Consider the following 106,036-nt stretch of genomic DNA (forward strand, 5'->3'; position numbering starts at 1 on the left):
ATTACTCTCGCCTTTCTTCCCAGTTCTATTCCAGCCAGGAACGCCGCCTTATGTCTCTACGAACAAAATAAAAATTATTTTTCCCTTTTATTACTTATCTTTATCAACATCAGTCGAATGAAACTCAAGACTGGGCTACAATTCCTCAATTACTCCAATTTGCTCGGAATTCCGTACTTTAAGCTAACATGCAAAAGCTCAACAATTTTATTTTTATCCGCAAACATACTAAGCTTCTACATCAGAATTTAACCCCCGCAGGCAAAATTATCAACCCAACAGCCATTCCCCACGCTATACCTCAATGGAAAGGTTGTAGAACCTTTAACAGCAAAACGTGCAACTGCATTAATAGAAGCAGCCGCTACACAAAATAGAACTTAATAATGAAAACCTATAGTTTGTATTTCGCTTAGTTAGTGGCACTTATTGCCACTGCAATTTCTCTCTATTTTAGTATTGCCCCGGGGTTCCTGTCTGTGATTTTTGCTAGTATCAATGTATTTTATCCCTTAGTCCCTATCCTCAGCATCGCTGCTTATTTTTTTTGATCGAGGAGTAATTAAATACACTTTACTACTCGCCCTCTTAGGTTTTTTATTTTCTCTTTATCAATACTTGCAATAAATGATCCTGGGATTTACGCCAATTGGCTTATCTGACACTTCAAGCCTTGACTACAGTAAAATCCATTGGCAATTGCTAGTAGAATTCATTACCTAGCCTTTACTAAAGCATGATAGCCTCGTTAATAATTTCATTTTAATAATTGTATTTTTTTTAATGCTGGCTTACCGAAGGTCCGATTAAGTTGGCGGTAATCAATTTCATTAAATCGATTGCCAAAAAAAATTTGTTATTTAAAGAAATTTTTTTATTTCGCCTAAACGATTAATCACAATAACAGTATTTTCATCACATGCGAATGCCTTTTCCGAATTAAGTACAATCATATCCAAATTTTTCTGTTGTAATTTTATTTTTGCATTTTCTAAGTGATTTTCGGTTTCCAATGCAAAACCCACTATGAAAGGTTTATTAGATAATCCGCCCACTACTGATACAATGTCAGGATTTCTAACTAAATTAAGAGTTAAATTAATTGTAGATTTTTTTATCTTTGTAGTTGATTCTATTTCCGAACGATAATCGCTTACGGCTGCCGCACTGATAAATACATCATAATTTGAAATTCCCTGCATCACTGCTTCAAACATTTCTTGCGCAGTAACGACGTCAATACGATTAATTTTTTTGGAAAGGGATAAGTTAGTTGGCCCACTGATTAAAGTAACTTCGCCACCCATCTCAGCAGCCACCTCTGCCAAAGCATAACCCATTTTCCAGAACTTCGATTGGTGAGGTAACGCACAGGATCGATGGCTTCGTGCGTGGGACCTGCTGTTATGAGCACACGCTTGCCCATCAGAATTTTTTCAATAGGAGGCTCTTCCAAACAACCGATTAATTCTTCAGGCTCCAACAATCGCCCCGGACCATAATCTCCGCATGCTTGAGAACCAATTCCTGGTCCAAATATTTCAATTCCATATTTTTGCAACCGTTTAATGTTCGCTTGAGTTATTTTATTGAGCCACATTTGTTGATTCATGGAAGGAGCCACAGCGATAGGCGCCTTCGTCGCTAAACAGAGGGTTGTTAGTAAATCATTCGCATGACCATAGGCCAAACGTGCAATGAAATCTGCGCTGGCGGGCGCTACAAGGATTTGGTCACACCAACGAGCAAGAGTAATATGCTCCATTTCGGAAGCGCTTTCTGAAGAAAATAACTCACTAGCCACTGGGTACCCTGACACTGCCTGAAAAGCTAATGGCCCGATGAAGCTTTCGCTACCGAAGTCATTACGACTCGAACTAACGCCCCGCGCTCCCTCAATTGACGGACCAATTCAATGCTTTTATAAGCAGCAACAGCACCTGTGATACCAAGAAGGATTTTTTGATTGCTTAACATAGATGGGAAACAGCATAACCTTACCTACTGAGCTTTATCAAGAAGCATCCCAGCTCCAAGTTCTACTCGTAGGCTAACCTAATTTCGACCGTCCGCACGTAAATTTTGGTTTTTCGTGGTCCAAATTTTCTTCCAAACGTCGTTTCCCAAACAGTGAATTAAGAAGTGGTTAAGATGAGGTAAGTTCAGGAGATGCAGATGAAAGTTGTACCTCTTCTTCTTTGTGCTTGGATTCTGATTATGATTCTAATTCGGCTCCCATTTCAGATGCTGATTCTAGTTCTAATTCAACCTAATAAAGAAACAAAACCTCTTCTGTTTCAAAATGCAGATCTTCGTCTCGGTGAAGCCAAATTAGACACACTTTAGCAGTAGGCACTTCCTCTGAAATTTCAATTTCCAATAGATTTGCAATTTCCTCTTTTCCTATTCTCCCATTAGGAACCGCCATTAAAGCTTTCCCTATTTCCTTAAACAAATCGTCCAGAAAAATAATTAAATTTTCCTGATTTCTAAGATGTCTTTCTGCTATTTCTTTAATTTTTAATTTAGTTTGTGGCTAGTCCGTTAGAGAATCCGACCATCTTGTATAAATAACATCTTCATTAGCGATTATCATTCCAGCTTCTTCTTTTAATTTGTTTAGAACTGCTTTGCTAGATAAAGGAATATCAATATTATCTTCGTTATTATCTTTAAGGCGAGCAGTTAAAATCGAAAATTGAGCACATTAGGATAAGCCGCTTTCTTATATCTTTAATTTTATCTATAACGGCTTTATTTAAAATAGTGACACCGGTTTGTTTGAATGGTAGATATAGGATATAAAACTGTATAATCAACATCGAGATAAACCCAAGTCTTAATCTGAATTTCAGGCTGTACGTTCTCAGCCATTTCAATAGATCCTCTCCCGATAAATCAAACAATTGAAGCTCAGTTTCTTGATAACAGGGTAAAGCTTCCCAACCCAATTCTTTTAAAAAATTGGATAGATGAGGAGGTACTCTTAGATAAGGAAAATATTTTATTGTATTTTTTAAGTTCGTCGAGCAATTTTCCTGAAAAATAAAGTTTATCATCTCTTCTTGTATAGAGAATTATTCCCTCTAACTTAGGAAAGGCTTTTAGTTGCTCAAGATTTAATATGATTCCAATTTCGCTAAAAGCTATTTTTTCTATAATAGATTTGCCCCCTTCAGGATCTAAAAAGGTTTCTGCCATAATCACCGCCTGTTTTTTTTCTATCTCGAGGTCGGCGATATTTTTTTGATATAAAGTTATTAAAGTTATGTTGAGAATTGGAACTGGTAGTTGGTGCTGGGCCCAAAGAATGAACAAATTCTCTAGGGGGAGGCTATCAACAAAAAATCTTTTTTATTACTTTCTCTTATAGTGCGTAAACTTCGCTCTCAACCGAGAGAGGGAACTATAAAACACTTACATTAAATAAATATTAAAACTTCACAAAAAATGCTTATTTTTGCTGTCATAAAAAATGCTTTCATAAAAAGTCCCTATTCCAGTCATCTCACGGCTGTCCGAGGGACGAGGTAGTGGTGGATGGATAAAAAACGAACTTTACTCGCTATTTTTCCGATCAGCGTTCTTCGTGTTCTTTTAAGAATTTTTTATGAAGACGGATAGATTGCGGCGTAACTTCTACTAATTCGTTGTCCGCAATAAATTGCAAAGCCTGTTCTAAGCTGAATTTAATATTTAATAGGCGGCGTTAAAATAATATTTTCATCACTTGTCCGCAGCAGCTCGAATATTAATAAGCTGTTTTTCACGGCAGACATTTATAACCAAATCATTATCCTGTGAGTGTTGCCTGACAATCATACCTTTGTAAACCAATTGTGATCCAATAAACAAATCTCCTCGTGCTTGCAAATTCTATAGGGGATATGCCATAGTAACATCTTGGCTATTAGAATTAGTACACCACGATTGCGTGTTTGCAAAGATTCATCAATCAATGGCCCATAATGGTCGAACACGTAATACATAACGCCCGAACCAGATAAGATGTTAAAGTCGAAAATTGAGAATGAAATCCAATTAAACCCCGCGTTGAAATCGTGTAATCCAAGTGCACTCTTCCTTTCCCATCCAGGATCATATTTTTCAAATTCCCCTTACGTTTTGATAAATTTTGGATGATGTCTTCTTGATGTTCTTCTTCGATATCCAATACTAAATTTCTAAACGGCTTACACCCTACTCGATCAATAAATTTTTTAATCACTTCAGGAAGTGAAACCACAAACTCATAACCTTCGCGGTGCATATTTTCAATCAATATCGATAAGTGAAGCTCACCTCTTCCGGAGACAATAAATTTATCTACATCAACAGAGCCTGGCGTAACTCGCAAAGCCAGATTAGCAATTAACTCCCTCTCTAACCGTTCTTTAATTTGGCGACTCATTAAAAATTTTCCTTCGCGACCTGCGAAAGGTGAATTATTAACTTGAAAAGTCATGCTAACCGTTGATTCGTCGACAGTAATGGCTTGAAAAGCTTCCGGGTATTGTGGATCGCAAAGCGTGTCCGAAATTCACAAATTTTCAATGCCTGTAACCGACCACGATATCGCCGGCGATGGCCGTGTCAATATCGACTCTCTGTAGCCCTAAGAATCCCAACAGCTGCAAAATTTGACCCGAACGCTTATTACCTTCGCGATCAATAGCAATCGCTGGTGTATTTCGACGTACGGTACCGCGTTGAATCCGTCCAATCCCAATGCCCCCACATAACTCGAATAATCCAACGAGGAAATTTGCATTTGAAAAGAACCATTCAAATCAACTTTAGACGGTTCTACCTTCGACAGAATTGTTTCAAAAAGTGGGCTCTCATATCCGAAGAAGTTAACGAAGGATCCAATGTAGCATAGCCTTTTAAAGCTGATGCATAAACGAGTGGAAAATCCAATTGAGCATCTGTTGCATCCAGGCTTACAAATAATAAATCGAAAACTTATTCTACTACCCAATCGGGGCGTGATCCCCCCGGCGATTTATTTTTTATTAATCACTACAATCAGTTTTAATCCCCACAAGAAAGCCTTGCGAGTTACAAACCACGTTTGGGGCATAGCGCCTTCAACCGCATCTGCCAGAAATAAAACAGAGTCCACCATCGATAAAATACCCCCTACTTCGCTACCGAAATCGGCGTGACCCGGCGTATCAACTATATTTATACGATAATTTTCCACTGAATGGCGGTGTTTTTCGCAAGAATAGTAATACCACGTTCTCGCTCCAGCTCATTAGAATCCATCATCCGCTCAATGGACGCCGTTCGACCGCTGAGGGTCCCCGATTGCTGGAGCAACTAGTCGACTAAGGTAGTTTTTCCATGGTCCACGTGGGCGATAATGGCAATATTGCGGATGTTTTCTATCATAAATACCTCATCCTTACAAAGAGGCAATCGAAATTAGAGAAAAGCATCCTCTTCGCAAGGATAATAAATAATGGATCTTTTTAGTACAAAATGAAGTTCACTGCTAATGAAATGTGCCGTCAGCAAAAAAATTTTTGTTAATTAATACCTCTGCTATTTGAATGGCATTAAGCGCAGCACCTTTGCGGATATTATCGACCACTATCCAGAAATTTACTCCATTAGGATAGGAAATATCTTTTCGAATACGTCCGACAAAAACCGCATCAGCACTAGCAGCATGGCTAATTACAGTCGGATAGGAATTATTTTCATCTACTACAATAACCCCTGGTGCTTGGGCCAAGCATTCTCTCACCTCTTCAAGGCTGATAGGATGGCGCGTTTCGATATGCACAGCTTCGGAATGACCAAAGAAGACAGGAACACGAACGGCTGTCGGGTTGACCCACAAATTAACATCGCCCATTATTTTTTGGGTCTCCCAGACTATTTTCATTTCTTCCTTTGTATACCCATTTTCATAAAAAATATCAATGTGCGGAAGAGCGTTGAATGCAATTTGCGCAGGGAAAACACTGAATTTTTTGATAGGTTTACCATTTAACAAATGGGCCGTTTGTTCTGCTAACTCTCGAATAGCTTGTCGACCCGCTCCTGAAACAGATTGATAGGTGGCAACATTGACTCGGGTAATTCCTACTGCATCATAGATAGGCTTTAAAGCTACCACCAATTGAACAGTAGAGCAATTCGGGTTAGCAATGATATTGCGATTACGATAGTTTTCTAAAGCGGAAGGATTCACTTCTGGCACTACCAAGGGGATATCATCCTCATATCGAAAATGGGAGGTGTTATCGATCACAATACATCCTGTTTCTGCAGCCCGCGGCGCATATTCAGCTGAACGTTCGGCTCCGGCTGAAAAAAAGGCAAATTGAACCGTGGAAAAATCGAATTTTACTAGATTACGAACTTTTTTTTGCTTCCCACCAAAAAGTACGCTCTTTCCTTCTGAATTCTCACTCGCAATTGGGTATATTTCTCCCACAGGAAATTGTCGTTCGTAGAGGAGTTGGAGGATTGTTTCCCCAACCACTCCCGTTGCTCCTACGACAGCAATATCATAAAACACAGTCATTTTTTATTTCCTCGATACTTCATAAATTTTGGGCCTTATGTCGCAAATAGTGGTCCATTAAAACTAACGCCAACATAGCTTCAGCAATGGGCGTAGCACGAAGTCCCACGCAAGGATCATGACGACCCCTAGTAATCACTTCCACTTCTTTTCCTTTCATATCAAAAGTTTTTCCAGGGATCCGGATGCTTGATGCCGGTTTGAAAGCAAGGCTTACCATGATATCCTGACCTGATGAAATGCCTGCTAATATTCCCCCGGCGTGATTAGATAAAAAACCTCTTTTTCGCATTTCATCGCGATGAGTTGACCCTTTCTGTTCAATTACCGCAAACCCGTCTCCGATTTCTACTCCCTTTACTGCGTTAATCCCCATCATAGCGGAGGCGATCTCGGCATCTAACTTATCAAATACAGGCTCTCCTAATCCTATAGGAACTCCTTTAGCAACCACGTTAATCCGAGCTCCAATTGAGTCCCCTTGGCGTCGCAATTCCATGATGAATCGTTCAAGTTCAGGAATTTTATCTTCATCAGGAAAGAAAAAAGGATTATTTTCTACCAGAGAGAAATCAATTTTTTCTGCCTGAATAGGCCCTACGGCAGCAGTATATGCTTGAATGTGGATTTGTAATTTTTCTCGCAAATACTTTTTAGCGATAGCGCCAGCAGCAACTCGCATTACTGTTTCTCGAGCTGAAGCCCGTCCCCCACCGCGATAATCCCTAAATCCGTATTTCTTAAAATAGGTATAATCTCCATGCCCCGGGCGAAACAACGACTTTATTTGTGAATAATCCCGAGGACGCTGATCCGTATTTTCAATTAGTAATGCAATCGGCGTACCTATGGTTTTTCCTTCTAAAACACCTGATAGTATTTTGACTTGGTCAATTTCTCGTCGCTGTGATGTGAAGCGTGACTGACCAGTTTTACGTCGATTAATGTCCGGTTGGATATCTCCTTCGCATAAGGCAAGCCCAGGAGGGCACCCATCCACAATGGCCACTAACGCCAAACCATGGCTTTCACCAGCAGTAGTGACGGTAAATAATTTTCCAAAGGTATTCCCAGACATCGGATTTTAATAGCATTAATACTATAAACTGTCTATATTAAAAGAGAAGCCGCATTTATTTCCTACATTCCTGCTCTTAGAATGGCCAGGGGCTGTGGGGTGTAAGAGCTTAACTATTCCAGCTAAAATAAAGAATTATGGCTATGGCAAAAAATCAATAGACTCAGAAGAAATTGATTTATTTTGCAAAAGCGTCAAGGAAGTCCAGCCACTCAAACATGATAAACACTGGCTCAGACCAAAGAAAAAAACTTCCATCTTACTCTCACAAAAAAAAATTGCTCCCGCCTCGAGTTGGCAAACGTATCTTGATTCAAATGATTCGCTTGATGCGGAAGATCCGATACACTTCGCCAAAATCGGTTTACAGCATAAATTGATCCATCGTTTAAAGCGAGGGCATGTGCCGATTGAAGCTAATATTGATTTACATCGACAAACAATCGACGAAAGCGTGAGAACAATCACATATTTTATTAATAACTGCTTAGCAAAAAACAAAAGATGGATATGCATCATTCATGGTAAAGGTCACTTATCCAATGACAAACCCATCTTAAAAAATTTTCTAAATAATTGGTTGCGTGATAATCCAAATATTCTCGCTTTTCATTCAGCTCCACCTCATCAAGGTGGTACAGGCGCATTGATTGTTTTACTTAAGCAATGGAGAAATCATGAAAAATAATGTCATGATAATTGGTATTTCAGGCCCTTCCGCTTCAGGTAAAAGTTTACTCGCTAATACTATCGTTAATGAATTAGGCTCTGATCAAGTAGTAGTAATCTTCGAGGATTCTTAAATTATAAAGATCTTAGCAATATGCCCTTTGAAGAATGTGCAAAAATTAATTATGACTACCCAGATTCATTGGGTCATGAACTTCTCTATGAACATCTTTTACAATTACAAAAAGGCCACGCCTTTCAAATACCCTGTTACGATTACAACAAGCATTTACGACTAAAGGAAACTAAAACAATCAGTCGACACCACATTATTCTGCTAGAAGAAATTTTATTATTCATTGAACCTAAGTTAGGAGAAATGATGGACAGTCAGATTTTTATGGATACACTTTTAGACATCTGCCTATTGCGACGACTACAGCAAGATATCGTCGAGCGAGATCGTCTCTAGAAAGTATTATTACTCAATACCAAGAAACTATTCGTCCTATGTATCTTCAGTTTAGAACCCTCTTCTAAGCGTTATACGGATATCATTGTTCCTCGATGAGGTGGAAATCGAATTGCGATTGAAATGATTTAAGCCAAAATGCGAGAACTGCTCGCCAACCAGCAAATAGCATATTTTTTTAAAAAACAATAAATTAAACAGCTTATTGCCTCTGGCTAAATTACGCTATCTAAATACGCTATAATTGGTGTATGAATTTAATATATGGGCACAAGATATGAGCACAAGTGAAGCAAATAAGGTTGTTATGCCATAAAACTTTAAAATATTTTTTAGATAAGAATAAGGTAAAATATGTAATGATTAACCACTTGCCTGCTTATACCGTACAGGAAATTGCGAAAATTTCCCATGTATCAGCCAAAAAGCTAGCAAAACCTGTTATGGTTAAAATTAACAATAAATTGGCTATGGTCGTTACCGGGGTAATACCAAAATCGATTTCAAAAAATTAAAAAAAGCCATGGACGCTAAGAAAGTTGAGCTTGCGAGTGAATATGAATTTCAAGAACAATTTCCTGGCTGCAAATTGGGAGCTATGCCACCTTTCGGCAATTTATTTGATATGAATGTATATGTTTCAGACGAACTAAAAGATGAGAAGGAAATCGTTTTTAATCCAGGAACACACTCTCAATTAGTTAAGCTAGCTTGAGAAGATTATGAAAAATTAGTGAATCCCAAAATCATTTCTTTACGATTAAGTTACTATTTTATTAACTAAACTTTGAAATTGAGGACTGGAAGGAATTTCGTGGCCAAGCAACCAATCGTAAAGCAAAGGATCTGGTTCATCAAGGAGACGGTTAAATATTTTTTTTCCTCGGCCGTCAAAATTTGAAATTGATTTTTATAGAATCGCTCCAAAAGGATATCCAATTCCAGCATTCCACGACGGCATTTCCATTTAATTTTTCTCGCTTCCCAAAAAAGTTCATCCATTTTATTTTTCTCTAAATTGAACGCGTTGAGTTATTTTGCACAATAATTCGTAGCTAATAGTACTAGCCTGTTCAGCTATTTGTTCGACAGGCAAGCCATTCCCCCACAAAACTACCTCATCACCAATTTTAATCTCTGACTCGTAGCGCAAATCAATGGCGATCATGTCCATAGATACCCGACCAATTAACGGACATATTTTTCCATGCAATAATGTTGGCGTGCCACAGGGAGCATGGCGTGGGTATCCGTCACCATAACCAATACCAACAATACCAATAGATGTATTTTCGGAGGAACGCCATGTACATCCATAACCCACAACTTCTCCTGGACGACAATTTTTAATTGCTATTATCCTTGCAGATAAAGTCATTACTGGTTTTAAATTTCGTTTTACACCAGTCTCCCAAGAAAAAGGCGACACGCCATACAACATAATGCCAGGGCGGATCCAATCCAAAAAAGCAGTGGAATAGCTTAATACGCCTGCTGAATTTACAACACTTTTAGGGACGTCTCTATCTTTAACAATTTCCCTAAATTGATTAATTTGCCATTCAGTAAACGACCGATCTTTATTATCAGCATCAGCTAAATGGGTCATTAAGCCAATTGGTTTTTGTACCGACGGACAAGCAGACAAACGGTCATAAGCAGAAGCCACCTTTTCCAGGGGAAAACCCAATCGATGCATTCCCGTATCGATTTTCAACCAAACTTGTAAAGGGGAAGAAACTTTATTTTTTTCTAAAAGATCTAATTGATAGGAATGGTAAATTACTGCTACTAAATTATAGTGAATAAATTTTTTTAACTCTTTTTCATCAATAAAGCCGCGCATAACCACAATTGGCGTTACAATCCTGTTTTCCCGTAAAATTAACGCCTCATCAATACACGCCACGCCAAATGCATTCACCAGGGAAAGCGTTTTAGCAACCCGCACCAATCCGTGGCCATAACCATTGCTTTTAATCATAGCTAAAACAAAAGATTGGGGAGCAATTTCTTTTATCCGAGAAAGATTATGTTTGAGCGCTTGTAAATCAATAGTAGCAACTGCTTGATTCACGCCCGCGCTCCAAAAGGTGATCGCTGTAGCACACTTTCATGAGAAAAATTATCAAAGCGAGTATATTGCCCCCGAAACGTCAGTATCACCTTCCCAATGGGACCATTCCGGTACTTTGCAATAATAATCTCTGCTTTACCCTTATCGGGAGAGTCTTCATGATAAACCTCATCACGATAAATAAAAGCAATGAGATCAGCGTCTTGTTCAATTGCACCTGATTCACGTAAATCCGACATCACTGGACGTTTATCGGTGCGAGCTTCTAAACTACGGTTAAGCTGAGATAAAGCGATAATAGGAATATTTAATTCTTTTGCTAGCGCTTTTAAAGAGCGGGAAATTTCAGATATTTCTATGCTGCGGTTTTCACGATTGTTGGGGACATGCATCAATTGAAGATAATCCACAGCAATTAAACCAAGCCCCCCATGCTCGCGGGCTAAACGTCTTGCCTGTGAGCGAATCTCCCCAGGACTTAAAGCAGGGGTATCATCGATAAATAATTTGGTTTCTGAAAGCATTTCAATGGCATGAGTAATTCGAGGCCAATCATCGTCTTTGAGTTGGCCCGTGCGCACTTTATGCTGATCGATACTTCCTAGAGACGAAATCATCCGCATAACCAGTGCTTCAGCGGGCATCTCCATACTGAAAATCAGAACCGGAACATTTCCCTTTATAGCCGCATGTTCAGCAATATTCATCGCTAATATGGTTTTTCCCATAGAGGGGCGGCCTGCGATTACAACTAAATCGGCGGGTTGTAAGCCCGAAGTTAATCGATCTAAATCGGTAAAGCCTGACGAAAGGCCTGTGAGTGCTTTATCGGAATGATAGAGCATATCAATGCGATCCGTGGCCTTGGCCAACAAGGTGGTGATTGCCACAGGTCCAGCTCCCCAAGAGCGACTTTCAGTAATATTAAAAACCCTTTGTTCTGCCTTATCAAGTAATTCTTTAATGTCACGCCCATCAGGGTTAAAACCATCCTGCGCAATATCCGTTCCAGCTTCAATTAATTGCCGTAAAATGGCCCGTTCCCGGACGATATCTGCATAAGCGACAATATTCGCAGCGCTAGGTGTATTTTTAGCTAATTCATAGAGATAAGCTTCTCCAGGCGCATTTAATCGATCTTTCGCTTTTAGTGCTTCTGATACAGTCAATACATCCAAAGGTTTATGTTGATCGATCAAGTGTGTCATCACTTCGAAAATTGCCTGATGATCGGATCGGTAAAAATCTTTGGCACTTATTCGGTCAGTAATGCGATCCCACGCGCGATTATCCAACATTAAGGCACCGAGTACAGATTGTTCTGCCTCTTGAGAATGAGGCGGAATTTTAGGAGGTAAATCTTTAGGTTTCTGATGTGGTGGCATGGACGGTAGTGTAGCATTCCCACTCTCTTTCCTGCAAAAGTTACTGGTCCACTAGGAAATACAATTGGATTGGGATTAAAAGCATGAATTAAATAATCAAGCTTTTAGGCATTACAGAAGAAGACAATTAACTCACACGGGTAAAACGAGGCTAGGTTTTGACAAATGAAAATAATTAAGTCGCTATAAGTCTCATTCCATCACAAAAAAGCACCGCTTTTACATCCAGTGGTGGACAGTAAAACGTGTTAAAAGTGTGTGAGAATAAATTTTTTCTTACCGACAATTTTTGCGATGTCGCTTGTTAAGGATGGGATTTAAAATCGCGGACCCATAATGAGTAAAGCGGTATTCTAACTCTAGATCATCGACTTTGTAGTTCGAAATCCGATCCTCACACTCCCCGGTACAAGTAAATTGGGTTGTGATATTAGCTGATACATTGTAACCATTGGCCGCTCTGCCGCCGTGGTATCACGGATTACCCGAGACTTCCATATATTGCAAGGCCCGATCCTATTAAGAAAATCCTACACCGCCAATTAAATATTAAATAAGGTGATAACACGCCCGATAACCCTAATTGTGATAGGGCAAAAAAATGGGAACACTGCTTAAAGTAAAAGAGATGATACTCCTTTTAATTATTCAGAAAGTACTTCAATTTTTACCGTAATAGCAACGTCGGTATGAAGATGAACTGGAATTTCATATTCACCAATTTGTCGAATAGGACCTTCAGGTAAGCTTACTTCGCGTTTTTCGACAACGACACCCTCACTGGAAATTGCTTCAGCAATTTCACGGGATCCCACCGACCCAAAAAGCTTACCCTCATCACTCGCCTTTACTAAAATATGAAAGCTTTTTCCTTCCAATTTTTTCGCCCGTACTTTTGCTTTCCCTAATTGTTCTTCTGCTAACTTCTCTAATTTTGCACGCCGTTTTTCAAATTCCGCAATATGTTCTGCTGTGGCAAGAACAGCCTTTCCATACGGCAATAAAAAATTACGAGCATAACCAAGCTTTACAAGTACTTGATCTCCAATGTTGCCCAAATTAGCCACTTTTTCCTGTAAAATAACTCTCATATTCATAATTTAAATCCTCTTTAATTCTGTAGTAAAGTATAATGCTTTCGAAAATCATAAAAACTATCAATAAGTCCCACGATGGCTAAAGCGATCACTGTAAAGAATGTTAATAACAATAAAGCGATGTAAACTATTACTATTATTAAGGCCATTTCTCTTCGATTCATTACCAATCGATGAAGGATACTTAAGCCCCCCACCATAAATGGAAATAATAACATAGGGTAGATATCCACCAGCCAATTTAGCTGCCAAATTAAACCAATACTGGCAATGAGTAACAAGCTTGCACCCGCTTGACTGATACGGATTTTAGTAAATTCAAGCTGTAATCGTCCAGGAGAAAAGAGAACTGTTTGCCACCAACGGGCTAAAATCAGCAAAATAATCATCCCAAATAAAACAAAAAAAGTAAAGCCTCCTGTAGCAATAGCAGAAAGATGTTGGGCAAATTCTGCAGAGCAATCGGCGCTTAAATGGAAAGTTAAAGCCCAACCATTAGCCTGCAAATAATTGTGAATTAATCCTATCCATATTTGCCGAATATTCGGAAAAATAAGGTGCACCACAAAAACTGCCAAGACACCAATTACAGCAGCCGCTTCTAAAACCCATTGCCAAGAAGCGGTGTGGCGTAGGATTAAAGCGAATATAAACACTAAACCACATTGGATAAGTAGTAAATCAAACTGATAAAAAAAGCCAAAATGACGGGTTACTACCAATGCAATTGCGGGCAAAAGAACAAAAGCTAAAACGGCCAACCCCGCCTTATAGCCTTTTTGGAGAGTAACTAATCCCAAAATTAAAGTGGCAACGAATCCTATAGGCAGAAGAAAAGCTAATAATGAACAAGCCAGTGCAGCCATAGCTGCTCGAATGTTATCGGCCAATAAATATTTCCCCACGCTCTTCATTAAATTGCCCAAATTATTGCTCTCACCTGCCTGCTAATCCACAAGAGAGGAAGCTGAATTTCTCTTATCGATGCGTATCGCAATATGGCAACAAAGCCAAATAACGAGCCAGCTTAATAGCACGAGATAATTGGCGCTGATATTTAGCGCTTGTTCCGGTAATCCGACTCGGAACCATCCGACCGGATTCCATAATGTAATCTTTTAATGTGTAGATATCTTTATAATCGATTTCTTGAATATTTTTTGCTTTAAAAGCACAGAATTTTTTGCGACGAAATGACATATATTTCCTCTTAAGCTTCTTCGAATGTTTCAGCAGTCTCTTCAACGACAACTTTTGGTTTCTCTTTTTGAGACTTCCCTTTTTCAGCGCTTTGCATAATGGGTGAAGGCTCAGTAATAGCCTGATTACGCTTTAAAACTAAATTGCGAATTACCGCATCATTGTAACGAAAAGCATTTTTCAGCTCATCTAGAACAGCTTTATCGCACTCAATATTCATTAAAATATAATGAGCTTTATGTACTTTGTTAATAGAATAAGCTAATTGTTGACGTCCCCAGTCTTCTAAGCGATGGACCTTACCCCCGCCTTCTTTAATCATTGCCTGATAGCGCTCTACCATGGCCGGCACCTGCGTGCTTTGGTCGGGATGGACTAGAATCATGATTTCATAATGTCGCATTAGCGATTTTCTCTCGGTTTAACTAACTAATATTTAACAGCTACTTAACAGCCCCCTCTCCCCGAGGTTTGAATCGGTGGAGCAAGGAGTAAAAATGCGGTATTTTAACTAATCCCACAGAAGATATCAAATTCAATCCAAGGCGCCCGGAATTCCACCTAAAACTCTTGGCTTTGTGGGTTTTGAGCTAGAGTGGGAACCAACCTCTTAGAAATTCATGCTATGATTGAAACCATCATGAGGACAAAAAACTATGGTACTCACTGAAGACGCCGGTATTGGTAATTATCACATTCGAGCTTACGATGCTGAATCGGTTACGATTAACAAAACCCTCTATACATCAAGCTTGATTGTTTCCCCCTATAAGCTTATTCCTGACTGGGAACCAAAATCTTTAGAGGACTTAAAACCAGAACATTTTGAAGCTCTGTTATCTTTAAATCCCGAAGTGGTTATTTTTGGAACCGGAAAAAATTTATTTTTCCGCCTAAAGAAAAGCTCATGCCGCTTCTCCAAAAACGAATTGGGATTGAATCCATGGATACAGGCGGCGCTTGTCGAACCTATGCAGCGCTAATATCCGAAGGGCGAAAGATAGTGGCAGCATTAATTATAAATAATAATTCATGAAAAAATTAGTTATTGTAGGAGCTCAAATTAATTTGCTGGTTGGGGATATCGAAGGCAATACCCAACTCATCATCAATACAGCCAATCGGGCTTATCGCGAGAGCAAAGCAGATGTTGTATTATTTCCAGAATTAACCATCACAAGCTATCCACCCGAAGATTTGCTTTTTCGACCTGCACTTTATCAACGTGTGCATCAAGCACTTCAACGGATTGCTGAAGAAGTTAAACACACTACCATCGTCGTAGGATATCCGGATTTTCAAGAGAGTCATTATTATAACAAGGCGGCAGTAATCGCTGAGGGTAAAATAATGGCGACCTACGCAAAACACGCCCTGCCTAATTATCGAGTTTTCGACGAAAAAGGTTATTTTTCCTACGGAGATCAACCTTGTATCATCGAAGTTAAGGGAGTAAAAATTGGGCTATTAATTTGTGAAGATTTATGGTTGGAAAGCCCTTTAGAATATGCTATCAAGGCCGGAGCACAATTAATCGCCTGCATTAACGCTTCCCCTTTCGCTCAATATAAATCCCATCACCGACGCGATTTGTTAACGAAACGTACCCAGCAATATCGTATCCCTATTATTTATTTAAATTTAATTGGAGGACAAGATGAACTCGTTTTTGATGGCGGTTCAATGGTATTTAATCAAAATGGAGAGCGCGTTCAGCAAGGCACTTATTTCAAAGAAGAGTTGATGACTATTGAATTTAACCTCGAACACCCATTAGAGGTTTGCACCAAGCATCCTTTTCCGCCCGAATCACTGGATGAAGAGAAAATTTATAACGTTCTCGTATTAGGCGTTCGCGATTATATTAACAAAAACAATTTTCCTAGCGCCATCATTGGTCTTTCCGGAGGAGTGGATTCTGCTTTAACGCTAGCCATTGCTGTTGACGCCATCGGCCCATCACGCGTGAGTGGGGTTCTGATGCCATCCTATTTTACTTCTTCCATGAGCATTGAGGATGCAAAGATCGAAGCTCAAGCATTAAAAATTTCGACTTCCGTTATTGATATTAATTCCATATTCGAAGCTTTCCTTCGAAACCTTGCACCGGAGTTTGTAGGACTTCCCCGAGATGTTACTGAAGAAAATTTACAAGCACGTATTCGAGGCACATTATTGATGGCTCTTTCTAATAAAAAAGGAGCTATTGTATTAACCACCGGAAACAAAAGTGAAATGGCTGTCGGCTACGCTACTTTGTATGGTGATATGGCTGGAGGCTTCGGAGTCTTAAAAGATATTTATAAAACAATGGTATATCGCTTGTGTAAATACCGCAATACCATTTCGCCCGTCATTCCCGAGCGCGTTTTAACTCGGGCACCTTCTGCAGAATTAGCGCTTAATCAAAAAGATCAAGATACCTTACCACCTTACCCAGTGCTGGATGAAATTTTGGAACGTTATATTGAAAAAGATGAAGATCCGAACACAATCGCGGCTGCTGGTTTTGATATTAATATGGTTAAGAAAGTAGTCCGAATGATAAATTGTAATGAATATAAGCGCTACCAAGCACCGATTGGTATTCGCATTACGAGACGCGCTTTTGGAAAAGATCGGCGGTACCCAATCACCTCTGGTTTTCAAAAGATATTTAGAGCGTATTTTTGATTCGAGGTGTTGAGAAAAATCTCGCGAGAATTTCTCAGAAACCTCTAAAGCAACAGATAAACAAAACAATCGTTCATTGTTAAATTGTTTGCATTTAACTGCATCTTTTTCTGTCATGAGGATTATTTTGTCATCTCTAAATTGAAAATCCTTTTTCTGGTAAAAATAATGATCGGGAAATACGTGTTTTATTACTTTTGCTCCTAATAATTCAAGCTGATGAAAGAAACTTTGTGGATTCCCCAATCCAGCAACTGCATGGATAGTTTTCCCTTGTAATTCGTCAAAATTTATTTTTTTTCCGGATTTTTTAATTGATAAATTTTCACAGGACACAATTGCTTTGCAACAAAAAAATCTACAGTATTTAGCCGTGATTTGGGTTCGCGCAAAGGTCCTGCCGGCAAGCACAATCCATTTCCAAATTGACGATTCGAATCTATAACAGCGATTTCAATATCTCGTGATAGTGAATAATGCTGCAAACCATCATCGCTGATAACAATATTGCAACGGAAATTTTTCAATAAGTGTTCTATAGCAGCCGGTCGATTGACACCTACCACCATTGGGCAACCGGTTCTTGCTAGTAAAATAGCTTCATCACCAACCACACGAGGATTGCTATTGGGTGTGACAACTTGAGGCCGATTTTTGGTTTTTCCACCATAACCACGACTAACAAGTCCTGGTTGAAATCCCTGCTTTTTTAAGTAATTTACTAGCCAAATCGCTAAAGGAGTTTTCCCGCTCCCGCCCACAGTGACGTTGCCTATCACAATGATCGGTGTCGAAAATTGTCGATTTTTTTAAGCCCAAGGGCATAGGCTGACCTTCGGAGAGCGACAGCCAGTCGGTACAACAAAGAAAAAGGAATTAAAAGGCGACTTATCCAAGAGCGTGGTTGGTACCAAACTGCGGCGCTGTTATCATTATGGACCCTCAGCGGCAACCCCAACGGGTTTTTCTGAGAATTGCATCCGATACAATTCTGCATAAATTCCCTTTAAAGCCAACAGTTGCTGATGAGTTCCTTTTTCTACAATGCGTCCCCCCTCCATCATAATAATCCAATCCACCTTCTCAATGGTAGACAATCGATGTGCAATTATTAACGTAGTCCGTTGGTACATTAGGTTTTCCAACGCTGCTTGGATATGTCTTTCTGCGTGGGTATCTAACGCAGACGTTGCTTCATCGAGAATAAGAATCGGAGAATTTTTAAACAAAGCACGAGCTATAGCAATCCGTTGACACTGACCTCCAGAAAGAAGAACACCATTTTCTCCTACAACGGTGTTTAAGCCCTCAGGTAATTGATCGATAAATTCCATCGTATGGGCCGCTCGAGCTGCTTCTATAATTTTTCTCTTATCGATACCTCCTACTTGACCATAAGCAATATTATTTAAAATAGTGTCGTTAAATAAGATGGTGTTCTGAGACACTAAAGCAAATTGATTGCGCAATTCTTGCAAATGAAATTCTTTAATATTAATGCCATCAATTTTAATAATGCCTGACGAAATTTCATAAAATCGCGGTAATAAATTAATTAGCGTAGACTTCCCAGCGCCCGATCGACCAACTAATGCAACTGTTTGTCCTGCCTCAACAGTCAAATTAATATCTGAAAGGATAGGTTTTTGACTCTTATCATAGCTAAAAGAGACATGAGAATATCCTATGGTACCCTTTGCTCTTAATAAATGGCGGCTTCCCTTGTCCTTTTCGATGTCTTCATCTAACAGTTTGAAGATACTTTCCGCACCGGCAATACCTTTTTGGATGTAACTATTAACCATAGTGAGTCGGCGTACGGGTCGAAGCATCATGATCATTGCAGAAACCACAGAAACAAAGCTACCGGCAGTTACATGCAAAGAAGGCTGAGTAGCAAAAAATAAAATGAGAGCAATCGGGATGGCAATGAGTAATTGCACTAATGAAGTACTGACACTATTAGTAACTACGACTTTCAATTCGCGCTGTTGATTTGCCTTAGTGGCACTGCGGAATTTTTCATTTTCATAAGTTTGTCCGCCAAAAAGACGAACTACTTTATAAGCTTCTATGGCCTCACTTGCAATATGCGTAACTTCGCCCACAGATCGTTGTACACTGGTACTCAATCGGCGTAACCGTGCGCTGCAAATTTTCATTACCCAGGCAATAATCGGAGTAATTATCAAAAAAAATAACGTTAATTCCCAATTGACTAAAAACATCACCGTCAACAAGCCAATTACTAAGGAGGATTCTTGGAGTGTGATTACTAGAGCATCAGAACTGGCTTGAGCAACCTGCTCTACATTGTAGATCACTGTAGATAATAAATAACCCGAACTGTGCTGATCATAAAATTTGGCAGGTAAGCGTAATAAATGACTGAAAATCATACGTCTAAAATCCATTACAATGTTACGAGCCACTCGATTAATAAAATAAGTCGACAAAAATCTTGCCATCCCTCGAAATAAGAAAATTAACACGATGATTAAAGGAAGCCAGCGAATAAAACTGACGTCACGGACAATAAATCCATGATTAATAATCGGTTTTATTAACCAAGCAAATCCAGCATCCATTAGCGAGACTACTATCGTACCGATAATCCCAAAAATAAAGATTGTCCAATATCGTTTAGTGGCTTTCAAAAGACGTCCATAGGTTTTAACGCCTTCTGGTTTAACTTTTTTCATCAATAGCTTGAAGGCCCCCCTTGCTAAAATAACGCCGCTCATAAGCGGCCCAGATGAGCATTTTATCCTCTGAGGAAAGCCGGATGCAAATAGCACCATTTTTGGCAGTATTTAAACCCTTGGCTCCTTTCCTTTTATATCATTCTACTACCGGATAACTCGGGAAATGATAACGATTATAATAGCCCGTTGGAAAAAGAATATATTTAGGGTGGACGCCATAAACAAAAGGTTCTGAAGAAGTGCTACTTCCATAGTGTGGAGCAATCAGCAATGTAGCTCGCAAATTGGGCTCCTTTATAAAGGAGCCACTTTTTTGGGGATTTCTCAATATCACCGGGTAATAAAATTGCCTACTGGTGCACCTGAATTCGCAACACACACGAGCTGTTGTTACCTTGGTACGTAGCCTCTTTTTCTGGTGATAAGAAACTAAAACGAACACCATCCCATATCCATTTTCTCCCACATAAAAAGGTCTCTCCGCCAAGGCCTTGAGGAAACGATTCGCTACATTGCTTAAAATAAGCGGCATAGACATTTGATTTAGCATTGATTCTGCTCCGCCAATATGATCATTATCGCCATGGCTGATTATCATGCCGTCAATGTGGTGAATGTGGTGAATGTGGTGGGTACGCGAATGAAAGCAAAATCTCGACACCCACATCAAACCCACCTGGATATTTGGGTCCGGCATCATAGATTAGAACATGATGAGCCGTCCTAATGACCATGGACAATCCTTGTCCAACGTCTAAAAGAGTCAGCCAAAGATCACCTCTTAATGCCTAAGAATACCGAGGAAAAATCAAAGGCAAACCACACAATAATCTTACTCATCGCTCCAGCCAATGTTTCGGAAGCAACAGTATCATCGCACTAAAAAGGGTAATTAATGCCACAGGCAATGAGGCAGGCTGATTCCAAATCTTATGAGGCAAAGAGGAATAACCATTTCAAATATCTCTTAAAGACGACTTACAAAAAAAGCAACACAATGAAAGCACGACTCGTCCAACATATTAACAGCTAACCATATCCAATTGCGGAAATTACACAAAGGGGAACGAGAATCACTTCAATCCAAAGAATAGCAATTAAATTTGCTACAAGAGCGACCAAGGGCAACTGTTGAAAAAATAAAGTCAAAGACATTAACCCTATAAAAACCACCCACTCCATTCAAAGCCATTGAGTAAAACGAGATTTGTGAAGCTCGGCATGGAATCACATATAAGCAATAGCGGCAACTACTGTAAAACTCAGCTAAAAACTAGCTGAAAACGAACTAAAAGGTTCCTAGATAATAATCATTGAAAATGCTGACAATAATCTGTAGCGTATTGATACTAGACTATGACAAAACGATCCCAACATAAATATCACAATCATAATAACTGCTCGTTATAACTGCTCGTTGAGTGGGAAGAGAAAATCTAGCTAATAATCGGTATGAAATAGCTCCCACTACAGCTGCACCAACCCCTGCCTTGGCAGCAGGAGAACGTAATAACAAAAAAGGAAAAGGAAAGCGCTGCCAAATAAATCCTCGTTAAAAAATAAATAACAGCGACAATAAATCCCACATGCAAACCTGAAATAGCTACTAAATGACTGGTACCTGTATTTTAAAAGATTCACCATTGAAAACTCTGTAAAAGACTTCAAGAACCCACTGTCAGCGCCGAAAGGAGGGCCACTAATTCAGGGTTCTTAACCCCTTTTTGAATGGCGGTTTAAGCAGACTGGCGCAAATAACTCATAGGTTCTTCCCACGGTGATCACTTTAATAATTTAAATGGCATCCGATTAATCATCGAACCGGTTGCCCGAACGCTGTTAATAAACAACCATCGTTAATAACAACCATCGTTAATAATTAAATCCTCCAGGATTGGAGAGCCCATCGGGAGGCTCTAATTTCACTACCAAGCACCAACAGTCATCTACTCTTAAAAGTAAGATGCTTTCCGTACCAATTCAAGCGAATGAGAGATGATTGTTTTTTGTGATTTAATGAATTTAATAAAAAAATTGAATTGAATTTCTAACGTATTCTCTTGAGGCAAACCATGAATTCGACCATTTATAACGATGGCAAGTGCCATGCCATTATTTGTTTTACTTAATAAGCCGACCATACAAATCCCACGTAACAAGTAAATAATCCAATTCTAAGCAAATTTTTAGGTAATACCGCAATAAAAAAACTTGCGCAAAAATTTGCACAAAGAAGTAAATAAAAACACTCCCTATCAGTCGGTAATTCTCCTGAATAAAACAAAAATAAAATACCAATGCAAAAAAACAACCAGGGATATGATAAAACCTAAATCTCGATTCATTTGGAAAGTAAATCATGAAGGAATCGATGGAGATATACCGTAATTTATCGAGGAATAAATTTATATTAAATAACTCTGAGAAGCAGATTATGCTTTCAGAAAAGTCAGTAGGGTAAGTAAGTATTCACAAATTCTAGCATACGAGAGAACTGGTAGGGGAAATGAGGTCGGCGGCCTCTTCGTAACACGTCTTTGATCTTGATGACTCGTCTTTAGAAGCGAATAAAGAATATCGCTTTGTCGTGCCTCTTTTACGAGTTTTCCTTCAGGATCGAGTTGATGAGTCGAATGGCGATAAAGTTCTTGTAATTCATTGATAAATAAAGAATCAAAAACTTCCTGGACTTCACGGATTTGGTTAATTTCCTCCGTAGGCGGTTGGCTAAAATATAAAAATAACTCTTCTTCAATATCTTCTCACTTGGATTTTTCAATAAAAGCTTTAATTTTGTTCTTTTGACTTACGCGATAAAAGAATTTATTTTCTGATTAGAAATAATCGTACCAATCACAGCTGCTCGGAGTTTTTTGCCATCGTTTCCCGCTTTAACTATAGGATGTTCGTATTCGCCTAATTCTTTCAGCCCTTTTTGGATGGGAAAATCCATGTACTAGCTTGTTGCATATTTTGATAGGCTACGCCCGCTTTGCTGTCGCTGGAGGTGGCCGAAGGATCTCACAATTGTGCAATTACTCCACGGCCGGAGCTGAAAGTTATAATACTCACTCATCAATGATTAGCGGCGGCGAGAGGAGTGAGCACTTTTACTTCTCTTAAAATTTTCTTCTCTGCCAAGGCTTGGGTGAGCTCCTCAAACTGACGCTGATAGGGAACCGGAGAAGAAATATCTTGAGCAGGAAGTACATAAGTCCACGAGCGGCTTATTTCTTTTGGTTCAGTAAGGTACTTTCCTAAAACATGCTGTATATCTATAAATCCGTACCCCATATATTGTAGGGGGGGGAGCCCTCAGCAGCATTTAATATTTCAGCTATCCCTGATGGGGGGGGTGAATAGCATATAATTCTGAGAGAGCACCTCGTTTTTCTACAGCATTGCACAAACGCTTTTTCCAATTTAATAAGGCTTCATTAAGAAGGCTTCATTAAGGATTCATTAATTATCGGTCTTTCAAGATTTAAACGAGAACTCTCTATTGCCGTGCTAATAGTACCAACAATTCTCACCAGCTCCTGCTTTTCCTCTTTAAAAAGATTCATTAGGATGATAGCGTGGTTTTTCGCAAAATCTAAAATGAGGGAAATCTAAAATGAGGGATCTAATAGCATCCATTTTTTCTTAGCCGAAAGAAAAATCTTTAAATATATCAGCCAAAATCGATTCATTTTTAGTTTGCTCACTTTTATTCAATGGCATTGTATTTTCTCGATTGGGAATATATCGTGCCCTTTTTTCTGTAAAAAGTGAATAAAGTGAATGTCGCTATAGTTATTAAACGAATTGCTTTAGTGGCTCATGATCGCATGAAAAAAGGATTAGTGGCATAGGTAGAGAAATACGAAAAAACTTTAAAAAACATACACTTTTGACCACAGGTTCTACCGGACGCCTCATGAAACCCTCCTAGGCATGACAATCCACAAGTTGGAAAGTATGGTCTTTTAGGAGGAGATCTCCAAATCGGAGCTGAAATCGTCAATAAGCACGTCGATATTTTAATTTTATTTTGGGACCCCTTGGTTGGAAGCTCAGCCGGATGATCATGATATTCGCGCATTATTACGAATAGCTGTCGTATGGAATATTCCGATAGCGTGCAACCTTTCAACCGCCCATTTATTTATAACCTCGACTTTGCTCGATAGCGACTACCAACGGGAACTTCCCAATTATAAAAGTTATCACAACCGCCCTATCTCGTTCGTAACCCCGTCAACCTGTTTCATGCTAAGGCGGACTCGACCTTGTCTATCAATTTCAATGACTTTAACACGAACGATTTGACCTTCTTGAAGATAATCTCGTACGTTTTCCACACGCTCCTGAGCGATCTGGGAGATATGTACAAGCCCCTGATAATTTTGAAAAATTTGAACTACTGCACCGAAATCTAAGATCTTAACGACCGGGCCTTCATACATTTTGCCCAGCTCCACCTCGGCCGTTAATTTTTCGATCCGTCTTTTCGCAGCTTCACCCTCTTCCGTGGAATGAGCAGCAATTTTAATTGTACCGTCATCAGCAATATCGATAGCACAATTCGTTGCTTCGGTAATTTCTCGAATCATTACCCCACCCTTTCCAATGACATCACGAATTTTTTCGGGGTTGATTTTCATCGTAATGTAGCGCGGAGCCAATTGAGAAACTTGAGAGCGAGGTTGGGCAATAGCTTCATTCATTATAGTAAGAATATGCAGACGACCCTTCTTTGCTTGATCGAGAGCTCGTTCCATAATTTCTTTAGTGATTCCTTCGATTTTGATATCCATTTGTAATGCTGTCACACCTTTTTCCGAACCAGCCACTTTAAAATCCATATCACCCAAATGATCTTCATCACCGAGAATATCGGAGAGGATTGCGTATTTCTTACCTTCCTTAATTAATCCCATAGCAATACCCGCGACAGGTGCTTTTGTGGGCACTCCCGCATCCATGAGTGCCAAACTACTCCCGCATACGCTTGCCATAGAACTAGAACCATTCGATTCAAGGATCTCAGAAACTACGCGAATCACATAGGGGAATTCCGCTAAAGTGGGAACCACCGGCATGATTGCTCGTTTGGCTAAACGTCCATGGCCGATTTCTCGGCGTTTAGGGCCACTCATAAAACCAACTTCACCGACACAAAAAGCTGGGAAATTATAGTGAAAGATAAAATCTTCCCGCCGCCGATCACCATCCAAGTCATCTATCATCTGTGCATCCCGCTCAGTCCCTAAGGTGGTAACCACCAAAGCTTGGGTCTCGCCTCGAGTGAATAAAGCGGAACCATGAGAACACGGAAGAACACCTACTTGAATAGTAATAGGCCGCACGGTTTCGGTATCGCGCCCATCAATTCGGGATTGGCCGGATAAAATTTGATTACGAACAACCCGGCGTTCCAAATCATCGAAGATGGCGGTTATTTCATGCAAATTAGGGAAATTTTCATTCTCATTTTCTGACGTAAATCCTCCTAAGAGGTCGTCTCGAATGGCTTGAATTCGATTTTGTCGAGCCGTCTTTTCTACAATGCGATAGGCTTCTTGAAGAGCAGCTTCGGCCTTTTGAGCTACTAAAGTTTCTAACTCTCTATTGGACTCAGGCGGCTGCCACTCCCATCGAGGAGTACTACCCGATTTTCTAACAAACTCTTCAATCGCCTTAATAGCGGCTTTCATGGCATTGTGCCCGTGAAGCACAGCTCCAAGCATAGTTGATTCTGGCAATTCTTGAGCCTCTGATTCGACCATCAACACCGCATCACGTGTTCCAGCGATAACCAAATCCAGCTGTGACCCCTTTAATTCTTCTAAAGAAGGATTTAAAAGATATTCACCTTCTCGATAACCTACTCGCGCGGCACCTAAAGGACCGTTAAAGGGAATACCTGACACGCCCATAGCTGCCGAAGCACCTAAAATAGCGGGAATATCTGTGGGCACTTCCAAATCTACAGAAAGTACGGTGGCAATAATTTGAACCTCGTTGGTAAAACCTTTAGGAAATAGAGGCCGTAAGGGTCTGTCGATTAACCGAGAAGTTAGGGTCTCTTTTTCGGTGGGGCGCCCTTCACGTTTAAAATAGCCCCCCGGGATTTTCCCCGCAGCATAGGTTTTTTCTTGATAATTGACAGTTAAAGGCAAAAAGTCACACCCTTCCTCAACATCTTTCTGAGCAACTACTGTAACCAGGACAACAGTGTCGCCCATTCGAACCATCACTGCACCCGTCGCTTTACGCGCTATTTCTCCTGTTTCAAATGTAACATCGTGTTTACCATACTGGAAAGTCTTACTAATTTTTGTCATGTTTTTCCTTTAATTATGATCGCAATCCTAATCGTTCAATGAGTTTGCGATATCGCTCTATGTCAGTTTTCTTCAAATAATTGAGGATCTTTCGCCGTTGACTTACCATCCACAACAAACCTCGGCGCGAATGATGATCTTTATTATGGGTTTTAAAATGCTCAGTAAGCTTCGTAATTTTAGCGGTTAGAATAGCTACTTGAACTTCGGGAGAACCTGTATCGTTATTATCTCGTTGATGTTCCTTTAAGATTTCAGCTGTTTCTGTAGATGTTAATGACATATTTACCTCTTTTGTTAGTAAAAGAATATCCACTGTCATTTGCAGACATCGCAGGCTCAAAAAAGCACGGCATTATACCTTGGTAGAGGATCCGACGCAAATAGTGGTTTAGTTCCCGGCCACGCTCTTAGTTAGTGATTTTTCCAAAGAACATCACAACTTTTTGCCAAGAGAGTTACTTAAAGAGAAGAACTTCTGCGAAGACTGTTTTTTTCTAGAAGATTTAATAGCTAACGGACCAAATTAAAGGAGGCAATTGATTGACGGGCAATTACAATTAAAATAGTTGCCATGAGAGTAATCTGGGGGATACTAATAGTAAAATGAAAAACTAAAGTTAACGCCAAAGCCTTATTAAGCAATACATGAAGATAATTAATGAGGTAATAAATAATGGCTGCCTCTCATAAATCCCAATACTAGCCAATGAATAAGGGATAGCAAAAGATAAAGTGATCGTAAATAAAACGAAAATGGCACCGTTCGCTTTTATATCATGTAAAGGTAAGTTTAAAGTAAAAAAGAACTCATATATTGACAGCAAACTTACCCATATAGATTACAGATAGAAGGAAAATTCGTAATTTTTGTTGTGCTTTGAATACCCCCTCCCCCTCAATAGCGATTAATAGGGGTTTAATCCGCCTCGCTCCATGCCTCATACGAGATATATTTTTTTTAAAAGCTATCCTTCACAATGCAATAGTGGTAAAAAAACCATAAACTATAATTAAATACTACAATTAAAAAGTGCTATTAATTAAGTAGATCACGTTGACCTCTAATCCATATTGGACGCTGAATAAAGCAACAGCTTCTAAAATAAGGAGCATAATTAAATCAAAATAGCGTTCCATCAGCGTAGCCGCTAAAGTGTAGCTCATTTCAATCTCATAAAATCGTTTCACAAAATAAATTTTCAATATATCTCCTATATCTCCTAAACGGAATGGCAAGATATTATGAAGTCCACAACCAATGCTCACAATGTAAAATGCTTTACGAAAAGAAACACTCATTAATAAAGAAAGCCGCACACCTTATACTCATCAGTATAAAAAATAAAAAAGAAAAATAGCAATGAATGTTGCGTTGCAGCCGAGGTAGAGCAAATAGATATAGAACAAGATTAAAACATATTCATATTAACAAGCGGTATAGTTTGGCAAGGTCCTGTCATGAATGACATCCATATTTTCATCCAATAAATATTCTAGGATACTTCAATAAAAACAGAAATTTTTAGCGCTTTTTTAAACCAAGCATCGATCGGTTCAAAGGTTAATCATTGAAACGTCTATACATACTCTGAAGTAAGTAATTCCGATAGATAGGCCCGCAAGGGCTCTTTAAATTCATTACGTTCCAAGGCATAAGCAATAGTTGCTTGAAGAAATCCTAAGCGGCTGCCACAATCATAACGACGTCCTTCAAAAGGGTAAGCAATAACTAGTTCTTCTTGTATAAGCTTTACAATAGCATCCGTAAGCTGAATTTCTCCTCCAATTCCATGTTCAATTATATCTAAGTATTTAAAAATACCGGGGGATAAGATATAACGTCCTGTGATCGCCAAATCAGAGGGAGCACTTCTTATAGGGGGCTTCTCGATCATTCCCGTGATTCGCTTTACTCCTTGATCCTCCCTCACTGAAACAATCCCATATTTGTCCACTTCTTCAGCCTCTACATGCTCAACAGCAATGACATTCGCGTCATATTTTTTGTAAATGTTGGTCATTAATTGAAGACAGCTCTTTTCCCCACAATCAATAATATCGTCAGGTAACAATACCGCAAAATGCTGATCTCCCACCACGTGACGGGCCGATAGGACAGCATCTCCTAACCCTAAAGGATGGGATTGGCGCACATAACTTACACTCGCCTCTTTGGGCAAAATATTTTGAACTAATTTTAATGCGTTAAATTTCCTCTCCGATTGTAAGCGCATTTCCAATTCATAATTGCTATCAAAATAGTCTTCAATAGCACGCTTACTACTGCTTGTCACAAATACTAAATGAGTAATTCCTGCTCCGATCGCTTCTTCTACGGCATATTGGATAATAGGTTTATCTACAATCGGTAGCATCTCCTTTGGACCGGCTTTTGTTACTGGCAAAAAACGAGTTCCCAAACCTGCTACAGGAAAAACAGCCGTAGTGATCTTTTTCATGAAACAGTTTCCGTGTTTTTATTTTTATTCATCGCATATTTTTATTTTTATTCATCGCATAATTAATTAAATGCGTCGTAGAGCTATCAAAATACAAAGAATCGATTTTTCCTTCAAAAGATGCCAAAATATCCTCCGCTAAACGCTTCCCCTGCTCTACCCCCCACTGATCAAAAGCATTAATATTCCAAATTTCACTTTGAACATACACTTTATGTTCGTACAAAGCTAACAAAGAACCTAATGTATAGGGCGTTAACTTTTCCATAACAATAGTATTGCTAGGATTATTTCCTCTGATTTCACGCTGAGAAGCAAGTTTTTCGGCCTCTTGAGTATTAAAACCCTGAGCGATTAAATGGGTAATCAGTGTTTTTTTATCATATCCTCGCATCAAAGTTTCACTTTGTCCCAAACAATTGGCAAGCAAAGAAAATTGGCAACCCGCTTCATTATTCCGCTTGAGTACCGCAATAAAATCAATAGGAACTCTTAAAGTTCCTTGCATAAAGAGTTGGTGAAAACTGTGCTGGCTATCTGTCCCAACCCCTCCCCAAACTACAGGACCTGTATCGTAATTAACAGGCGACCCATCTATTTGAACGCTTTTCCCTTGGCTTTCCATATGCAACTGTTTGAGATAATTCAGCAAATAATACAACCGTTGGCTATAAGAAATAATCGCTTGAGTTTGATTACCAAAAAAATTAATGTACCAAATAGAGAGTAATGCTAATAAAACAGGCATATTTTTAAGGAATTCAGCACTCCGAAAATGTTTATCCATTGCATGAGCGCCTGACAAAAACTTGTAAAAATTTTCCCAACCAATTGCCATTGCTACACAGAGTCCCGCCGACGACCAAACGGAAAATCGCCCTCCAACCCAAGGCCACATAATAAAAACATTCTCTGTTGGGACATTTAACTCATACGCTTTACCTGGAGCTGCTGTTGCTGCCATAAAATGAGGACGTATTAATTTTTCCTCTTTCGCAGCTTGCATGAGCCATCGCTTAGCCCGTGAGGTATTTTCTAAAGTTTCTTTTGTTGTTAAAGACTTTGAGGTGATAATAAAGAGCGTCGTTTCCGGATTAAGGCGTTGCAAAACTTCTTCCGCATTAGTTGCATCTAAATTAGAAATAAAATGACAACGCAAAGTAGATTTTGTATAATGCTTAAGCGCATAATAAATCATCTGCTGACCTAAAAAGGAGCCTCCCATTCCAATATTAACAATATCGATAATAGGTTTCCCCGTAAATCCTTTGTAATCTCCTTCCCGAATTCGCTCTGAAATTTTTTAAGTTTTTCCCAAGAAGCTTTGACTTCCGCAGTGAAATTTCTACCTTCCAAGTTTATAGGGAAAAGATCGAGGTTACGTAGGGCTGGGTGAACCACTGATATTTGCATCGAACCTTTTCTTAATTTTCCCTCAAAAAGAGATTCCATCTGATTCCGAAGGCCACGCGCTTCAGCAAGCTTACCAAACAAATGTAGGGTTTCTTCATCAATTCTATTTTTAGAATAATCTAAATAGAGACCTGCCGCTTCTAAACTTAAATTTTCACCACGGTGCGGATCGTTAGCAAACATGTCGCGCATATGAGTTTTTGCTAATTTCGCAAATTTTAATTTTAACATTTTCCACTCAGGCATATCCGTTAATCGCTTCATAAAATTACCCTATCGTGAGATGCTCCCAAAATCAATAACTACCGCAAACAAATAAGGTTCATAAGTCCCAATTTTTTGCATATGTATCAGGCATTTTAATTGTTGGTCATTTAATATAATGGCATTTCCAAGCAACTGCTTCTGGACAACCTACAAGGAAGTTATCTTCTCGTTTACACATACTTACAAAATTAGCCGCCTCAAGAAGTACTCCATGAACGCCGGCATCAAACCATCGAACTTAGGACGGCAGAGGAATAATATTTAAATTCTTACTTTCTAAATAAAGCTGATTTAAATCAGCTACAGTAAATTTTTCACGATCTTCCATTTTGACTGAACGAATAAGCTTAAAAACATTAGAATCGTAAAAATAAATACCCGTTATAGGATGTTTCGAATTACTATTAAGGGGTTTCTCAATTAATTTTTCGGATTAATCTTCAAATAAAATTCAACAACCTCATAGCGTTGAGTTTCCTTAACAAGGCAGGTAAAAATGCTTGCTTTTAGTAAACTCAACTGGGTTTGAGTTAATAAATGAGATGGCGCATGGCCGCAAAAAATATTGTCGTCTAATATCAAACACAAAGGTTGCTTATCAACGAATTCTTCCGCTAAAAGAAAATTCTCGACAATATTTACGGGTTTAGGTTGGGTCTTATATAAATTCGAAGTCCCCACTGAGAGCCATCTTCTAATATTTTTTGATAATAGCCTATTTCATGAGGGTGGGGAATCACCAGAATTTCCCGGATTCCCGCTCTTATCAATATCGTTAGAGGATATCAATATCGTTAGAGGATAATAGATCATCGGTTTGTTATAAACAGGCAGTAAATGTTTACTCACCGCCCTAGTCATAGGGTAGAGCCAAGTTCCATAACCACCTGCCAAAAAATTCCGCGCATAGCCGACCTCTCGTGATTCCTTCATTTAGGCGACAAACGAAGCGCTCGATCGAGACGAATAACGTTGCCGTTTTTCAAATAGGGATTCCGAATAATTTCCCTAACGAGCTGTGCATATTCAGCCGGAAGGCCCAAACGAGGAGGAAATGGAACAGATACAGCTAAAGCTTTCTTGTAACCTCGATAAGCATATTTTCCATCATTGGCGTAGCAATAACGCCGGGTGCAATTGCCATAACTCGTATTCCGTATTTGCTAAATTCACGAGCTGTGGATAAAGTCAAATGATACAACATTTCCTTTAAAAGCACTGTAAGCTATCTGGCCGATTTAACCTTCGTACGCGGGCTATATAATATGGAAGCCGTATTGATAATGACCCAGCCGTTCGTCCTCTTTATTGAGAACCTTCTGTTTCATCATTTGTTCAGCACATAATCGCAATATCTTAAACGTGCCGATGAGATTAACCTCGATTACTCGCTGAAAATTCTCTAAGGGGATAGCTCCCTCGCGAGTAACAATACGAAAAGCAGCTGCAATGCCTACATAGTTAATGCAGATAGTAATGCTCGAAATTCGTTAATCACTGCTTCGATTGCTTGTTTCGTGCTTTGGGCATGACTCACATCACATTCGATTGCCAATCCGTTTAACTCATCGGCCAGTACTTTTGCACGATTAAATTGTTTATCTAGCAAGGCTATTTTCGCTCTTTGCTGATATAAAAAGCGAGCCGTTTCCGCACTAATCCCAGAGCCGCTTCCTGTAATTACTACCACCTGATTTTTTATTTCTATTTCAGTCCCTTGCAATTATACCCAATCACTTACTTTTGAGAGATTTAAATTGGTCTTGTTGGGCAAGTCCAATCGCATAATAATCAACCCCCCACTTCGAAACTTGCTCAAGCTGATAAAGATTGCGACCATCAAAAATTGCAGGATAGCGTAATTTATGTTTGATACGAGCAAAATTAGGATTCTTGAATTCATCCCACTCCGTTACAATAACTAAAACATCGGCATTGTCCAGCGCTGCATAAGCATCTTGACATAATTTCAAACGAGCAGATTCTCCATAGATCTGCCGAATATTTTCCATAGCTAATGGGTCATAAGCTTGAACTCGAACCTCTGCGGACCACAAACTTTCCATTAATTTTCGACTCGATGCGGAACGAACATCATCGGTGCCCGGTTTGAATGCTAATCCCCAAAGTGCCACAACTTTACCTTGCAATTTGTCTTTAAAATAACGACAGATTTTTTCATACAAAATTAATTTTTGGCGTTCGTTAATTTTAAGCACAGAATCAATAAGTGAGGCCCGAATAGCAGCGGATTTCGCAATTTTTTGTAAAGCCAGTAAGTCTTTCGGAAAACAGGAACCACCAAAACCGCACCCAGGATTTAAAAATTTTGGGTTAATTCGAGAATCCAATCCCAAGACTGTTCTTACTTTTTCGATATTTGCATTGAAATATTCTGAAAAATAACTGATCTCATTAATGAAACTAATTTTCGTTGCTAAAAAAGCATTTGACACATATTTTGCAAGTTCAGCAGAGCGTTGATCCATCACTACAAAAAGCCGACCATTTTCGATCAAGGGCCTATAAAGCTCTCTCATTTGGCTAGCTGCTCGCTCGTTACTAACCCCCACAACTATTCGATCGGGTTCCAGAAAATCCTTAACTGCTGTTCCTTCTTTCAAAAATTCAGGATTAGAAACAACATCGAATTCAATAGCGAGTCTTCTTTTTTGAAGGCCCTTAGCAATTTGCTGAAGGATGCGATCGGCCGTACCTACTGACACCGTCGACTTCATTACTATCACAGCATAATCAGATAAATGGCCACTCAAATTTTGCACGACTTGATTGACAAATCGCATATCCACTCCTCCATCTCCCATCGAGGGGGTACCAACAGCAATAATTTGGATAACCCCATGCTTGACAGCTTCTTCGGAATGGCTGGTAAAAAATATTCGTTGCAACTTTAAATTTTTAATTAATAAATCATCTAGATTCTGCTCATATAAAGGAGAAAGACCTTGTTTAAGTTGAGCGATTTTCTTTTCATCCACATCACAACAACAAACTTCATGCCCAAGATCTGCCAGGCAAACAGCACTAACTAAACCAACGTAGCCTGCTCCATAAACGCTTACTTTCATTAAGACGCTCCTAAAAATGAATTGCTGTTTCTTAAGAACTTGCGATACAATCCGACAACATGAGTGAGATCACAAGGAAAATTTCCATCATTGGCCTTGGATATGTGGGCCTTCCTGTCGCTGTAGCTTTCGGCCGTACACAGCATGTTATTGCTTACGACAAGAATTCTGCCCGCATTCACGCTCTTAAACAAGGTTATGATGCATGTGACGAGGTAGATTCACAACAATTACGCAACTGTCAATTGCATTTTACTAATAATCCTGATGATCTCGCCGAGACGGATTTTTATATCGTTGCTGTACCTACTCCTATTAATCGCTCAAATCATCCTGATTTAAGTTTGCTCTTAAATGCATCGGAAACCATCGGTCAGTATTTGAAACGGGGCGATATTGTGGTTTTTGAATCAACTGTTTATCCTGGCGCTACCGAAGACGATTGTGCACCCGTACTTGAAGCTGTTTCAGGATTAAAATTCGGTACGGATTTCACTCTCGGCTATTCCCCTGAGCGAATCAATCCCAGTGATAAAACACATCGTTTTGAAACAATTACTAAAGTAGTTTCAGGTTCTGATCCGCAAACACTGGATATCGTTGCCCACGTCTATGGAAATGTGGTAACAGCAGGCATTTACCGAGCTCCTAATATTCGAACGGCCGAGGCCGCTAAAATAATTGAAAATACCCAACGTGATTTGAATATAGCTTTAATGAACGAGCTAGCAATTATATTTCAACGGATGAACATAGATACCCAAGAAGTGTTGGCTGCCGCTCAAACGAAGTGGAACTTTTTACCCTTCAGACCAGGATTGGTGGGGGGACATTGTATTGGCGTCGACCCTTATTACCTCACCTACCAAGCACAACGTTACGGTTACCAGCCTGAAGTTATCTTGCTGGTCGGCGCATTAACGATAACATGGGGAAATATGTGGCGAAAGAGACTATTAAACAAATGATTCACGCTGGCTACACTATTAAAGACGCTACAGTTGCTATCTTGGGCCTCACTTTCAAAGAAAACTGTCCTGACCTTCGAAATTCAAAGGTAGTTGATATTATCCATGAGCTATCGGATTATGGCGTTAAATGTATAGTTCACGATCCCATCGCTGATCCTGAAGAAGCTAAAAGACTTTACGATATCGAATTGAAGCCATGGGAAGATATTTCAAACGTTGATTCTATTATCGTTGCTGTGGCCCACGATCAATTTCGACGCTTTAGCCTGGAAGCGTATCATGCCAAACTGGCAGATCATTCACTTATTGTTGATGTTAAAGGATTGCTCAACTTCAAAGAATGCAAAGGGAATGGCATTACTTTGTGGAAGCTTTAGGTGCAAATACTCGTCACCGGTTGCGCAGGCTTCATTGGCTTTCATTTAACCAAGCGCTTATTGGAACAATATGAGGCTGTTACCGGACTGGATAATCTAAACTCCTATTACGATGTTAAATTAAAAGAAGCTCGTTTAACTGAATTAAAAAACTTCCCTCACTTTAATTTCGTTAAATTAGATCTTGCGGACCGTCCTGGCATATCCGATTTATTTCAACAGCAAACCTTTGATCGTGTAGTCCATCTCGCTGCTCAAGCAGGCGTTCGTTACTCCATTACAAACCCTTATGCTTATGTCGATGCTAATTTAGTAGGTTTTGCACACATTTTGGAAGGATGCCGTTATCAATCCGTTAAACATCTTGTCTTTGCTTCTTCCAGTTCCGTATATGGTGCAAATCAAAAATACCCTTTTTCAGAAAGTGATAATGTGGATCACCCCATTGCTTTGTATGCGGCATCAAAAAAAGCCAATGAATTAATGGCCCACAGTTATGCTCATTTATTTCATCTTCCTTGTACTGGGCTTCGTTTTTTTACGGTCTATGGTCCTTGGGGGCGGCCGGATATGGCCTTATTCAAATTTACCCGTCGCCTATTAGCTGATGAACCAATCGATGTTTATAACCAAGGAAATATGCTGCGGGATTTTACCTACATCGATGATATTATCGAAGGTATTCTTTTTACTTTAAATCGGGAGCCTAAACCGGATCTCACATGGACAGGTAACCCCGCAAAGAGCAAAGCTCCTTATCGAATTTATAATATTGGTAGCAATAATCCGATTCCTTTATTAGATTTCATCGCAGTTTTAGAAAAAGTTCTTAACAAAAAAGCCATTAAAAATTTTCTACCCATTCAGCCCGGTGATGTTCCCCAGACCTATGCCGATATTTCTCTTTTCGAAAATGATTTTTGCTACCGACCGAAAACCCCTTTATTGGAAGGGATCAAAAATTTTATTGATTGGTATTTAGAGTTTTATGGCATTGCTGTCCACTAAGTTCTTCGTATAAATTCAAAGTATGTTGAATAATTCGTTTCAATTCGTGTTCCTTTTCCACCATTGCCCGCCCTTTAAAACCCATTTCTTTTCGAAGCGATGGATTTTGAATTAAGGTTTCAATGGCTAGAGCCAATTCTTCGCTATCTTTCATGGGCACTAATAAACCGTTTTCACCATCATGCACGAGGTCTCGACAACCAGGAACATCTGTTGTGACAATGGCACGTCCACTCGCAGCCGCCTCTATAAGCACACGGGACAAACCTTCCCGATAAGAAGGTAAACATATGATATGCGCTTCGCGCATAATCTGTGGCATATCAGTTCGTTCACCCCACCATTCAATAAGTCCTTCCTTTTCCCACTGTTCCAATTGGACATCAGAAATAGCAGCAGGATTAGCTGCATCAATAGCGCCCACTAAAACAAATTGAGCGTTTGCTTTGCGTTTTTTAAGTAATCGAGCAGCATCAACAAACTCACCCACTCCTTTATCCCAAAGCAACCGTGAAGCAAACACCACCCGTACCAGCCCAGCAGGCTCATCAATAGGATAAAAGGTCTTCATACATACGCCCGACCCTGGAATCAAAATAGTTTTATTCTCTTTTAAAATATTGGCCTGGATAAAATATTCCTGGTCATCTTTATTTTGAAAAATAACTCGCATATTTCGGTGACCAAAAGCCAACTGATAGCCTTTTTGCATTATTTTATGAAGTAATCTCATAAAACGCGATTGAGCAATAAATATAAATCCAAGCCCTGTGAAAACATTTACCTCTACCGGAATTCGAGCTAATCGAGCAGCAATCCCTCCATATAAAATAGGTTTAACTGTGACATGATGAACAATGTCGGGCTTAATTTCTGGTATAATCGTAATAAAGAAAAAAAAGTACCCACGTCTTTGGCAGGATTTAAACTCCCGCGATCAAGTATAATTGTGTGATGCACCAAACCTACCTCGCTAATTTGCTCGTTATAATCTGGAGTTGCGACATGGACATCGTAGCCTGCTGCTTTTGCGGCTTGAGCTAAACTTAAACGATGAGAAATAAAGAATTTTGCACTGCTAACTACTATTAATAATTTTTTTTTCAATTCCGCTCTCGCCATAGTTGAAACATAAGAACACCCCATATTGGATATTCCCAATTCCTTTTTCCTGATAAATGCTCTTCCCAACGCTGGCGAATTAATTGAGAATTTAATAAATTATCTTCCTGTAATTTGCGAACGGAAAGAAGATCTTCTGCCCATTCTCTCAATTGCCCTCGCAACCAATAATTAATAGGAACACCAAACCCCATTTTAGGACGCTCAAAAAGTGGTGCAGGAACATATTTTTCTAATATTCGACGCAAGAGCCATTTAGTTTCTCCATTTCGCAATTTAAATTTCAGAGGCAATGTCCACACAAATTCCACTAATCGATAATCGAGCAAAGGAACCCTTGCTTCTAAACTAACAGCCATACTGGCTCTATCGACTTTTGTTAAAATATCATCGGGCAGGTAGGTGACCGAATCGACATATTGCATTTGTTCAACAAAATTTAAAGGATTAATAGTCCGCGGCCACAATAAAATTTCTGATCCACCCACTACTAGTTCCGCTGGCCTTTCCCAAAGGCTTACGAGGTTCTTATAAAAATCATCAGACGACTGCATTAAAAGACCAACAAGTTTATGCGCTTTATCACCTACCCGTAACGGTCGCCAACGTCTAGGAATAATTTTAGCAATCTTATCCCATGTTGCGGGATTAAAAGAGCTGATTAATTTACTCGCTGATTTCTTGAAGGGAGAAGGAAGACTAGCTAGGCGGGACCATAGTTTTTCCGCTAAAATATAGCGATTATAGCCCGCAAACAGCTCATCTCCTCCGTCCCCCGACAAACTGACAGTCACATATTCTCTTGCTAATCGAGAAACTAAGTACGTCGAAATTTGGGAGGAATCTGCAAAAGGTTCATCATACCATTCAGGAATTTGGGGAATTAATTTTGCCGCTTCATCAACGTGCAAATATAATTCGTGATGCTCGGTTTTTAAATGCTGAGCAACAGCTTTTGCATAAGTAGCTTCATTATATGAGGACTCATGGAAGCCAATTGAAAATGTTTTTACAGGTTTCGTGCTCTGTGCTTGCATCAAAGATACTACGGTAGAACTATCAATTCCACCGGATAAAAAAGCTCCTAAAGGAACATCCGCATACATCCGACATTTGACAGCATCGAGTAATAAATAATCCATTTTTTCGAGAGCTTCAAATTCATTGAAGGATGCAAGAACACGATTCTGACAGACAGCTTCCAACGACCAAAATTGTTTTTCACTTAAATGTTGGTTAGCATCAATGATAAGGATATGACCTGGTTCTAATTTATAAATCCCTTGATAAATAGATAATGGAGCCGGAATATAATTAAATCGAAAATAAGACGTTAATGCCTGACGATCGATGCTCCCTTGCCAATCCGAATGAACAATTAACGCTTTCAACTGAGAGGCAAAATAAAAAATATTATTCTTTAATCCCCAAAATAAAGGCTTAATTCCTAAACGATCACGAACGAGATAAAGTTTTTGTTGGCGCCTATCCCAATAGGCAAAAGCAAACATCCCGTTCATTTTTTTGACAGCAGCTTCAGGACCCCAGTGCTCGCAAGCTTCCAAAAGAACTTCAGTATCCGTGGAACTTCGACAAAAAACACCTAATTTTTCCAATTCAGAGCGAATTGAAGGCGCGTTATAAATTTCTCCATTATAAATGATGGCAGAATTTCCAGATTGAGAGATCATGGGTTGATGCCCTGCCGAAGAAAGATCAACAATGGCTAAACGCCGATGACCAAAAACTAAACCTGTGGTTTCATCACACCAGGCCCCTGCCGAATCTGGACCCCGCGATAAAACCTGGTTCATCATCGTAGTGACGATTTCAAGATATTGCTGTTTTCGACGAGATTGGCGAAAGTCCCAAAAACCTACAATTCCACACATATCATTTCATCTCTTCTATTGCGACAGCTTCCATAGCCCGGTGACAATCCGCTTGTAACAACGCTTGGTAAAACCGATCATAACGATCCACGCAAGTCTGTAAACTGAAATAATTCACAATCCGTTCTCTAGCTGCTCGTCCGTACTCTTTTCGTTTTTCCTCGTCCGTTATTAATGTTAATAATGCTCCGGCCAACTGTTGTGGCTCCTTAGGTGGGACTACTAATCCCGATTGGTGGTGAATCACAGCCTCTGCATTACCTCCCACGTCTGTCACTACCATAGGTAGACTGCTGACCATACATTCCAGTAAAGCGTTCGAGAACCCCTCTTCATGGGAACTTAAAACCCCCACATCAGCAATGGCCAATAATTGAGAAACATCGTGTCGCTGACCTAGAAATATAACATGGTTTTTTAAATTTAAGCGATCACGCAAATCCTCCAACGCTTTTCTTTCCCCCCCATTTCTTCCTATACATAATAATCTCCATTTTTTAGGCAATTTTTCTTTAATTAAATTTAATGCGTGTAAAAGATCCTCTTGGCCTTTTCTTTTATACAAATTTGCTACATTTATGATAATAAAATCATCTTCGGCTAAACAGAGCGAGCGTTTGATAGCAGTTTTATTATAGAAAATTTGATAATTATCTAGATTTACACCATTGTAAATTAATCCCAATTTATTCGAAGAAACCCCCTCTTTTAAAAGGTCATCTCGCACTCGTAACGATGTTGCCAATATTGCTCTCATCCGTTTATGCAAGAATGGTTCTATTTGTGCAATAATAGGATGCATTTTGTGATATTCATTAGTAATACGCCGACTCATCACCATGCAGGGCGCACGCATCATTAACCCACTAACGGTTCCTAACACATAGGTACCCGGCAAGAAAAAATGGAGAATTGAAGGTCGATATTTAAAAATAACTAAGCATAGCTTAAGTATCGAAACAGAATATATGAAAGGCTTTCCAATTTTACCTAGCTTATTTAAGAATTCGCAGAAAGGTGGCACAATTACAGGAACCTCTGCAGCAATCATTTTCTCATACATAATCCCCCGATGGTTAGTGACGTACAAAGCCACATTGTAACCTCGTTGTTTTAATAAGGGTAAGATTCGAAGCAGATGTTTTTCAGACCCCCCAACATCTAAAGAGGGGATCGCAATAAGAATTAAATTTTTTTTATTCATTGTTATTGTTAATTGACCTATAGTTTTCAAAAGAATAATTCTGGCATAGACTCATCAGGATAAAGGTAAATCGGATGCCCTAAAAATCCAGAAGGCTTTTCCTCAAATTTTCATAGGAAGTGCCTAATTCATGAAACGGAAAAATTATTAAAAACAAGGTGCCAACCGAGAAGCCTCATCAATCACACTATCCCACACATGATAAGCTGATTGATTTGCGATCTCAATTCGTTGACGGGCCGTCCTACCTAAACGTTGTCTCAAGGATTCATTTTCTGCGAGATAGATTAAAGCGGAACCAAGGGCCTCTACATCCTCTGTAGGTACCACTAACCCAGTTTCTTCGTTTTTAACAAATTCCAATAGTCCTGAAGATGCGTTGCTCACCACAACTGGCAATCCCAATCCCATAGCTTCCAATAACGCATTCGGAGTGCCTTCATAACGAGAGGGCATAACGAAAATCGTAGCGGCATGATAATAAGCAAAAACATTGGCTCTCATTCCACACCAGATAACAGAGTTTGCCAGATCCAAACTGAACGCAAGTTTTTGCAAATCTTTGCGCAACTTACCGTCACCTACAATGACAAGTCGCCACATTGGATAACGGCAAATAAATTTAGCAAACGCGCGTAACAAAATATCATGACCCTTTTCATAACCTAAGCGCCCTACAGCCAGAACTACAGGAAAATTATACTTTAATAGGCACGGCGTTTTTTCAATATGAACGGGATTGGGAACATATTTTAATTTTTTACTCTTAACAAATTTTTCTAAAAATCTAATAGCGTCATAACTATTCGCCGTAACAACAGTAGCCTGGCGATATAACAAATAACGGAGCAAACTCCATCGTATATTTAGATATTCTTTTGCTAAGTCGCTTCGCTCTGAAATAATGACAGGAATATTCATACCTCGAGTAGCTAAAAGCGTCAAAATATTGGTCGTACTAAGAAAGCTTAGAATACAGGCAGGACGGTTCTCGCGGATTAACGACCTCAATGCTTTTACCCTTTTAAAGGTATTCCTGATGGCATCCCAAAATCCTTCAGATTCTTTAATAAAATCAATACATTTTCGAGAAACAGTTTCTGGCAATTTAAAAAATCTGTGTTTTCAATAGAAAAAGTAATTACACAGATTTTCTTATTGTGTCGTAACCATTCTCTCACCAAATTTAGAAGAACACGCTGAGTTCCTCCTCCTCCTAAATCCGGAATGATTACACCTATATCAAACTTTAATTTAGTCATTAATTTATTTCTAACCTATATTATAAAGTCCTATACATTTCAGAAGTAATCATAAGTTCGCCATCACTCCTTTCTGAAACCACTTTCCCTTTGTGAAGTACTACTAAATTATCACAAAACAAAATGGAACTATGTCTATGAGCGATGATCATTAAGGTCTTTTTGCCCATTAAAGACGGTAGAGCTTCATTAAATTCACTTTCTGTTACTGAATCTAATGTCAGTGTCATGATATAAGGCTCTGGCAATTCCGACCCGTTGGCGTTGACCTCCTGATAATTGTAAACCTTTTTTATCTATTTTCATCTATCTGGGTGTTGAGTCCATCGGACACCTCACTCACTAAAGTTTGCAATTGTGCTATGTTAATTGCCCGTTCTACGGCTTGATGATCGATATGGTTTTCTTCTATGCCTATAGCCATATTTTCCAATAATGTCCCTTCTACTATAAGGTGAGTATGTTAAGGGACATATCGCAGCAAATGCGATATGTCCATATGGCTTACTTAGTAATATCCACATCGTCGCAGTAAATAGAAGCACTTTTAACGGGCGAAAGTGGAAGGATAATATCCAGCAACGTACTTTTTCCTGTTCCAGAGGCACCTACAATCCCTAAAAAAGTATTTTTTAGGTACTGTCAGCATAATATCTTTTAACGTTTCTTTTTTTGCCTGCAGATATTGGTAAGTAACATTCTCTAATCTTAACTCTCGTTCAAACTTAATATTGTGTTGTGCATGTTGTCTCATTTCCAAAAGATTATGATATTCTGCCAACTTATCTACAGCTTTTCGAAAGACTAAAACATTAGTATGGTATTGCTTCACATTTCCTAATGCCAAGGATATCCGTGCTACGGCTGGTAACATTCTTTGAATAGAAATAGCGATAACCCCGATTATCGGTAAAATAGCAACTAAATTTCTGTGAGAAAACAACAAGTAAATAAGAATAATTAAGAGCATTACAAAACCTATCGAATTTATAAGTGCTGACGGTAAGTTTGAAATGACATTGTAGTTTACTAAATTTTTAGCATTTTTTCTGCCAAAAGAAAAATTTTTCAATAAAATAATTTTCTACGTTATTTATTTTTATCTTTCAACCCTTGAAAAGGATCAGAAACCACATTATATAATCGCATTACAAAATATTCATTTTCCTTGCTGATAGTTTTAATTCTTTTTTCGTTCCTGCTATTGTTAAAAGAAGCAAGGTAGCTAATGTCGTAACAGAAAATAAAACCAATTTGAAATCTATCCACAAAATTAAACAACCCAAAGAAATTGCCGCCATAACATCTGTCATAATTGACAACATATAGATGACGACATTTATAGTGTAGGTAACATCCATTATAATATATGTTTTGATAACGTAGACATATTCAGTTCAATTGCTCTTTGGTAAGGCATTAAAATATAACTTTTAATACAAAATCTAGAAATCCAGATATTTAAATTTTGAGCAAATTTAGCCTAACAAAAAACATTTAAACAGGTCATTACAGCCTTCAAGGCCAGCATTATAAATATTAAACTACCAATAAATATTAGAAATGAATTGTTAGTTTTAAAATAGAAGAAATTAAAAATCAAACTGAAAATTGAATTGGTTTTTATTGATCTCCCAATATTTTTATATATCCTTGATGAAGGATAAAATAGTTTCTGATATAATCAAAACATGGCTTTCTCCTTCTCTTTATCCCAAAGCTTCTATAATCCGATCGATCCTATGCTGATAGGTATGATTACTGATGACATGCTCGTAAGCAGCTTCAGTTACTCTTGTGTATATCGCTTTATCTTTAACTGAATCGATAATCTCTTCTATATTAGAAAAATTCTTCGTAAGGGGGAAATAATGCTCATAAGGCTTTAGTATGTCAGCATAACGTCCAGGGGTAAGAATCTGTAAAGTTTTTGTACCAATAGCATCAAAATGTCGAGAAGATATTGTCTTCGAATATTCGGGGCAAGGTAGGTGTTTTTTAATAATCTGATCATAAATAACTTTAAAATCTGCGTTCTTTTCTAAATCCTCGGGAATAATAAGATATTGCTTAATTTTATTTTTTATAAATTTTGGCAAAAGTCCTCTTGCCATCGCTCTTAAGAAAGATCTTTCCTTAAGAATTAGCTTTTTATTGTTTTTTAAGAAAAAATAGTTGATTTCATCTACTAAAGCGTCGTCCTTTTGCAAATAAAAACTTCCCACTTCAGTTGCTATAGTTGCTTTACATTGATTTAAAAAAGCGGCCCACCCCTCTCTATTAAACCGAGTACTAGTATCCACATTGCATCGCAAATGGAATTTATTTGGAACTGTATCAGCAAAATACTCGAGAAGTCGGTTACGCTCATCATCTCCGAGATGGGGGGGATAACGATGAGAACGTGTACCCACGTCAACCAATCTTTTCTCATAAGTTTTTTTAGCGGAAAAAACTTGGGATTTAGTGCATGAGGTATTGAAAGAACTGTAGAAGTACAGTCAGCATAGAGCCATTCACCCGCAGCTTGTAACAATTGGGTTGCAATAATTTGAGGTTTTATTTGTTTAAGTAGGGTTAACTTGGGTTTCATACCCAGAATAGGTAAGTTAACTTCGTTACCTACAAAGCAAAGCATTTTTCCTCGTCGATATTTAAATGCTTGCACATACCGTTGAATATATTGAAGTGAATCACCAAAAACGGAATGATGGATAATAATATAAGGAACTTTCTCTATCTTATCCTGAATTTGTCTGACAAGAACGCTGTCTTCTGTAGCAACATTAATTAAATCTACTTCCAACTCGGGGCGCGAAATGAAGGCGTCTAACCAGTCATCAAGGTAGGAAAGCTTTGAAGCATAAGTAAACTTAACATGTACTAACGCAATCTTCATAATTATCTAATTTAAATAGTCGTTTATCGTGTTCACAATATTAAAAGCTGCATTACCATCTCCGTACTCATAAATTTCCTGGCGAGGTTGGATATATTGAGGAACTTTCCAAAGACGATTCCAACCCCTTTCAATTGTTTCTACCCATTCCGTTTCATCGCGTAAGGTAACACAAGGCACACGGTGGAAATAGGCTTCCTTTTGTACCCCCCCAGAATCTGTAAAAACAGATTGCGCATTCATGATGGCTACTTGCGTTTCAAAATAACCCAAAGGGTCAACCATAATTAGGCTATCATTCATTTTTTGGCACAAATCAGGATCTATCCGTTTCTTCGTTCTCGGATGAACGGGAAATAATATTTTATGTTTGAAGTGTTTTGCATAATCATAAATATAATGCAAAAGATCCCGCAATTGGCTTACTTCAATTACATTGGCTTCCCGATGGATAGTTAAAAATATATATTTCCCAAAACTAAGATTATAGGCATTAAGGAATTGCTTTGAATTCAGTTTATTTTTAAAATGTTGCACCATATCATACATCACATCTCCTACGTGATGTACATTAATCATAATATTTTCGTTTTTAAGATTTTCGACGGCTCGAAAAAGTTGGGCAAAAATAAATAGCACTGACTTGATCGACAAGAACGCGATTAATTTCTTCAGGCATGGATTTATTAAAGGAGCGTAATCCGGCTTCGACATGCGCAATAGGGATGTTTAATTTAGATGCTGCTAAGGCTCCAGCTAGAGTGGAATTTGTGTCGCCATACACCAAAACTATATTTGGCTCTTCTTGCAACATTATCTTTTCTAAAGCAATTAACATGTGACCCGTCATCTCAGCATGAGATTTATGATTTATATTAAGCTGATGTTGAGGTAAAGGTATATTTAAATCTCTAAAGAAAACTTCTGACATATTATCATCAAAATGTTGACCGGTATGAATCAGAATTTCATTCAAATTTGGAGCTGTACAGAAATGATAATTTACCATTGCAGCCTTGATAAATTGAGGTCTAGCACCAACTACAGTTAATATTTTTCTTTTTTTGTTCTTCACCATTAATACTCCACAATCAAACTAGACCACCCTCTCCTCTATGTTGGATGATTGATAACAAGCAAGTTCTGGCAAATAGAAGCGGTATTGCAGAATACACCGTTTGATAGTTTCTCTATTTTGAATAGCCCATTAATGGTCTCTTGTAACCCTTTCTCCAAGCCGATCTTTGATTTGAAACCTATTTCTCTGCTTTAACTATATCTCCATAACGACGCCCCGAACGCTCCCAATTGGGAGCAGGTTCAAATTGAATGGGTGCAGGATTCCCAGTAAGTATATTAATGGTCTCAGCCAATTCTCTAATTTTTTGTTCTTCTCCTGAAGCTAAATTGTATACACTTCCCCCGTTTTTCCCTTCAAAGCACAGACGGATCAAGCCATCCACAATATCCTCCTCTACGTAGATAAAATTACGTGAAGCTATGCCACCGTTTTCGACAGTAGCGGTTCTTCATAAACAGACTTCCAAATAAAAGTCAGAACTACATTACGCCAGGCGGTAGCTTGAGTTCCACGCCATTTCCCAGCTCCTAAAATTTCTCCAGGCCCCATAAACATTTTGAAACCATGCTTTTACGAAGAGAAGCTTGTGTCGCATCCAATAGTAATTACCACAAAATTCTCCAATAATTTTGGAAATTTGATAGGGACTATCGAAAAATAGAAAAACTGGTTTATCTTCTTTAGTAGCTTCTGCTTCATCAAAAGTTTTTTCAGCCACTGTGCAAACTTGCAGAGGCATAAACAATTTTTTTAATTTCATGAGATTTAAAGTGCTCACAAAGCTTCAATGTTGTCAAAGTATTATTTCTCTGGTCTTCAATAGGATCAGCTATACTTGATTGATTGCCATGATAACTAGCTAGATGAAAAATATAACAAATTTTTTATCCAAACGAGCTAAAATTCTGTTATCAGAACAAGAACCATCAATCAAGTGAATTTTATCCACATTCGGTACATTAACTATATCTGCCGACAGGAAATTATCTAAAATTACAAATTTCGGCGGCCCCCTTTAAGAAAGCGTTTACAAAGATTACTCCCACAAACCCAGCTCCGCCAACCACTAAGACCTTACTATTTTTCATGGTTAAACCTTTCCACTCTCTTTTGCTTATTTTAAATGAGTGTAAGTTTCTTCAATATCATATTCCTTATAGTATTGAATTGTTTTCAGAACTCCTTCATTCAATGATGTTTTAACATTCCAATTAAAGTCTTTTTTGGTACGTGAAGGATCTAAAAAAATAGAAAACACATCATCCGACTCTCTTTCTCTAACTTCTACATCCATTTTAATATCCAAGACAGATAAAACAGCATCAAATAATTCTTTGATTGTGTAATCAGAACCAGATGACAAATGATAGGTTCCTCGTCCCTGTCCATCAATAGCGAGCAGGATGCAATCCACCATATCATCGATATAAACAAAATCACGTCGTGTATCCATAACAAAACAAGACTGATTGGAAGTAAGTCTTTTATAAAATGTCGGTAGTGGACCACTAATATTTCGAGGTCCATAAGCGTTAGCCAATCGAAAAGTCACATAATTGAGCCCAGAAAGATGCACATATTCCTCTCCGGCAGTTTTACTAATAGCATAGCTGGAGCCACCTGGTAGAATAGGGTGACTTAAAGTAATTGGCTGCTCCAAAGGTTTAAGGCCATAACACAATGCAGTCTGAAAATAAATGAATCGGTCCACTCCTTCAACTTGCGCAGCTTGAACTACATTTGCCGTTCCTACAACGTTCGTAAGTGCATCTTCTTTCCAATTATTGGGATCTTTATAGGACGCTGCTGCATGAACTATCACCTCGGGTTTAAATTCTTTTATTAAGGAATGGACCAATGTTGCATTGGAGATAATATCTTCGATTAGTTTTAAATTGGGATGCGGCTTAAGGTTATCTCGTCGTCCAGTCGCATAATTATCAATTGTCACCACTTGATCACCACGTGCTAAAAGACGGTCTATTAAATGTGAGCCAATAAAACCAGCACCACCCGTTACAAATATTTTTTTCATAATTATCCTCCCACTATAGAAAATTTATTTTATTTCTGCTCTTGTGTAAAAATACTCTTGTTATTTAGCATTTTCTTATATTCTGTATGTCTATCGAAAAAGATTTGATACCATATCTCCAAACTTAATAATCCCCAAACTTTACGAGAAAACTGGCGTTGTTGATTCTGTATAGTATCCCATACATTTTTATAATTAAAGAAAGGCCTATTTTTTACTTTTATTGTACTAAAAGTGTCTAATAAAAATCCTTTAAGCTCATTTGAAAACCACTCTTTCAATGGCACGGGGAATCCCATTTTGTCACGCCGATTAAGCAATATTTCTGGCAAGACATTTTTATACGTATTTTTCAGTAGATGTTTCATTCTCCCTCCAGGAAATTTTATATCTGCAGGAATGGTTGCAACAAACTCAACAAGCGGATGATCAAGAAAGGGAACACGTGATTCAAGCTATGAGCCATACTCATTCTATCTTCAATATGGAGCAAAGCGGGAAGCAAAAATTTGAAATCGAAGCGAGTCATTTTATCAAAATAGGCTTTTTTCCCGACTCGAGAACTGTCATTAAATATTTCCATAAACTTTAAATTGACTGCTTCTTTATCTAACTCATCCCATATAATTTCGTTTTGCATATCTGTCGATCGATCAATTAGACAAAAGTAGCGCTGATCAAGATCTTCAAATAAACCTTTACACCAAAATTCAGTAATTAGGGGTTTATATTCTTGCAAGATTTGCAAGTTAGGAATAATAGATTCGGCTGTAACAACGAAGTGACCCGAATGCGAAGTTCCCTCAATAGAGGCTTTGATACATTGTTCGAAATAAGCAATCAAATAGCGCGCATAACCTCCAAAAATTTCGTCAGCTCCCTGTCCTCCCAATAAAGTTTTAACGTGCTGAGCAGCCTTTTTCGCTACCATAAATTGCGGGAAAGAACCCGGACCCGCCACAGGAAAATCCATGTGATAAATGATCTTAGTCAAATTTTCAATGAAATCTGTATATTTAATATCAACAATATGCAATGGCTGGCCAATAGAATCCGCCACTATTTGAGCATAATAACTTTCATCATAACCTTTATAATCTGTAAATCGACCATGAAAAAGTCCAGAAAATTCCCGTTGCTGCGCGTTAGCTTGAAGTATAACAAGGCTAGAATCAATACCACCACTCAAATAAGCACCCACGGGAACGTCGCTTCGTAAATGCAAATTAATACTTTCAGACAAAAGCTCCTGCAAGCGCCTTTCAAAATAGGGGGATATATGATTATAATCAATTTGGTAAAATACATCCCAATATTTTCTACATTTGATTTCTTTTCCAGAAACCAGCAAATACTCTCCAGGCATCAATTGTTTAATATTTTCAAATAAAGTATCTGAGCCAAGAGTATATTGGAAAGTTAAATATTCACTAAAGGCATTCACATTTATGTTTAATTCAGATAAGAAAGGAAGTAAGGCCTTAGTCTCAGAAGCAAAATAAAAAATGTTATCTACAATAGTATAATAAAAAGGCTTAATACCAAATCGGTCTCGAGCACAAATAAGTTCTTGGCGCTTTTCATCCCATATTGCAAAAGCAAACATTCCACGCAGATGCTTTAAAAATCCGTCGCCGTAACATTCATAAGCAGCTAAAATTACTTCCGTATCTGAATAGGTTAAAAATGTCCAATTATGAGAAAGTTTTTCTCTCAATTCGATATAGTTGTAAATTTCACCATTAAAAACAATAACATTCCCACTTCTTCCAATCATGGGCTGATGTGCCGAGGCACTAAGGTCTATAATGCTTAACCTTCTATGGGCTAAACCAATACTATGTTGGCTATCGCACCAACTTCCAACATCATCGGGACCTCGATGCGATAATAAGTTACTCATTACCTCAAGATGGAATTTTATATTCGTATTAGGGAAATGATTTAAATTGCAAATTCCACTTATTCCACACATTTAAACGGTTCCACCACTAACCTCAAGTGCTTCATTAGCTTCTTCTTTTAGAAAATTATTTTCTGTTACATAATAACGTCTACCTTCTCGTGGACATACTAAATTATACCCTAGCCGCTCACCGGCATGACTCATCCATCCAATTTGTTTAGCAGGATTTCCCACCACTAACGCATGCGGTTTAATATCTTTAGTAACCACCGCTCCTGCTCCAATAAACGAATAAGCTCCCAATTGGACCCCGCAAACAATGGTGGCATTGGCACCTATCATTACTCCTTGCTCTACTTGGGTTTCTTTAAATTCATTTTTTCTTTCAATTTCAGCACGTGGATTATTTACATTCGTAAATACGCAAGAAGGGCCACAAAAAACTCCATCTGCTAATGTAATTCCTTTATAGAGGCTAACATTATTTTGTATTTTACAACGATTACCAATGATAACGTCCGGCCCGATCATAACATTCTGTCCAATAATACAATTTTCTCCTATTTGACACCCTCCTAAGATGTGAGAAAAGTGCCATATTTTTGTACCGCGGCCTAATTTCACTCCCTTATCCACAAACGCAGATTGGTGAATAAAGGTGTTGTCGTTACGATTTTCTAGTTCTGCACTAGGGAACTGGGAAGAGAGAGAATAATGCAACTTAAGCGAGTTTGTAGCCTGATTTAAAACCTTCAATACACGCAAACCTTCTCGAGCATCCGTAATTGCCTGGCTACGTGTAACCACGCATTCTATAAAGTGAGAACATTCTTGTTTTAATGGCTCACCTTCTGGTAAAGGAATATAATTAGCTTCGGATTTATCCGGCAACGGCATCCCATTTTGCCAGTTAATTTGATGAGGATAGTGAATTAATTTTTCCTTCCAAAGTTTGGTATCATCAAAAACAGCCATTCCCTTAGAACCAATCACAATTAATTTTTGTTCTTTATAAGGATGTAACCATGAAACAAAAACTTGTGCTTGGACACCACTGGAAAATTCCAAATGTGTCGTAGTAACATCAGCAATAGATTTATGGAGAAAATATCCTCCTATTGTTTTTACCAGAATGGGCTCTTCATTTACTAAGCTTAAAATCATGGAGATGTCATGGGGCGCGAAGCTCCACAAAATATCCTCTTCCCGGCGGATTTTTCCTAAATTTAAACGATTGGAGTAAAGATATTGTAATCTTCCCAATTTCCCCTCATGAACCAGAGATTTTAATGTAATAAAAGCGAAATGATATTGTAGTAAATGGCCCACCATCAAAATCCGATTGTTTTTTAAGGCAATTTGATAATTTTTTTCTGCATCTTCTATTTTTAGCGCCAAAGGTTTTTCAACGAATACATCCTTTCCAGCCTCTAAAGCTTCTCTTGTCAATTTCGCATGATGGACAGCCGGGGCTGCAATTGCAACAGCGTGATATTCTGGACTATCTAAAACTTCTTTCCAAGAAAGGAACGCGGTTCCATATTGGACTGCAAGTTGTCTTGCCAGAGTTTGATTAGATTCACAAATACCGCCTAATACCGCTAATTCCGCAAAATTTCGAACTAAATTTTCCCCCCAGTAGCCTGCTCCCACAACTACAACCTTTAGTGGATTCATTTATTTGCTCCTGCAAATGGAAATTAATTTCCTGTAAATTTGTCACTTGAATTAAGTATCGTGGACACTCTCTCTACTAAAAAAATTAATCAGCACTCAATGCCTGAGCAATGTATCCGACTGCGAAAAAAATATCAAGATACTCTCTAAGAGGCTAGAATATTTAGCTAACAGTCACCATGTTCAAGAGTTCTTCACAAATCGAGTCAACCACTTCTTCAGTCAAATAAGGGTGGAATGGCAAACTTAAAACTTGCTGGCTCGCAATTTCGGCTTCAGGATAATTGTAATCATCTTGCAGATAATTCCGAATGGCTGGTTGCTTATGCAATGGTTGTGGATAATGAACGGCTGTGGGAATACCTGCATTATTCAAGACAGATCGAACTTCTTGTCGTCGTTCCACTCGAACAGTGTATTGTGCAAAAGCACTAACATTCCCAGCCTCAATATAAGGTGTAACAAGATGATCACCCAATTTTTGGGAATACCATTTCGCTACTTGTTGGCGGCGTTTTAACTCTTGGGGGAAGACTTCTAATTTTGCCAATAAAACAGCCGCCTGTAAGGTATCAAAGCGTACATTTAAACCAATTTGAATATGACGATAACGCGTTTGTTGGCCGTGATTACGAATTAAGTACATCTTTTCAGCTAAAATATCATCATTTGTAAAACAAGCACCGCCATCACCATAGCATCCCAAGGGTTTAGAAGGAAAGAAACTCGTGCAGCCTATAGTCGTAAGGCCACAAGATTGATGCCCCCAATGGGTAGCTCCTAAACTTTGGGCGCATCTTCAATAATGGGAAGGCCATAACGATGAGCAATGGCATTAATTGCTGTCATATTAGCGCACTGACCATACAAACTAACAGGCACAATTGCTTTCGTTCGCTCAGTAATCGCAAGCTCGATTTGCGAAGGTTCTATGTTGTACGTACGAGGATCAATATCGACAAAAACAAGCTTAGCCCCTAAAAAACAATAGTTTCTGCGCTGGCAAAAAAGCTAAATGACGAAGTGATTACTTCGTCACCTGGACCGATCCCCAATGCCAATAAAGCAACCAATAAAGCCATTGTTCCATTAGAAAGGGTAATACAATGACGAACGCCTACCCATTCAGCCAGGCGATGTTCTAATTCCTCCACTTCTGGACCCATGATATATTGTCCATGATCTAAGATGGCCTGGATATTCTTATCGACAGTGCTTTTTATGAGACGATATTGTTGATTTAAATCAATAAATTTCATCATTAATAGATTTCATCATCCCGATCCCCCTTTCTATTATTTGCACGCCATTGCGGACAAATACTACCCTAAAACAAACTTTAACTGCAATCTTAAATTATTCAAGGCTGCTCACTATTTCCTAAGCTCCCAAGAAAACCCCTTTTTTCACGAACTATTCTTTGTTGATTTAAAATCACTCCTCATCGAGGGCGAAAATCACGATGGTGATTTTAAAGAATCTCTCATGTATGATTTTATAATTATGAAATTAACGCCTCTCACAGCCTTATCACCTCTGGATGGCCGATATCATAAAAAATTGAATAAATTACGACCAATTCTCAGCGAGCATGGTCTCATTCGATACCGCATTTTAATTGAATTACAATGGCTACTTTTTTTATCTCGTGAACGCTTCCTTACCGAAATTCCAAAATTAACTACACCAGATTATAAAAAATTAGAAGAGATTTCGAAAAATTTTGATCTACAAGCTGCGGAAACGATTAAAGAAATCGAAAAAACTACCAATCACGACGTCAAAGCAGTGGAATATTATTTACAACAAGAGCTAAAAAAAGAAAAACGATTCATGGATTTAATCCACTTCATTCATTTTGGTTGTACTTCCGAAGATATCAATAATCTTTCTTATTCTCTTATGATTAATGAAGCTCGCGAGAAAGTTTTGGTTCCCATCTTTAAAAAAATTGGACTGCGTTTGCAGGCTATGACATCAGACTACGCGAACCTTCCCCTACTGAGTCGCACTCATGGCCAACCCGCTACACCAACAACTTTAGGCAAAGAATTAGCAAATATAGTAGCCCGTGTTCACTACCAATATCAGAATTTTGCAAACCTGAAATTATTAGCCAAGATAAATGGTGCCGTTGGCAATTTTAACGCTCATCAAGCAGCATATCCTAATTTTGACTGGCCTGGTTTTACGAAACGCTTTGTCGAATCGCTCGGGTTAGAAGCCAATGAGTATACCACCCAAATTGAGCCTCATGATCGATTGAGTGAGCTCTTACAATCACTAATTCGTCTTAACAATATTTTAATCGATTGTTGCCGAGATATATGGGGTTATATCAGTCTGGGCTATTTTTATCAGAAAGCCGTAAAAAATGAAGTGGGTTCTTCAACAATGCCCCATAAAGTAAATCCTATTGATTTTGAAAATGCCGAAGGCAATTTAGGCTCGCTAATGCGTTAGCCAACCATATGGCAAATAAACTTCCGATATCACGCTGGCAAAGGGATTTAACAGATTCCACGGTTTTGCGAAATTTAGGATCTGTATTTGGCTACTCGCTTGTCGCCTATGAGTCGTTATTTAAAGGCCTAACAAAAATAAGCGCCAACAAAAATCGAATCAAGAAAGACCTTAATTCTCATTGGGAAGTACTAGCGGAAGCACTACAAACGGTCATGCGTCGATACAGCGTATCAGACGCTTATGAGCAATTAAAAGAACTGACTCGGGATAAATCAATTAATGAAAATCAATTGAAAGACTTTGTTCAAAAGTTACCTATTCCCCAAGAAGCGAAAGAATATTTAAAATCACTCACTCCTAACAATTATACTGGCTTCGCTGCATCGCTTGCAAAAAAAAATTCGAAATTTTAAATGGAATTAATTTATTAAAGTATAATAGCCACTATGCTATATTTTCTCTTCAAATCCGACGAAAATGGCGAGCCTTATATCGAAACTAATATTTCGGGTAAAGCTTTATTAACTATCTCCCAATTAAATAAAGGAACTAGATTTAGTAGAGAAGAACGGCGAATTTTTAACTTAAGAGGGAAATTACCCAATAGGGTGGAGAGTCTTGATGATCAGTTGGTCCGGACTTACTTGCAATACAAATCCTTCGATATTTAAATTAATCAATAATTAATTAAATCAGCTATTAAAAATCAAGTTTACTAATCAAGTTTTGTTCTATCGTTTGATTAAAGATCACTTACAAGAAATGCTACCGACTATTTATACTTCTATTGTAGGAAATACCATGCACGCATTTAATAAAAAATTTATGTATCCATGTGGTCTTTACATTTCCTACGAAGATCGATCGTAAAAACATTCCTGAAATTTTAGATAATCGATCTAATCCCCCTCATTGACCTTATTGTTGTTAGCGATAGCGAAGGCATACTTGGCATCGGAGATGAAGGGGTGTAGGTGCTATGGCAATTCCTGTAGCAAAGCTCATCATATATACCGCTATTGGTGGCATCAACCTACGAACTTTATCAATTCTACTTGATGGTATTAACAACGAAGAATTATTAAATAATCCTCTTTATTTAGGTTGGCGTCATAAACGCTTAACAGGAAACCAATATGCTGAATTTATCGACAAATTTATTCAAGCCCTTCAAGAAAAATTTCCTCACGTATTTTTACATTGGGAGCATTTCGGGCGCACTAACGTTTATTGCAATTTAATTAAATATCGCGACGTCATGTGCAGCTTTAACGACGATATTCAAGGGACAGGTGCCGTAACTTTAGGAGCTATTTTAGCTGCCTCTTAAAGATCACTCATTCTACCCCGGACGAACAACGAATAGTGATTTACGGTGGTAGTACTGCTGGAATGAGAATTACGGATACCATATTCCTCACTGTGTCTCAAAATGGTCTCTCTGAAGCTGAAGCAAGAAAACATTTTTTGGTTAGTAGATCGGACTGGATTATTAACGGAGCTTAGTGAAGACGTAACACCGGTACAACAACCTTATTTGCGAACAAAGGATGAAATTAAAAATTGAAAAATTGAAAAATTGAAAATCCTCACCAAATTTTACTACTAGATCTAATGAAAAATGTAAAATGAACAATTTTAATTGGCACCTCCGCACATGGGCATGCATTTGATTAGACTATTGTGAAAACGATGTTAAAATAGGTGGCTAAACCTATCATCTTTCATTTATCTAATCCAACCGAAAAATGCGAAGCAGAACCCATTGATCTCTTCCAATGGACTAAGGGAAAAGCATTAATTGCAACCAGCAGTCCTTTTGAAGATATTATTTTTGAAAATAAGAAATTTCTTATAAATCAATGTAATAATTATTTAGCTTTCTCAGGAATTGGTCTTGGTATTATTGCTATTAAAGCCAAACGGGTTACTGAAAGTTGGCATGTGGAGGAAACTACTCATCGTTTACTACCAAGCATTCCTCAGGCACAAGAAGCCTCTTATCATGTAGTTATTGCAGTAGCAAAAACTGCTATTAAAGAGGGCATAACAGGAGTTTCCAGTGACCATTCCGCAGAAGTTCTTGTGAAACAAAATATCTGGGAACTTCGTTATCTTCCTTATCGAAAAAATATGATTAATGTCTTCACTCCACTTAAACAGGTAGTTCAACAACCACCGAATTTTATTTGAGACAAAGTCACCCCGGTTCAACCCTAAAAATCTTCTCTAAATTCATAACTTTTCTCAAAAGGCTGTCCTTCTGCTTTAAAGAAACGAATTGTAGCAGTCCACGTTTTCTTAAAGACCTCGCTGCAATTCAAATTAATGGTTTCAGATAGAGTGTATTTTCTCTTCCCTCAATGACGCATTAAATCACCTATTTCAGCTATAAAATCATTAGTTACCTCTAAAATTTTATCTAAATTCTATAATATCAATCGTCCTTTATCTCGTTTATAACAGTGACGGCGCGTAATTAATTTATCAACCCATTAAGATATAGCGTTTCTGCCTTCGTGATCAATTCCTCTAAAAAAAATTAATAACTTCATTATTCAAATTTCTTATTTTTTCTCTGAACTTAATATTTAACATAGATAAGATTAAGTTTGATAGCTCTTGCTCTATCTTAAGCCCGAAGAGAATGTAATAAAGACCAAGAATAATAAAAATTAATAAAGGGATAAAAAATTAAATGAAATGTCGAACCTAATAAAGAACGAGATATTTTAACACCAAAGAAACCCAGTCCAGACATATATATAAGTACCTGTTATTTCAGTACCTAGAATGGTCAAAATAATAGGCCCTGAAAATGTTTTAGTTAAAATTCCTACTAGTATTAATAAACTAGTGATATAATGCTTAAAGAATAAAAAAATATCTAAAATAACAAGCCCAATTTTTTTTAAGCAAGGATACTTTATACTCCTTCTCTTTGAGTTTCTAATAACCTTAACTGAACTCCCATTTTTTCTTCTTCACTTAATGCAACTCTTTCAAAATTTTAAATATCGAATTTCATAATTTCAAATAAATGACTTATTTCAGAAAAATTACACTAAAAAAATTTTATATCTTCGCTACTTAACTTCCTAAACTGTTTTAGCACATAAATCAATGACTATCGTGTCAATAACACTTCTTTTAATTATTTTAAATTTTTTATAGCTTGGTCAAAAAAGCTCCTAGATTCAAAAATTCCTAATTCATTTTATCTTCTTGAAGAGCTATAGAAATTAGTTTTTATTTAATTGCCTTTAAGGGATAAAATAATCTACAATAATTCTTTATAAAATTTATCAACGTCAGAAGGTTATATTCAAAAGAATAATTTTTATTAATTAAGAAATTATTAAGTTCAGGTATTAATTTTTAAAATTTTTTAAAGAAGAAATTCATTTTAATTATATTTTTCTAGCCAATAGAGTCCGAATGACACTATCATTTTCACGATAAAAATGACAGATAACCAGTATATGAGCTAGACTCAATCCTATTTATTTTTTAACAAGATCTGAATATTTTTTATATTTTTCAATATATTCTTCAAAAAAATATAGGAATGACTTTGTAGTGGTTCTCTCTGACGTATTCTAAAGAATATTGCATTATTTCTCCTAAAATTCCTTTATTTCTCAAAGATTTTATAAAAAAGTTCTAGTGAAATGAAAAATATTAAAAAATATTATAATCTATTTTTTATATTTTAATTCATCGATTTTACCTTAAAAATTTATTTAAAAACGTTTTCCTTCATTATATTTAATATCAAGCTTAATGCTATTTTCCTTTAATTTTAGTATAGATAACTTCTTTATCACACATAGCTAATTAAAATAATTTTAATTTGGCACACCTCCTATTTAAGCATCAAAAGAAAATTTAGCTTGACTAGAAAAACTGTATGATGGTCATGGATACTCTGGAATTAGTTTTTTAATCGAGCTATAAGCTAGCTTAATTTATTAATCGTATAACCTATTCCTTTTATAGACCTTTTGTTATAATTAATTTAAATTCTAGTTGAAAGCGCCTCCTTAGGTCTTAGATCCTGTTTCCCTGCCAAAACGATGTTCTGAGGATGTTAGCTCTTAAGGAGTCAGAAATGAGTATTAAAAACAAAGAAGTCATTATCTTTGCTTAAGATAATTATCAATAGAATTTTAGTACTTACTATTCCAGATGAAAGAAGAAAAGGCAAAAGCCACTATCGTGGCACCCAAAGTTAAATAAACTTATAAAAGTAAACTTGCCTACCCTGTCATTTCTGATGCTGATGCGAACTTAATTGATGTTGATAATGTCGACATGTTAATCATTCTGACAGTTATGGGCCAGATAAAATGTGAATTAATTTTGGAATGATTAATTTAGTAAGTGCCATATTCGAACTGGAAAAAACGGTCGCTACGATTTGTCATGCTGATTAGATCTTAATATCTATCCATATTGTAAAAGGCAAGAAATTGACTTGTTATCACACAATTAAAAGATGAGTCATCAATGCAGAAGGTAATTATGTAAACCAACTTATAGTTAAAGATAATAATTTAATTACTTCTAGGCATCCGAATAATTTATCTTATTTTTTTCAAACCATTATTACTTCTCTTCAAGAATAATTTGAGGAACGAAGGTAATACGCCAAGAAGCACATAAAATCTAGAAGTGAAAGTCTAGATTATTAAAAATATAATTTAAGATCTTTCTAGCCAATATTTATTTACATTATTTTTTTTGAATTTATGGTTTTAAAAAAATTGAATTTAATACTCTGTATCGAAATAATAAAGCGATATCATTTCGTTTTATTTGGATATGCATTTTGGATAGGAATGCAATACTAGTTCTCTTTCAGGGAAGTATTTTTCATAGATAAACAATTAATTATAAAATAATTAATAAGTATTTTTTGCATTGACTAATGAAATAATAATACGATTGAATATAATATATTTATAAGAGTAGAAATTTATTATTAAAGTAAAATAAATAAACTTCAAATTGCTAAGGAATATTAAAAATACATAAATAAAATATTGCATAAAAAATTATGAAGATATATTTATTCAGATGCGGAAACTTTAAATTTCGTTATTTTAGATAATTTTAAAATTTCCTTTTATTTTGATAATACTAATAAAGAGTTACTAAAATTTCTTAATCTCAATTAGATTTTTTAATATTGAAATTAGATCTCTCCTTCAAAATAAAACTATTTTTTATAAAAAATTAAAAAACTAAATTAAATAAAAGTTTAGGTTCTCCTCTCATATAGATATATCAAAATTTTAAAAAATCCTAGAAAAAATTTAAGATTATGATTTAGATTTGAATTTAGAATTATTAGCTAATGTTACTTCTTATGAAATATTAATACGTAAATTTAAAACTGATATGGGTAAGGAATGGGCTATGGTATAGTTGGATAACATAGATATTTTTTCCCTAGATAAGCTCAATAAGTTTCATAAAAATATTGTCTAGTTTCAATGAAGATAGAAACTAGAAATATTTTAGATATAGAGAATTTTAAAAGACATCAATTCCTGAGGCTTTAATTGATCGAAGACTATATTTTAATTATCTTATTTATGAAGTTTTTATTTCCTTATCTCATAGAGTTGAAAATTGTGAAGTGATGGATGAATTCGCGCTTTTTAGTTCTATTCTGAAAGATATTCCTTGTAAGATTAGTTATATCAGATTTGAATCAGAGAAATACAAAGAATTAAATGTTATTGCTTTTGGTGATTAGCCTCAAATAGGTTATTTAATTATTTGTCTTTGGCTTGGAGAGGATGACAAAATTTTTATTTAGAAAGGAAGTGTTGGTGAAACGAAAAAAATTTCATATTACCAATCCATTTAGAATATTTTTTGATATTGAAGCTGGTAGCGAAAGAAAGTGTTATAAAAAGGATCTGGAAACGATTAAATTTATAAATTTTGGTAGAGATAGATCATAATAAAGAAAATATTTTAATAAATTTCGTAATATATTTAAAGAAAAGATGATGAAAGTGACAAGACATACAGATATTTCAACTCTATCCCCTATATTATTTTAAAAAACCGCTCGAGAGATGAGAAAGAAGAGAGAAGATTCTAGCAATTTCGTTTCTTTTTTTTGACACACGAATTGTTGTTAGCCTATTAATTAAAAAAAAGAGAAAAATTGATATCAAGTTTCAATAAACATACAAGATTTCCTTAGTTCATAGACTCTTTTGAAGGAAAATAGAGTAGCCTTATTTAGGGTAAGGTAACACGCGGCCCAGGCAATATTAGTGACTTACTGTACTAGTTTAAATTTTTAAATTGATTAACACGTTGTCGCTACTGCCAAAATAATAAAAAGTCGCCAATTAATAAAGTAGTGGTAAACATGATACAAAATTAGATAACTCAGTAGTCGAAAACAATTTCTAACAAATAACCACCTGGCACCGAAATGAGCTAAATAACAGCTAGAGCAACCTACATTGGTATGCGAGTATTGTAAAAACCACGTAAAGCTCTTCTTAAAATACTGCGCTAAATATCAAAAATAATACTGAAAGAGAATAAAATAAATAAAATTTTAATTAAATGGATAATTTTAGCATAGCTAGGAATGTTTGCCTTCAAATAAAGTGACTCTAAAAACTTGAAAAAATAGCAAAATACTGCCGATATAACTAAAGCAAAAAGGGTGGAAATAATTAAACAACTTTCTTAAATTCTTTTTACACAACCTGATGACACTCTCCTCTAATAGCTCGACTAACTATAATTCCAGTCGTCTTTGCTATGGCAAACATCGGCACTACAAACAAGAACATACATTACTAAATTACTTCTGAAGTGGCTAATTCGTTTATATCTAACCACCCGATTATTAGAGCTACCACAAAAAATCCTACCAATCAACATAAAATTGAAGACTTATGAGCTATCTAATTTAAAATAATTGCTTGAGATAATTCTAGTTTTGGAGACGACGCCATTTAAAAATTTCCATGGGTTTAAATTACTTTTGATAATAAAAACAAAATAATAAAATTAAGATATTGAGAATCGTTGACGAGAGATTCTATATAGTATCTGCTGTAGGGCTACTAATAAGATAAAACTAAGAGTTTCCCATACTAAAGTGTGGAAATAATGTCTTAAATAAACTACTAATTGGGGTAACTGACGAGAAGCTAATAGAAAACGATCCACTATTAAAAATAAAAATATTAACGGAATAGAAAGAATTAAAGCTAACATGCAGCTTTAGTAAAGAATTACTCCTATTTTTGAATAGTCCTGAGTACCATAGGTCCTGACCTATCACAACTCTCATAGAAAACAAAACAGAAATAAAAATAACAATTAAGAGTAGCTTGTGTAGAGGTCATCAACATAATAGCTGCTAAAATTGAATAGCCTAAGCGAGCTAACATCAGTATTCTGATAAATCCGCTTAATATTTAAATCAAGCGCGAACTAGCCATCGGCAAAGCTAAACTCAAAATACTTTTTGTTAGCTGACGGGTAGATTCTCCACGGCCTTTAAAGAAGGAAGATTAATGTTCACGGGTTTCACTAAATATAATCTTAGGCCACTTTTCCATAGTGATTTCTAAATTAACTCGGGATGGCGCTAGGTAAGTCAAATATTCTGAGCTGTCATAAGCTAAATTGTGAGATTGCTCTCTTTTAAATTGCTCCATAATAGTTTTATCACCGTATGTAATCCATCGAGCGGCGGCCACGTTAATAGCTTCATAAACACATTTTACGTTATATTCATTTTCTAATCGATAAGCAACTACATCAAATTGCAAAAGACCCACCACCCCTAAAATTAAATCATTCTATCCAGAGGCCGAAAGAGCTGGGTGGCACCTTCTTCAGACAATTGCGTTAATCCTTTTAATAAAGCTTTTTGTTTAAGAGAATCTTTAAGTCGCACCAATCGAAAAAGTTCAGGCGCAAAATTCGGAATACCACTAAATTTCAGTTTTTCTCCCTGCGTAAAAGTATCTCCAATTTGGATAGTTCCATTATTATGCAAACCAATAATATCCCCTGGCCAGGCCTCGTCTACGTTCTCGCGTTTTCCCGCTAAGAATGTTAATGCGTTATTGATTTGAACTTCTTTATCAAGTCGCACATGATAAACTCTCATTCCTTTTTGATATTGACCTGAAGTGATCCGTAAAAAAGCAATTCGATCACGATGATTTGGATCCATGTTGGCCTGAATTTTAAAAACAAATCCACTAAATTTTTTCTCTTCTGGTTTAACCACTCGGACATCGGCTTCTCGCGATTGCGGTGCAGGCGCTTCTTTTACAAAAGTATTCAATAATTCACGTACGCCAAAATTATTTATAGCAGATCCAAAAAATACTGGTGTTAAAGCCCCTTTCAAATATTGCGTGTGATTAAAAGTATGACTTGCTTCTTTTATTAATTCGACTTCACTGTGCAATTCCCCAGCTAAATCACCCAATGTTTTATCCAATTCGGAATTATTAAGATTTTTTATCCGTAAGCTTTTATTAGTGCGTTCGTATTTTCCCGGTTCGTAAAAATAAATGGCATCTTCAAGCAGATGATATATTCCTTTAAAACTCTTACCCATCCCTATCGGCCAAGTAACAGGAGCACAATAAATTTTCAGAACTGATTCGATTTTATCTAAGAGTTCCACGGGATGACAGGAATCGCGATCCATTTTATTAATAAAGGTCATAATCGGCGTGTTTCTTAGTCGGCAAACTTCCATTAATTTAATAGTGCGCGGCTCAACCCCTTTTGCTGCGTCAATCACCATTAATGCTGAATCTACTGCTGTCAGTGTTCGATAAGTATCTTCTGTAAAATCTGTATGACCAGGGGTATCTAATAAATTAATTAAATAATCCTGATAAGGGAACTGCATAACGGAGGTAGTAATGGAAATTCCTCGCTCTTTTTCTAACTCCATCCAATCGGAGGTGGCATGACGAGCTGATTTGCGGCTTTTAATCGTTCCCGTTAATTGAATAGCACCGCCAAAAAACAATAACTTTTCCGTTAAAGTGGTTTTTCCTGCATCTGGATGGGAAATTATTGCGAAAGTCCGACGTATAATTGTTTTAGTTTCTAATAACATCTCACTAACTTACCTATTACCTAACCTTAAACATCTTTATCGTCGCGAATAACGGAGCAGGATAACACAAGCAATAGCAAATAACACGGTGAGCATTAAGGCTGCTAATAGTGGAGGCAACTGATAAACCATCGCAAAGGATCCAAAAAACTGGTTCAACATATAAAAAGCAAAACCAATAATGACGCCAGTCAAAACTCGAATCCCCATGCTAGCCTGACGTAACGAACCAAAAATAAAGGGTACTCCTAAACAAATCATTACTACAGTGGTAAAAGGCTGAATAATTCTCTGCCAAAAAGAAAAAACGAAGGAATTAGTTTGGAGCCCTGCTTGAATACGATATCGAATCGTATGGTAGAGGCCTATAATTGATTGTTCTTCAACCGTCTTTCGACCTTGCTGCAATTGTTGAGGATCAAACACAATCTGCAGGGGCAGCTGACTTATTTCGATTTTTTTATTTGAGTGGGTGTAAAAAGAGACTGTTTAACATGATAGAGCACCCAGCGGCCTTCTGAATAGCGGCCTTCGGAAGCAAAAGCGGCTGATAGCAATCGATGTTGATTAAATTGAAAGCGACTTACATTACTAATTTTATGCTTTGAATCAATGGAGCCAATGTGGATGAATGAATCTCTATCACGTAGCCATACCCCACCCAATGCCTGATAGCCGACTGCCTTTGAGAGAGCAAGAGATCTCATTAGTGCCCCTTTCGATTCTAATCGGGGGGCCACAAATTCACCAATAAACGTTACCACTAGAATCATAAGCAATGCTGCTTTTACAACCGATCCTGTTACGCGAGCAATAGAAACCCCTGCTGCCCGCATTACGATTAATTCACTACTAGAAGCCAATCGGCCTAAACCAATCAAACAACCTAAAAATCCGGCCATTGGGAACAATTGATACAAATCGGAAGGTAATTGAGTCAAAACATACAGAAAAGCTTGTTCCAAATTATAATGACCTGAGCCGATTTTAGATAATTGGCCGATAAATTCCATAAAAATTTCAACGCCAAGTAAGATAAGAACGACTAGCACTGTCGCGCTAATGACAGCTTCACGGATATAACGATTTAGCAGTCGCATGAGGGCGCTCTTCGATTCAGACGAAGGCGGTGCCAACAATGCGATTGAAAAAAGAATAAAGCACACGCTACCACTAAAAATGATTCATTTATCCATTCTAATCCGACTGTTGGGCTCATTACCCCTTTTTCAATCCAGGTTCGGCCCAAGAACATTAAGTTGGCATAAACGATATAAATCAAAACAGCCGGTAAAATTTGAGCAAACTTGCCTTTTCGAGGATTAGCTTCACTTAAAGGCACCACTAATAAAGCGAAAATCCACACAGAGATAGGTATTGCCAATCGCCATTGCAATTCAGCTGCTGCCTTCAGATCCGTTTTTCTTAATCGCCATAGTTTAATTGTGGGCATGGCTTGTACTTTCCCGGCAATGCTCATTTGAGGTGAGTCGAGACGGATCCCGTATTGGACAAATTTTATAACATCGTACTTTAAATCTCCCGGCATCCCTACATAACGGGATCCGTTTTTAAACAAAACAAAGTTGGAATTAAAGTTAGAATTATTAAATTCCCTATTTTCACCAGCCTCACTGGCTGAGACAAGACTCCAACGCTCCTTGTTCCCCACGGTTTCTTCGCTTTCTGCTAAAAAAACGTTGATCATTTTTCTATGATGATTATTAACACCGTCAGTATAAAAAACCTTGCCATCATTGCCCAAAGGTTGAAACCGGCCTGGGATAATCTTCGCTAGAGAAGCTCTTGCCAAAGCTTCGTTAAGAATCTTAGCACGATACCACTCCATTCGAGGTTCAACCGAGAACATCAACCAAGCCACTATCAGTGCGATAAAGGTGGCTATGATCATAATCATAACTACAATCTGAGAACGACTTACCCCACACGCAGTCAAAACAAGCACTTCATGATCCACACTCATCCGTCCCAAAGCCAATAAGCTGCCAAGAAAAAAGCTCAAGGGCAGTAAATAACCCAATAATAGAGGTACCTGCAATGACATAATTTCCATTACCGCTTTAACGGTGATCTTACCAGCAGCGGCATCATTAAGATAATGAACAAATTGGTTAGTGATAAAAATAATTAGTAAGATTAACGTTGTCGCTAACAAAGTACTGAGAATTTCCTTACTCAAATAACGGAAGACAATCACTGACAAATCAAACCTTTTATGGTTGAATACAATTTTCTCATTAGTGAGCTGCTTACATTTTACCAGAGCACAATATAACATGGAAAAAACTTACAACCCCAAACTCATTGAAAAAAATGGGCTAATTACTGGAAAAAGCATCAGTTAAATCGCCCACCGGATTCAGGGACTCCCTATTGCATCATGTTACCCCCCCCCCAATGTAACAGGCACCCTTCATATGGGCCATGGTTTTCAGCAAACTCTCATAGATGTTTTAACTCGTTATCACCGAATGCAAGGTCATCGGACCCTTTGGCAAGGAGGCACAGATCATGCAGGCATTTCTACCCAGATGGTGGTCGAACAACAACTTGCTCAACAAGGACTCACTCGCCATGATTTAGGACGGAAATCCTTTATTGAGCGAGTGTGGAAATGGCGTAATCGTTCGGGAAATAAAATTACTCGCCAAATGTGTCGCCTGGGTGTTTCCATCGATTGGTCCCGGGAACGTTTCAGTATGGACGAAGGTCTTTCTCGAGCCACTACTCAAGCCTTTGTTCGTCTTTATAATGAAAGTTTGATCTATCGAGGGAAACGGCTCGTCAATTGGGATCCTATTTTAAACACAGCCATATCCGACCTGGAAGTAACCACCAAAGAAATGGATGGTACGCTGTGGTATCTTCGCTACCCATTAACTGATGGCACCGGACATTTAACAGTAGCAACCACTCGACCGGAAACATTATTAGGTGATGTAGCCATTGCTGTTCATCCCGATGATGAACGTTATCAACATTATATTGGCAAAAAAGTTCATTTACCTTTGACTAACAATCGGACTATTCCTATCATTGCAGATACCGCTGTGGATCGGGAATTCGGAACGGGTAGTGTAAAAATCACGCCCGCACATGATTTTAATGATTATGAGATGGGCCAACGCCACCAATTACCTTTAATTAATATTCTCACTCCTGAGGGACAATTAAATGAAAATGTACCCAAGCCTTATCAAGGTTTAGACCGTTTTGATGCCCGAAAAAAATTGTGGTCGATCTTGAAGAAAATCATTTTCTCGAGAAAACCGAGCCTCATCGTGTTCCAGTTCCTCGAGGCGAACGTTCCGGAGCTGTTATCGAACCATTATTAACGGATCAGTGGTTTTTAAAAATGGAATCGCTTGTAGAACCAGCCTTAGCCGCTGTCAAATCGGGAAAATTAAAGCTAATTCCAGCCACTTGGGAAAAAACTTATTTACAATGGTTAACTAATATTCAAGATTGGTGTATCAGTCGACAATTATGGTGGGGACATCGATTGCCAGTCTGGTACGATGAAGAAAAAAATTACTACGTCGGTCATTCGCCAGAAGAAATTCGAAAAAAATACCATTGGGGAACTGAAATAAAATTAGAGCAAGAAACCGATGTGCTTGACACTTGGTTTTCGGCCAGTCTATGGCCCTTCGCTACTCTAGGTTGGCCCGATAAAACTGAAACCTATAAAATTTTTTATCCTACCCAAGTCTTGGTCACTGGTTTTGACATTATTTTCTTTTGGGTTGCCCGCATGGCAATGATGGGATTAAAGCTCACGGGGAAACTTCCCTTCCATGAAGTTTATATTCACGGGCTAATCCGAGACAATCAAGGAAGGAAAATGTCCAAGTCGAAGGGTAACGTTATCGACCCAATCGATATTATTGATGGAATTTCTCTGGAAGAGCTTATCAAGAAACGAACTCGTGCTTTATTACAACCTAAGATGGCTAAATCAATTGAAAAACTAACACGAAGGGAATTTCCGCAGGGCATCGCCAGTTATGGAACAGATGCTTTGCGATTTACTTTTTGTGCTTTGGCGAGTACCGGACGCGACATTAATTTTGACATGGGCCGTATTGAAGGCTACCGCAATTTTTGTAATAAAATTTGGAACGCGGCTCGTTTCGTTATCATAAATACGGAAGGCAAAGATTTAAATCCTGAAAAACCTTTAACCTATAATATTGTTGATCGTTGGATCCGAAGTCGCTTACAAAAAGCTATTAAAGAAGCTAGAAAAGCCTTGGATCATTACCGCTTTGATTTTCTTGCTCAAATTTTATATGAATTCGTTTGGAACGAATATTGCGATTGGTATATAGAATTTGCTAAGTGTCTACTCTATAATGAGAATAGCAAACCCTCTCAGCAACGTGGCACTCGGATAACTCTCCTTGAAATACTAGAATCCTTATTACGACTGCTTCATCCGCTTATGCCCTTTATCACTGAGGAAATTTGGCACACGGTAGCGCCACTCGTAGATAAAAATGGCAATAGCATCATGATCGAACCTTACCCTGAATTTAATAAGTCCGAGCTTGATAAGGAGGCCAACGCAGAAATTGAGTGGCTTAAAAATGTCATCACCGCCATTCGAACGTTACGAGCTGAAATGAATATTTCTCCCGCTAAAACTATTACACTTATTTTCAACAAAGGAGAAGACAATGATAAAAAACGTCTGCGGGAAACTGAACAGTATGTAAAATCATTAGGGAAAATTGTCCAATGGCGATGGGCGGATACTAATGAACCGCTACCTCTCAGTGCCACGGATATTATAGGGAATCTTGAAATTCACATTCCTTTAGCAGGATTAATCCTTAAAGATATTGAACTTGCTCGATTAAAAAAGGAAATTACCAAGCTTCAAAGAGAGCAAGAAAATTCTCTAAAAAATTAGATAATCCTAATTATATAATAAAATCCCCTAAAGAAATTGTAGAAAAGGAACGGCTCCTTTTAAAAACAACACAAAAGACCTTAAAGAAATTACAATTACGATATACGAAAATTGAAAATTTATAATACCACTTGGATTAATTTAGAGCAGTATTATTTTAATAATTCCTGAAAAATTGGAGCCACTAATGTGGGCTCATGAAAATTAATAATTTTGCGACTTACATTGACAGCTAAAGCAAAAGTGACATTTCGCTCTATAACATGAGCCACCAACACCCCGTATCCTAAATTATTACCAGCGCTCCACACCACATCGCCCCACCGTCGAAACCTTGTCTTATATAGTCCTAGACCATAAAAGTCTTGATCTTCACGAGGACTCGCCTTGAAGTCTACTGGAACTCCATCAAATAATTGCTTAAGAGAGCCCCTTAAAATTCGCCCTTCTAACAACATTCGCATCCAACGAATAAGATCATTGGTGTTGGATAAGCTAGCCGCCCCGGCCAATCCATTAAAATTATAAGCACCGGTAACATCGTATACTTGCAATTCGCGATTATCATTGTAAGTTACTACAGGCTGATTACTAAAACTACTGGCGTAAGGATGGGAAATAGGTAAATAACCATGCGCCAATTGAGGCAATAAATCTTCCTCCAGTACACCGTAAGAGCAATAATGCGTCGATTTTAAATTTACGGAATCAAATAATTCTCGCATTTGCTGTGAAGATTTACGACCCGTTGCAGCCTCTAAAACTAAACCAGCAATAATATAATTAGTTGCAGAATCACTTAAAATTCCTCGAAAAGGTAATAAATATCCTAAGCGATATCGTACATTGGAACCTGTAATTAAATCTAAATAGCTTTCAGCTTGCCAAACCTTCTGGGGTTTGGCAGCAAATGCTTTTTGATAGGCCACAGTTTCATCATAAGACGGAAGACCCGAGGTGTTATTCAGCAGTTCTCGCAAAGTTACAGGTTTTAGGTAAGGATAGAGATCGACGATGAGCTTTAAACGGCCACCATCCAGGAGATGTTGATTACTTAAAAGAGCCAATGGCGAATCTAAGTCCAATACACCTTCCTCAACTCGCTTCAAAATAAGAGCGGCAGTAAACATTCGAGTAATTTTCCCACTTTGGAAAATATGTTCCGCAGAAAGAAGTTCGCGAGTTTCTACGTTAGCGTAACCTGCGCAATAATGGCGGATACAATTTCCCGTTTTACAAACACTTAAGATCACTCCAGGTAAATTATTCTTAATGATATCGATTGATTTCATACAAGAACTATACCGGATTTAAAGAAAAATCCAAAGATACTCCTTAATCGTAAGTAAAGTATCGTTAAAGAATTATCTTGTACCCGCAGCAGAAATTAAGGATTTCTCAAATCGAACGAAATACGAATAAGCGATGGGAACCACAATGAGAGAGAAAAAAGTACCGAACAATAAACCACCTACGATCACCCAGCCGATCTGATGTCGACCAATAGAACCTGCTCCTGTGGCTAAGGCCAAAGGAAGTGCACCAAATACCATACCCATTGTTGTCATTAAGATAGGTCGCAATCGAATTGTCGTGCCTTCAATAATAGCATCTGAGGTAGCTACACCTTGTTTGCGTAAATCATTTATAAATTGCGTAATCAAAATTCCATGTTTACTAATCATACCAATTAATGTAACTAACCCAATCTGGGAGTAAATACTAAAAGTTCCACCGGCTAACTTTAATGACAACAATCCCCCCACGATGCTCAAAGGAACAGCTAATAAAATAATCAAGGGATCAATAAAACTCCCAAATTGAGCCGACAACATCAAATAAATCAAAATAAATGACATAATAACAATGCCAACAATGCTTTGGGATGATTCTAAAAATTGCGCTGCTTTTCCTGAAAAGGCAGCATGTACGTTTGAGATTAATACTGTAAGCAAATGAGCTTTAATATAATTAATTACCTGATTTTCGCAATATCCTGGCGAAAGACGAGCAGAAATAGTTCCCGAACGAAAACGATCATAATGCGTGAAATTCCCCTGTCCCACAGTTGGAGTCAAATTAATTAAACTTGAGACGGGAATCATATTTTCTTTATTACGAGATGAGGGGGGCGCACTGCTTCGCACATACAGCTTTCTAAGTGCATTAAAATTGGATAGATCATCCTTTTGCATTTGAACGATAACTTCATAGCTCTTATTACCTGCTTGAACATCGGTCCAATGATTCCCACTCATCATCGCGCTTACCGTATCCGCAATATCTTGAATGTTTACACCCAGTACCGCTGCTAGATCACGTTTGATAGTAATGGCATATTGCTGAGTATCATATTTCAAATTGGTATGGACATTCATTACTCCAGGATATTGCTTTAAAATTTTAACCATCTTATTAATCGGGTCGAGTAAATCCATGTAATCCCCACCTGTCATAAAATTTAAATTGATATCATTTCCTTCTAATCCATAATTAACAATATCTGGAATATAAGCCGTTGTATCGATTCCCGGTATTGCTCCTAATTTTGGATTTAAGTCGGCGATCACTTCCTCAGTAGTTTCTTTTCGTTCACCCCACGGTTTTAAGGTAACGCGAATATTTACGCTGCTAGTGGATACTTGACTAATAACACTGGCAACAGCAGGGTTCTGCTTAATAATATGTTCAATCTGTTCAGCATATTGATCGGTATAATTTAAACTAGCACCGGAAGGTGAAGTCACACTTACCTGAATTAAACCAATATCTTCTTTTGGTATTAATTCCGAAGGTAAGCTAATAAAAAGCAGATAACCTAAGCCTGCAATAAATATCAAAGCAATGACAAAGAATCGACGCTTGCTTAAAGCAAATTTCAAGAGACGTTGATAATGATTTGCCAGTTGAAAAAATAAGCGATCAATGATTACGACTAATCGACTATCGTGAGTATGCACCAATAATATTCTCGAGCACATCATTGGTGATAAGGTCAATGCAACAAAGGCTGAAATAATTACCGCAGCAGCCAACGTAAATGCAAATTCTTTAAATAACTCTGCCGTAAATCCCTGAACAAACCCAATGGGTGCATATACAGCCACCAACGTGAGAGCCATTGCAATAACAGGGAAAGTAATTTCACGACTCCCTTTAATCGCTGCTTGCATTGGTGTCATTCCCTCTTCTATGTGACGATGAATATTTTCCAACATCACAATAGCGTCATCTACAACCAAACCAATGGCCAATACAATACCAAGCAATGACATGGTATTTATGGTGAAACCTAATAATGCAATAAAAGCAAACACCCCAATTAAACTAACGGGAATAGTTATAATGGGAATACTTGCCGCCCTTGCTGAACCCAAAAATAAAAATACGACGAGAATAACTAAAATAACCGCTTCACCCATCGTATAAAACGTTTCTTCTATTGCAGATTTTAAAAACGTAGAGGGATCATAATTCACGCTTGCTTGCATTCCCGGCGGTAAACTCTCCTGAATCTGGATCATGGCTTGTTTTACTTCATGAGCCACTATAATTGGGTTGGCTTCTTGCAAGGGTTCAATTAAGACTTCAATACCATTTTGACCATTAATTCGCATAGGTGCTTGATATAAACTACGATAGCCTAGCTCCACATGGCCAATATCGTTTAAGCGAACCGTACCGCCATCGGTGTGTTTAATTATTATATTGCCGAAAGCAGCCGCATTTTTTAATTGAGTATGCGACACAATACTGAAATTTCGTTTAGGTTCTTGGATGGAGCCGGCAGGAAAATAAATATTATTGGCGGTCAGCGCATTTTTGACATCAGTCACAGTCACTTGATAAGCAACCATTTTTGAAGCATCCAACCATATACGCATGGCATAATCGCTTGCGCCTAAAATATCAACCTCGCCCATACCGGGCAATTGCCGCAAAGCAGGTTGAACCGTGCGTTCTACATAATCTCGAATATCAGCGGATGATTTTTGAGGATCAATAAACCCCACTCCTAAAACTGGACTCCCTTTGCTTCCTACCGTAATGGTCGAGGGATTAGCATCGGGAGGCAATTTATCACGAATACCAAATACTTTATCTCTAACGGCGTTAGCTTCTTCTTCAAAGTTGCCTCCCAGACGAAATAAAACAGTCACATAACTACTACCCGAATAACTTGTTGAATTAATAGCAGCCACATGATCAACGCCCAATAGCGCATTCTCAATTTGAGTCGTGACCTGGCTCTCCATCAACTCGGCACTTGCACCTTCATAAGAAGTAGCCACTGTCACTGTCGGTAGTTGTAATTTAGGAAAAAAACGCAGCTCAAGACGTTGGAATGAAACAATTCCCAAAACAACTAAAATTAAGCTTAAAACAATGGCCAAGACAGGCTGACTAATGCAAATTTCAGACAATTTCATTTCAAAACTATTACTACTCAAATTACTTGATAAATTACGCCTCTTGCTTCACGACTCTCACGACACTTCCATCGTCTAATTTTTGCTGTCCTGCCACTACTATGGTATCTCCAATTTTCAAACCACTTAACACTTGTGCCTGATTATCCAACCGGGCACCGATTTTGATATATATCTGCGCTACTTTATCGCCCATCACCTTATAAACATAATATCCCTTTACGTCGGCTTGAATAGCTTCTTCTGGAACCACAGCTGTATTTTTAGCAACCGAAATTTGATGAGAAACATGCACAAACATACCCGGTGACAATAATTTCATATCATTGGGGACTAATGCTTGGATAGAGATTGAATGTGTATCGGAATTAACTGTTGGTGAAATGAAACTTACTGTGCCATAAAAAACTTTTTTAGGATAAGTGCTGCTAGTGATAGTAATCAGCTGATCTAACTTCAATTCAGGCAAAAAATTTTCGGGCAATTGATAGTCCGCTCGTAACTGGGAGGTGTTTATTAAAGTAACTAAGGGATCTCCAGCTTTAACGTAATCTCCTATTTGGACATGAAAAACACCCAATACGCCAGAAAACGGTGCGGTTGTAATCTTTTGATTTAAGGCAGCTAACTTACTTTTTACCACCGCTTCCTTACTTTCCATATCTGCTTGCAAGGTAGCTAATTCCTGTTGAGAAATCGCCTGATTTAACAATAGCTTGGAACGCTCATATTTGGTGCGAGCTAATTTCATGGCAGTTACCGCTGACTGACAATCGGCTTGTGCTTGCACATTATCGAGCTCCACAATAGGCATTCCTTGATCCACTTCTTGACCGCTTTCAAAATGAATTCCTGCTATTCGTCCGTCTGATTCGGCGCTAATTGTGACGACTCGCACCCCAGACAAACTGCCTAACGCACTAACAGCATTGGGAATATCGGCCGTTTTGACTTGAGTCACATCCACCAAAAGAGGCTGTGGCCTTACAGACACAGGCTTAGTAGCTCGAGCCCACATAGAGCTAAACAAGAAATAAATGCCAACAATGAAGACAAGACTCAAGAAGAAGCTGGATTTCCAGTATTTATACATGAACAATACTCATTTTACTGTCGCGACATCGAGTCGCTGAGTATAATTGGATTTACGTCTCACTTCCATTTCCTTATCTGGGTTCTAACACCCAACCTTAGACCGAAATTCAATGAACCAAGGAGGCTACGAAGAATCAAGATCATATCACGTTTTTAATCTTTATTAAGGTTATTGAAGTATATTGGTATATTGCTCAATCTCATTTTCGTTGTTTCTCTAATCAACAAGCAAAAAAGAAATACCTTGAAAAAGTAAAAAAAGTAAAAAAAGTAAAAAAAGTAAAAAAGTAAAAACCAATTTGTAAAAACCAATTTATTTAGAAGGGACTAATCAAATTGTTGGAGAGTTACCTACCCCGTACCCACCAAAATCTACAGGAATAGAGAGCAAATGGTATGACTTTACTTCGACATCGACAATTGCTCTTGCGAATAGCAAAAAATAAGGAATTGATGTGAGCGTTAAGACAAATAATGGGTAACAATCCCTCTGATATGTATCGATTACTTAATCAATATGGCAAAAAACTTATTTCTCTTTTTAACATATATCTCTTTTTAACAAAGATATTTAGAAATAGTTTTAAAGATAACCAAACAAATACTGCTACAAAAAGTAATAACTCTACTCCTTTTCCACCATTAAATACAAGCCTAAATCCTTTATTTTTAGAATTTATTAATAACCCAGGTCCTAAATTTACAAAATACCATAGAAACCCAAGTAGAAAACGAAATGCATCATGATGAACTTAGGGAAGAAGAAACAACTGAAAACGATATGAGTTATGAAGAACTTATGTGTAATCTCGTTGCTGATGAGCAATTAAAAAAAGCGGCTGAAGAAAATACCCAAGCATCTTCTTGTCATCCTTATGCCTTATTAGAATTAACGGCTGAAGCCACTGCAGAAGAAATCGCTGCCACTTCATTATCATTATTGGCAGAGGCAGCGCCCGCTGAGAACGAAAAGCCAAGCTATACATTTTATTTTGCGAACGTGCTGCAGCGCTCAGTGCAATCGCAGTTGCTCTTAAAAAGAAGGGATCAAACCCGGAGAAGAATTAATATCTCACCTCTCAAAAGAAATAAATGCTGGACATCAGATCCGCACAGTATTTAGGAAAATGAAGTTCATTTCTTTTAAATAGTACCTCATTCTTCACAGAATTGAATTTTACGTATTATCTTTTTTCTAAACTCAGCCGGATAGTAAGATTCGATAAAAATTTCATTTCTATTTTTTTTGGAGTTCAAATAGAGCTCAAATTGCCTACAAATCATTTCAACTATAATACAAATACAAATTTCTAGAAAATCAAAATTCCTTAAAGCGTTGAGGATAAAATTGAAAGCGTTGAGGATAAAATTGCTTGTGATTACTCAGGAACTTAGGATGACAATATTCATAGATAGACTTTAATCATCAAAAAAGTCGTCTGGTTGAATGAGATATTCTCTAATTTCATCTTTAGGAATAGCCTGTCGCAAAATATAAACAACAGGTGTATATAATCGCAATACTTCTAAAACCACTGCTTGAATATAAGTTAGTTTTTCAAAATCTCAATAATTTAGCAAGGAGATTAGAACAAACTGCCACCACTTCTTCAGAAATTTTCTGACGAGTGTTCGGATTTGAGATAATAAAACCAGAGTCCCCAAAAGAGCAGCTACACTGGTAAGATACCCAACCATATAAAACACTACATGATTTCGAACTAAGATAAACTTTGAAGAATCCTCGTTAGTAATAGAATATGAATGTAGTAGAGTTCCTAATAAATTATCATAATCTCTATGACGATATAACCTCTCAAGAACTACCCTATTAGCAGAAGCTCGTGCAAATTTAATATCATATTGATATTGAAATTTTTCTTAGTGGATAAAATCCATCGCAGCTGTGTGATAGCCATATTTTTATCTCTAATCATATTTAAAATTTTAAGAATACGTTTTACCAATGTTTCAATATTGATATCAATATCATGGGAAAGAGTATCTTTTACAATTGTAATATTTAAAACTAGCCGGTCCATTTCCTCATCAAAAAATCATATTCGAGCTGCCAATCAAGCTTTTCTCTCAATTAATCAACATTATTTTACATTTAGCAGAAATTGTTTCGATATATTGATTAAAATAAACTTTGCTATCAAAAAGTTTTTTTGAGTCCTCGGTCTTTTTCTATTAAGCGACGTTATTCATTGTTAACAAATTATCCTTATCTATAAAAAAAAGGTTCTAATTTTACCAAATAAGGATTCTTTCGATAATTATCCCGATTATTTATTAAAATATTCTCAACAAAGTCAGGATTATAAACATAATAATGATTGTCCATGATAATATTTATAAAAAATATCTCTATATTTATCCTATAATTTTTTAAAATAAGTTTAATAATCCTTTTGAAAGTGTAAAAAAAAGAGTAATGTTGGATCCTTAACCGTAGGAACAGAAGCCATATTTTTTCTTTTACATAAATTAAATTACCAACGGAAGAGGTTTTCCCGAGTGTGTAAACTCTTCAATATAAACTTTATCAAAGGATACCCTCGCTTTCTCTAGCATCGATTTAACCGCATTTTAACCACATTCTCGTACGATTTGGGACCATAGATAAAAAATTAGCCTTGGGATCTTGTACAATTAATCCTTGAACATTCAATTCTCTAATATGCCCTTTTTGTCTAGTAATTCTTAAAAAGATTTAGATTTAGTCATAATGTTTTGTCCATTGCTTTAATTCCTCCCGAAAAATTAAATTAATAGGCTGCGATATGGATTAATCAATATGTGATCTTCGTTCACCTTGACTTTTAATTAATTTACGAGCAAAGGCAATGGTGAGCGTAACACCAACGCCAGCCATAAAACAAAGAGCTAGATCTTTTTTTCGCCCTGAAAGATCAAAGAACCTTGAGGTTCGAAAATTCGTAAAACTGTTTTAATTTCAGCGTACGAGAAAAGTCAAGGAGAAAAAATCAAATTTTTTATGTTTCACTGTAATCTCATAAAAATCTTTATTTTCTGAGACAGAAATTAATGTATAAAGACGTGTAATCATAAGCCCGTTAATATTGGCTTCTACAACTACAAGTTGTCCCGCATCAAAAGAACGAATTTTCCATGTGTTATAATTGCTAATTTTTAATCTCTTCATTATGTTTTATGACATTGATAATTTTAACATACGTCCAACTCCCCTAACCCAATAACTTTTTAATTTTAGGATGACAACTGCTGCATACAGTCCCTGATACGGTTTTTTTTGAAATTGCATCTAAAGTAATTACTCTCTGTGTGATCGGATCTTGAATAACTCGATACTTCATTTGCATACATTCACACAATATATCACTCTGTACGAGAGACACATCAGTCGCATTCAACTGATCCGTTTTAAAAAAATGCTGTAGTTCATCTGAAGTAAACAAAGACATTTCATATACCAATCGAAAAACTTGGTCAAGATCATCCCACTGGCCCACACTCACTAACTTATTATCAGCTAATTCAATCTCACTCCATTGACTTTCTGTCCCTTGGAATGATTCTTTGCGGGATTTCCTTAATTCCCAAATAATAAATCGCAAAAATATCGGTACCAATCACTCGAGAGGCTATAATGATCTCATCGTTTAGTTTTCGAATGGTTATGGTGATCGTGAGGTGCTCTAAAAAACTGCTGATATTAAGCTACTAAACCAACAGATAGAACTTCATACAAACCAGTCTGAGAATTAATGAGATTTTTTTAAATTAGTTTTTTGATAAAATTTAGAATGTTTTTGCATCAATAACTAACTGCCACTGTCACATCTGTTGCAGCAATAGCTATTCCTAAACGTGAGGTTTTTTCAATAACACCTAACTCACCAAAAAAATTACCCAGGATTAATTAATGGTCTCGATATTACTCGGCCTTCACCCTTAAGAAATTATATTTCTACCGTGCTGTTTAATAAATAATAAACTTTGTCAATAAACTTTGTCGGATTTATCTCCTTCTCTAAAAAAGACTTCTCTCTTTGAAAAATGCTGGATGCACTTAAAAATCGACATTGCTAATTTTTGTGTGCCTTCCTTCCTCTTGAAGTTGCTTAGTAAATTTAAATATTAATTGTTTCTGCCCCTATTCTTTTAATAATTCCTTTAATTTTGAATTAGTTTTGAGAAATTGTCGAAAAACAGAATGTGAAATAGTAAAAGTTTTCACTACTTTATTAAAAGTTCTAGCACTGACATTGCGCCTAATTAGTTTTGCTGTCAATAAAGCCTGCTCTCCAAAATAATCATCCACTTCTATACGAGCCAGCACTATTTCATTTCCTTTCTTACTCATAGGTGAAAATCCGCATTGCCCCAGAAATATTGCCCCAGAAATAATTATATGATTTGATCTCCCAAATCACCTTCCTTTAGAGCTTATTTTCTGTAATAACGGTTTTAATATCCTCAGCTAAGATCCTCAGCTATAACAATTCCTGTCAACAATGATGATTATAAATTCAAAATGAACACTTCCGTATCTTCTCTCTGACCATTTTGTGCAGGATAATAATTTTTCCGAATTCTAATTTTAATGGCCCTTATTTTTTTTATAAAAATCAATAGCCACTTCATTACTAACTTGCACTTCTAATAAAATACGAGTAGCTAAACGTACTCTAGTAAAATCCATCGCTTGAATCAACAAACATTCAGCAAACTTTCTTCTTTGATGTTGAGGTTTTACAGCAATATTCATCAATTGGCATTAATTAGCATTCGGCGTGTTGTAATAATATTACAATAAAACTAAAGACTTTATTATCGTATCCCAAAATCCACCCGAAATACTGATCTTTCAAACAATCACGATTTTTTTCAGACCAAGGATACGGCATACTGATTTTTGCGATTTCAACGAGATCCTTAATATATTTGCTCCGTGAGAGAATGGATTTTCATTCTCTCATCAACTTTATGGCTGTTTTTAAGTCGCTCCATGTTTGAACTTTTAACGCTGTATTTTGCAATAAATCTGCTGGAGAATAGCTTCTAATTATTTGCATTTGCGATTGCTTCGCGGAATTAATTAAATAGGTGACCCGAGAACCTAATAAAATGACACATTCCACTAATTCACTGGACTCCCAGGGACCCGTTTGAAGACCACCTCTAACTTGCTTTTTCGTAGCTTTTGCAATTTTTTCTACTAATTGAGCCTCTGCCTCATTTAGCAATACCGCATCAGCCAGCAAAACACCAACTTGGTGATTCTGAGAGTCCAATAAATCATACCTGTAGTATTCAAATAAAACCGACGTTCGAAAACGCCAGACATCAATACCCATCAACGGCAAATAATGTCTCACAACTTAATTTTACTCATCCACTTAATATCAATACCTTATCCTACCATAAGAGGATTAAATTCGCCTTCTCTTAATGAAATTCTTAGAGTAACACTCAAAGTATGAAGATCCTGACCGCGGGAGCTTCATTTATCAAAGTCACCTCTTATGCTAAGATAGCCCCGCATTATGATAAAGAAGATCATTTATGATAAAGAAAATCATTAAAGTTGTTTTGCCTCTTTCGCTCATTGCCATTCTGCTTATCAGCGGTTATTTTTACTGGCGCCATGAAAAGCGTTATCCCAGTACGGACGATGCCTACATTCAGGGAAATGTAATTAATATCGCTCCTAAAATCAGTGGCACTATTGCTAAGGTGTACGTTCGTAACCACCAGCACGTCCAGAAAAATCAACCTCTCTTTGATATTGATCCAGCTCCATTCACCATCGAGCTTATCAAATCTAGTGCACAGCTCGATGAGACCAAACAGAAAATTCAAGCCGCTGATATGGCTGTACAATCAGCCAAAGCAGTAGTAGCCGAAAGGAAAGCGGAACTTATTCATGCTCGTCTTGTTACCCATCGTATGTTGGCTTTAATGAAAAAACAATTTGTTTCCCGCGCAGACGGCGACCTTGCCATTAAAAATTTAGATGTAGCCAAAGCCGCATTAACCGCAGCCAAAAACCAACTGCAAGAATTAATTGAGAAACGGGGACAAATTGATGATAAAAATGCTCAATTGCGATTAGCCAAGGCAGCCATAAAAAATCGCGCCTCGATTTAGAATACACCCATATTGTTGCTCCAGCCGATGGCTTCATAGCTAATTTTAACTTGCGGCGAGGCGATAATGTTAACTCTTATCAAGTTTTATTCGCCTTAATCGAAGATAAAGTTTGGTGGGCCACGGCTAATTTTAAAGAAACGCAACTTGAAAATATTCGATCCGGTCAATCAGCCACCATTAAAATTGATATGTATCCTGATCAAGTTTTTCTTGGGCACGTTGCGAGCATTAGCGAAGATAGTGGAACGAGCTTTTCCTTACTGCCCCCGGAAAATGCTAGCGGCAATTGGGTTAAGGTGACTCAACGGTTTCCTGTAAAAATCATTATTACCGATCGAAAACCTAATTATCCTCTCCGCTTAGGAGCAAGCAGCACTGTTACTATTGACACAACTGCCGTTCACTAATTATGAAGACTGCCATACTAATAAATAACAATAATCTCTATTCCCGAAGATGGCTCGTTATCGCAACTATTATGATAGTTGCTATCTTAGAAGTGCTGGATTCTACCATCGTTAATGTCGCTTTACCCTACATAATGCCTTCACTCGGAGCTAATCAAAATCAAATTACGTGGGTATCGACTTCCTATATCGTCTCTTCAGCCATTATGTTGCCTCTGACTGGATTTTTTAGCAGTCGCATCGGTCAAAAACAATTACTTTTAACGAATATCAGTGGTTTTATGGTAGCATCCGTTTTGTGTGGAATTGCACAATCCTTATCAGAAATCGTCATTTTCCGAGTTTTCCAAGGACTTTTTGGCGCTTCCCTTATCCCCTTATCTCAATCTATTTTACGAGAAACTTTTCCCCTGGAAGAACAAGGCAAAGCGATGTCTATCTGGGGAATTGGAATTATGGCTGCGCCGGTATGCGGACCCGCTTTAGGTGGTTTTATTACAGAACATATGAGTTGGCGGTGGATTTTCTATATTAATCTTCCAGTATGCCTATTAGGTTTAGCATCGACGCTAATGGTAATTCCCGAAACAGAACGTCGTTATCAACGTATTGACTGGTTGGGGCTAATTTTAATGGTCATTGGCGTTGGTGCTCTACAAATTTTTCTCGACAAGGGTAATGAAAATGACTGGCTAAATTCCAATCTAATTTTAATACTCTTGGTAATGGCAATTTTTTGTACGATATATTTTATCATTCGAAGTTTAACCCATTCTTCTCCAGTCGTTAAATTAAAAATTTTTAAAGATCGCAACTTTAGAATTTCCTGCCTGGTGCTTGCTTTATTTTCCGGCTCGTTATTTGGCTTAATTACCTTAGAACCTATCTTATTAGAACGTTTATTTAATTATCCGGCTCTAACCGCAGGATGGACGATGGCGCCTTTAGGAATTGCTAGCTCAGTTTCTATGATATTTGTGCCACAATTAATGAAATATATTAACATTAAAATTATTTTAACCACCGGTATAGTATTTTGCATTTACGGTGCCCTTCGATTTACACACATCAATCTAAACTCATCGATTCAGGAATTTTTAGCGAATAATGCCTTCTTAGGTTTTGGTATGGGATTTCTCATGGTACCACTTACTACTTACTCCTTGGCTACTTTACCTAAAAAGGATATTACGGAAGGTGCTGGTTTATATAGCTATTCGCGAATGCTCGGAACATCAATAGGAATTTCTCTCTTAAGCACACTCGTCAGCCGTACCACACAAATTAATTGGAATACTTTCTCAAGTCACATCACCATTTACAATCCTAATCTTCATCAATTGGTTGCCTCCCAACAATTGACTTTTCTACACCATTTAGAAGTCAACCGCCTCGGTTTGATTGCGCAACAACAAGCAAGTATGCTCGGCTTTTTGGATGGATTCAGAGTCATTGCTATTATCTTTATCTTATTGATACCATTGCTACTCACTTTGAAGACCATTGAATTACACAGCGATACCAGCGTTGCTTCACATTAGAAAGGTGAAAAAAAATGGAATGTACTTTCTGCAAAATTGCTAAAGGTGAACTTGGAGAATTAATTTATGAAGATGATCAGGTAGTAGCTTTTAACGATATTACGCCTCAAGCTCCTACCCATATTCTCATTATTCCACGTCATCATATTTCTACAATTAATGATACATCCCAATCAGATGAGCAACTTTTAGGACATGTGATAACCACAGCGATTCAGCTCGCTCGGGATAATAACATGGCGAATGCGGGTTATCGTCTCGTACTCAATTGTAACCGGGGCGGAGGACAAGTCGTATACCATATCCATCTTCATCTACTCGGAGGACGCCAAATGAATTGGCCGCCAGGCTAACTCTATGATCGAAGTGCGGTTTCGGCATGCCCTGAAACTCTACAAGACAATCGGAAATCTAGAAAATGACCAATACCACAGAAAAACATGTTGAAGCTATTTTAATCAACCTGGGGGAAGATATTCATCGTGAAGGCTTAAGGGAAACCCCTCGCCGCTTTCAGAAAGCCCTAGAATCTCTTACCTCCGGCTACCAAGACAAATTGCATGAGATTGTTAACAACGCCATTTTCGAATCCGATATGGACGAGATAGTTATCGTTAAAAATATTGAGCTTTATTCGCTATGCGAACATCACCTTCTACCTTTTATTGGCAAATGCCACGTAGCTTATTTGCCAAATGGCAAGATCATCGGTCTTTCAAAAATTGCACGTATTGTGGATATGTACGCCAAACGCTTACAAGTCCAAGAAAATCTCACCAAGCAAATTTCAGAATCTATCGCTAAAGTCACGGATGCCAAGGGAGTCGGCGTCATTATTGAGGCAAAACACCTTTGCATGATGATGAGAGGGGTAGAAAAACAAAATTCTAACATGACAACCTCCATGATGCTTGGTACTTTCCGAAAAGATGAGCGAACTCGGGCTGAGTTCTTGAGTTTGATTAGGAATTAGCTGATGGTATACTAACCTCCCTCAAGCCGAGGTGGCGGAATTGGCAGACGCGCCGGATTCAAATCCGGTGGTGGCAACACTGTGAGGTTCAAGTCCCTCCCTCGGTAGTTAAATTAAAGTGTTACAACACTTCCAAGTTAACCACTTTACCCACTGTATTTTTGCGTGACTTTTGCGGGAGTGAGTTCGTTCTATTTTTACCACTAAGATTTTGTTAACAGCAACTTGTTATGTTATCCAACTATGTAGAATCAATCATTATATTACATCTTAATTGATTCGTTAGATAATATTAATGTGTAATTTGCTTTAATATTATTAAAATAAAAATCGCTGGCGTATACTATATCAAGATAGGGTACATATTATGTCACCTTAGCTTAAGCGAAGTTATTGCCTTGAAAAGAACTACTCTATCAATCCAATTGCATAGAAACTTATCATTTTGGTATAAAGTTGTCTATAGTCCAGGCGCAGATATTAGAGATGTTAGAAAGATCGGTGCATTTACACCTACCGTTGCAGATAAAAAAACAAATGCATTTAAAAGTACCACTCCAGAGCCTAAAAGTTCCACCCCAGAAGCGCTTATAAAAATAAATCCAAATATCCCATACACCCATAAAAAATATCAAGATGTTAGAGGTTTTGGCACGATAATAGGTAAGGTTACAGATCAAATAACAGAATGCGCTGAAATTCTGAAAAATTTCGAAGCTTACGAAAAGATAGTGGCTAGAATGCCTCCAGGTCTATTGATACCCCCACAGGCACTGGGAAAACAAGCCTTTGTTGGGGCAGTAGCTGAAGAAGCCAATATATGGTGGTTGTCAAGTGCAACGCAATTTAATAATCCATACTTTGGTAACTCTCCGAAAAGAATGTACGTGATGCATTTGAGAGAATGCGAGAAAGAGCGAAAAGAGAATCACGACTAAGTATTACTATTCTATAGATGAAATTGATGCTATAGGCTCACGTCTTAACTCTAATGATGATAGTGATGCGAATCGTAGAGTATTGAGTGAGTTGCTAATTCAGATGGATGGAGGGTCTAGGAAGAATGAAAATTTTTTTTGTAATTGGCGCAACTAATGCTCCTGATATATTTAGACCCCTCCATTAAAGCGTCTAAGAAGATTTGATAAAATTATTAAAGTTCCACTTCCTAATCATGAAAACCGAAGAGCTCTTGTAGAGTTTTATCTATCATTTACTTGTTTATAATACGAGGAGTATCAATGATGAATTTATGGAAGAATTCGCATCGGATTTAGAAGGTTATAGTTCACAGTACATCAAACATCTTATCAACAAAGCAGCAATTTTTTCAGTAAAAAGTCATGCAATAGCAATAAATAGAAATCAGATGCTAAAAGATATCAGAAGATTTAAAGAGCACAATACCAATGCCACTCAAAGCCTATAAGATATCTATGCTCCGGGACGATGAATGATGATAATGATTTTAAAAAAATCATATCGACAATACAATCAATATCTAACGTATAACGAACACCTGGTGAAACTGAAACGGTAATAATAAAGAGCCGTATACAATCCACCTAAGAAAACGATTTCAGAACATAAATCACCCACCTTATCTGCTACAAATGCAACATTCTAATATTAGCAAGTTTAATTATTTTATTATTTTTCCTTTTTTAATAATCTTTTAAGAATTTGGTAGCTATATTGCGTTCACACGGAAGTCTTCAATAAAAATGATTAATTTAGATCAAATTAAAAAGATTTCAACTAAATTTCCTTTCGTAAGAGATTGGTATTACAATTTAGTCAAAATAGTTCTTTTATTTTTAAAAAATGCGTTCATTATATGGGGAGATCTATGCTATACAATTTATCTTCATTATATAAGCCAAATAATTTTGGATATTATCTAAAATTCAATGATAAGAATTTAATTAAAACGTTGGAAATTTTAAAAGAGACACTATTAAAAGAGACACTAAACAAAGTTAATGGTAACGCTTGCTTAGTCATTGCGAATAGGTCCCTTATTTAAGCGTAAACCAACACCTTTTACGGCGCAGAAGCGCTTGATGGCTTGATTTTCTATGCAATCGACATTAAGGAATAATACCAATTTATTGAAAAAAATCCTACATTCGCAAAATGCTATAGCACTTTTTTGGAAGATTTATTATAACATAACATGAATTGAGTCTTCTCTAGGACTCACCTCAAAAACTATATCAACAATTTTTAGCGAAATATTCAGATTATCTTGACAGAATTCCTCAATGGATGGTCACCACTTATCTGAGTATTACGATGGAAGCCTTGAGTCGCTTAAAAAGCGGAGTTAAATAACAGTCTCTCTATTATTTAAATATGCTTTCGTACCTTTATGCTTTCGTACCTTCCATAACAATTAAATGAGGATCTGTTAATCTATTTATTATTATACCACGGTGTGGTATCTTACTTTTACAATGAGGACATTTTGGATTTGCTTCCAGAAGAAAATTTCGCTTCACAATTAGAATTAGGAAAAGATTGGACTATATCTTCCAATAAATCCTCAGATATATTATTCTACATAACCTTTTTAAAATCAGATTTCCTTAAAATTACATTTGAGCAGATATTATAATAAAAATGTGGGAACGCCTAAGACATCCCGCTATATCTCATAAAATGAAAGTTATAATTACAAAAGGGACATGTTCCTTTATAAGGATATTTACCTTTAGTAATAAAATTTTTAATCGACCTAATAAATTGGAAGATATTTTCAACTAATTAGGCTTAATACACCCCTGCGTACCACTTTTCGGCACATCACCGAAATCAATCGGTAGTTAATTATCCATAATTACGCAGAAGAAGCAGCACAACGATAATTTATAATTTACTTCATCTTCCTCTTCATCTTCGGAAGAGTGCCCCTTCACGCCCCCAAAGCCCCAGTCCTGCGTTTATCAAAAATTAACGGTAGCTGTACTGGATTTTCATTAAAAGCTTCAACCATTCATGTTAAATATTCTAGGATTTGTAGTTTGTGTCTGACAGATGTTCCAAGAGTTTTTGAACGGTTTTCTCACTAGCTCCCACTACCCACTATTAGGATTTTCATATTTCTCATTTACTTATAAGGAGCTTCTAAAAGGTGTTTATAAACTTTAGCATATGACAAGCTAATGGGGGTGGATTACGTGCCTAACGGCACTAATCACCCTACCTTCCTCCTCTGAATAGGCGCGTAATCCACCATATCCTTTAACCTTTAATTTAACCTACCCGGCCACAGATTTAACGGCACTATGCCACCTATAAGTAATTTTTACTAAGTAAATGATGTCCGCTATGTTAATAGTATTTTAATCTAGACGTGTTATCTTTATCCATACTATAAAATTAGGGAGAAGTATTAGAAGTAAATCCACAGAAAGAAGAAATGCTGGGTTTTCCAATCTAGAAGAGAATAGGCAATCCGAAAGAGAAGAGCTCTTTAATCCGAACACCTTCCTTCGATCAACCCTGCAAACCCTTCTTTCGATGCAAGCACAACAAGCATTTTCCAGTCAGCAAAGAAAAAGCTATCATTGAAGAGGAACTAAGAAGAGACGAGTTAAGGAAAGCGGCAGTAAGTATAGTTTAGCGCGCTTTAAAAAATCTTCCTTAAAGGAAGCTTTCTTTTAAGAGGTAAGCAAACTAAGAGATCTTAGATGTCGTTAAATCAATAGATTATAATAGATGAAACGTAAAGCCCATAGTTGGCGAAATGAAAGCCTAAAAAGAAATAGATAAAATAGATAATATTGTTAGTGCCTTTACTTAAAATCCCTGAACATATTTTCTAGCAATTTCCTGTCTATTTAATGGTAAAAGATAGCAAGAGTTAATCATTTCCTCAAAAAAACTTTTTGGAACTATGGGATTTTAATTCGATCGATGAAATTATTGGTATATATGATGACGATTTAAAATGTGAAGCTTCTCTATTTTCTGAAAATTTCAGGCAACAAAATAAGAAAGCGAGAGAAAAAAATTAAAAATTCTAGATATCTACCGCTATGCAAATGGAAATATTTGGACACTGATTACTGATAAACAAGGCATATTCGATAAAAATAAGAATTTTATTCGAGTAATAAGTCAAGTATCTCTACTCAATAAATATTTAATAAAACGTGCCTCGCTAATTCTAGAAAACAGTTTAACAAAAGAAGTAAGAAATAGTTATTTACTAAATCAACCAATTTCTTCTTTAAATTTATCTCCACGCAAAAACGAATGTCTTTATTATTTATTGTGAGCAAAAACAGCTAAACAGGCGGATGCTTTACTCGGATTATCTCCCAGAACGCTGTAGAATCATAATAACACTCTTAAATGTAAATTTAACTGTCAGAGTAAATTTGAACTAATTGAAAAGGCTATTTTCATTAGCTAAAAGCCGTTGTGACGGGCGCCCGATTTGACAACCATTCCAATTCTACGTTGTTTTCAATTACTTTCTCATCTACCAAGCTTTGATAAGCTTTAGATACTATGAGGGGATTGATTTGATATTCCATGCTGATTTTTCTAATCGATGGAATCACCCCCCTCCTTCGGGATAGCTTCCATCTACAATCACTTCAATAATTTTCTCTTTAAGCTGTTTATAAATGGGTTGTTTGTCTTTCCAGTGCATCGTCTCGCCTTCGCTTTGCTCTAGTGCCTCTGGCACGATGATCCACATCAAAATATAAGCGATAATTACAAAGCTTACCGAAAATAAAATCTACTAAAATATCACTAATAATAAAGAACCATCCGCATGATTATTGGATCAACGTTGAAACATTCACCCTCACACTCCAGCAATCTTACGGTTGGTACAGGAACGATATAAGCATTTAATTGTATAGCGCTTACAAGCTAAATAAAAATGTTTTTCGAGTAAATCCGAAAATATTCCCTGATAAACACCACATCGGTAATCCAAAGGTGAAATCATATTTTTTACCTCCGCGCATTTGGCTGATAATATTCATAATATGCTCGCCCCGTTCGGGGAAATATTCTGCAAGCCATTCTTTGAATAAATCTTTAATTTCATAGGGCAGACGAACCAGAGTGTAGTTCGCATGCTTTGCTCCCGCTTCACTCGCTGCTTTTTTTAGGATATTCTCTAATTCCTTATCATTAATCATAGGTATCATCGGAGCTGCTATCACGCGAACGGGAATACCTACTGTCGTTAAATGTGAAACAGCTGCTAATCGAGCTTTAGGTGTGGAAGCTCGAGGTTCTAATATTTATTTTAATTCATTGGAAAGTGAAGTAACACTTATCGCTACTGTTGTTAATCGCCGTTTTACCATGGCTGTTAAAAGATCGATATCCCGTTCGATCATTGAATTTTTAGTAATAATACTCACTAGGTGATCATAGGCATTCAAGACTTCTAAAATACTACGAGTTACTTTTAAGTTTCTCTCTACCGGCTGATAAGGATCAGTATTAGCGCCTAATATAAGGGATTTACAGATATAACTGGGCTTGTTAATTTCTCTTGTATGTAATTGCGCCGCGTTAACTTTATAAAAGATTTTCGTTTCGAAATCGAGTCCTGCCGATATGTTCATATAAGCATGACTGGATCTCGCGTAACAATAAATACAGCCATACTCACAACCCTGATACGGATTAATCGATTATTTAAAACCAATATCTGGAGAATCGTTACAGGTAATAACCGTTTTGGCATTATCTTTAAAGAGCGTCGTTTCTAATCGAGACAGCGATTCATCTTCTGCGTTATTGTCCCAACCATCATCAAACTTCTCATATTTTTCTTTCTCAAACTGCTCTTCCGGATTACTAATAGCACCTCTGTTTTTGGTAATCATGATATTCCTCAACATGAGTAAAGCCTGAGAGTACTCAGAAAAAACGTAGACTGATCATTTCACAAATGAATATTAACTTTCTTACAAGAGATAAGAGAGATTTTATGCCTCATGCAGAAACTGTTGATTTTTTTTTTAAAATGGTCCGACACTGTTTTCTGCATATTTGTATTTGCTATAAACGAGCCTCACCGGGATTCCCAAAACAGTTAGTATTTGAACCAACAAACCCACTCCACTTTTCCATGCAGGATCTCGATGAAGAGATTTGTTTCCATCTTTACAATGAGATTCAATCTTTGTTGATACATGCTCATAACGTCCCTGGCCTGCGTTCGTTGATACAACAGTGATTTTTCAAAAAAATGTATTGTAAGAATGCCTTGTAATTCTTGAACGAAGGATTTTTTCGTAGCATGATCTCTTTTTCTTCTGCTATTTTGTGTGTTTTACAAGACCCGGAGGCTTCATTTTTTTAATTTCTTGATTCAAAATTTTTATATATTCTTTATTTTTATTCTTTATTTTCTTGATCTAATTTTTTTTATGAGGACAAATAGGAGATCTGAATCTTTAACAGCTTCTTGAGCTTTCTAGATTTTTTGATACTTTTCGGAATTCTTGTACTTCTGATCGGAATTCTTGTATTTCTGAAGTAGTATTGCTTCCTTTCTTTAGAACCGTCAGTCACGTCCATCCAAGAGGTACCATCAAGTTTCTAGGTCTCTTCATTACAAGGATGAATCATTCTATAAATTTCTTCATTGCTTTTTTGATCTTCACCAACGGCCTTGACCGCTATCATCCAAGAAGCAAACCCAATCATGAAGTTCATTCTACTCTGGATGTCAAAGATCTCCTGAACCAGAGTATTTCAAGAATCATCCTTTCTTGCTTTTGATGCATTTAAACAACTATTCAAAAATTTCTCTTCAAAAATAATTTCTACTACTATTAGCTACAACGGACATCATAAAAAAACCGTTTTCCGTTTCCCTTTAATTTACCAATTATTTATTTCTCAAATTTAGTGCGTAACAGGTCCTGCTACTTCTTTCTCAAAAGACTTCATTTCAGCTACCGGAGATAATTCTGTAGAAGAAGATTCAGCTCTATTTTTCGTCCACAGTTTCTTAGTTTTTTCATAGGCTATATTCATAAGCTATATTAAGCTATATTCATAAGCTATATTTTTTAAATATTCATAATGTGTGTAAACTTTAGAAACGCCAGAATCAATTTGGTCAAGATTTTGTTGGATCAAAAATTCTAAAATTTCAGGAATACTTCGAATAACCATCCCACACTGTTAACCATTCTTACTTTAAATTTAAAGAGTAACATACTAATGTTAATAAAATCTTAAACCGTGGAAGTTTTTAATTCTAAAATTCAAAAAAATAATTAAAAATTATATTCTTACATAATACACGACGGGTAAAATAAAGACATAGAAAAACAATGTCAGGCCGCTTTCAATAGCAACGAGGTGATTATATTTACCGAGGGTATAGTTTAGCACAATAAACAAGGCCTAAGAGAAAACCGACAACAACGGCGATCACAAACTGGGTAAAGAAGGAAGTCTTACCCCAAAATATCTCTTCCTAAGAGACGTTCTAGCGTATTCTGGGCCGTCTCGGCATTGTACCCAGGTGATAAAGACTCAAGACAGACTATGGCAACAATACTCCGTCAACAGTAATTCCTAAGTCCAGGTGGGCATAGCTTCCAGATTAGGGGGGCAGGTGGCAGATACACCAAACTTGATATAAGTTAATAAAAGAAAAAGAGCGGCGACGATGATCATAAAAGGTGCACGCAGTACTGGATTGACCAGGGCTAAAGCACAAACCGACTCAATCACCAATTCCACAGGCATCATAATGTCTGCTTTGGCTCCAATAAAGACAATGAAGTTAATGAAGTTTAAAAACCATCCAGGGGATGACTGTATTCTGAATAGATATCCACTAACTTCCGGTAGCCCGTTATACTAAACCAATGCAAAAATTTATCTTCAAACATCTGAAACACTAACATTGCACCAATGATAATGGTCAATAAATCAAGCTAGGGAAAATCTAAGAGCCGTGCGTAGAAAGGATGATTGTGACGAAAAATGACCCCAGAACTTCGCTCTTGATTGGAAAAGTGCCGCTTATTTAGAAACAAACTAGTCAGGGTGAGAATAATAAATTCAATCGAAGTTTCCAAACCTAAAAAATTGGAAAATTGATTCACGTTGTTAGATAAGTAATTAAGATACCAAAATAAATGCCCAATAAAAAAAATAAGAAAAAGATTCACCCAAAGTTGATTATTTTGAAATACCTTAGGTCCTCAAAATCCTGAATGTTTTTTTCGCTTCAATAAAGCATGAACAAGTAACGTCGCTAAATAAAATACACGCCATATAGAAAAACGGCAAAAGATATTCAAATAACCATGTGCCAAAAACATCCAAGTGTGCTAAAAAAATAATAAAAAAGAAATATTATCGTGGTGCTAACTAAAACAACCATTCGCATAAGAAATAAGATTAATAATATGGCAGTAACAAAAAAGAAAAGAGCTATTAAAGGCGCCAATATCCATCTGTAACAATTTACAAATAATAAAAGTTCTTGAAAACAAGCTAATGTATTGTAACTAACCAGAAAAATGAGCCTTTGATGCATTCCGCTTACAGAAAAAACGCGCCCCTAATTGTGCTAAGATAATTTCTGAGACGAGAACCTAATGGTTTTTTCTAAAATTTTGCTTTAGTAAATATCATTATACCTCCCTTCTATCCAGAAAATCAAAAAAAATTAAGCCTTGTCGATAGAAACTAAGCTATACTGAGAAGCTAAACGAATAAGACCAATATCATTTAAGACCAATATTATTTAAAACCAATATCATTTTTTAACTCAAATTTCCTATGCATTCTATAACGAAAGGCATTTACGGTCTTTGAGGCGATAAATAATTTGGTGGTAATTTCTTTCACTTTTATTTCTTTAGCTAAAAGCAACAAAACTTCCATTTCTCGTTTGCTGATTTTATCAAAAAGCGAATCCAAATTTTTATCGGCTTTATTTAAAATTAATTGATTCACTACGAGGGCCCCCAGGGCTTAGATAACGTTGGCTACTGTGAATAGCCCGAATAATAGCTCGCTAATTCAATAGAATTTCTGGTTTTCGTCATAAAGCCTTTAACTCCAGCCCTCTAATAAGCGCATTGGTAAAACGTCACTCTCCATAGCCGTAATTAGCAAAACTTTTATATCGGGATTGCGACGGAGAATCTTTCGAGCTACTTCCAGCCCATTTATATCCGGCAATTGAAAATCCAAGATCACAATATCTGGTTCATTTTCGTGTATTAGATTTAGCCCTTCTTCACTGATGCTAGATTCGCCAACAATGGATATACCTTTAACACCGTCCAACATCAAACAAATACCCTGACAAACCATCACGTGATCTTCAACTAAAAGTACATTAATCACCACTAATTTCTTAATTTTGGCGAATTTACCTACTTGGGTAATTTATCAAATAGTACTAGATTAATTTTAAAACAAACAAGGAATAGTGCTTATAAGTGTAATTATTTCATTATATTTAAAATTTACCTGATTAGGTATGCTATATCTTGATTAATGAGCAAGATTTACTAGGAGAAAAACTATACAAGTTAAGGAAGTTATTTCTAAGAAACCAGCTTATCTATCCCCTACCAGTACAGTAGCCCCTACCAGTAGCATAAAGGAAGCAGCTAAAAAAATTGCGGAATTAGATTACAGCTTTATTCCAGTAAGAGAAAATGATCATTTAATTGGCACCATTACTGATAGAGATATTATTGTACATTTCATTGCAAAACGAAAAAATCTCGATCAGACCTCTATTCACGATGTGATAAGTCAAAGCATCAAATATTGCTTTGAAAGCGATGATTTGGATGAAGCTGTAAAGCATATGGAAGAAAAACAAATCTATCGCTTTAGTAGTACTTAATGATCAAAAAAGACTGACAGGAATCCTTTCCTTAGGCGACATTGCAAGAAAGTCAAAAGATACAGAGCTAAATGGAGAAGCTGTCGAGAGAATCTTGGAAGACGAAAATCGTATCCACTAAGCCTCTTTTTAATTCTCGAATCTACGCTGCTTTCCTCATTGATAAATACCTAAAGCGGCGTTATTTTATTGGTTTTTTTTAAAGTTGGCTCTCCACTATAAGTGCAAAACCCTATATCACTTTATAGTTACCTTGAGAGGCTGTTTTTTTGGATTTTAATTAAGCATAGGTCATTTAGCTAATGAATATCACTTTATTGATAATTTTTTTATTATAGTAGGTCTAGGGGCAGATCTCGTATATGGGCTTTTAGTGGTGGGGTCCGGCTTAATTCTGATGCCAGGCTTCTATTATGTGTTAGATTATTTTTTTCTTGCTCACACAATTATAAAATGAAAATAGCTATCGCAACCACCGCTGCCATAAGCGCTCTGCTTGGGATATCGGCTACTCAAGTCTAATGGCGAAATCAATACATTGACTTTTTTGCTTTTAAAAAAATCGCATCCGATTTATTAATTAGGCACTCTTTTAGCAGTTATTTTGTTAAATATAATCTCTAATACTTTATTAAAGGGCTTATTTGGGGCAGTGGTAATACTCGTTGCTCTTTGGCTAGGCTTCTACCATCAAGAACGGGATAAACACGTTTAGTCACTATCCTCTTTTAAAAATTGAATTCTATCTACTATAAGTTTATTATTATTTTTGCTCGGAATTTCGGTATTTACAGTTCATTACCTGCATAAATGCGGATTAGATCTTAGACGAGCTATTGGATGTGCCACTTTAACAAGCAGTATATTTTCGGCAGTAGCTGCTATTTTGTTAATGGTAACAGGATTATTCAAAATTTGTCTTTCAGGAGACCATGTTAGATTTGTCAATTTGCCCTTGCTTGGAATCGCTGTAATTCCAAGCGCTTTAGCAGGATATTTTTGTTCAAAATTAAGTATAAAATTGCCTAGATCACAATTAAAATACGTATACGTCCCCTTGATTAGAATTGTGAAATTTTTAATGCTCTGATAAATGCTCCTTAGAGTCGAGCTTACGCAGCCATTTTTCCAGTTCATATAGTACTTCGACTAAATGCTCTAAACAAAATTCAAAAGCATGAACATTAATAATTCGATAAGCTCCCCCTGTAGATTGAAAGAGAAGCCGTATTACTTTATCAATTACTGCATGAATTTCTTCTTTAGGAAGCAAAGTAATTTTGGGTGTTTGTTTCGACGAGAGGGCACTTAAAAAATCAAATAAATCTAATATTCGGCGATGAAGCTCGAAAAGTTGCTTATTTTGAGAGAAACTTCGGATTTGCGCCGACTCCGCTAGAATAGTTTGGACAAGCATATAGATGCTTCTCAATAATTTTCTTTCGAGTAAAAAATAGCTTGGTAAATAAAGCGTTTCTTTTTTACTGAGGATCTTCATTTATTGTCTCTTGCAATAACGTGCTCTGCTTTAAAATCTCATTAATCATATTGTTTTCAATTTTTTCTTGCTCTTTTAAAGAATCGAGGGTCAATTCTTTAGTAACAAAGAATTCAAAAAGTTCTTGGAATTGCTGTAAGGTATTGGTAATACTTACACGAAGGAGCTTTTTAGCGTGGCGAGGAAAAACAAAGCGGCTAACAACGATAGCAATCAAAATTCCAATGAAAATTTCTAAGGTTCGGTCAATAGCTGTTTTTAATGTAGGTGCTCGAGCATCCAATATCATCACCATCGTCGTAGCACCCAGTAAACCAAATTGAGCTATGTCTGTCGAGCTGGAAGCTAAATAAGCAAAAACTCCTATCAATAAAATTAATAGAAAATGAATGATGTTAGGGTGATCTCCTATGAAAAATAAAGCTATACCCGCTAAAAATGCGCCTATAATTGTTCCTAACAGTCGAAAATAAGACTTTCTTATCGCTCCGCCAATACGAATATTCGTGGCCATAACTACGAAGATGGTAATCAAAATCCATTGAGCATTGCCAAATGGAATGTTTTTCCGATAAGTATACCGATCAAACAAGCCAACGCAGTCTTAAAACTCCCAACGATGCGCTCTCCAGATAAACGCTTAACCGAATCAGTCAACTTATTGAAAAAAGCATTCATAATGACTTAATTACTAAATTAATTATCGATTGTTACTAATTGCAGTTTTTTTAAAGGAGGCTAATCCAGACAATAGAAATGTGATTAAAATCAAAAGACCTCTAATATTATTTAAATAATTTTTTTCGCTATTGAGAAGATAACCAAAAATCCTAGAAAAAATAGGTTCAAAAGCATAAATTAATACTGCCTTTCTCATAGATACATATCGCTGATACCAAAATTGCAAATAAAATACAAAACAGGTAACAAAAATTGAGAGAAATAGAATGGGTATAACAACAGAGCATGAAAAATTACCCCCATATTTTCATACGAGAAAGTTAGAAGAGGCAAAAACAACGAAAAGGCAATTTTATAACTCAAAGCTAAAGTAGTATCTTCTGGCTTTAATTTTTTAGAAAAAGCTTGTAATGCCACAATATAACAACAGCTGTAAGAAAAGGCACAAGCGAGCGTCCAAAAATCTCCACTAGTTAATGTAAATACATCGGCATCTATTGTGATAAAAATCCCTACCAGGCATACCAGGCATAATAATGCAGCCGCAAAGTCAAACCATTGTAGTTTTTTCTAAGGAAAACTAATGCGAGAAAAGATACCACAACTACACTAAAGGCTGTTAAAAATTCAGAATTTGCTGAACTTACTGTTTCCAATTCTATGGATTGAAAAACATAGGTGGCGCTTTGAAAAAAGCTAAGTACTACTGTCCACTTTATCATTGTGAATGACGTCTTTTTTCGATAAGAAAGGATAAAAGGTAACAAAATTAAGCTGGCAATAGCTAATCGCAAAACAATAAAAAGGGAAGGCGGTATTACACTTAAAGCGTCTTTGATGAGCGGAAAGGTCAATCCCCATAACAAGGTTAGAAAAAAAAGGGCGCTATGTACCTGTGCGAATTGATTCATAGCCAGATTTTACCATACAAAACTATCTCTTATCCTCATCCTTAATACTTCAACCACGATTTAATTAGATGGAGTATCTAATATTCAAGTTCGACTTTTTCTTTGCCACACAATTGGCTGAGTTGACTCAAAAGCTCTTCGCTAGGCTTAACCTTCCAGGTTTCACCCAACATTAATTCAGCTGATGCAGTTTCGCCTTGGTAAGCAATGGCAATAGGGCATTGTCCTTTCAGATTGCCCTTAACTAACAGAGGCAGCTCCGTGAGCAATCGATTAACTTCTTCCTTTGCTGTGACTCGAATTAACAGTCGTTTGGCCTGTTCTCGCATTTTATCCAGCGTATAAATAAGGTCAGCCACGATTTTCAATCGGCCTGTAAAATCGTCTTTTCCCACCATTCCACGAACAATCAAAATAGTGTTTTTATCTAAATCTCCTGCTACCTGTTGATAAAGTTCGCTAAAAAAAGTGACTTCTATGATCCCGGTACGATCTTCAAGCGTAAGAATAGCCATCCGCTTGCCGCTTCGGGTTATTAGATTACTTATCGCCAATACCATACCAGCAATCACCACCGAGTTTTTTTTCGAAGCAACTAACTGGCCAATGGGAACAGCCCCTATGGTTTTTATTTCCTTCTCACAAGCTTGTAAGGGATGACCAGTTACGTAGAAACCCAAGGTTTCCTTTTCCCCCCGCAACCGCTCGTTATCATTCCATTCGGGCGTATCCTCATAATTTTCGTCCTGTTTTGCATCCGGCTCATTACCAAATAAATCATTTTGGCCCAATTGGGCATTGCGATTTTTTTGCTCGGCTGATTGAAACGCCTTATCTAATGATTTAATCAAAGAAGCGCGTGAACCTCCAAAAACATCCATTGAACCAGATTTAATTAAAGGTTCCAATACACGCCGATTAACTTTTCGTAAATCTACTCGATGACAAAAGTTAAAAAGCCCTTTGAATTCGCCTTCTTCTTCGCGGCAAGCGACAATGTGCAAAACAGCAGCTTCACCAACCCCCTTAATAGCCCCTAAACCGTATTCAATTTGGCCCTTGACGTTGACTGTAAAAGGATATTGTCCGCGATTAATAGATGGCGGCAATAATTCTAACCCCATATCGCGACATTCATTAATAAAACCAACAACTTTATCGGTATTATCCATATCTGAAGATAAAACTGCTGCCATAAACTCAGCAGGGTAGAAAGCTTTCAACCAAGCTGTTTGATACGCAATCAGAGCATAAGCCGCTGAATGAGATTTATTAAATCCGTAACCTGAAAATTTCTCCATTAAATCAAAAATTTGGTTCGCTAAATCAGTCTTTAATCCACGGGAGGTGGAACCCTTTATAAAAACTTCCCGTTGTTTAGCCATTTCTTCAGGTTTTTTTTGCCCATCGCATGACGCAAAACATCAGCAGCTCCCAACGAGTAACCTGCCAACACTTGAGCAATTTGCATGACTTGCTCTTGATAAAGAATAACCCCGTAAGTCGATCGTAAAACAGGTTCTAAATCAGGATGAAGATAATGGACACTTTTTTCACCATGTTTACAAGCGATAAACGTATCTACCATTCCCGATTGCAAAGGCCCTGGACGAAATAAGGCTACTAATGCCATGATATCAGCAAAATTATCAGGTTGTAAGCGACGAATTAAATCCTTCATGCCTCGTGATTCTAATTGAAATACGGCGGTAGTCGCGCAACTTTTTAAAAGTTCATAAGTCTTTTTGTCGTCTAGCGGAATAGTACTAATATCCAACAAAGGTTCATTTTGCGCTTTTCGTTTCGTATTCACACTTTGCACTGCCCATTTGATAATAGTCAACGTACGTAATCCCAGAAAATCGAATTTGACAAGACCGGCCGCTTCTACATCATCTTTATCAAATTGGGTAACTAGATGATCATTATTAGGTTCTGAATAAAGAGGTACAAAATCTGTTAATTTAGTAGGTGCAATTACTACACCTCCTGCATGTTTTCCTGCATTACGCGCGAGTCCTTCTAATTTCATCGCAAGATCAATAAGATTTTTGATTTCGTCGTCTTCTACGTAACATTTTACTAATATTTCCTCTTGATCCATGGCTTTTTTTAATGTCATTCCCAGTTCAAAAGGAACAAGTTTCGCGATTTTATCGACATATCTATAAGGCAATCCAAGTACACGCCCTACATCGCGTAAAACTGCGCGCGCAGCCATGGTGCCATAAGTAATAATTTGTGCTACAGCATCATGACCATAACATTCTGCTACATAATCAATAACGCGATCTCGCCCTTCCATACAAAAATCAATATCGAAATCGGGCATAGAAACGCGCTCTAAATTTAAAAACCGCTCGAATAACAATTCATGTTCTAAAGGATCCAGTTCCGTGATACCCAACGAATAGGCCACTAAAGATCCTGCTCCTGAACCACGACCGGGACCCACTGGAATATCATTTTTTTTAGCCCAGGCAACAAAATCGGCAACGATTAAAAAATAGCCTGCAAATCCCATTTTTGTAATAACATCGATTTCTATTTCTAATCGTTCTTCATAAATGTTTTTTATTTTTGATTTACCCAGGCGCTCTTCTAAACCACGTTTTGCTTGTTCATGGAAAAAATCTTCTTCAGTTCGATTATCTGGAACAGGAAATTTAGGTAAAAAAACTTCATCTAAAGAAACTTGAACATTGCAGCGTTTAGCAATTTCCAAGGTATTTTCTAACGCTTCAGGAATGTCAGAAAATAGTATTTTCATTTCCTCCGTGCTTTTCAAATATTGTTGATTACTATAACCGCGAGGACGACTAGGATCATCTAATAAATATCCTTGTTGGATACAAACCCGAGCTTCGTGTGCTTCAAAATCTTCTTGATGTAAAAAGCGGACATCATTGGTCGCTACCACAGGAATGTCGTAAGCCAAAGCTAATGTAACAGCGGAATGGATATATTCCTCTTCTTGATCACGTTGGGTTCGCTGTAATTCCAGATAAAATCGATCAGGAAAATATTTTAACCATCGTGCTAAGCGTTCTTCTGCTAGAATATTTCGATTCTGCAACAATGCTTGGCCTATGTCTCCTTGCCGTCCTCCTGACAAAACAATTAAACCTTCTTTTGCTTCCATTAACCATTCCCACCGAATGAGGGCTTGCTCACGTTGACGCCCTTCTACATAAGCTCGAGATAACAATTGAATAAGATGACGGAAACCAATTTGGTTTTTACAGAGGACCGAAAAACGGAATAATTCTTCACCTTCGGCTAATATTAATTCAGCTCCAATAATGGGCTTTATCCCTTTGTTTAGTGCCCCACGATAAAATTTAATAAGTGCAAAAAGATTAACTTCATCGGTTAAAGCAACAGCCGGCATTTTTAAATCCACAATGCGTTGCAAAAGTTGATCCACGCGTATCACACTATCGACGATCGAATATTCGCTATGAACTTTTAAGTGGATAAACGAACTCATCAATTAATACTCTGTTTCGGAATTCGCTCTGGATTAGTATTTTTAAACCATCCAGGCTGAACAAACATTGGATTCTAATTGTTTCTGTCACTGTTTGTTAATTGGATAACGACGAATTAATTTTTGCTGATTTTGATGGCGCTCTAGCGCCAATTCAATTAACCGATCTAATAATGCTGAATAGGATAAACCTGTCGCTTCCCACATTTTTGGATACATACTAATATTGGTAAACCCTGGAATCGTATTTATTTCATTCACCATTATCTGATTTTGGGGAGTCACAAAAAAATCTACCCGCGCCATTCCGGAACAACGAAGAATCTTGAAAGCATCAATAGCTGTCTGTTGGATTTTTCCAATTATTTCTTCTGGAAGATTCACGCTGGTCGTGGTAGTCGCACCATTGGGATCAAGATATTTTGCCTCGTAAGAATAAAAATCATGGTTGAATATGATTTCGGCCGGCAACGAAGCTTTTGGGTATCCATTTCCCAATACAGCACATTCGATTTCCCGTCCGTAAATTCTAGGTTCAACAATAAGCCGATCATCATAACAAAAAATATTCTCAGCTCTTTTTTGGAATTCTATTGCACTTTTGACAGGAAAAATAGCTACGGAAGAACCCAGGCTCACAGCTTTCATAAAAAGCTCGGTGGTTTCCCATTGATCAATCAGGCGTTCATAAACTCCTTCAAGCCGGTCAAAAGGCCACAAAGTGTGCCAGTCGACTACTGGTACCTTCGCCGCTCGCAGTAAGCTCTTAGTGATATCTTTTTCAATACAAATGGCAGAACTTTGAACATTAGCGCCACGTAGGTAGATTCAAAAGTTCCAGTAGCCCTGGAGGCCCCATCTTCACCTTGAGTTCCATGAATCATAGGGAAGACACAGTCCAGTCTATAAAAATGCTTTTCACCATTAAGCACTCGCCAAGGTCTTATTTGTTCTCCCAACGCAATAGTAATAGGGACAGCCTTCTCAGCAGAAACTAAATTCTGAGGCCCCTGGGTTAAAAATAATTCTTTATCATCAATAAGATACCATTTTCCACTTTGATCAATATATACCACCAAAACCTTATATCTATCAGGGCTCAATCCTACCACAATGTTTCGAGCCGATTGAATAGAAATTTCGTGCTCCGTGGAATGCCCCCCACAAAGTACTGAAACAGTTAGTTTTTTCCCATAGAGCCCTTACTTAAATTTTGAGAATTAACTTTTTAAAGATAATAGGGAATTGATTGGCAATTTGCAAAACTGGATTCAATGTTGTCAATCACTGTTAAATTGAAATAAGTTTGTTATCATTAACGCACATGAATGATCCTATTAAAATTGCTTCACAAACTGCTGTAACAGCAGGAAATTAAATACACGAACAAAGTCACTATCTTATTATAAAATTAAAAGCCTTAGAAAAACATCAAATGATTTCATTTGTGAAGTAGATATCAGTACTAAAAAAATTATTAATAATATTATTAAAAATTCCTACCCCGAACGTAATCCTCTCTCAAGAAAATAGTCAAAAGGACTCCAATGCAAACTATTGTTGAATAATTGATCCCTTGGATGGAACTAATAATTTTTTACATGGTCTCCTATTCTATAGCGTTTCTATCGCTCTACAAATGAAAGGAGAAATCACAGAAGGGGTTATTTATAATCCTATATTAAATTAATTATTTTTATGCATAAAAAAGGATCTACTTTAAATGGAAAAATATCAGTCACATCCAAACTAGATTTTTACGGTCGTTTATTTTCTGCCATATTCCCCCTCCTATGCTCCGATTCTAGAAAAAACTTATTCACTCACCCTCACAAAATTACACTATAAAATTAAAGAGTTTCACTACAGCGGATCATTTTCACTAGATATGGCTTATGTAGCTGCCGGTTACTATAATGCAGCCTGGACAGGCCACAAGTAACTACTAGGACATTGCTATTAGTTCTTTATTAGTAAAAGAAGTAGGTAGTGTAGCTTATGAAATTAATGGATCAGAAAATACCTTACTAAAGGCAGTATAATTTTAGGAAATCCTATAATTGTGTAAAAAATTATAAAATGCTCTCTTCCGATATGAATAACTAAGAAACAATTTAGAAAAATACTATTTAAATATTAGAAAACCAAGATTAGAAAACCAAGCAGAAAAGCAAATGCTGAAACTTAAAAAATAATCAAAAAAATCAGTGATAGAAAAAGAATAACGCAGATCAAACAATTTAATAACAAACGTTAAAATAGGAATAAAAGCCGCAATAAGACTCGCTGAAAGAGGTGTTGCTCTTTCAATTTCTTTCTAGAAAAAATAAGTAGGAATGAATACAAAGAGCAGTGATAGCAAAATTAAATTAATCAGATCAGCGAAGCTAACCATTAAATTAATATACGCGATCTTAAACACGACAAAAGCAGAGACTAGAAGAAAAAGAAATGAGATTTTTAATACAGAAAGTGTATTAAACCCACCTTTAAATAATTTTACTAAAAATATCAGTAAGTCCTGTCATAACACCTGCAATAAAAGAAAATCTTACAGACAATAAAATAATTTCTTTTCCTGATATGGTAACCAAACTATAATAATGAATAGATAAAAAAAATTAGAATTAAAAATATCATAAATTAAAAAAAAGCATTGATTCCTTGTTTTTTTAGAATCCCCATAGGAACGAAAAAGAAAGAAAAAATTGCCAAAAGTAAAGTGCCAAACACAATACTATTAACGATTGATCCATTAATATATTTTAAAACTACAAATATCAAGATCTAATCAATGCAGTAGATAAATTCAATTTTAACACATTTTTCCATTCTATAGCCATGTTACTTCGTAATTGAGATAGTTTATTTAATACAATAAATTATATAAAAAAAATAAAAAATAATAATTAATGAATTTAAAGTTTATCATAAATGATGCATAAAAACAATAGCTAGTAAAATCAGAAGACTAAATAAAAAAAATAAATATTTGACCAATTCGCATTTGAGATATTCTCATAACTCTTGAAAATAAAAAAATCTTCAAAATATTTCAGCCTATATTTACATTCAACAGCTTCAATCTTTTTATAAAATTATATCTTCCATGCTTCTTTTTATTACTATATAAAATGAAGGCGTTGATAAATGATGTTCACCAAAAATCTACCGCCAAGTAATTCGAAAATTTAGGTCTCTTAAAAAGTTACAAAAGTCTAATATAAAATTCATTTTCAAAATGTTTTTTATCAGGTTTCTAAATCCAAGATAAAGTTTCATCTGATTTATTGAATTTTGTTTCGCTTTAGATTTCTTGTTTTTTAAAATTGTACAATATATTTTTTTATAGACTACATACAGTTTTTTAATTTTCTCTTACGTTTCAATCTTCTTTCGACATTCCTTGTCTATAATTGCATGATTTTCAAAAAATCTTTCCGACAATTTTCATAAGTATCTTGTGCTAGAAAAATCTTTAAGCGCCATACTCTTTATATATGGATACTGCTTAAAAAAAAGAAGTTGAATCTTTTTCAAGTAAGCATCTATATTTTCATCACTTTTTGTAAGGAGCGTCTTCACATAAAAATATCTTTCGTGTACTAAAATTAATTCAACTCTAGAGGTATATAATTTTTTAATGCCCTTATAAAAAGCAAAAAAAAGTTTTTAATACCTAAATAATTTCCAAGATCGGGAAAGTGATTAATAATGCACTCAGAAGATTCAACTTTTTTGTGACAAACTAGCAATATCATTTAAATTGATTTTTTTGTTAAAAATAAAAAAATCAATTTTATTTAAAATAGCGAATAGTTCATAATCTAATTTATCATAATCTAATTTATAGAGATTCTTTTAATATCAGTTTAATATATTTTATAAATAATAATAGCTTCATATTTATAGCTTCATATTTTATAAATAATAATAGCTTCTTTACTATACGAATTCATTTTTAAAACAACACTTTTGAAAAATTACAATTTCTCCAATGATTTTTTTTATAATTTGATGATAGTCTTTTATTAAAACGCTTTATCAATAGAAAGGGAGAAAGTTTAATAACCGACCTAAAAGCACTAGAGTATCCTACCGGATACAGAAGCAACAAACTATTTTAAATTAAATACACGTTTGAACAATCTACTTTAAAATCGTTGAATAATTTACTATATGAATCTCCATATAAATAGCCCCTATAGCTCCTTTTACAATTCACTTCTCTTAATAAGAAAAGGATAATCAATTTTCAGAAAAGACAATTCTTCCATAAAAAAATTCTATAACCTTTTGAATTTTAAACTAATTTTTCTTATTTTAAAATGTAAATATTTGATTCAGCAACTGCACAGCATATCAGATTTTCACTATGCATAGAATTCAATTCCTTTGGTTTACAAATATTAATGACATCAAGTTGTATAATAAGCTGATAACGATAAAGAGGAACTGATTCCTTTATCAGAAATAATAACATTTGGAAGAATGTCGTAATGCTCATAGTCCCACCATTTTCCAGTTTTACTAAATCTAGATTGGATTTCATCCACAATAAGTAAGATTTCATCCTATTGACACTATTCCGTTAAACGTTAAATGTATTCTTTTTGAGGAAAAGTCACGATGGTTCTCTGATAGCATTCCACAAACACAGCCGCAATATTGTTCTCATTAATGTACTCGAACTGCAAACAGTCTGTGAATTCATAAAAAGTCTGATAGTTTAAATATAATTTTTATGAATCGCATAGATAAAAATTGATTGAGTAATCTCATTAAGTATTAATTTTTTTAAGGGCATAAAAAATCTACTTAAACTTAATAAACTCAGGGTTTTTCTATAAAAAGAATTGTGAAAACATAAAAAATATCATTTTGAACCTAATTTATATTTTATAGTCCGCAATCGGGCTATTTTTATAGAAGTTTCAACTGCTTCAGCTCCTGTACTGAATAAACCTGTTTTATAATCTGAAGTATCACAGAAGATAAAGTTTTTACCAATCCTGCCATTGCCTCCATAGGACAAGAATAGCTGGTAAAAACTTCGGTATTCAATTAATCAATAATTACCTGCTTAATTTGCTCATGACCATATCTAGCATTCGCAATCATAACTCCCAAAGAAAAATCAATATAAGATTTTCCCATTCCATCTCTAACTTGACATCCTGAAGCAGATTCCTAAATAATATTCGACTGGCAACAAGCGCCTTTACCTTCATATTTAATAAGCAAATCTAAAAATTTTAGACTCAGAAAATATTTTATTCATATAACCCTAAATAACGCTAACCTTCAGAGCGAGGGAAAAGCATCATTTGCTTCATCGGTTCAAAACTTTTTCGATGAATAGGCGACAAGCCCAACAGATAAATTGCTTTCAAATGAGGCAAAGTTGCATACCCTTTATGTTTAGTAAAACCATAACCTGGATATTGTTTGTCATATTTAATCATCTCCCGATCACGAGCGACTTTCGCTAAGATAGATGCCACACTAATAGCAGGAATACAGCTATCCCCTTTAACAATTGCTTCTACAGGGCAAGATAATTTCGGACAAACGCGCCCATCCACTAGAACTTTGTTAGGAGGAAAATTTAATTGATTCACCACACCCTGCATAGCTAATAAACTTGCCCTCAAAATATTGAAGCAATCAATTTCATTAACATCAGCACTTGCAATGGCATAAGCCTTACAATCTCGAATTATCAATTCGTATAATTCTTCTCGTTTTTTTCAGTTATTTTTTTAGAGTCAGCAATGCCTTCAATTGATTTTTCAGGATCTAAAATAACTGTAGAAGCAACTACAGGCCCAGCTAAGGGACCACGCCCAGCTTTATCTACCCCCAGCAACCAACAGGTCACTGGTGATTATTAGCGAAGGTGACATACTTATTTCCTTTTTTGGGAATTCTATCGTTAAAAACGATGAATTTGTCTACACAAATCTTCAATATCCCCTTTAAATAAAGCTACAATCATAAAACATAAAGAAATCCAAAAAAACTTCTTCGGGTACCAGGAGATAAATTAAATTCAGGAAAAAACCGCTGATCATTAAAATTTACCATAGCCATGAAAGATTAATAGTTATCTTTAAAAATACAAAAAATAGTCAACATAAGCATTGCAAAGGTAAAACAAAGATCAACGCCTTTCCTTCTAAAAATTAAATCCTGCTGCCTTTCCCGAAGTGCCTCTAAATTTTCTTGTGCCTGGTTTGCCTGTTCTTTTTTCATTCTTTACTCCCACTCAATCGTCGCTGGTGGCTTATTCGTAATGTCATAAACGACACGCGAAATTTCTTTAATTTCATTTATAATTCGCTGACCAACGCTTGTTAAAAATTCATAAGGTAATTCTGCCCAGCGTGCTGTCATAAAATCCACTGTTTCCATAGCTCGCAAAGCTACTAGATAACTATAATGACGCGTATCTCCTTTAACACCCACCGATTTTATCGGCATAAAAACAACAAACGCTTGACTCACCTTGTGGTAATAATCATGTTTTTTTAATTCTTCAATAAAAATTGCATCGGCACGTTGTAATATATCAATGTATTCAGCCTTAATTTCCCCCAAAATACGAATAGCCAAACCCGGCCCTGGGAAAGGATGGCGATAAACTAAATCGTAAGGCAAGCCTAACTCTAAACCCAATTTCCGAACTTCGTCTTTAAATAATTCCCGCAAGGGCTCAATAAGTTGCAAATCCATTTTAAGTGGTAATCCTCCTACATTATGATGTGTTTTGATGACATGGCCTTTCGCGGTTTTTGTTTTTGCAGATTCAATTACATCGGGATAAATTGTTCCCTGGCCCAACCAATTGACGTCTAACTTTCTAGCCTCTGTCTCAAAAACTCGAATAAATTGTTCACCTGCAATTTTACGCTTTTCTTCTGGATCCAAAACTCCTTCCAAGGCTTTCAGGAAACGCTCTTTCGCACCAACGCAAATAACCGTTACACCCATATGTTTTTTGAATACACGCAATACTTCGTCCGCTTCATTTAATCTAAGTAACCCCGTATCCACTAACACACACACCAATTGATCACCAATCGCTTCATGCACAATAGCTGCTGTCACAGCGGAATCTACTCCGCCTGACAAGCCTACAATGACTCTCCCACTTCCCACTTTATTGCGAATCTCATGAATGCTTTCTTCAATAATATTCTTCGTTATCCATGTTGCTCGACATTGACAAATTTCTTTAACGAATTGAATTAAGATCCGATGTCCCTGAGGCGTGTGCGTAACTTCAGGATGAAATTGCAAGCCAAAAAACCGTCGTTTAAAGTCAGCTATCGCTGCATAAGGAGAATTATCGGTACTGGCAGTTGCTTCAAATCCCGGGGGCAATTCTGTAACGATATCACCGTGACTCATCCAAACATCTAATAAGGGAATACCTTCAGAAGAGATGCGATCATCAATGTTTTCAAATAATAAGTCAGACTTTAATATTCGCACTTCCACATGACCAAATTCAGCCTTAGCAGTCATATCCACTTTGCCGCCTAATTGATAGGCCATCGTTTG

Annotated in this window: 86 protein-coding genes, 1 tRNA gene and 22 pseudogenes; 27 read left to right on the forward strand and 82 right to left on the reverse strand. The window is 36.9% G+C overall.

Annotation, left to right across the window (positions count from 1 at the left end; genetic code table 11):
• Positions 1 to 419 precede the first annotated feature (419 nt).
• Positions 420 to 720: pseudogene (locus tag B1F79_RS06525) on the forward strand (disulfide oxidoreductase); the annotation flags it as partial.
• A gap of 140 nt (positions 721 to 860) precedes the next feature.
• On the opposite strand, the pseudogene coaBC reads toward B1F79_RS06525, so the two are convergent.
• The 7 genes and pseudogenes from coaBC to aroC form a co-directional block, all read right to left on the reverse strand.
• A pseudogene (gene coaBC, locus B1F79_RS06705) lies at positions 861 to 1,819 on the reverse strand (bifunctional phosphopantothenoylcysteine decarboxylase/phosphopantothenate--cysteine ligase CoaBC).
• 11 nt (positions 1,820 to 1,830) lie between these two features.
• Positions 1,831 to 1,977, reverse strand: coding sequence for a flavoprotein (locus B1F79_RS00535; protein WP_251365561.1), 147 nt, complete (start codon positions 1,975 to 1,977; stop codon positions 1,831 to 1,833).
• A gap of 292 nt (positions 1,978 to 2,269) precedes the next feature.
• Positions 2,270 to 2,428, reverse strand: a complete 159-nt coding sequence (locus B1F79_RS00540) for a hypothetical protein (protein ID WP_251365562.1) — start codon at positions 2,426 to 2,428, stop codon at positions 2,270 to 2,272.
• 485 nt (positions 2,429 to 2,913) lie between these two features.
• Complete coding sequence (locus tag B1F79_RS00545) at positions 2,914 to 3,201, reverse strand: hypothetical protein (RefSeq protein WP_251365563.1); 288 nt, start codon at positions 3,199 to 3,201, stop codon at positions 2,914 to 2,916.
• Positions 3,202 to 3,577: 376 nt separating this feature from the next.
• Positions 3,578 to 5,397, reverse strand: a pseudogene (gene typA, locus B1F79_RS00550) (translational GTPase TypA).
• A 103-nt stretch (positions 5,398 to 5,500) separates the two neighbouring features.
• A complete protein-coding gene (locus tag B1F79_RS00555; RefSeq protein ID WP_251365564.1) occupies positions 5,501 to 6,541 on the reverse strand; it encodes an aspartate-semialdehyde dehydrogenase in 1,041 nt (346 codons plus the stop codon).
• Between the two features lie 19 nt (positions 6,542 to 6,560).
• Positions 6,561 to 7,619, reverse strand: coding sequence for a chorismate synthase (gene aroC / locus B1F79_RS00560; RefSeq protein ID WP_251365565.1), 1,059 nt, complete (start codon positions 7,617 to 7,619; stop codon positions 6,561 to 6,563).
• Positions 7,620 to 7,713: 94 nt separating this feature from the next.
• Between aroC and B1F79_RS06530 the strand changes: the two genes are divergently transcribed.
• The 3 genes and pseudogenes from B1F79_RS06530 (at position 7,714) to B1F79_RS00575 (ending at position 9,475) form a co-directional block, all read left to right on the forward strand.
• Positions 7,714 to 8,307: a Smr/MutS family protein gene (locus B1F79_RS06530; protein WP_251365566.1), complete on the forward strand. Its 594-nt coding sequence runs from the start codon at positions 7,714 to 7,716 to the stop codon at positions 8,305 to 8,307.
• Positions 8,297 to 8,856: pseudogene (udk, locus tag B1F79_RS00570) on the forward strand (uridine kinase); the annotation flags it as partial. The gene B1F79_RS06530 and the pseudogene udk, both read left to right, overlap by 11 nt.
• A 427-nt stretch (positions 8,857 to 9,283) precedes the next feature.
• The gene (locus tag B1F79_RS00575; protein WP_251365567.1) at positions 9,284 to 9,475 is read left to right on the forward strand and encodes a YbaK/EbsC family protein; all 192 of its coding nucleotides are present in this window, start codon (positions 9,284 to 9,286) and stop codon (positions 9,473 to 9,475) included.
• Between the two features lie 45 nt (positions 9,476 to 9,520).
• On the opposite strand, the pseudogene B1F79_RS00580 reads toward B1F79_RS00575, so the two are convergent.
• From B1F79_RS00580 to rpsF, 7 genes and pseudogenes are all read right to left on the reverse strand, one after another.
• Positions 9,521 to 9,762: pseudogene (locus tag B1F79_RS00580) on the reverse strand (FAD assembly factor SdhE).
• A 1-nt stretch (position 9,763) separates the two neighbouring features.
• On the reverse strand, positions 9,764 to 10,837 hold the full coding sequence (alr, locus tag B1F79_RS00585; RefSeq protein ID WP_251365568.1) for an alanine racemase: 1,074 nt from the start codon (positions 10,835 to 10,837) through the stop codon (positions 9,764 to 9,766).
• Positions 10,834 to 12,222 (reverse strand): replicative DNA helicase, encoded by a 1,389-nt coding sequence (gene dnaB, locus B1F79_RS00590; protein ID WP_251365569.1) that lies wholly within the window; start codon positions 12,220 to 12,222, stop codon positions 10,834 to 10,836. Before dnaB ends, alr begins: the two co-directional genes overlap by 4 nt.
• Before the next feature lie 644 nt (positions 12,223 to 12,866).
• On the reverse strand, positions 12,867 to 13,313 hold the full coding sequence (gene rplI, locus B1F79_RS00595) for a 50S ribosomal protein L9 (protein ID WP_251365634.1): 447 nt from the start codon (positions 13,311 to 13,313) through the stop codon (positions 12,867 to 12,869).
• Positions 13,314 to 13,333: 20 nt separating this feature from the next.
• Positions 13,334 to 14,233 carry a hypothetical protein gene (locus tag B1F79_RS00600; RefSeq protein WP_251365570.1) on the reverse strand — a complete coding sequence of 300 codons (900 nt, stop codon included), beginning with the start codon at positions 14,231 to 14,233 and terminating at the stop codon, positions 13,334 to 13,336.
• Between the two features lie 64 nt (positions 14,234 to 14,297).
• Positions 14,298 to 14,519 carry a 30S ribosomal protein S18 gene (rpsR, locus tag B1F79_RS00605; RefSeq protein ID WP_251365571.1) on the reverse strand — a complete coding sequence of 74 codons (222 nt, stop codon included), beginning with the start codon at positions 14,517 to 14,519 and terminating at the stop codon, positions 14,298 to 14,300.
• Positions 14,520 to 14,529: 10 nt separating this feature from the next.
• Positions 14,530 to 14,922: a 30S ribosomal protein S6 gene (gene rpsF / locus B1F79_RS00610; RefSeq protein WP_251365572.1), complete on the reverse strand. Its 393-nt coding sequence runs from the start codon at positions 14,920 to 14,922 to the stop codon at positions 14,530 to 14,532.
• A 253-nt stretch (positions 14,923 to 15,175) separates the two neighbouring features.
• Between rpsF and B1F79_RS00615 the strand changes: the two are divergent.
• Both B1F79_RS00615 and B1F79_RS00620 read left to right on the forward strand, forming a co-directional pair.
• Positions 15,176 to 15,555 (forward strand): annotated as a pseudogene (locus B1F79_RS00615) (Mth938-like domain-containing protein).
• Complete coding sequence (locus tag B1F79_RS00620) at positions 15,552 to 17,192, forward strand: NAD+ synthase (RefSeq protein WP_251365573.1); 1,641 nt, start codon at positions 15,552 to 15,554, stop codon at positions 17,190 to 17,192. The pseudogene B1F79_RS00615 and the gene B1F79_RS00620 overlap by 4 nt, the downstream one beginning before the upstream one ends.
• A gap of 63 nt (positions 17,193 to 17,255) precedes the next feature.
• Here the strand turns inward: B1F79_RS00620 and lpxK are convergent.
• The 4 genes and pseudogenes from lpxK to B1F79_RS00640 form a co-directional block, all read right to left on the reverse strand.
• Positions 17,256 to 17,971: pseudogene (gene lpxK / locus B1F79_RS00625) on the reverse strand (tetraacyldisaccharide 4'-kinase); the annotation flags it as partial.
• A 153-nt stretch (positions 17,972 to 18,124) separates the two neighbouring features.
• Complete coding sequence (msbA, locus tag B1F79_RS00630; RefSeq protein ID WP_372443091.1) at positions 18,125 to 19,894, reverse strand: lipid A export permease/ATP-binding protein MsbA; 1,770 nt, start codon at positions 19,892 to 19,894, stop codon at positions 18,125 to 18,127.
• A 139-nt stretch (positions 19,895 to 20,033) separates the two neighbouring features.
• The gene (locus B1F79_RS00635; RefSeq protein ID WP_251365575.1) at positions 20,034 to 20,558 is read right to left on the reverse strand and encodes a ComEC/Rec2 family competence protein; all 525 of its coding nucleotides are present in this window, start codon (positions 20,556 to 20,558) and stop codon (positions 20,034 to 20,036) included.
• 368 nt (positions 20,559 to 20,926) lie between these two features.
• On the reverse strand, positions 20,927 to 21,079 hold the full coding sequence (locus B1F79_RS00640; protein WP_251365576.1) for a ComEC/Rec2 family competence protein: 153 nt from the start codon (positions 21,077 to 21,079) through the stop codon (positions 20,927 to 20,929).
• 239 nt (positions 21,080 to 21,318) lie between these two features.
• Here B1F79_RS00640 and B1F79_RS06235 point away from each other — a divergent pair, with 239 nt between their 5' ends.
• The gene (locus tag B1F79_RS06235) at positions 21,319 to 21,453 is read left to right on the forward strand and encodes a hypothetical protein (protein ID WP_285896334.1); all 135 of its coding nucleotides are present in this window, start codon (positions 21,319 to 21,321) and stop codon (positions 21,451 to 21,453) included.
• A 1,250-nt stretch (positions 21,454 to 22,703) separates the two neighbouring features.
• Here the strand turns inward: B1F79_RS06235 and B1F79_RS00645 are convergent.
• The 12 genes and pseudogenes from B1F79_RS00645 to B1F79_RS00695 form a co-directional block, all read right to left on the reverse strand.
• Positions 22,704 to 22,850 (reverse strand): hypothetical protein, encoded by a 147-nt coding sequence (locus B1F79_RS00645; RefSeq protein WP_251365577.1) that lies wholly within the window; start codon positions 22,848 to 22,850, stop codon positions 22,704 to 22,706.
• A gap of 122 nt (positions 22,851 to 22,972) precedes the next feature.
• On the reverse strand, positions 22,973 to 23,191 hold the full coding sequence (locus B1F79_RS00650; RefSeq protein WP_251365578.1) for a hypothetical protein: 219 nt from the start codon (positions 23,189 to 23,191) through the stop codon (positions 22,973 to 22,975).
• Between the two features lie 914 nt (positions 23,192 to 24,105).
• Positions 24,106 to 26,226, reverse strand: coding sequence for a polyribonucleotide nucleotidyltransferase (gene pnp, locus B1F79_RS00655; protein ID WP_251365579.1), 2,121 nt, complete (start codon positions 26,224 to 26,226; stop codon positions 24,106 to 24,108).
• A 13-nt stretch (positions 26,227 to 26,239) separates the two neighbouring features.
• Complete coding sequence (gene rpsO / locus B1F79_RS00660) at positions 26,240 to 26,509, reverse strand: 30S ribosomal protein S15 (protein WP_048875368.1); 270 nt, start codon at positions 26,507 to 26,509, stop codon at positions 26,240 to 26,242.
• 743 nt (positions 26,510 to 27,252) lie between these two features.
• Positions 27,253 to 27,546 (reverse strand): lysylphosphatidylglycerol synthase domain-containing protein, encoded by a 294-nt coding sequence (locus tag B1F79_RS00665; RefSeq protein WP_251365580.1) that lies wholly within the window; start codon positions 27,544 to 27,546, stop codon positions 27,253 to 27,255.
• Positions 27,547 to 27,806: 260 nt separating this feature from the next.
• Positions 27,807 to 28,688 carry a UTP--glucose-1-phosphate uridylyltransferase GalU gene (gene galU, locus B1F79_RS00670; protein ID WP_251365581.1) on the reverse strand — a complete coding sequence of 294 codons (882 nt, stop codon included), beginning with the start codon at positions 28,686 to 28,688 and terminating at the stop codon, positions 27,807 to 27,809.
• 28 nt (positions 28,689 to 28,716) lie between these two features.
• Positions 28,717 to 30,365, reverse strand: a pseudogene (gene pgi, locus B1F79_RS00675) (glucose-6-phosphate isomerase).
• Between the two features lie 241 nt (positions 30,366 to 30,606).
• The gene (locus B1F79_RS06710; protein WP_372443092.1) at positions 30,607 to 30,789 is read right to left on the reverse strand and encodes a sugar phosphate nucleotidyltransferase; all 183 of its coding nucleotides are present in this window, start codon (positions 30,787 to 30,789) and stop codon (positions 30,607 to 30,609) included.
• Positions 30,789 to 31,301, reverse strand: a pseudogene (locus tag B1F79_RS06715) (sugar phosphate nucleotidyltransferase). Before B1F79_RS06715 ends, B1F79_RS06710 begins: the two are co-directional and overlap by 1 nt.
• Positions 31,302 to 31,437: 136 nt before the next feature.
• The gene (locus B1F79_RS00685) at positions 31,438 to 31,572 is read right to left on the reverse strand and encodes an SDR family oxidoreductase (protein ID WP_251365583.1); all 135 of its coding nucleotides are present in this window, start codon (positions 31,570 to 31,572) and stop codon (positions 31,438 to 31,440) included.
• Between the two features lie 249 nt (positions 31,573 to 31,821).
• Positions 31,822 to 32,091 (reverse strand): SDR family NAD(P)-dependent oxidoreductase, encoded by a 270-nt coding sequence (locus B1F79_RS00690; RefSeq protein ID WP_251365584.1) that lies wholly within the window; start codon positions 32,089 to 32,091, stop codon positions 31,822 to 31,824.
• A gap of 10 nt (positions 32,092 to 32,101) precedes the next feature.
• Positions 32,102 to 33,457 carry a UDP-glucose dehydrogenase family protein gene (locus B1F79_RS00695; RefSeq protein ID WP_251365585.1) on the reverse strand — a complete coding sequence of 452 codons (1,356 nt, stop codon included), beginning with the start codon at positions 33,455 to 33,457 and terminating at the stop codon, positions 32,102 to 32,104.
• A gap of 59 nt (positions 33,458 to 33,516) precedes the next feature.
• Here B1F79_RS00695 and B1F79_RS00700 point away from each other — a divergent pair.
• Together B1F79_RS00700 and B1F79_RS00705 are read left to right on the forward strand one after the other, a co-directional pair.
• Positions 33,517 to 34,805: pseudogene (locus tag B1F79_RS00700) on the forward strand (nucleotide sugar dehydrogenase).
• Positions 34,806 to 35,813: an NAD-dependent epimerase gene (locus tag B1F79_RS00705; protein ID WP_251365586.1), complete on the forward strand. Its 1,008-nt coding sequence runs from the start codon at positions 34,806 to 34,808 to the stop codon at positions 35,811 to 35,813.
• On the opposite strand, the gene B1F79_RS00710 is transcribed toward B1F79_RS00705, so the two are convergent.
• From B1F79_RS00710 to B1F79_RS00820, 23 genes and pseudogenes are all read right to left on the reverse strand, one after another.
• On the reverse strand, positions 35,770 to 36,546 hold the full coding sequence (locus B1F79_RS00710) for a glycosyltransferase family 4 protein (RefSeq protein ID WP_251365587.1): 777 nt from the start codon (positions 36,544 to 36,546) through the stop codon (positions 35,770 to 35,772). The genes B1F79_RS00705 and B1F79_RS00710 overlap by 44 nt on opposite strands.
• 27 nt (positions 36,547 to 36,573) lie before the next feature.
• Positions 36,574 to 36,645 (reverse strand): annotated as a pseudogene (locus B1F79_RS00715) (hypothetical protein); the annotation flags it as partial.
• Positions 36,615 to 36,920, reverse strand: a complete 306-nt coding sequence (locus B1F79_RS00720) for a glycosyltransferase (protein ID WP_251365588.1) — start codon at positions 36,918 to 36,920, stop codon at positions 36,615 to 36,617. The pseudogene B1F79_RS00715 and the gene B1F79_RS00720, both read right to left, overlap by 31 nt.
• Positions 36,917 to 38,827, reverse strand: a complete 1,911-nt coding sequence (gene asnB, locus B1F79_RS00725; protein WP_251365589.1) for an asparagine synthase (glutamine-hydrolyzing) — start codon at positions 38,825 to 38,827, stop codon at positions 36,917 to 36,919. The genes B1F79_RS00720 and asnB (B1F79_RS00725) overlap by 4 nt, the downstream gene beginning before the upstream one ends.
• 1 nt (position 38,828) lies before the next feature.
• Positions 38,829 to 40,061, reverse strand: a complete 1,233-nt coding sequence (locus B1F79_RS00730; RefSeq protein WP_251365590.1) for a glycosyltransferase family 4 protein — start codon at positions 40,059 to 40,061, stop codon at positions 38,829 to 38,831.
• 117 nt (positions 40,062 to 40,178) lie between these two features.
• Positions 40,179 to 41,138: a glycosyltransferase gene (locus tag B1F79_RS00735; protein WP_251365591.1), complete on the reverse strand. Its 960-nt coding sequence runs from the start codon at positions 41,136 to 41,138 to the stop codon at positions 40,179 to 40,181.
• A 175-nt stretch (positions 41,139 to 41,313) separates the two neighbouring features.
• Entirely contained in the window at positions 41,314 to 41,541 is a 228-nt protein-coding gene (locus B1F79_RS00740; RefSeq protein ID WP_251365642.1) for a hypothetical protein, read from the reverse strand.
• Positions 41,489 to 41,599, reverse strand: coding sequence for an ATP-binding cassette domain-containing protein (locus tag B1F79_RS00745; RefSeq protein ID WP_251365592.1), 111 nt, complete (start codon positions 41,597 to 41,599; stop codon positions 41,489 to 41,491). The genes B1F79_RS00740 and B1F79_RS00745 overlap by 53 nt, the downstream gene beginning before the upstream one ends.
• Positions 41,586 to 41,726 (reverse strand): hypothetical protein, encoded by a 141-nt coding sequence (locus B1F79_RS00750; RefSeq protein WP_251365593.1) that lies wholly within the window; start codon positions 41,724 to 41,726, stop codon positions 41,586 to 41,588. The genes B1F79_RS00745 and B1F79_RS00750 overlap by 14 nt, the downstream gene beginning before the upstream one ends.
• A gap of 71 nt (positions 41,727 to 41,797) precedes the next feature.
• A complete protein-coding gene (locus tag B1F79_RS00755) occupies positions 41,798 to 41,875 on the reverse strand; it encodes a hypothetical protein (protein ID WP_251365635.1) in 78 nt (25 codons plus the stop codon).
• Complete coding sequence (locus B1F79_RS00760; protein ID WP_251365594.1) at positions 41,841 to 42,365, reverse strand: 6TM ABC transporter family protein; 525 nt, start codon at positions 42,363 to 42,365, stop codon at positions 41,841 to 41,843. The genes B1F79_RS00755 and B1F79_RS00760 overlap by 35 nt, the downstream gene beginning before the upstream one ends.
• 76 nt (positions 42,366 to 42,441) lie before the next feature.
• Positions 42,442 to 42,654 (reverse strand): hypothetical protein, encoded by a 213-nt coding sequence (locus B1F79_RS00765; protein ID WP_251365595.1) that lies wholly within the window; start codon positions 42,652 to 42,654, stop codon positions 42,442 to 42,444.
• A 348-nt stretch (positions 42,655 to 43,002) separates the two neighbouring features.
• Entirely contained in the window at positions 43,003 to 43,518 is a 516-nt protein-coding gene (locus B1F79_RS00770) for a glycosyltransferase family protein (RefSeq protein WP_251365596.1), read from the reverse strand.
• Positions 43,519 to 43,547: 29 nt separating this feature from the next.
• Entirely contained in the window at positions 43,548 to 44,192 is a 645-nt protein-coding gene (locus B1F79_RS00775; protein WP_251365597.1) for a hypothetical protein, read from the reverse strand.
• A 6-nt stretch (positions 44,193 to 44,198) separates the two neighbouring features.
• Complete coding sequence (locus B1F79_RS00780) at positions 44,199 to 44,771, reverse strand: UDP-N-acetylglucosamine 2-epimerase (RefSeq protein ID WP_251365598.1); 573 nt, start codon at positions 44,769 to 44,771, stop codon at positions 44,199 to 44,201.
• A gap of 13 nt (positions 44,772 to 44,784) precedes the next feature.
• The gene (locus B1F79_RS00785) at positions 44,785 to 45,270 is read right to left on the reverse strand and encodes a UDP-N-acetyl glucosamine 2-epimerase (protein WP_251365599.1); all 486 of its coding nucleotides are present in this window, start codon (positions 45,268 to 45,270) and stop codon (positions 44,785 to 44,787) included.
• 178 nt (positions 45,271 to 45,448) lie between these two features.
• Positions 45,449 to 45,655: a Rossmann-fold NAD(P)-binding domain-containing protein gene (locus B1F79_RS00790; protein WP_251365600.1), complete on the reverse strand. Its 207-nt coding sequence runs from the start codon at positions 45,653 to 45,655 to the stop codon at positions 45,449 to 45,451.
• A 102-nt stretch (positions 45,656 to 45,757) separates the two neighbouring features.
• The gene (locus tag B1F79_RS00795) at positions 45,758 to 46,051 is read right to left on the reverse strand and encodes a hypothetical protein (protein WP_251365601.1); all 294 of its coding nucleotides are present in this window, start codon (positions 46,049 to 46,051) and stop codon (positions 45,758 to 45,760) included.
• A complete protein-coding gene (locus tag B1F79_RS06720; RefSeq protein ID WP_372443093.1) occupies positions 45,984 to 46,154 on the reverse strand; it encodes an NAD-dependent epimerase/dehydratase family protein in 171 nt (56 codons plus the stop codon). The genes B1F79_RS00795 and B1F79_RS06720 overlap by 68 nt, the downstream gene beginning before the upstream one ends.
• A 233-nt stretch (positions 46,155 to 46,387) precedes the next feature.
• Complete coding sequence (locus B1F79_RS00800) at positions 46,388 to 47,308, reverse strand: NAD-dependent epimerase/dehydratase family protein (RefSeq protein WP_251365602.1); 921 nt, start codon at positions 47,306 to 47,308, stop codon at positions 46,388 to 46,390.
• 29 nt (positions 47,309 to 47,337) lie between these two features.
• Positions 47,338 to 49,283: pseudogene (asnB, locus tag B1F79_RS00810) on the reverse strand (asparagine synthase (glutamine-hydrolyzing)).
• Complete coding sequence (locus tag B1F79_RS00815; RefSeq protein WP_251365604.1) at positions 49,284 to 50,891, reverse strand: Gfo/Idh/MocA family oxidoreductase; 1,608 nt, start codon at positions 50,889 to 50,891, stop codon at positions 49,284 to 49,286.
• A gap of 163 nt (positions 50,892 to 51,054) precedes the next feature.
• Positions 51,055 to 52,150, reverse strand: a pseudogene (locus B1F79_RS00820) (DegT/DnrJ/EryC1/StrS family aminotransferase).
• A 244-nt stretch (positions 52,151 to 52,394) separates the two neighbouring features.
• Here B1F79_RS00820 and purB point away from each other — a divergent pair.
• From purB to B1F79_RS00850, 6 genes and pseudogenes are all read left to right on the forward strand, one after another.
• Positions 52,395 to 53,780, forward strand: a pseudogene (gene purB / locus B1F79_RS00825) (adenylosuccinate lyase).
• Positions 53,781 to 54,119: 339 nt separating this feature from the next.
• Complete coding sequence (locus tag B1F79_RS00830; protein WP_251365605.1) at positions 54,120 to 54,227, forward strand: hypothetical protein; 108 nt, start codon at positions 54,120 to 54,122, stop codon at positions 54,225 to 54,227.
• 109 nt (positions 54,228 to 54,336) lie between these two features.
• On the forward strand, positions 54,337 to 54,687 hold the full coding sequence (locus B1F79_RS00835) for an NAD-dependent malic enzyme (RefSeq protein ID WP_251365606.1): 351 nt from the start codon (positions 54,337 to 54,339) through the stop codon (positions 54,685 to 54,687).
• A 35-nt stretch (positions 54,688 to 54,722) separates the two neighbouring features.
• Positions 54,723 to 54,863, forward strand: a complete 141-nt coding sequence (locus B1F79_RS06535; protein WP_251365607.1) for a hypothetical protein — start codon at positions 54,723 to 54,725, stop codon at positions 54,861 to 54,863.
• The gene (locus tag B1F79_RS00845; protein WP_251365637.1) at positions 54,820 to 54,924 is read left to right on the forward strand and encodes a malic enzyme-like NAD(P)-binding protein; all 105 of its coding nucleotides are present in this window, start codon (positions 54,820 to 54,822) and stop codon (positions 54,922 to 54,924) included. Before B1F79_RS06535 ends, B1F79_RS00845 begins: the two co-directional genes overlap by 44 nt.
• Positions 54,925 to 55,061: 137 nt before the next feature.
• On the forward strand, positions 55,062 to 55,550 hold the full coding sequence (locus B1F79_RS00850; RefSeq protein WP_251365608.1) for a malic enzyme-like NAD(P)-binding protein: 489 nt from the start codon (positions 55,062 to 55,064) through the stop codon (positions 55,548 to 55,550).
• Positions 55,551 to 60,916: 5,366 nt separating this feature from the next.
• Here the strand turns inward: B1F79_RS00850 and B1F79_RS00855 are convergent.
• From B1F79_RS00855 to lptF, 4 genes and pseudogenes are all read right to left on the reverse strand, one after another.
• A pseudogene (locus B1F79_RS00855) lies at positions 60,917 to 62,493 on the reverse strand (peptide chain release factor 3).
• Between the two features lie 36 nt (positions 62,494 to 62,529).
• Positions 62,530 to 62,919: an LptF/LptG family permease gene (locus tag B1F79_RS00860; RefSeq protein ID WP_251365609.1), complete on the reverse strand. Its 390-nt coding sequence runs from the start codon at positions 62,917 to 62,919 to the stop codon at positions 62,530 to 62,532.
• Between the two features lie 20 nt (positions 62,920 to 62,939).
• Positions 62,940 to 63,593 (reverse strand): LptF/LptG family permease, encoded by a 654-nt coding sequence (locus B1F79_RS00865; RefSeq protein WP_251365610.1) that lies wholly within the window; start codon positions 63,591 to 63,593, stop codon positions 62,940 to 62,942.
• Positions 63,581 to 64,711: an LPS export ABC transporter permease LptF gene (gene lptF / locus B1F79_RS00870; RefSeq protein ID WP_251365638.1), complete on the reverse strand. Its 1,131-nt coding sequence runs from the start codon at positions 64,709 to 64,711 to the stop codon at positions 63,581 to 63,583. The genes B1F79_RS00865 and lptF overlap by 13 nt, the downstream gene beginning before the upstream one ends.
• 79 nt (positions 64,712 to 64,790) lie before the next feature.
• Between lptF and B1F79_RS00875 the strand changes: the two are divergent.
• A pseudogene (locus B1F79_RS00875) lies at positions 64,791 to 67,554 on the forward strand (valine--tRNA ligase).
• Positions 67,555 to 67,581: 27 nt separating this feature from the next.
• On the opposite strand, the gene B1F79_RS00880 reads toward B1F79_RS00875, so the two are convergent.
• From B1F79_RS00880 to B1F79_RS00890, 3 genes are all read right to left on the reverse strand, one after another.
• Positions 67,582 to 68,721 (reverse strand): serine hydrolase domain-containing protein, encoded by a 1,140-nt coding sequence (locus B1F79_RS00880; protein WP_251365611.1) that lies wholly within the window; start codon positions 68,719 to 68,721, stop codon positions 67,582 to 67,584.
• A gap of 72 nt (positions 68,722 to 68,793) precedes the next feature.
• Positions 68,794 to 71,859 (reverse strand): efflux RND transporter permease subunit, encoded by a 3,066-nt coding sequence (locus tag B1F79_RS00885; RefSeq protein WP_251365612.1) that lies wholly within the window; start codon positions 71,857 to 71,859, stop codon positions 68,794 to 68,796.
• A gap of 34 nt (positions 71,860 to 71,893) precedes the next feature.
• On the reverse strand, positions 71,894 to 72,952 hold the full coding sequence (locus tag B1F79_RS00890; RefSeq protein WP_251365613.1) for an efflux RND transporter periplasmic adaptor subunit: 1,059 nt from the start codon (positions 72,950 to 72,952) through the stop codon (positions 71,894 to 71,896).
• A gap of 738 nt (positions 72,953 to 73,690) precedes the next feature.
• Here B1F79_RS00890 and B1F79_RS00895 point away from each other — a divergent pair.
• A complete protein-coding gene (locus B1F79_RS00895; RefSeq protein ID WP_251365614.1) occupies positions 73,691 to 74,077 on the forward strand; it encodes a hypothetical protein in 387 nt (128 codons plus the stop codon).
• 296 nt (positions 74,078 to 74,373) lie between these two features.
• Here B1F79_RS00895 and B1F79_RS00900 read toward each other — a convergent pair.
• From B1F79_RS00900 to B1F79_RS00925, 6 genes and pseudogenes are all read right to left on the reverse strand, one after another.
• Positions 74,374 to 74,508, reverse strand: a pseudogene (locus B1F79_RS00900) (hypothetical protein); the annotation flags it as partial.
• A gap of 1,405 nt (positions 74,509 to 75,913) precedes the next feature.
• Entirely contained in the window at positions 75,914 to 76,123 is a 210-nt protein-coding gene (locus B1F79_RS00905) for an FAD-binding oxidoreductase (protein ID WP_251365616.1), read from the reverse strand.
• Positions 76,124 to 76,166: 43 nt separating this feature from the next.
• On the reverse strand, positions 76,167 to 76,556 hold the full coding sequence (locus B1F79_RS00910; RefSeq protein WP_251365617.1) for a (2Fe-2S)-binding protein: 390 nt from the start codon (positions 76,554 to 76,556) through the stop codon (positions 76,167 to 76,169).
• Between the two features lie 539 nt (positions 76,557 to 77,095).
• Complete coding sequence (locus B1F79_RS00915; protein WP_251365618.1) at positions 77,096 to 77,305, reverse strand: cyclic nucleotide-binding domain-containing protein; 210 nt, start codon at positions 77,303 to 77,305, stop codon at positions 77,096 to 77,098.
• Between the two features lie 237 nt (positions 77,306 to 77,542).
• Positions 77,543 to 77,710, reverse strand: coding sequence for a GNAT family N-acetyltransferase (locus B1F79_RS00920; protein ID WP_251365619.1), 168 nt, complete (start codon positions 77,708 to 77,710; stop codon positions 77,543 to 77,545).
• Between the two features lie 199 nt (positions 77,711 to 77,909).
• Entirely contained in the window at positions 77,910 to 78,299 is a 390-nt protein-coding gene (locus B1F79_RS00925) for a hypothetical protein (RefSeq protein ID WP_251365620.1), read from the reverse strand.
• A gap of 208 nt (positions 78,300 to 78,507) precedes the next feature.
• On the opposite strand from B1F79_RS00925, the gene B1F79_RS00930 reads away from it, so the two are divergent.
• The 8 genes and pseudogenes from B1F79_RS00930 (at position 78,508) to B1F79_RS06725 (ending at position 83,111) form a co-directional block, all read left to right on the forward strand.
• Entirely contained in the window at positions 78,508 to 79,092 is a 585-nt protein-coding gene (locus tag B1F79_RS00930; RefSeq protein WP_251365621.1) for an HlyD family secretion protein, read from the forward strand.
• 50 nt (positions 79,093 to 79,142) lie between these two features.
• The gene (locus B1F79_RS00935) at positions 79,143 to 79,502 is read left to right on the forward strand and encodes an HlyD family secretion protein (RefSeq protein WP_251365622.1); all 360 of its coding nucleotides are present in this window, start codon (positions 79,143 to 79,145) and stop codon (positions 79,500 to 79,502) included.
• Positions 79,503 to 79,504: 2 nt separating this feature from the next.
• Positions 79,505 to 81,013, forward strand: a pseudogene (locus tag B1F79_RS00940) (DHA2 family efflux MFS transporter permease subunit); the annotation flags it as partial.
• 44 nt (positions 81,014 to 81,057) lie between these two features.
• Entirely contained in the window at positions 81,058 to 81,396 is a 339-nt protein-coding gene (locus B1F79_RS00945) for a histidine triad nucleotide-binding protein (protein ID WP_251365623.1), read from the forward strand.
• Positions 81,397 to 81,461: 65 nt separating this feature from the next.
• Positions 81,462 to 82,016, forward strand: a complete 555-nt coding sequence (gene folE / locus B1F79_RS00950) for a GTP cyclohydrolase I FolE (RefSeq protein WP_251365624.1) — start codon at positions 81,462 to 81,464, stop codon at positions 82,014 to 82,016.
• A 25-nt stretch (positions 82,017 to 82,041) separates the two neighbouring features.
• Positions 82,042 to 82,123 (forward strand) — tRNA-OTHER (locus tag B1F79_RS00955).
• Between the two features lie 291 nt (positions 82,124 to 82,414).
• Complete coding sequence (locus B1F79_RS00960) at positions 82,415 to 82,954, forward strand: P-loop NTPase family protein (protein WP_251365625.1); 540 nt, start codon at positions 82,415 to 82,417, stop codon at positions 82,952 to 82,954.
• 22 nt (positions 82,955 to 82,976) lie between these two features.
• Positions 82,977 to 83,111, forward strand: a complete 135-nt coding sequence (locus B1F79_RS06725) for a P-loop NTPase family protein (protein WP_372443094.1) — start codon at positions 82,977 to 82,979, stop codon at positions 83,109 to 83,111.
• A 3,472-nt stretch (positions 83,112 to 86,583) separates the two neighbouring features.
• Here the strand turns inward: B1F79_RS06725 and B1F79_RS00965 are convergent.
• From B1F79_RS00965 to B1F79_RS06735, 6 genes and pseudogenes are all read right to left on the reverse strand, one after another.
• Complete coding sequence (locus B1F79_RS00965) at positions 86,584 to 86,730, reverse strand: GntR family transcriptional regulator (protein WP_251365626.1); 147 nt, start codon at positions 86,728 to 86,730, stop codon at positions 86,584 to 86,586.
• A 162-nt stretch (positions 86,731 to 86,892) separates the two neighbouring features.
• Positions 86,893 to 87,880 (reverse strand): annotated as a pseudogene (locus tag B1F79_RS00970) (PA0069 family radical SAM protein); the annotation flags it as partial.
• Positions 87,881 to 88,907: 1,027 nt separating this feature from the next.
• The gene (locus B1F79_RS06240; RefSeq protein ID WP_285896337.1) at positions 88,908 to 89,039 is read right to left on the reverse strand and encodes a hypothetical protein; all 132 of its coding nucleotides are present in this window, start codon (positions 89,037 to 89,039) and stop codon (positions 88,908 to 88,910) included.
• A 549-nt stretch (positions 89,040 to 89,588) separates the two neighbouring features.
• On the reverse strand, positions 89,589 to 89,765 hold the full coding sequence (locus B1F79_RS00975) for a hypothetical protein (protein ID WP_251365627.1): 177 nt from the start codon (positions 89,763 to 89,765) through the stop codon (positions 89,589 to 89,591).
• Between the two features lie 1,002 nt (positions 89,766 to 90,767).
• Positions 90,768 to 90,983: a LuxR C-terminal-related transcriptional regulator gene (locus B1F79_RS06730; RefSeq protein ID WP_372443088.1), complete on the reverse strand. Its 216-nt coding sequence runs from the start codon at positions 90,981 to 90,983 to the stop codon at positions 90,768 to 90,770.
• A gap of 99 nt (positions 90,984 to 91,082) precedes the next feature.
• Complete coding sequence (locus B1F79_RS06735) at positions 91,083 to 91,382, reverse strand: response regulator (RefSeq protein ID WP_372443089.1); 300 nt, start codon at positions 91,380 to 91,382, stop codon at positions 91,083 to 91,085.
• Between the two features lie 196 nt (positions 91,383 to 91,578).
• Here B1F79_RS06735 and B1F79_RS00985 point away from each other — a divergent pair, with 196 nt between their 5' ends.
• Positions 91,579 to 91,890 (forward strand): CBS domain-containing protein, encoded by a 312-nt coding sequence (locus tag B1F79_RS00985; protein WP_251365639.1) that lies wholly within the window; start codon positions 91,579 to 91,581, stop codon positions 91,888 to 91,890.
• A gap of 1,078 nt (positions 91,891 to 92,968) precedes the next feature.
• On the opposite strand, the gene B1F79_RS00990 is transcribed toward B1F79_RS00985, so the two are convergent.
• The 6 genes and pseudogenes from B1F79_RS00990 to B1F79_RS06540 form a co-directional block, all read right to left on the reverse strand.
• Entirely contained in the window at positions 92,969 to 93,322 is a 354-nt protein-coding gene (locus B1F79_RS00990; protein ID WP_251365628.1) for a hypothetical protein, read from the reverse strand.
• 49 nt (positions 93,323 to 93,371) lie between these two features.
• Positions 93,372 to 93,902, reverse strand: coding sequence for an FUSC family protein (locus tag B1F79_RS00995; protein WP_251365629.1), 531 nt, complete (start codon positions 93,900 to 93,902; stop codon positions 93,372 to 93,374).
• Between the two features lie 186 nt (positions 93,903 to 94,088).
• Entirely contained in the window at positions 94,089 to 94,295 is a 207-nt protein-coding gene (locus tag B1F79_RS01000; protein WP_251365630.1) for a hypothetical protein, read from the reverse strand.
• A 286-nt stretch (positions 94,296 to 94,581) separates the two neighbouring features.
• Positions 94,582 to 94,980, reverse strand: coding sequence for an EamA family transporter (locus tag B1F79_RS01005; protein WP_251365631.1), 399 nt, complete (start codon positions 94,978 to 94,980; stop codon positions 94,582 to 94,584).
• 77 nt (positions 94,981 to 95,057) lie between these two features.
• A pseudogene (gene dnaE / locus B1F79_RS01010) lies at positions 95,058 to 98,470 on the reverse strand (DNA polymerase III subunit alpha).
• Positions 98,471 to 98,557: 87 nt separating this feature from the next.
• Positions 98,558 to 99,609, reverse strand: a pseudogene (locus B1F79_RS06540) (D-alanine--D-alanine ligase family protein).
• Between the two features lie 437 nt (positions 99,610 to 100,046).
• On the opposite strand from B1F79_RS06540, the gene B1F79_RS06740 reads away from it, so the two are divergent.
• A complete protein-coding gene (locus tag B1F79_RS06740) occupies positions 100,047 to 100,160 on the forward strand; it encodes an inositol monophosphatase family protein (RefSeq protein WP_372443090.1) in 114 nt (37 codons plus the stop codon).
• 2,728 nt (positions 100,161 to 102,888) lie between these two features.
• On the opposite strand, the gene B1F79_RS06745 is transcribed toward B1F79_RS06740, so the two are convergent.
• From B1F79_RS06745 to guaA, 4 genes and pseudogenes are all read right to left on the reverse strand, one after another.
• Positions 102,889 to 103,038, reverse strand: coding sequence for an aminotransferase class III-fold pyridoxal phosphate-dependent enzyme (locus tag B1F79_RS06745; protein WP_372443096.1), 150 nt, complete (start codon positions 103,036 to 103,038; stop codon positions 102,889 to 102,891).
• A 729-nt stretch (positions 103,039 to 103,767) separates the two neighbouring features.
• Positions 103,768 to 104,351 (reverse strand): annotated as a pseudogene (gene rnhB, locus B1F79_RS01025) (ribonuclease HII).
• Between the two features lie 218 nt (positions 104,352 to 104,569).
• Positions 104,570 to 104,725, reverse strand: a complete 156-nt coding sequence (locus B1F79_RS01030) for a hypothetical protein (protein WP_251365632.1) — start codon at positions 104,723 to 104,725, stop codon at positions 104,570 to 104,572.
• A 3-nt stretch (positions 104,726 to 104,728) separates the two neighbouring features.
• On the reverse strand, positions 104,729 to 106,036 hold a 1,308-nt coding region (gene guaA, locus B1F79_RS01035), incomplete at its 5' end, for a glutamine-hydrolyzing GMP synthase (protein ID WP_251365633.1).

Source organism: Coxiella-like endosymbiont of Rhipicephalus sanguineus (genome assembly GCF_018687865.1).

Bases quoted from the DNA above. Each gene is read 5' to 3' on its own strand.
- B1F79_RS00650 (WP_251365578.1), bottom strand. From the start codon at position 23,191: ATGGGGTACGGATTTATAGATATACAGCATGTTTTAGGAAAGTACCTT.
- B1F79_RS00975 (WP_251365627.1), bottom strand. From the start codon at position 89,765: ATGATGCCTGTGGAATTGGTGATTGAGTCGGTTTGTGCTTTAGCCCTG.
- B1F79_RS00895 (WP_251365614.1), top strand. From the start codon at position 73,691: ATGCATCATGATGAACTTAGGGAAGAAGAAACAACTGAAAACGATATG.
- B1F79_RS00785 (WP_251365599.1), bottom strand. From the start codon at position 45,270: ATGGTGAAGAACAAAAAAAGAAAAATATTAACTGTAGTTGGTGCTAGA.
- B1F79_RS00640 (WP_251365576.1), bottom strand. From the start codon at position 21,079: ATGGAGTGGGTGGTTTTTATAGGGTTAATGTCTTTGACTTTATTTTTT.
- B1F79_RS00535 (WP_251365561.1), bottom strand. From the start codon at position 1,977: ATGTTAAGCAATCAAAAAATCCTTCTTGGTATCACAGGTGCTGTTGCT.
- rpsO (WP_048875368.1), bottom strand. From the start codon at position 26,509: ATGTCATTAACATCTACAGAAACAGCTGAAATCTTAAAGGAACATCAA.
- B1F79_RS00995 (WP_251365629.1), bottom strand. From the start codon at position 93,902: ATGGCCACGAATATTCGTATTGGCGGAGCGATAAGAAAGTCTTATTTT.
- aroC (WP_251365565.1), bottom strand. From the start codon at position 7,619: ATGTCTGGGAATACCTTTGGAAAATTATTTACCGTCACTACTGCTGGT.
- B1F79_RS00800 (WP_251365602.1), bottom strand. From the start codon at position 47,308: ATGAAAAAAATATTTGTAACGGGTGGTGCTGGTTTTATTGGCTCACAT.
- galU (WP_251365581.1), bottom strand. From the start codon at position 28,688: ATGAAAAAGATCACTACGGCTGTTTTTCCTGTAGCAGGTTTGGGAACT.
- rplI (WP_251365634.1), bottom strand. From the start codon at position 13,313: ATGAGAGTTATTTTACAGGAAAAAGTGGCTAATTTGGGCAACATTGGA.
- B1F79_RS01030 (WP_251365632.1), bottom strand. From the start codon at position 104,725: ATGAAAAAAGAACAGGCAAACCAGGCACAAGAAAATTTAGAGGCACTT.
- B1F79_RS00815 (WP_251365604.1), bottom strand. From the start codon at position 50,891: ATGAATCCACTAAAGGTTGTAGTTGTGGGAGCAGGCTACTGGGGGGAA.
- B1F79_RS00915 (WP_251365618.1), bottom strand. From the start codon at position 77,305: ATGAGTAAGAAAGGAAATGAAATAGTGCTGGCTCGTATAGAAGTGGAT.
- B1F79_RS00880 (WP_251365611.1), bottom strand. From the start codon at position 68,721: ATGAAATCAATCGATATCATTAAGAATAATTTACCTGGAGTGATCTTA.
- B1F79_RS00695 (WP_251365585.1), bottom strand. From the start codon at position 33,457: ATGAAAGTAAGCGTTTATGGAGCAGGCTACGTTGGTTTAGTTAGTGCT.
- B1F79_RS00645 (WP_251365577.1), bottom strand. From the start codon at position 22,850: ATGGATTTTCCCATCCAAAAAGGGCTGAAAGAATTAGGCGAATACGAA.
- B1F79_RS00545 (WP_251365563.1), bottom strand. From the start codon at position 3,201: ATGGCAGAAACCTTTTTAGATCCTGAAGGGGGCAAATCTATTATAGAA.
- B1F79_RS00885 (WP_251365612.1), bottom strand. From the start codon at position 71,859: ATGAAATTGTCTGAAATTTGCATTAGTCAGCCTGTCTTGGCCATTGTT.
- B1F79_RS00920 (WP_251365619.1), bottom strand. From the start codon at position 77,710: ATGAATATTGCTGTAAAACCTCAACATCAAAGAAGAAAGTTTGCTGAA.
- B1F79_RS00685 (WP_251365583.1), bottom strand. From the start codon at position 31,572: ATGTTGTATCATTTGACTTTATCCACAGCTCGTGAATTTAGCAAATAC.
- B1F79_RS00930 (WP_251365621.1), top strand. From the start codon at position 78,508: ATGATAAAGAAAATCATTAAAGTTGTTTTGCCTCTTTCGCTCATTGCC.
- B1F79_RS00865 (WP_251365610.1), bottom strand. From the start codon at position 63,593: ATGCGACTGCTAAATCGTTATATCCGTGAAGCTGTCATTAGCGCGACA.
- B1F79_RS00600 (WP_251365570.1), bottom strand. From the start codon at position 14,233: ATGAAGAGCGTGGGGAAATATTTATTGGCCGATAACATTCGAGCAGCT.
- B1F79_RS00890 (WP_251365613.1), bottom strand. From the start codon at position 72,952: ATGTATAAATACTGGAAATCCAGCTTCTTCTTGAGTCTTGTCTTCATT.
- dnaB (WP_251365569.1), bottom strand. From the start codon at position 12,222: ATGCCACCACATCAGAAACCTAAAGATTTACCTCCTAAAATTCCGCCT.
- B1F79_RS00540 (WP_251365562.1), bottom strand. From the start codon at position 2,428: ATGGCGGTTCCTAATGGGAGAATAGGAAAAGAGGAAATTGCAAATCTA.
- B1F79_RS00555 (WP_251365564.1), bottom strand. From the start codon at position 6,541: ATGACTGTGTTTTATGATATTGCTGTCGTAGGAGCAACGGGAGTGGTT.
- B1F79_RS00945 (WP_251365623.1), top strand. From the start codon at position 81,058: ATGGAATGTACTTTCTGCAAAATTGCTAAAGGTGAACTTGGAGAATTA.
- B1F79_RS00575 (WP_251365567.1), top strand. From the start codon at position 9,284: ATGGACGCTAAGAAAGTTGAGCTTGCGAGTGAATATGAATTTCAAGAA.
- B1F79_RS06240 (WP_285896337.1), bottom strand. From the start codon at position 89,039: ATGAATATAGCCTATGAAAAAACTAAGAAACTGTGGACGAAAAATAGA.
- B1F79_RS00765 (WP_251365595.1), bottom strand. From the start codon at position 42,654: ATGGATGTTACCTACACTATAAATGTCGTCATCTATATGTTGTCAATT.
- B1F79_RS00905 (WP_251365616.1), bottom strand. From the start codon at position 76,123: ATGAAGAGATTAAAAATTAGCAATTATAACACATGGAAAATTCGTTCT.
- B1F79_RS00780 (WP_251365598.1), bottom strand. From the start codon at position 44,771: ATGATTAATGTACATCACGTAGGAGATGTGATGTATGATATGGTGCAA.
- rpsR (WP_251365571.1), bottom strand. From the start codon at position 14,519: ATGTCATTTCGTCGCAAAAAATTCTGTGCTTTTAAAGCAAAAAATATT.
- B1F79_RS00830 (WP_251365605.1), top strand. From the start codon at position 54,120: ATGCTACCGACTATTTATACTTCTATTGTAGGAAATACCATGCACGCA.
- pnp (WP_251365579.1), bottom strand. From the start codon at position 26,226: ATGACAAAAATTAGTAAGACTTTCCAGTATGGTAAACACGATGTTACA.
- rpsF (WP_251365572.1), bottom strand. From the start codon at position 14,922: ATGCGACATTATGAAATCATGATTCTAGTCCATCCCGACCAAAGCACG.
- B1F79_RS01005 (WP_251365631.1), bottom strand. From the start codon at position 94,980: ATGAATCAATTCGCACAGGTACATAGCGCCCTTTTTTTTCTAACCTTG.
- B1F79_RS00620 (WP_251365573.1), top strand. From the start codon at position 15,552: ATGAAAAAATTAGTTATTGTAGGAGCTCAAATTAATTTGCTGGTTGGG.
- B1F79_RS00775 (WP_251365597.1), bottom strand. From the start codon at position 44,192: ATGAAGATTGCGTTAGTACATGTTAAGTTTACTTATGCTTCAAAGCTT.
- asnB (WP_251365589.1), bottom strand. From the start codon at position 38,827: ATGTGTGGAATTGTAGGTTTTTGGGACTTTCGCCAATCTCGTCGAAAA.
- B1F79_RS00745 (WP_251365592.1), bottom strand. From the start codon at position 41,599: ATGAAAATAGATAAAAAAGGTTTACAATTATCAGGAGGTCAACGCCAA.
- B1F79_RS00925 (WP_251365620.1), bottom strand. From the start codon at position 78,299: ATGGGTATTGATGTCTGGCGTTTTCGAACGTCGGTTTTATTTGAATAC.
- B1F79_RS00835 (WP_251365606.1), top strand. From the start codon at position 54,337: ATGGCAATTCCTGTAGCAAAGCTCATCATATATACCGCTATTGGTGGC.
- B1F79_RS00710 (WP_251365587.1), bottom strand. From the start codon at position 36,546: ATGAGATTACTTCATAAAATAATGCAAAAAGGCTATCAGTTGGCTTTT.
- msbA (WP_372443091.1), bottom strand. From the start codon at position 19,894: ATGAAAAAAGTTAAACCAGAAGGCGTTAAAACCTATGGACGTCTTTTG.
- folE (WP_251365624.1), top strand. From the start codon at position 81,462: ATGACCAATACCACAGAAAAACATGTTGAAGCTATTTTAATCAACCTG.